This window comes from Aquabacterium sp. A7-Y (assembly GCF_026153205.1).
Lineage (GTDB): Bacteria > Pseudomonadota > Gammaproteobacteria > Burkholderiales > Burkholderiaceae_C > Caldimonas.
The window spans coordinates 1-114371 of record NZ_JAPFBW010000023.1; the positions used below are offsets into that span (position 1 = coordinate 1).

The following is a 114371-nucleotide window of genomic DNA, read 5'->3' on the forward strand; positions in this document are numbered from 1 at the left end:
TATCCCCTGTGTGCCTTGGCCGGCGAAGTGTGGGGAATCGACGTGGTCGCGCGGGCGACGCAGCGCTGTCAACTCGCCTTGCGCGACATGCTGGCCACCGCCGCTGATCGTCGGTTCACGGATCTGGCCAACGTCAGCTTCGTCGTATCGACCGCTGTGGTGGGGCCGGTGGAGGCCTTGCTGGCAGCCCAAGCCCCGCCAAGGCGGATCGCGGCCGTGCGCGCCCAACTCAAAACCATGGTGGCCGCTTACCTGCGTGAGGTCGCATCACTGCCGGCTGAGGAGCCTTCGGGCTAGAACCTGTCTCAAAATTGCTGACGGGTTGAGGATGCATGATCCTGACCCGCCAGTGAGTCGATCCCACACTCGGAGACCAGCATGGACTCACAAGGGCAGGACATCTCCATCCACCTCGGCGGGACAGACCGGCTCCCATCGTCCCTCCCGGTGGCAAACCGAAGCACAGCTCTCATGCCAGACGGCAGCAAAGCGCAGGCACTGACTGTCAGCAAGACACCGCGTGCTGCCCTCAAGGGCCAGACAGCGTGCGTGCTTTGGCTCACAGGTCTGTCCGGTGCAGGAAAGTCGACGATCGCGAACACGGTCGACCGCAAGCTCCATGTGGCGGGGAAGCACAGCTTTCTGCTTGACGGAGACCATGTTCGGCAAGGCCTCAACAAGGATCTCGGTTTCACTGAACGTGACCGTGCGGAGAATGTGCGACGGGCCGCGGAGGTAGCCAAGCTGATGGTCGACGCGGGGCTGATTGTCATCGCGGCCTTTATCTCTCCGATGCGCGCCCAGCGCCAAGCCGCTCGTGCACTGTTCGAGTCGGGCGAGTTTCTTGAGATTCATGTCGATGCGCCTCTGGCTGTCCTCGAGCAACGCGATCCCAAGGGTCTGTACAGGAAGGCAAGGATGGGGGCCATCCAGGACTTCACGGGCATCGACTCGCCGTACGAACCGCCCGGCTGTCCGGAACTCTACCTGGAGACAACCCGTGTCAGTGCCGAGGCAGCCGCTGACCAGATCATCGCCACCCTCCAGGATCGGGGTCTGTTGTCCCCACCGTCCTGGGAATAACACGAATTGATGAACCCGCCGGTCGCGTCTGCAAGCAGGCGAGCCGAATGGATCTGGATGTGGGGCGGCAATGGCGCGTCGACTGATCATCTCCATGCTCGATCTCGTGGAGCGTCCCCTGGGGCGCCCCCGCTGGAACGATGCGGTGACCCGCTTGCACGGGTCCGAGCAAAAGCGACTTGAGGCCCTGCTGCTCGATCCGCACGCGGGATGGTCGGCGCAGCGCCTCGACCTGGGCTATCCCGGCGCGGCCGAGGCGACGGAGTACGGCGAGTTCATCACCGCCGGCGTCGGCGACATCGATGGCGACGGACGCTCGGAAATCGTGTTCGCCGTGACACCGACTGACCGGGTCTGCTACGTGATGGCCTACCGCCACGACGGCAGGTCCTGGCGGCCCGAACCGGTCTACCGCGAGTTCGAGGCGGTGGACTTCATCCGCAGCATGGCGCTCGGCGACCTCGACGGGGACGGTTGCGACGAGATCGTGATCGGCACCCGCCCCGATGGTGCCACCGTGCTTGTCGATCGCGGGCCCCCGGGCTACGTCGCCGAGCTCATCGACTCGAAGCAGCAAGGCGCGGGGATCTCGAACGTCCGCGAGGTCACCATCGGCGACATAGGCAGGGGGCAGCCCGATGTCTTCACCGCCTCGGCGCGCAGCAACACGCGGCCGAAGTGGGACCGGACGCCCGACCTCAAATGGGAATCGGTGCCTGGGCACATCTTTCACCACCACCGGGTCAACGGCCGCTGGCAGCGCACCGTGATCGAGCAACACGGCGGCGTGACCCACACCCGTGTGCTGCGCGTCGGCGAGCTCGCCGGTGCCCAGCGCCTCGTTTCCTGCTCTGTCGGTGTGTACGACAGCGAGCACCAGCGCATCGATCCCCGTCCCGTGCTTCGCATGCACACGCTAGGCCCGGATGGAACCTTCACGAGCGAAACCGTCGACGTCCTCGAGAAGGCCATCATGTGCCGCAGCATGGCGATCGGCGATATCGACGGCGACGGGCTCAACGAGCTGGTGGTCGGCACGCGATCGCTAGCGTTCGGTGAGCACGGAACAAGCTTCCTCTACGTCTACAAGTACGACCCGGCCGATGCTGTGTGGACGCGGACCATCCTGGACACCAGCGAGCCCCTGGGATTTCGCTCCCTGATCCTCGCCGATTTCTTCCGCGACGGCCGGCTGGTGGTGATTGCGTCAGATGACGGCAAGGGCCTGCTCAAGGCGTACCGGTTCCTGGATGGCGCATGGCACGCCGAGGTCATCCTGTCGCGTCCGAACTTCATCTTCTGCACCGCGATGGGCGTGGTTGACTGCTCCTGATCACCTGCACAGGGATCACCCGGACTCGCTCGCGATAGGTCGCGGACGAAAAGTTTCAATTCGGGCGAATCCTAGGGATCGGCAGCAAACAGGTCGCGACGCGACCGTGATACTGTCTCCCAGAGGTACCGTCGCGCCTGGTGGTAAGCGACGGGTGTGCACGGCGTGCACATCGCAGGCGTCGGCATCCGGCGCGACAGGGAAGCCCGACGCTTCCGCATCCCACATTTCCTGGAAGACGACCGCCATGGTATTGAAGACCGCATTCGCTGAAATCGTCGACGGCCGCGTGATCCTCCCCGCGGAGGCGCTGGCCGTGCTGCCTTCCGGCGCCCGCCTCTTCGTGCTCGTCGATTCCGAGAAGGCAACGGTGACCATCCATGCCCGGGATCCGATGAATCCGCCGAACCAGGAGTTCCTGCAATCCCTGGCCGAGCTCAACGAGGGACTCACGCTGGACGAGTACACAAAGCCCGTGCCTGAAAGCGAGTTGCACAGGCGCAAGCCGATCGATGGCGGAAGCAAGCAATGAGCAAGCCGCGCGCGGTCCTGGACGCGAACGTCCTGTATGGAAACTTCTGCCGCGACCTGCTGCTGTCCCTCTTCGCCGCCGGCATCTACGAAGCGAAGTGGACGGAGCAGATCACGCGGGAGTGGGTCGGGCACCTGCTGGAGAACCGCCCGAACGTCACGGAGGCGAAGATTGGACGCACGGTCGCCCTCATGAACCAGATCCAGCCAACGGCACTCGTCGAGCGCTACGAACAGTTCATCGGCCGGATCGACATCCCGGACAAGGATGACCGGCACGTCGTGGCCGCCGCGATCGCCTGTGGTGCGCAGAAGATCCTGACCTGGAACCTCGGCGACTTCCCCAACCAGATCCTGGCCGCATTCGGTGTCGTCGCCGAGTCGCCCGACAAGTTCGTGTCCGAACTGATCATCGACAACCCCATGGCCGTCGTCGGCGTCTTCAAGGGCGTTCGGGAACGCTTTAAAGCGCCACCCATGTCAGTCGACTACTTCTTCGAGTCGCTGAAGAAGAACCACCTCGATCTGACGGCCAAACAGCTGGCGCGCTACCACGACCTGATGTAGAACAAGTCGGTTGGCGAAGCATCGCGAACCGATGCATGGAGCGCCGAGAGCGAGCAGCGGTCGTATCCACGAATGGGTGGTCCCCGCGCACGATACTCGTGGCTCGGGGCGCTGCACCGGCCCATCGCGCGAGCGAGGGCGGAGAGGAGGTCAAGCAACGAAGGGCACCCAGCGGTACCGCACCTTCTGCATGTACGTGACGTAATCCGTGTCCTTCTTCAGGAACGCTTCCTCGATCAGGCTCTTGACCATGAAGAGCACGATGAGTGTCGAGGTCATCAGCAAGTTCACGACGGAAAACATCTGAAGATTGAGACTCAGATACGTGAGGAACACCGTCGTGTAGATCGGATGCCGGATGTAGGCGTAGGGGCCGGTCGTCACCAGGTTGCGTTGCGCCGGCACGATGCTGATGTTGCGACCGAGTGTCAGCCGGCTGGTGACGCCGAGCAGCAAGGCGGCGCCGGCGACGGCGTTCGAGATCCACAACGAAACGAGCGGGACCCCCGGCTGCGCGAAGAATGCCGGACCGAACGTGCCATAGGTCGGGACGAACGCGAGCAGCCAGAACCGCAGGTCGGTCGTGGTCCGACGGGGAGGCCGCCGGGTCACCATTCCCGCGATAAACAGAAACGTATTGATCTGCGCGACCAGGACAGGAAACGCGAACTCCACGTACCGGAACCGCCAGTAGAACAGATAGGCCCAGGGAACGACGGCGATGATCGCCACGATCCGGTCCAAGGGAAAGATATCCCGGAACGTGGTCCCGTCAGGAGGAGTCATAGAAAATCACCTCCACCCAGTGGTCGTGATGCCTTGCGTGCGTGAGCGATCGTATAGACGATAGTCCTTGATCGCACGATCAGATTTCTATTTTTCCCCCCGTGGTTCGCCCATCGGAATCCAGGATGTAGGTCGTATTCTCGGATCCCTCCGGAGAGAAATGGCAGATCCGTTTTCCTCCCTGGACGTCGACGGTGGCGTCGACGCGCCCGAAGGTCTTGCTCACCAGGTCTTTCATGGCCGGCGAGCAGTGGTTGAGGGCGATATCATGGACCGACCATTCGCGCGGAAACGTGACGCCACGATATCGTCGCGCGTTGACGTCGATGAGCCAAAGCGTGCTGCGGTGAATGTCGACGCAAGCGAACAGCGCGTCGTCCAGCTCGGAGACGCTCTGCAGGAACTCGGTGAGCAACGCCGAGCGCACCGCTCCCGGCGCCTCTCGAAGGGAAATGCGCCGCACGACCTGAAATCCATCATCAAGTAGCAGCAGCTCGCCGCGACGCGTATCGGCGACGTAGTATCCGCCTTCGCTGCGCGAATGCAACTTGTGCGGGTTGATGAGACCCGACGCAATGGTGCTTGCTTCGCCGGTCGCCTTGTCCACGCGGATCGCGCCGCCCTGCTGGAACAGGGTCACAAGGAGGTTCTCATCGCGATCGTAGAAAGCACCGTTGATGTGGACCGGACAGAACCGGGTCGGAATCCCGAGCTCGTGCTGCGAGGGATCGTCCACGAGGACGACTTTGTGGCCCTGCGCGGCCAGCTCTTCGCCCCTCTGACGAGACCGGACGAAATACTCGCCCAGTCGGGACTGATCGAGGCCGTGGTCCCAGGCAAACCACTCCCAGCAGGTCTTCCCGGTGGAGACGTCGAACTCGAAGACCGCATCGAAGCCGGAAGACGATACCAGCAGCCGACGCCCATCTGCCGAGAACTGGACACTATGGGCCTGGCGTAGCCAGGGGTGCTGGAAGGACCGCTTCACGCCGCTGTCCATGTCGACGATCTCGACGCAATTGCCGCCGCAAAGCGAGATCAGCTTGTCAAAGATGTCGATGCAATACGGTTCGAGCGAGGAGAAGCTCCACTCGGCGTCACCGAGGTCCCAAGCGAGGCGGTCGTGCGCCAGGGAATAAGCCACCACCAAGCCGTAGTAGAAGGGGCGCACCTTTTCCCTTCCATGGATCTCGGGATGCTGCCTGGCTCGTTGGGCCTCCTGGCGGCAGTTCTTGTCGACCTGAAAGCAATTCTTGACCGTGGCGATGATCCGCAGATCCCGGCCCAGGTGGAGATCATGCCGAAAGCTGGCGAGTTCCTCGACGGTCGATTCGCCATTGGGATTGGAGCTGAGGTGAAGTGACCTGTACATGTCATGCCCTTTCCCTGTGAACTTGTTGTCGTGATCAAGAGCAGTGGATCATGCCCATCGCGTTGACGAAGATGAAGTTCGGACGCGACAGGATGACCTCGGCCTGCCATGCGCCATCCAGGAACCGGTAGGCCTTGATCAGGCCCTTGCCGTCATCCGATGCGATCACCGCCAGCCGGCCGCCGTCGTCGAGATCGGCCACGGTCACGCAATGGAAGCCGAGGGGCTCGCTCGTATCGAGCGTCTGCCGCGTCCACGCCCCGGCGGCTGCGTCGTGCTTGAAGACGTAGAGGAAGGTTTTCCCGTGGTCACCGAGGCCGATCGACCTCGTGCCGAGCACCAGCTCGTTGACCCCGTCGCCGTCGATGTCGGCGATGGCCAGGCTGCGAGACTTGATCGCCTCCTCGAGGACAGCGATGGTCTCGCGCTTTATGGTTCCATCGGCATCGAGCGTGTGCATCTGGAGCACGGGCTCGGGATCGATGCAGTGATGCTCGATGTCGTACACGCCGACCGCACACGACACCACCTGCTCGACGCCGTGGACCTTGCCGACCCGCAGCATGCGCGTGTGCGTCTGCCCGCCGTGATCCTCGATCACCGACCGCTCCCAGCGCCCGCCGGTCTTGCGATAGCGGAAGATGAATCCGGGCACACGGTCCCATTTCACCGGCTCGTTGGCGCGAGCCGAGGCGGCGAAGACATCGGGCTGACCGGTATGGCCGATGTCGCCGATGGCGACCTCACGGATGTTCGAGTTGTTCGCGCCCTGCTGCTGCGTGTCGATGAGCTCGGCGGTGTAGCCCGAGGGCCCGCGATCGAAGAGCACGATGGCGCCATCGGGTCGGGTGCCGATCACGATCTCGTCGCAACCGTCCCGATCGAGGTCGCCAAGCGCGACGCTGCGGATGAAGTCCACCGATCTGATGTCGCGGTAGATGGGTTCGGCCTGCCAGGTCCCGCGGTCGTAGCGGTAAGCCAGCAGGTAGGACGGTGCACCGGTCGGCGTCACGCCGAACACGATCTCCGGGCGGCCGTCGCCGTCGATGTCACCCATCTCCGAAACGACAAACTCGCCACAGTCGATCGCCTCGGCGGCGCCGGGATAGCGCAGGTCGAGGCGCTCCGCCGACCATCCGGCCTGCGGATCGAGCAGCAGGGCCTCAAGTCGCTTTTGCTCTGGCCGCCTCGAGCGGGTGACCGCTTCGCTCCAGCCGGGTCGCCCCAGGGGACGCTCCACAAGATCGAGCATGGAGATGATCAGTCGACGTGCCATGGTTCCCCACATCCAGATCCGTCCGGTGCGGCTGTTTGGAGACGCGACCGGACAAGTGACCAGGCTATAAAAATCCCGGTGGATAGCTATCCGAGGTTTACCTTGAGGCGAGGTGCGATGGACTGCCACGCCAACTGCTCCTGCGCCACGAGTGGGACAAGCCTTATGGCTTTCCGGCACGGATTCAAGGTGAAATGCCGACCCGCTTACAGCTGACTCTCCTCGTTGCAAAGCTCGGCGCAGGCCTTGGACCCGATATGGCAACGGATCGTCGCCTAACCCTGGCGTCACTCCCTAGCCTGGCGTGTCGAGAGAGAAAGCACCGGTCTCGCGAATGTGGGATTCGTAGACATGCATTCACTTCTGCCGATGGACGCTGCAGGGGCCGGCCTCGCTGCCGTGAACCTTGAAATTGAAGGTCACCATTTCGAGCTCACGGGTTTAGACAGAGGGCGTTTCCCGCGCCGCCACACCCGCCACGATAGGTGCTGCCTGACGCGGCCGACGGCAACGACGGTGGCCGGACAAGGGAAGCGGCATCCCGGTTGCTCACACCCCTGGATGGAACGTCCCCTTCCGGACGCGGCAGCCGTTGCGCAAGCGAAACACGAGGTAGTAACCATGGCCCCATCCCACTCTTCCAGACTGCGGGAAGTCCCGCGCGACCACAAAGGCAGTGCGGCGGCGCCCGTCGTACGCGCCATCGATGTCGGCTTCGGGCTGGTGAAGTTCAGTCTCCCAGCGGAGGGAGGCACCACCTTCTCGTCCTTTCCAGCCATGGCGATTCCGGCCGACGTCAGCGCGGTTCGCAGTCTCAGTACCCGTCGGCGTGACACGTTCGACATCCCTGCCCTGGGCGCGCAGTACGAGGTCGGCCGGGATGTCGGCCTGGCACAAGCCGGAGGCAGCTTCGGCCGGGACGTGACCGACGAGTTCTACAAGGGCGCGATCTACGAGGCGCTCACCAAGGGCGCGCTGCGCTACATGGCCGAGGCCGGCGACACGGCGGTCGACCTGCTGGTGCTCGGTTTGCCGGTCAACCAGTACAACGATGCCAAGCGCCGCGACTACCTTCGTGACACCTACCAACGAGCCGTCGAGATCGGCGACGACAAAACCCTTGAAGTACGCAAGGTCATTGTGCAGGCCCAGCCGATGGGCGGCTACGCCGCGCTGGAGGAGCACCTCGACGAGCTGAACCAGGTGATCGAAGCCACCGGCGGCGCGCTGCAGCCGTTGGCATCGGTCGACGAGCTGGACGAACTCTCCGTCCTGGTGGTCGATCCGGGCGAACACACACTGGACTGGCTGCTAATCCAACAGGGCAGCATCAACCCGAGAGCCAGCGGCGCGGCGTCCGATGCCGGCCGTCACCGCGTCATCCGCGCGGTGCAGGACTCGCTGGCGGCCGACATCGGCCGCCCGCTCGGCCCGGCCGTGGTGCCCCGCATCAACGAAGCGCTGCGGCTGAAGCAGCCCGTCAAGCTCAGCGGCGTGGCCCACGACCTCGGCAAGTACGAGCCGCAGATCATGAGCGTCGTCGAGGATTCCCTGAATCGGATGATCGACGGCTTGCGGGACGCGCACGAGATCATCGACCTCATCGTGCTGGTGGGCGGACACCCCGACCGCTACCGCGATGTGCTGAGCCGGCGCTTCCCTGCCATTCCGGTCTTTGTGATGCCCCAGTCGATGGCCGCCAACGTCCGAGGCTTTCAGATGATCGGCGAGGCGATGGCGGAGCACAGTTGATGCAGGCCGCCCGGACCGGCTGGAGCAGGTGATGCCGGTGATCCGTCTGCAAGTGGACGTCGACAGCGATGTCTACCCGGAGCTCTACGCCGCGCTGCGCGCCATAGAGCGCCCGGGAGCCCGCGAGGAGCGCGTGCGGCAACTCGCTGCCTCAGGTCTGGTGTGGGAAGTGGTGCGCAGGCACGGCCAAGCCGCCGTCGCACCCGCCTCGGCCGCCGCAGCAGGCCTCAGAGCCCGTACCGCCGGCGAGGCTGCAGCGGCAGCCACAGACGCTCTGGGCACGGCTGAGTCGAGGGCCGACATCGTCGATGCCGGGAGCACCGCCCCACAGCCGTCCGCCGTGGCGGTGCCTGCAGCAGCCGCCGGCCACCGAGTGCCCAAGCCGACGAGTGTCCCGGTGCTGCTTGATGTCGTGGAGCAGGGTCCACCCCACTTCCCCCTTGACGAGCCTCCGACGAAGGCGACGGACGCGGCGCCAAGGCTCCATGACGGTCCCCCGACGGCCTCGGACGCGGCCCTGGCCGCGCTGCCACCGCCGATGGACAGCGGCGTGTACCCGCCGGGGCCGCGCTCCGCTCGGCTGAGACGGATGGCGGACCGGGGGCTGTTCAAGAACGGCTGAAGGACACCCAGGCAGCGGCTGGCAGGCAGGCGCCCCGCCGGCGGGCCGGCCGTCGTCCCTCCGGCGAGAACCACCGGACAAGTAGGAGGTACTCGCGCGCTTCGGGACAGGTTCCGGGCGGAGCCCGCTCCAGCGGAGCGGACCTCATACCCCCTTAGAACTTGGCGACGAGGCGAGCCTTCTGCAGCACCTCGGGAGCGACGTCCTCGGTCGAGACGATCGTGATCGAGCCCGGTGTTCCGGCCGCCTTGGCCGGCTGCTGCTCCAGGGTGGCGCTCACGGAACTGGGCAGCGAGTACATCGCGCCCGTGACAGGGTCGATCGCCAGCATGCCGATCAGGCCGCCGATCAGGATGTTGCCGAAGTACCAGCCGTTGACGGAGCCGGTCAGGGTCAGTTCCTTGGCCTCGTAGCCATCCTTCTGCACCCGCACGATGTAGCTCTCGGACTTGAAGTAGCCGGCGCCGCGGCTGAGCGTCAGCGTGGCCGGCGTCGTGCCGTTGTGCACCTGCACACCAGCACGGTTGGTCACAACGAAACTGGCGCCCGCGGGTTCGCTTGCGATGGTGACGGCCTGAGTGCTGCCTGCAAAGATGCTGGCGCAGCCGCTAAGAATCAGGGCCGCAGCGGCGGCGGTGATGGCGTGCTTCACGACGCTCCTCCTCATAAACAAGGAGGCGAAGGGTATCAAAAAGAAACACGATGCAACAAAGGTGTTGCCCCCCTGTTCGGGTGGATCTGTGGCGGGCCGCCGACGCTCGCCGCTGTCGAGCGTGAACCAATGCCCGATTGCGGGCGATTCACCTCTCGGACGAGCCGTCTCGCGCATTGCCGCGTGGCGACGCTCTTTCCCGGCAGGGCCAGAGCGACAACGCGCTTCCGGCTGGCGTCGGCTGGAGACCGCCCGGCTCGGCATGTCCTCACGCTTGGTTCCCGCGCGCCGCCTGATGCGCCGGCAGGACGCGATGTATCTCGTCGGCCAGGTCCCGCAAGCTCATGGGCTTCGAGAGGTACCCGTCCATCCCGGACGCCAAACAGTCGTCGCGCCGCACTTGGCTGTGCGCGCTGGTCGCCGCCACGATGGGAAATGGCGGCAAGGTGCCCACCTGCTGCCAGGCCCGCAGGCGTTCCGTGGCTTCCAAGCCGTCCATGACCGGCATATCGACATCCATCAGCACCATGTCGGGCGCCTGTCTGCAGCAATACGCCAGCGCCTCCGCCCCGTCGGCGGCCACCGCCACCTCGTAGCCCAGCGCTTCCAACTGACCTCGTGCCACCAGCTGGTTGACCGTGTTGTCGTCGACCACCAGAATCAGCCCGCCGTCCTCAAGGTACAGCGGGCTCGGCGAGGTTTCGCGGGATTCCGCGGTCGAAGTGCGCCAGTCCACGTGCGTCGTGAAGCGCTCCAACTCCTGCGGACTCAGCGGCAGCGGGCGAATGTCCACCGGCGTGGCGCCGCGTGCCTGCAGCGTCGGTGATCCGGCGAGCACCGCCAATACCGTCCACAGGGCCGGCACCGAGGCAGCGATGGATTCGAGTTGCGCCAGTTCGGTACCGGTGGACTCGGCCACCATCAGGAGCAGCGGAGGGGACACCGAGGCCGATCCTGCGTTCAGCAGCGCTGTCACCTGCTCCAGGGTGCCGAAGGACCTGACCCGCCACCCCGACAGGCGCAGGCGACGCCCCACCGAGTCCAAGCCGCCCGGTACGGGACTGACCAACCACGCGGCGACGCCTGCTGCGTCGGGCAGCGGTTCGGCGCCTGGCACTTCGGCCGCGGCCAGTTGGGTGGTGAGCGAAATCACCGACCCTTCACGACCCTCATCCAGGAACACCACTTTGCCAAAAGTGACAGGGCAGACCCCCGAGGCACGGGTCGGGATGGTGCGGGCCCCCGCCCCGGAGTCGTCGGGCATGAGCCCTAGACGCTGCAACACCTCTGCGACGGTATGAGACGGCGCGGCAACTCCCGTGCCAGCGGCGTACACCGCGACCTGACTGGTGCCGCTTCGGGGTGCGGACACCTCTGCCGAGAACATGACAAAACCCTCGGCGATGCAATCCGTCATGCCGAGCAGGACGCGGTGGATTCCTCCGCGCAGGGTGGCATCGGCGCTGAGCAGTCGGATGTAGGGCCCCCGGTAGTCGAAATAGGAGACAAGGCCCTTCGCGCGCGCAAGCGGCAGCACTTCGCGAGCGCTTTGCGTAAACAGCTCGGAGAACTCCATGTGCGCCTCCTGCCGTTGCTTTGTCCTGCTGGTTGACAAGAGGCGGAGCAATTCCCGGGCCTGGCAAACACCTTGAGCACGTCCCTAGTGTCGTGAGTTGGAAGTTCGTTGAACAAATGGGGGTGGAAGCTGAAGCGCAGGCGCATCCTGTCGAAAACGGCCGCAGCCTTGGCGGGGCGCGGAGCCGGGTTGGCAACCCGGCGAGCACCCCAACGACGGATGCGGTCGTTTCTCGGCAGGATGCTTCAACGAACTTCTAACTCACGATGCTAGTGCCGAACAGGGTCGGGCTGTCTCGCGGAGTCCAGTGTTTGCCGCGGCTCTCGGTCTCCAGCGGAGCCAGCGCAGTCATCGGTCGACAGCGCCTCGCTGGAGCGATGCGGCGAAACAACTCCCCGCTCGGGATCTTCCACGGCAATCGCACGCACCATCGGTGCATGCAGCGGGGTAACCCCTCCGAAGATCGTCGCGAAGGCCACGTCCGCCGCATCTCTTCCTGTGCCGATGCGCACGAAGCCCATCGGTATACCGGCTCCAGAAGGGTCGAAGATGTACCACCGGTCGCCGAGATACACCTCCACATACGCATGAAAATCGGGCGGGCCGACGCCAGCGTCTACGCCGTAGTCCGTGCCTGTCGCGAAGCGAGCCGGGATGCTGACGGCCCGGCACAGGGCAATCATGAGGTGGGCGAAGTCGCGGCACACGCCGGCTTGCTCGATGAGGGTTTCGACCGCCGATGTGCGCGAGTTGGACACGTTCGGCGTGTACGTGACCCGCCGTCGTACCCAGTCCATGATGGCCTGTACGCGGCTGTGCCCTTGCCACAGCTGGCCGAACTCCTTGATGGCCAGCCTTCCGAGCCGGTCCGACTCGCAATAGCGACTCGGATAGACGTACTGCATCACGTGCAAAGGAAGGCGGTGCACCGGCACCTCGGCGAGCATTGAAGGATCTGCCCGGTGGTGTGTGAGGTCCACCGTGGCTTTGTACGAGACGTTCAACAAACCCGGCATGGCCTGCAGACGCGTGTAGCGGTTGCCGGTGGCCGGATCGGTCTGGACCTCGGCCGATATCGCCTGGTTGAGCGTGAGGGACTCGGCCGACACCCTCTGGCACTGCGTGTGCGCCGGGTGGATGTTCAGCACGAAGTCGGCGCCGTGTTGATCGACCTCATAGCCCAACTCGATGTGCAGTTCGATGCGGACCATCGATATGGCGGCACTTCGCGCGGTGCGCAGGCGCAGGTGCGTGGGCGTCATTGGCTTCCTCGGCGCGTTTCAGTTCAGGTGTGCCGGCGCTGTTCGCCGTAGAGTTCCGCGCCGGCCACAGCGCTCGGCGTCGAAAGCGAGCCCGCCTGCGACACCAGGCGGTGGATGAAATGCAGTTTGGCAACCGCCCGGCGGGGCAGCACAAAAGGATAGAAGTCCTGCAGACCCATGGCGCTCGACATCTCGTTCATCACGCCGGTGATGTCGATCCACGAGTGCAGCAATTGAAGGAAGGCCCCGCCGTTGGGATCCCCGCCGTCCCACAGGTCCGACGGTCCGTAGGGCTGCGCGGCAACGTCGAGGTGGCGCGCCACGATGCCGAAGCTGACTGCCGTATCGATCGTGTCGCGCATGTGCAGATAGTGAGCCCAGGTCTCCGCCCAGTCCTCCCACGGGTGCATGCTCGCATAGGCACTGACGAAACACCGGCGCCAATCCGCGGGCGGTCCGTTCCTGTAGTTGGCCGTCAATGCCGCTCCATAGTCCTCTCGCTCGTCTCCAAAGATCTCGCGGCAGGGCTGATGCCAAGGCGTTCCGGCCACCAGCCGGTCCCAGTAGTAGTGCCCGACTTCGTGCCGGAAGTGCCCGAGCAAGGTCCGGTACGGCTCCCCCATCTCCTCTCGGGTTCTCTCCCTGACGGCATCGTCCGCCTCCTCTATGTTGATGGTGATCACGCCCAGGCGGTGGCCCGTCATCACGGGCGGTCGACCTGGCGCGGAGCGCAAAAAGTCGTAGGCAAGGCCCTGGCTCGGGTCCTCACGCTTGGACCTCACTGGCAGGCCCAGCCCGATCAGCTGCGATACCAGGCGGCGTTTTGCCTGCTCCATGCGCATCCACAGCCGCTGGTTCTCGGCGCGGGAAAGGTCCGGAATGGTTCGATTGAGCCGGCAGGCAACGCACAACACAGACCGAGGCCGGCTATCGTCGTCCTCGATGAGCCAGTTGCATCCGGCAGGCGTCAGAAAGTTGCCGCAACGTCGGTATACGGACGTCGCGACATCCCCCAGGGCGCGCCACGTATCCTTGTCCTCAGCCGGCTCGAGAGGCAAAAGCGTGACGCGAGAGGCGACGAAGCCCAGTGGCGTGCCGCACGCAGTGCATGTGCTGTTGCGAAAGAACACCTGCCGACCGCAACCGCAACGGTAGGCGCGGGGCGCGGCCGGAGCCACGAGCGGGGGCTCCGGTTCCCGCCGCAAAGGGAAAGACAAACGACTCTCCTAGGAGCAAGTACCGGCTTGGGTTTCCAAGCATCCACAGGAAAGCTTCCTTTGCCTCCGGGAGGGGCAGCGCCACGGGCTGCGCCAGAAGGGTCGTATCAGCATGCAGCTTCCGCTGCATATTGCGGCCTTCGGACTTGCGAGCGCTGGGCCGGGTTGCCCGGTCGAAGTCGGGCCGCGGAGGGATGCGCGAGCACGTTCCCCGGGATCAGGACCTTGCTGACCGTGTACAGCGTTCCATTCGACGCCACCGTCGGATGATCGCCCAGGAACTTGGCGTCCCCATACCATGCCCCATCCGCTCTGACCGTGAGAGAAATCGGCGTCCCGCGCAACGAAGGTGAGCATGTCGCGTCGAGAGCGACCTCTTGCAGCGGCGAACGTGAGACGTGATGGACCAGAAGGGCACTCGCCAATCGAAGGTCCATCATCAGCGCTTCCAGGAATTCGCGCGGCAGTTCACCAAAGGCGGCATTGCAGGGCGCATAGACGCGATAAGGTCCCTCGCCACGCAGCGTGCTCGCGACCTCGGTGCTCTGCAGCAGGACGTTGAAGACCTGCAGCAGCTTGGTGCAGCGTATGTGCGACAGCAGATCGGCTGCGGGCCCATCCAATCCGTCGTGCAGCGAGAGGGAAGGGTCGAGACAGTCGGGAAGTGGGCTGTGAAGCAGGGAACCGTGCATTGCTTTTCCTTCGGAGACGCGGTGGGAAGCACGGTCGGATGCCGCCTCTCAGGGAGGAGCGGCCGGTGCCGTGACAAGAGGCCCAATCCGCAGCATCTCGGACAGAGAGAAGCAGGCTGGGAAGAAGTGGGGTGGCCTCACCAAGCTGGTGGGCGATCCCGACTGGGTGCGCCCCAAGCCCTGGCCATCGGCGGCAAATTGGCCAGCGGGCCGTCTGCGGTGGTGCCGATCGCTTTTGCTCGGTTGTTCTTTGAACAGGCAGGAGGTCACGGTAACACGGCCGCTCAAAGGGACCAAGGCCTTTATTTCCTGCTGCCAATCAGGGGCGTGACAGGCAGCCCGCCGACATCCAGAACAGGAGGCATGGGTGGATGGATGCTTCGCTTAACTTTACACAGCGACCGTCGCCCTACCGGCTGGGCCGTGCGTTGAGCTAGGCAAGCGCTGCGAGACCGGGTCGGGGCGCCTGAACCAACACTCTTTCAGGAACCACATGTCCGCATTTCTCCCGCGTTCGCTCATGATCGCCTCGATCCTGTTCGCTGGCCATGCGTCGGCCACGCTCACCGTGTACAGCCGTGATGACTTTCGCGGCGCCCGGGCCGCACTGACCGACACGGCGCCCGACTTCCGCGCCTTCAACTTCAACGACCGCGCCTCCTCGCTGGTCGTGGAGGGAGAGCCTTGGGAAGTCTGCAAGGAGACCGGCTTCCGCAGCCGTTGTGTCGTGCTCGCTCCCGGCAGCTATCCCGACCTGGCCTCGATGGGCCTGGACGATCGCGTCTCGTCCGCGCGCCCGGTGGCACACCATCACGCGCACCCGCCGCGTCCGTCCGCCCCGGTCGGCGACATCGTTTTCTTCGAGGACCGAGGCTTCCATGGTCGAGGCTTCGGACTGTCTTCGCAGGTCCACGACCTCCACCGCCGCGGCTACAACGATCGGGCATCCTCGGTCATGGTGTTCGAGGGCCGCTGGGAGGTCTGTGAACATGCGAACTTCAGCGGCCGCTGCGTGTTGCTGCGCCCTGGACGCTATCCGGACCTTGCCGCGCTGGGGCTGAACGACCGCTTGTCGACCGTGCGGCGCCTCCACAGGCGAGATGTCATCGACGACGACCGCGGCCTGCCGGCGCCGCTGCCGGTCTACGACTGGCGGCGCCGCCCGTCTGAGGTCCTGGTCCAGGTGCCGGTCGAAAGCGTGCGAGCCGTCTACGCCAGCCCACAGCAACAATGCTGGGTCGAGCAACCCGAGCCGACGCATTCACGGGTCGCGGGTGCCGTCCTTGGAGGTGTCATCGGCGGCATTCTCGGCCACCAGATCGGCGAGGGCGGCGGCCGCGACGTCGCGACGGCCGGCGGCGCCGTCGTCGGCGCGGTGATCGGCTCGCAGGTCGCACGCGGGGCCGAGGCGGCGTCCCCGGTCACACGTTGCTCGGCGGTTCCGTCCAGCCAAGGGCCGGACTACTACGAGGTGACCTACCGCTTCGAGGGCGTGCGGCACCACGTTCAGAGCACCCTGCCGCCGGGCCCCACCATCGTGGTGAACGGCAACGGCGAGCCACGGCTTTGAGCCACTGCGGCGGCATGTGCAGTGGAAGGGGCCCTGGCGCTGGCTTCGCCAGACGAGAGGGAAGAGTAAGCCACTCGATCAGCCTCTTCGCCGGCCGCCCACCGGCTTCGCTTTTCCAGCGTCCTCGAAGTCCCGCACCTCCTATGGTGGTCTGCAACGACCCAACTGTGAGGAGTGTTCCCCATGGTCTCCCCCATCAACGCGGGTGGCTCCGCGTTCGTCCAGGCGCAGATCCAGCCGCCGTCTTCGTCCTCCTCCGGCAATGCTTCCGCCTCGTCCGCGCCGACCGGCCATGGCCAGCTGGGCGGTGAGGGGGCATTGAGCGGCCTGCCGAGCCGACCGGCCAAGCTGGCACGCACGAACTCGGCGCCCACCCTCGGCGCCGACGCCGCGTTCTACGGCACCTTCCGGAGCGTGATGTCGCATGGCGTGCTCTCGCAGCCCGAGATGCGGCAACACGGCATCGACTTCAAGGCCTCACACGACGGCAGCGGGCGCGAATCCAGCCAGATCGAAGTGACTCGCCTGCCCGGCCGCCAGCCCGCCGAGGTGCAGGCGCAGGTGGCGAAAAACGCCGTGACCAATCCTTATCACGGTGCGCTGACCGTCGCCCTCGAACGCAGCACCGCGCTCGAGGCACGCGCGCCTGGCGAGCAGGAGGCGCTCGCGAAGATGAGCGAGAGCCAGCGCGCCCAGTTGAACGAGCTTCCGGCCGAATACCGATCGATGGCGATCAGGACGCTGGGTGGCGATCAGGTGTTGACGCCTGCAGGCCAAGTCGAGGCGTCGCGGCGGATGCACAGCTCCTTCGTCGTCACCGCCGACGCCTCGGCCCACTCGACGTCTCCGTCTGCGCATGAGCAGCAAAGGCCACCGATCAGGCCGGGGGAGATGCAGCAAGTGCTGGTGCCTGCGGAGCACGGTCCGGCTGCCCAGCAGGCGCTGCGAGACTTGCGGGCCCGCGGCGCGACCGAGCTGCCGTCGCTGCAGACGGTGCCGAGCACGACCGAGTTGTCGCCGCAGTACCAAGACAAGCGCGGCAACGCCGTCAGTGTCGAAGGACTGTCGGCGCCGGCCTACCACCGGCCGATTGCCCAGCAGGCCGCAGGACGCGGAGACACCGACATCCACCTGGTCAAGACCGGGACGTCGGAGCAGGACCCGGCCAGGACCGCCGCTCGACCGCGGTCCGGTTCGATCTGAGTTTCTCGTCACGACCCGCCGGGATGCGGCGGCGTTAAACGCCGGTCTCCGGCGCCGGCTCCGGCTCCGGCTCCGGCTTCGCAGGATCCCTGCCTACGCCGCTCATCCACGGCCTGCTGCCCCAGGGATGATCAGCCTCGTTCACCCAGACGCGCACCTGCACTTCATCGAAGGGCACGCCCAGGCTGTCGGCCCTGGAGCCGAGGATCCATTGCCGGCGACCTCGCGCCCACGCGGTACCGTAGTCGAGCCAGCTCTCGAAACAGTCCTGGGCTCGCCGCGCGTTCTGCTCCAGCACCTGCCACTGGGTCGCTTCATCGATCCAGTTCAACATGCCGGCCAGCCGCACACCAAACGCGACCCGCGCACAGGCAAAGGCGACAGCGTCCCGCGCATCATCTTCAGGACGCAGCTTGTCCAGATCGATACGAAACCAGCCGGTGCGCAGGCTCTGCGCGAGCGCTTCGCGGATCTGCTCATCGCTCATCGTGGCGCGCAGCGCAAAGAGATGCAGCAGTGCCGGCCGCACCTGCCGCTCGAGATCGTCGCGATTCGGTGGGGAGCCGGGGCGTTCGAAGTCCCACGGCACTCGCGCGGCCGCCGTCGGACGGGCCAGCGCCAAGGCCAACAAACGCAGTTCGTCAAAGCCCGCCAGCCTCGCCCGCTCTGCGGCAACCTCCCTCCCGGTCTCGATCAAGGAACGCCACAGCCGACGCAGCCGGCGCAGCAACCACCAGGCGATCAACAGCGCGATGAGCCATTTCATCGCACCGCCTCCAAGGCTTGCGACACGCCGGGCACCAGCGGCAGGCCGTGCAGCAGCTCGGGATGACGCGCCGCAATCAGCCATTGCACCAGCGCCGAGGGTTGCGGCAGCTCGCGCACCAGGGCCGGATAGGATTGCACCAGCCGCAGTTGATCGGCAGGATCGCTGATCGACGACACCGCCTGCCAGCCGCTGCGCAGACGGGCGACGCCCATGCCGGCGGCGTCAGGCGGCGTGTCGTCCGAGGTGTCGAGGGTGTTCAGGAAGCCGAGGACCTCCTCCCGGTAGCGGCTCACCGGAGGGCGGTTCTGCTTGCCCTTGATCTGGTCGACGACGAGGCGCCCGTCTTCTGCACGCACCGAAACACTGATGGTGATGTGCGGCTGCTGCTGGCCGGTGCGATAGCTGAACAGGCGCAGGCGCCCGGCCTCACAAGCGCTCGCGTAGTGCTCGCCATAGCCGCCGCGCAAGTTGCGCCGGTCGGAGAATTGCCCGAGGCAGTGCCGCATCATCTGGCTCTCGTACGCCATCTCGGCCCGCAACTCGGGACTGCCGGAGCGGATTTCGACAAACACGCCTTGTCTGCCGCGCCAGACGATCTCGACGGCTCCGGGCCGATGCTCGCGCAGGCCCGCGGTGGCTTGTGCCTCGAAGGCGGCATGTTCGGCGGCCCACAAGGCCAGGGCTTGCGGGCAGTTGACGCGCATCAGCTTGCCGTCCAGCGAGGTGCCGCTGCGCGACCCGAGGAACTCGACCAGACGCGCTTCGAGCGCCAGCAGCGTCTCGCCCTCAGGGTCGACCCACCACATCGGCACGGCCGGGGACGCCTGCTTGCCGAGCCGCCCGCCGACCCATGCCGGCACAGCGGCCGGAGCGAACAGCGCACGGGCCTGGTCGGCCGACACCAGCTGCTGCACCTGGGGCGGCGTGGCGGCGAGGTTGCCGACCACATGCCGGTAGAAATGGTTCAGCAGCCAGTCCCGCACCGGGACCGCATCGCCCCGTTCCCGGCTGCGGCGTTCGATGCCCGACTTGAGGGCTGGCGCGTTGACGACGTCGCGAGCGGCATAACCGCCCCTCGGCAGCGCAGTGGACATGATCAACCCCAAAAGCGCCACCACGGGCGCGCGGGCGCGATGGCCTGCCTGTACGCTTCAAGGGCTTCCCCGAGTCGCCCCCGCCAGTGCTCCGCATGGGGCAGCGGCGGCACACACAGGGCCAGCGCCTCCTCATAGTGCTTCAGAACTCGTTCCGGCGACCCTGCTTTCTCCAGCACGAGGCCTGCCAGACGCAATGCATCGATGAGCTGCAATTTCCAAAGCGTCGGCAGGATCGGCTCGAGTCGCGCCAAGGCGTCCTCGGGCTGGGTGTAAATGATGTTCGCGAGCAGGAGCACCACGGCGGTCAGGTAGTCCTCCTCCCAGGCCCGCCTGTCCTCCTCGTCGAGCTCGCTCCACCATTCCTCGAGGCGTTGCAGCCAGATGGCCAGCTCCGCGTCCCGGTTGAGGCGGACCAGGATGGGCCCGACCTCGACGATGTACCCTGTCGGTTTGTGGCGGCCGTAGCCGTAGTCGGCCGCGAAGTGCCAGAGCTGGTCGGCCGCGTCGACGAACGATGCCTCCTCTCCAGCTCCGAAATGACACCACATCAGGCCCTGGTAGTGCTCGGCGAAGGGGCTGGCGGCGATGCCTTTGCGGTGCAGTTCCGCGGCCTGCAGGTAGTTCTCACGCGTGCAGCGATGGTAGATCGCGAGGTTGTTGCACAACATCGAATAGTTGTGCACGTCGCCGTCGCGGTAGTAGCCCTCCCCGCTTTCGAAGAATGCCTCGAATGCGGCCAGACCTTCCTCGTAGTAGCGCGCCTGCAACTCGCGGATCTGTTCCTCCGGCCATGGCGTGCCTTCCGGCAGTTCCTCCACCAGCTCCTCGATGCGCACGCCCACCGTGTAGGCCCAGGTCCCGCAAGGCGCGCTGACGAACGGCAGGGCCACCGCAGCCGGAGCGCCGTGCACGAGCATGCGGCACCGCCACACCTTCTCGACGATGTCGGAGTTGGCCCATTCCGAGGCTCGCGGCACGGCGACTTCGAGCAAGGCCAGAGCGCCGGCATGGTCCTGCCGGTGCTCCAGCAACGCCAAGGCGCGCAGCACATCCAGCGCCGGGTGGTCGGGCGCCATCTGTGCGGCAAGCGCGAGGTGGCGTTCGAAGTAAACCTCCGGGTCCTCTTCGCCGCAGACCCAGTGCACGGACTCCCAGAGGGCGGCGCTCGCGAGCGTGAGCACCCAGTGCACATCCTCGTGCCCCGGTTCGCCGTCTGCGTGCTGCATGGCCGCCTCCACCATCGCCTGGGCCGAGCCGGGACGTTGGTGGAAGACACACTCGAACGCCAGTCTTGCCGCTTCCTCCTTGCGGTCAGCCTGCAGCAGCCACCTCAACACCTGGGTGTTGTAGCGGTCGTCTTCGTCGTCGGTGAGCCCGAAGCGACCTGCCCTGGCCTTCGCCAGACCTTCCTCCCACCGCCCTTGCTGGCACAGCGCACGCGCCTCGAGGCGGGCCAGCAGCACGCGAACCCTGCGCAGGCGCGGCAAGGACAGATCGGCAGGGACCAGCGCCCCCACTTTGCCGACGACGGTGTCGACGAGCTGGGGGTCCAGCATCACGAGGGAGGTCCCCAGGCGCAGCCAGTCTTCGTGGTCGACGTCCTGGTCCTGCCCCGCTTGCGCCAGCACCTCGATAGCGCGGCGCGCCGACGCGCGGGCTTCTTCGTCAAGGCCTTCCGCGGCGAAGGCGACTCCGAGGCGGACTGCCAGCAGGGCCTCGTCCCATGCGCGATAGGCGGCACGCTCGGGCTGGGCCAACTGCAGGGCGTGGCGGGCAGCAGCGCAGCGCCGGACGCAGGCGTGCTCGCCGGCGCCCGCCGCGGCGTCCGAAAGATGAGCCCAGGCGTTCTCGGTCGCCAGCGGCACGGGCAGTTCATGCAGCACCTGCTCTGCCTGCAGCACCGCGTCGCGAAGCGCCGCGGCGTCTTCGCCGTTCTGCTGCACCTCGATGCGCCAGAAGGCGATGCTGATGCGCGCACCGGGCTGCTCGCCGTCGGGCAGACGGGAGACCACCGCCCGCCCGTCGTCCTCGATGACACGCAGGGCCTCCTGCATCTGCCCCGCGCGAAGCCAGAGGCGGAACAGCCGCGCGACGCTGCTCACGGTATCGGCGCGGAATGGCTGGCGACGCAGGGCCGTGAGCAGGGCCGAGCGTGCCAGGTCTTCAGCCAGGCCGCTTTCCGATTGCAGCTCGACGGCCTCCTCGGTGTCGTCAAGAAAACTTTCCAGCGGGATGCCGCTGAGCGGTGCGGAGGCAATGACCGTCATGGGGTGGTTCATCTAGGGTGGGAAAAGCATGGACGATGAAGGCGCTGGTGAATCGCACCTGGCCCGCTGAGCATGGAGCTCCTCTTCATCGCGACAGGACGTACAGGAACAGAGCCCATCCAAGCGTGCTCAGCAGAAAGGCGCCGCCATGCACACTCTTCGCCGTTCGAAGTAGCGGTCGATCAGGCAAGGGACCGACCAGGCCGAATGGACGAAGCTGGCGCGCCCAGCACACTCCCCACACCAGACCTGACATGGCCCAATAGTAGGCAGCGCCGAACAACAGTCCCCATTGCACGCCACACAGTGGAAAGCATCGCTGCTCCGACTGCGGACGAAGGTCGGTGGCCCAGATCAACAAAGCCACGAGCAGGTTCACGACAGCGAGCAACAAGGTCGTCTCACCCGGCTGGCTTCTGTGGGGAACCTTCAGGCTGCTTGGCTCGGTCACGAAGCCGTAGACGCGGCGCAGCCGTCCGCGGTCGGTGAGCCGCTGCAGCTCCAGTGGCAGCGCATAAAACCGAGGTCGTACAGACTCATGCTTGAAAGCCCCCCTGGAAACGTTCTTCTACTTGTGCCGGCAGTCGACCCTGGGTCGCCCGAGCCGAGCGGCATGTCCGTGAGCAGCGGAGAGTCTACGGGCCGTTCGGGCCGCCGCAGCCGCCCTCCTCCCCTGTCTGGGGGAGTGCGGCTTGTTACCAAGAGCAACAAGAAGGGGATCACCCGCGGAAGCGGGACACCTCGGACGTGCCGAAAAAACAATAGCGATCCAATCGCTGGCTCAGGCTCGTCAGGGGAGAAACGCACTCGGCGCCGCAGAGCCGGCCGCGACGCCGGCCGGACGACACCGCTAAGGCAGCGCCCCTTTCCATGCGGTAGAGGTTCGCCAGGCTGCCTTTAGCCTGCACGCACGCCGCACTCCGCGCACGATGCTCTGCAAAGTGCTGCACCTGAAGTCGGTGAGACGCTCGGAGGGCAAGCCCGAGGCAAGCCACAGCTGTCGGTGCATCTCGAACGCCTCGGGTTGTTGCACCAGCACCAACTGCCCGAGCTGGATCCCCCAGACGTGAGGGTCGTGCATCAAGGCGCTGACAAGTCGACCCGCTTCGTCCGTCAGCGCAACGCCGTCGTCGCTCAGCACAACGCAAACTGCACGATGATGTGCGACCAGCCGTCCATCGCCCGCCAGGTGCCGGCCGAGACTTCGCCACCAGGCTCGCTGCTCAGAAGATGTCAGGCCGCGCGCAAGGCGCGTATGAAACCAGAAACCGTACCGGACCCGAGGGCAGTCGGGAAGTCCTAAGGGTGTGCGACAGGCCTCAAGAAAGGTCCCCGAAAAATCGGGCATTGCGACTGACCATCGCGCCTCGCCTTCCGCTCCCACTCCGTGAAGCTGTTGTCGCATCCTCGCCCCTCCCCCTTTGAGCAAAACGGCCCGGTAGGCATACTGCCGCGCACGCAGGGCGAAACTCCCCGCCTTTCGGCCGAATTGTCACTCATAATTGTCCGTTTGTCATCCTTAGCTTGTAGAGGAAGGACGGCGGGCGCCGGATGCTCGTGGTTCCATGAACGCGACGTCCAGACAGCCCCCGACCGCCAGGCAAATCTTCGCCAAGAATCTCCGAAGGGTTCGACGCTTGCGGGAAATCTCTCAAGAGGAACTGGCGTTCCGCGCGGGCCTGAGCCGCACCTATGTGTCGGAAGTTGAACGGGGCGAGCGGAACGTTTCGATCGACAACATGGGCCTTTTGGCTCAAGCGCTCGACCTGCCGTTGCACGAGCTCTTGAACCCCGCGATGTTCAAGGGTGTCGATGCGGAATAGCGGGTCTCCCGGCTCGTCAAAGTCCTGGCTCGCCTTCAGCTGAATCGCGGCCTTCCAGTCGGGATCACCATCTCCAGCTCCCAAAGCGTGGAGTGAAACTGCCGAAGTACGGCGGCATCCATCTCGCTCTGACAGCAGCCGATTGCAGACAAGCCGGCATTCGTTTCTCAGACCGTCCTCATTCCCCCGAAGTGACTGCACGGGCGAGCAACTCCGCGTCATACCCAGGCAGCATCCCATCGATCACCAGCTGTGACAGCCCATGGATCATCGACCAGGCTCGCAGCATCGCAACGCCGGGGCCGCGGGGATCAACGGCGTCGATCGCACCACGAAAACCGACCGACGCGCGCTCTACGGCAGCCTGCAGTTCGGGATAGCGCTCGCGGTCCGCGACCGCCGTGCCGAACATCAGCCGGAAACGGCCAGGCCGCGAGACGGCAAAGCGCACATACGCCTGCCCCATGCTGGCCAAGGGATTGCGGCTGTCCGTCGCCGCTTCGGCCAATGCAGCCGCGAAGGCATCGAAGCCACGCACCGCAAGCGCCGCCAACAGGGCTTCCCTGTCCTGGAAGTGCCGATAGGTTGCCGGTGCTGAAACGCCCGCTCGGCGAGCGGCCTCGCGCAGGGTCACCGCGTCCGATCCGCCTTCGTCTAACAGACGCTCCGCCACATCGAGCAAGGTCGCACGCAGATCTCCGTGGTGATAGGTCTTGCGCGTCGGGCGAGGGGAAGCCGTTGACATGGGGTGTATTGTCGCAAATTAACGCCGTTAACATTTATGGAGGGGGAACGAGATGCGCATCCTGATCTCTGCTGTCGGCAGCCACGGAGACATCCTGCCGTTCATCGGCTTGGCTCTGGCGCTGCGTGAGCGCGGCCACGACGTGCGCCTGTACGGCAACGGCTTCTTCACGGACCTCGTGGCAGGCGCCGGGCTCACCTTCGTGGCAACCAGCGATGCACGGCTGTACCAGGACGGGCTGACGGATCAGCGTTTGACCGACTCACGCTCGGGCTTGGCTTTGGTGGCCCAAGGAGTGATGAGCCCCGTGCTTCCGACCTACGAGGCCATGGCCCGTGACGTACTGCCAGGGCAAACGCTGCTGGTCGGGTCGTTTTTCGCCTTCGCGCCTCGCCTCCTGGCGGAGACGCAAGGCTTGCCCTTCGCGGCCATCCATCTGGCGCCTTCGGCATTCCGATCGGACCACCTGGCGCCCCGCATCTCGCCGCTGGGACACTTCGAGCACTGGCCGCGCGTGATCAAGGGCGCGTTCTGGGCATGGATGGATCGGAGGATCCTCGACCCGCTGTTTGGCGAACCGCTCAACCGGCTGCGTTCCCGCCTGGGCTTGCCCCCGGCACGTCGTGTACTTCATCGTTGGATACATCACGGCAGCGTGACGATCGGGCTATTCCCGGAATGGCTCGCCCCCCGCCAGCCGGACTGGCCTGCCGATCTGCAGTTGGTGGGATTTCCGATGTATGACGGACCGCGGGCCAGGGGGTTGTCGCCGGACCTGGATGCCTTCCTTGACGCCGGCACGCCGCCCGTCGTGTTCACTGCCGGCACCGGGAACGCCACATCCCACCCTTTCTACGCCGAGTCCGCCCAGGCATGCGAACGCCTGGGGTTGCGCGGCCTGCTGGTGGCGCAGCGGAGGGAGCAACTGCCGGAAGTGTTGCCCCCCGGCGTGATGCATGTGGCCCACGCCCCGTTCAGCCAGCTCTTTCCGCGCGCGGCCGCGGTGGTACACCACGGCGGTATTGGCACCCTGAGTCAAGCACTGCGAGCCGGCGTACCGCAACTGATCCGCCCGATGGCTTATGACCAGTTCGACAACGCAAGCCGCGCTTGTCGACTGGGCGTAGCACGGGAGCTGTTGCCGAGGTCCTATCGTGGGGCCCGGCTGGAGTCGGCGCTGCGCGACGTGGCGAACAACCCATCCATTCGCGCCGCCTGCGAATCGGTGGCCGAGCGTATGGCACAGGAGGACGGTCTGCACAGCGCCTGCGCTGCCTTGGAGCGGCGTATTGATTCGGGCCTTTCCGCCAGCCCTGTGCAAGACGCGGCATCCATGCCGAGTGAAGTCACGACCATGCCCACCCCCAGCGGTCCCTGAGGGGTGCGGCGCTACACCGAGGCCCACTCCTTCGCTCTCCGCGACACTTCTTCTCGTTGCCGGCGCTGCAGCCGCTCGGCTCGCCGACACAATGCCTACGCGTCCGGCATTCTCTCCCTCCCGTCGAGGCGCCTTGCGGCCCGCCGCTCGAGTGCTGGCACTCGAGCGGCGGGCCTCCTTTCTTGGGCTAGCCCTTCGGCGCCAGGTACGGCGCCAGCCTGCGCCCCATCTCCTCGCCCAGTGCCTGCAAGCCGCTCATGGGCCGGATCATCACTTCGAAGTCGACGATCTTGCCGTCCTCGTCGAAGCGGATCATGTCGATGCCCTTGAGCTGCTTGCCGTGGACCGTCGCACTGAACTCCAGCCCCACGCTCTGGCCGTCGGCATCGACGAACTCGCGGTGATAGGTGAAGTTCTCGAAGACCTTGATGACCGTGCCCAGGATCAGCTGCACGGCCTGTGCCCCGGGGTAGGGCGTGTGAGCCATCGGCGAGCGGAACACGGCGCGCGGGTGCAGCAGCTCGCCAAGGCCGGCCATGTCGCCCTGCTGGGCGATCGCATGCCAGGCTTCTAGCGACTGCGCGGCCTTCGGTGCCAGCCGCTGCGCCGACGCGGCGCCCTGCTGGGCTTCGTCCGTCGTCGCATCCGGATCGAAACGCAGTGCGAGTTCGGTGCCCTGCCCGATCGCGCGCTTGGCGTCCAGCTCGGCGGCGCGATCGGCGCCGCCGATCAGATGCACCTTGCAGCCGGCGGCCTGCAGCTCCGCCTGCAACTCGCGCAGCGGCTCCTGGCCGGCGCAAAGAATCACGTGGTCCACCGGCAGCGTGAGGTCGCGGCCGTCGGCGGTGATGTGCAGGCCTTCGTCGTCCACCTTGCGATAGCTGACGCCGGGGATCATCTCCACGCCGCGTTGCTTCAGCGAGGTGCGGTGGATCCAGCCGGTGGTCTTGCCCAGGCCGTCACCCACCTTGCTGGTCTTGCGCTGCAGCAGCCAGATCTTGCGGGGCGCCTGGGGCAGTTGCGCGGGCTTCAGGCCGCCGCGAGAGGCGCCGCTGCGGTCCACGCCCCATTCGTCGAAAAACTTGGCCGCATCCAGGCTGGGTGACACGCCCTCATGCAACAGGTATTCGGCCACATCGAAGCCGATGCCGCCCGCGCCGATGATGGCCACCTTGCGGCCCACCGGCTTCTTCGCGCGCAGCACGTCCAGGTAGCCCAGCACCTTGGGATGGTCCACACCCTCGAGCTCCGGGGTGCGTGGCGTCACGCCGGTCGCCAGCACGACGTGGCGGAAGCCGGCGCCGACGAGGTCGGCCGCAGTGACGGTTTGTCCCAGCCGCAGCTTCACCCCGGTGAGCTCGATCTGGCGCCGGAAATAGCGCAGCGTCTCATGAAACTCCTCTTTGCCCGGCACCTGCTTGGCGATATTGAACTGGCCGCCGATCTCGCCGGCCGCGTCGAACAGCGTGACTTCGAAGCCGCGGCGTGCTGCGGTGGTGGCGAAGGCCAGACCTGCGGGGCCGGCGCCCACCACCGCGATGGACTCGCGAAGCAGTGCGGGGGCTTCGACGAGCAGCGTCTCACGGCAGGCCCGCGGATTCACCAGGCAGGAGGTGATCTTGCCGGCGAAGGTGTGGTCCAGGCAGGCCTGGTTGCAGCCGATGCAGGTGTTGATCTCGTCCGCCCGGCCGGCGGCCGCCTTGGCAACGAACTCGGGGTCGGCGAGGAAGGGCCGCGCCATCGACACCATGTCGGCCATGCCGCCAGCCAGCACCTGCTCGGCCACCTCGGGCGTGTTGATGCGGTTGGTGGCCACCAGCGGAATACCGACCTTGCCCTTCAACTGCTGCGTCACCCACGCGAAGGCCGCACGCGGCACCTTGGTGGCGATGGTGGGGATACGCGCCTCGTGCCAGCCGATGCCGGTGTTGAGGATAGTCACGCCGGCACCCTCCAGCGCCTGCGCGAGCTGGATCACCTCGTCCACCGTGGAGCCACCCTCCACCAGGTCGAGCATCGAGAGGCGGAAGATGAGGATGAACTGGGGGCCGACACGTGCCCTCGTGCGGCGCACGATCTCCAGCGGGAACCGGATCCGGTTCTCATAGCTGCCGCCCCATGCGTCGCTGCGCTGGTTGGTCTGCTCGGCGATGAACTCGTTGATCAGGTAGCCCTCGGAGCCCATGATCTCCACGCCGTCGTAGCCGGCGCTTTGCGCCAGCGCCGCGGCGTTGGCGAAATCGTCGATGGTTTGTTCCACCTCCTCCGAGGTGAGCGCGTGCGGGCGGAACTGGTTGATCGGCGCCTTCAGCGCACTGGGAGCGACCAGCTCCGGGTGGTAGGCGTAACGGCCGAAGTGCAGGATCTGCATGCAGATCTTGCCGCCCGCCTCGTGCACCGCGCGCGTGACCACGCGGTGCTTCTCGGCCTCTTCCTGGGTGGTCATCGCGGCGCCGCCGGGCATCGGGCGGCCGCGATCGTTGGGCGCGATGCCGCCGGTGACGATCAGCCCCACACCGCCGCGGGCGCGCTCGGCATAAAAAGCGGCCATGCGCTCGAAGCCATTGCTCACTTCTTCCAGACCCACGTGCATCGAGCCCATCAGCACGCGGTTGCGGAGGGTGGTGAAGCCCAGGTCCAGGGGGGCCAGCATGTGCGGATAGGGGGTCATCGTGGGTCTCCTGTTTGAGTCGGTGCGGCGCTTTTCATGCAACCAGTTGCATAGTCTAGTGCGGCTCCACCGCACCATGCAACCAGTTGCATAGCTGAGCCGTATCGTATGCTTCGCCCCCATGTCCCTGCCCCATGCCCTGCTCACCTCGCTGATGGAGAAGTCCTCGTCCGGCTACGACCTGGCTCAGCGTTTCGACAAGTCGATCGGCCACTTCTGGCACGCGACCCACCAGCAGATCTACCGTGAGCTGGCGCGCATGGAGGAACGTGGCTGGATCGCCTCCAAGCCCGCGGCCGATGCCGGCAAGACGCGCAAACGGGAATACCGCGTGCTGCCCAGGGGCCGCGCCGAGCTGGCGCGCTGGGCCAACGAGGCCGGCACGCCGCTGGACCTGCGTGATGCGCTGATGGTCAAGGTGCGCGCGGCGGCGGCGCTGCCCGGGATCGAACTGGACGGCGAGATCGAGGACCGGCTGCAAGGGCACGCGCAGCAGCTGGCCCACTACCGCGAGATCGAACAGCGCGACTTTCCCAGCCCCGACACCACACGCACGCAGCGCCTGCAGCACCTGCTGTTGCGGCGTGGCATCCTGTACGAGGAGGCGTCGATCGCGTGGCTGAAGGAACTGCAGAACGTGCTGCGGCAGAAGGGCTGAACGACCGTCGCAACGGCAGACCGGCGCACCCGCGGAGCGACCCCGCTCGCGCTGCCAACACTCACAGCGCCGCCGGAAACCGAACCCTCACGCAGGTCCCGCGGCCTGGAGCCGACCGCACCTCGAAGCGACCATTGAGCAGGGCGACCGTGCGCTTCACCATCGCCAGCCCGAGGCCGTACCCATGGTCGGCAATCCGTCTGGCATTGGGCCCCTGGGCAAAACTTTCGAAGATGGCCTTCCCGGCAGCGTCGGCCGACAGCAGGCCCTCACCGTTGTCGAAGACCGCCAGCTCCACGTCCTGGCCGCGACGACGGGCCACGACCAGCACCTTGCCGCGAGAGAATTTGAGGGCGTTGACGATCAGGTTCTCCAGCACCCGCCGCACCCACTTCTCGTCGGTGTGCAAGGTCAGCGAGCTGTGCCTGAACCGCAGATCGACCTGGTAGTGCTCGGCCGCGGCCTCCAGCTGGAGCGCCAGCTTCTGGAACAGTTGCGACACGACGACGGCACCGGCGACCGGCTTGACGACGACGGTCTCCATGCGGGTGATGTCCAGGAAATTGTCCAGATACCGTTGAAGATCGCTCATCAAAGTCTGGACACGCACAAGCTGGGTGTCCACGCGTTCCGGCAGCCCCTGATTCACCCCGCCCAGAGACAGCTGCATGCTGTGCACACGCTGCCGAAAGTCGTGACTCAGCTCGTTGAAGTAACGATCCTTGGCCTTCATGCGGGTGGACAGAACACGGCCCCACGCGACGATGGCCACGACGCAGACGAAAAACAGGAGCGCCTGGGCCCACGCGAAATTCCGCGTGTGAACCGCTGCCTGCTCGGTGCGCAGGGCCCGATCCACGATCAGGGTTTCGACCGAGATGGACATCCGATCCGAGTGAATGCCGAGGCGTCGGTCCATCTGCGGCCAGTGGGACAGGCTGACCTGCCCCTTGACCAGCCATTGGATGCTGTCGTTCGCCTCTCGCAACAGCTGAACCGTCGCCGCGTCGATTTCGACATTGGGATGGGTCGACAGCAGGGTCGAGAGGAAGCCGGCCTCCTGGAGCACTCGCTGATCGGTGGTTCGGTAGGCGATGCTGCCGATGCTGCGGAGCAATTCGATGTTCCGCACCACCCGAACGCGCGCGTGGACGGCGGGCACCATCTCGTGGCGGGTTCCCCGGGCGAGGTCGAAGATCCGTTGCTGCAGTCCCAAAGCGCCGACCGACAAAATGGTAAAGATCGCGATGCCTACTCCCGTCATGAAGTAGAAAGACCACAGATCATGTTTCAGCGCGACCTTCATGTCATCCGCTCACAACATCCGCATCGGGAAGTGCTTGGAATTCAGCTCCTCCAGGCGGCCGCTGGATTTCAGCGCTCGAAGCGCCTGGTTGAGCGATTCCAACAACTTTGGCTGCGAGGGATCGACAGCAATGGCCGTGTTTCGGCCCGGCGTCAAGCCGCCGAGCGGCTCGAGCACGGAGAATCCGGCCCTCCCCAACTTGCCCTCATGGACCAGGCTGAGCGTGCTGGCAAAGGGAAAAACGCCAGCATCTGCACGCCCCTCCAGCATCGCCTGGCTCACGTCAGCGTTGGTTTTGACCGGCAGCAAGGCCCATTCAAGATCGCGCCCGGTACGCTCCGCCCACTGCTGCTGGGCTGAACCGGCCACGGCCGCCACCCGGAACTTCTTCGACTCAGCCAAGGACCGCCTGGAGAACCAGTACGAAACACTGTTGGACACCGCCTCGGTGAACCGCACCTTCTTCAAGCGCTCGTCGGTCGGCGCCAAGGCCGCCGTGCTGAAATCGGCGTAGCCCTGTGCGACCTGGTCGATCACGGTCGACAACAGCGTTTCCTCGATCTCGCAGCGAGCCTTCATCTGCTCGCAAAGACCGTGCGCGAGATCGACATTGAAGCCCACGAGCGCGCCTTTGTCGTCCCGGTAGCTCATGGAGGGTGAGTCCTTGAGAACCAGGACCTTCAGGACGGGCTGCGCCGAGCTTGACTGCGCATAGGGGGTGGCAGCGGACGTGCACAGCATCGTCGCGACCAGAACATGCCTGAGACCGCCCATCAAGCTTAGGGCTGGGAGACGTAGCGCCATGGAGCCTGCCTTTCCGTGTTGCGTGTGTGCTTGTGATTCGGAGCGTCGGTGTGAGCCGATCGGCTCATCCACGCGCTGAGAGCCAACGTTCCACCAAACGCACCCAGAAGGTCGCGCCGACGGGAATCACGGCATCGTTGAAGTCATAGGACGAGCTGTGCAAGGTACAAGGGCCAGGGCCATGACCTTGCATCCGATGATCCTGACCGCCTTGGCTCGGTCCGCTGCCCACCCAGAAATACGCACCGGGTGTGAGCTTGAGGTAATAGCCGAAGTCCTCGCCGCCCATCGTCGGTTCACGTTCATGGACGTTCTCTTCCCCGGCCAGCTCCACCATCAACTGCCGCAGAAACTCGGTCTCCCGGGTGTGGTTGTTCACCGGCGGACAATAGGAGCTCCATTCGATGTCCCCGGTCAACTCGAAGGCCCCTGCCGTCTGCTGCACGATGCCTGTCATGCGTCGCTTGATCATCTCCAGCACGTCCTCCTCGCAACGAACCGTGCCTTGCAACACGACGCTGGACGGAATGACGTTGGTCGCTTCGCCTGCCTGCATCATCGTGACCGAGATCACCCCTCGGTCCACGGGACGCTTGTTGCGAGTGAGGACGGTTTGAAATGCCAGCACCATCTGGCACGCGGCCGGAACAGGATCAAGCCCCAGATGCGGCATCGCAGCGTGTGCGCCCTTGCCGTGGACCGTGACCTTGAAATTGGTCATGCATGCGCCGGATCCAGAACGATAGGCGAAGTGGCCCACCGGCAAGTTGACAAAATTGTGGAAGCCGAAGATCGCGTCCACCGGAAACTTTTCGAGGAGCCCGTCTTGAATCATCGCCAGGGCCCCGCCGATGATTTCTTCCGCCGGTTGGAAGACCAGCACGACACGCCCGTCGAACTCCGCTTCCTGCGCCAATACCCGCGCAGCGCTGAGCAGCGTGACGGTATGGCCGTCATGCCCGCAGGCGTGCATCTTTCCGGGGGTCTTGCTCGCGTGAGGGAACTGGTTCAGCTCCTGGATAGGTAACGCGTCCATGTCGGCCCGCAATCCGATGCTGCGTTCCGAGCTGCCCTTCTTCAGGACACCCACGACGCCGGTGCCGCCTACGCCGCGATGGACCTGCCATCCCCAGCTTTCCAGACGCTCAGCCACGATCTCGCTGGTGCGCTGCTCCTCAAACCCCAGCTCAGGGTGAGCATGGAGGTCCCGCCTCAGGCGGACATTCTCATCGGCGTGGCGGATGAGACTTTCGATGATTTGCATGGTGATTCAGGCCTCCGGAGGGATGTAGCCGTATTCGATCGCGAGCGCAACGGCGTGGGTTCGGCCTTTTGCGCACAAGGCGTCGACGATGGCGGAAACGTGGTTGTCGACCGTGCCGGGCGTCAGCTTGAGTTGACGCGCCACCTCCTTGGAGGCGTGACCGCGGGCGACCAGCTTCAGGATCTCGACCTGCCGCTTCGTCAGCCGACTCGGCGGCCTGTGTTGCTGCAAGCCTTCGAAGTACTCGCGGCCTTGGACAATGTGTTGAACCGCATGCTTGAACGCTTCGAAACCGGTTGCTTTCGGCACATAGCCAAGAAAGTTCATGCTTTTGATTTCCACCTGCCAGTCTGGATTTTCGACGGCGGTGATCACGGCCGCTCGCCGCGCCAAGCCCAACTCGTGGACCTTCCTGATCAGTGAAAGGCCGCGCGCTCCTGGGACATCGATGTCGAGCCAGATGCGAAACCAGTCGGCGTCCCCCTGCAATGTCGCGATCGTGTGAGCAGCGGTGTGGCACACATCGATCTCGTCAGCCAGCTGCATGCTCAGGAAAAGCGATCTGGTGCTCTGTGCGAGCACCGGGTGGTCGTCAACGATGAGCATTCGTCTCATGCTTTTTTTGATCCCTTGCGGTCGCGCCATCCAATCCCAAGCGAAGCCGGCAATTCAACCACCCTCCATTGCCATCGCTTTTCCGCGTATGTTCCAGATCACCGAAGGCCGGCTTTCATAAGCTGCGGATCTGTCCGGAAGCGCAGGTTGCTGAAATTTGCGGCGATACGCATCTGTCAGTTCCTGCAGGGCTTCGGTGGCAGCAACACACTGGAATCACAAGCCGCGATCACACATGATGCGATTCAGTGATCGGAAACGCATGCAGGCTCGTCCGTTTTTCCCGGTCGTTCGTCGCAACATGAGAAATCGCATATTCCTCCCCTGCCAGTTGCGACGGCACTATGCCCGTCCTCACAAGCTCAACGGGAGAGGAACAATGATGTCGCTGATCCTCGCGCCGCCGTGCGCGAGCCATCCAGTGCTGAGGCGGAGGGCTGAAGCCAGCCCGGTCAACCGACGCGCGGCACGCCCCGTCCCACGCACCGGCAGACCGCAGGCGGCCCGCTTCACCGTGGACGGCTTCGGAGGTGCACCCTGATGGTCTGCGGCACCGCTCCGGCCGTCCTGGAAGGCCCGCGCCCGGCAGTCGCTTCAGTGCCTCGGGTTCTCGTCGTCGACGACAACCAGGATCTCGCGGACTCGCTCTCTGCACTCCTGACCTTGCGAGGCTACGAGACCCGGGCAGCGTATGACGGCCAGCAGGCGGTGGAGGTGGCGGCACAGTTTGGGCCGGACATGGTGGTCCTGGACCTCAACATGCCGATCATGGACGGCTATGCCGCGGCGAAGCAGCTGCGCAGCGTGCACGGCCCCGATCTGCTGCTGCTGGCGATGACGGGCGCGCCGGAGTGGGAGACCCGCGACATGGCGGCAGCCGGCGGCTTTGACATGCACCTCGGCAAACCGGTCGACGCCGACGATCTGCTGGAGGCACTGGCCAGGCTTCGTCGTTAGCGTCGGGCAAGGCAACTCCGGGCACTGCACGCGACCGCGTCGACTGGGGCTCCGCTCGCCCCGCCGAATTGCAACCATTTGCTTGGCGTGTCGATGCGGGCCGCGCTCGTTCGGCTTTCGTGGCAGATCGCGCCGACGGTTCTCGGGGAGCTGATGGCCGATGCCGACCGCGCCAGGGCCCGGCGCGCCGCGGACGCCATGATGAAGAGGGTCAGGTTCGACATCGCCGCGCTGAAGGCGGTGGTCCGACACCCGATCGCTGTCGAACAGCTGCGGCCCCATCCATCGGATGAGTCCATCGGAGGGCGTGACCATGACACTGCCCGAGTTCGACAAGTTCTTCAACGCCGAGCGCGCCCGCTGGGCGACCGTGGTCAAGCAGGCCTCCGTGCGGCTCGTTCTGCCGAGGGGAGGCGATGTGCCACCGAGGATTGCGGCGCCGGATGCTACACTGCCCTTTCCGATGCAGTGGCTGTTGCGCCATCCCCAGTGGCATGTGGCTGACTGCGGTGAGATCAAGAGCTGATCTCCCTCCTACCCCGGATCTTGGGGTCGCCACGCGGCGATCGCTACGTTCTGCTTGCTTCTGGATCGCAGCCAGTGACCCTGTCGATCCGCTGCCCACAGATCGATCCGTCGTTTGCGTGCATTGCGCGCACCCCCGTCAAACCCGGCCGCCTCGCTGACGAGACGCGCCACCGAAGGACACCTTGTTCGCGCTCCCTCCAGGTCGGGAGCGTCCGGTGTCTCCCTTGACCCGCCTCAGTGTCGATCCGCTCAGACGAGGCAGCACAGGCGTCAGCACGTGCTGGGCTGCTTCTTGCTGCTGTCGATCCCCGTGAGGAGATCCCGCGCCACGCAACGGCAAAGGGGCTTCCCGGACGCGGCACCGCCGCCGTCCCCCTTCGCCACGGCAGCGGGCTCGAGCATTGAGGCAAAGTATTTTTTCCAGGCAAGCGCCTTGTTCACCACCAACGATCCAGAGATCTGTCAACAGTTCAGCCTCCATACCAGGAAGCTGCTGACCCGCACCGGCCAAAGCTGGGGCATCCTTTCAACGAACTCATCGAGAAATGACGATATGGCCACCGAAACCGGTACGGTGAAATGGTTCAACGAAGGCAAGGGCTTCGGCTTCATTGCGCCCGACACGGGCGGCCAGGACCTCTTCGCGCACTTCAAGGAAATCCTCGGCAGCGGCTTCAAGACGCTCATGGAGAACCAGCGTGTCGAGTTCGAAGTGACTCAAGGGCAAAAAGGGCCGCAGGCGTCGAAAATCCGCACCCTCTGAACCCCCTCGCTCCTCGTCCCTCGGCGGAACCGTATGAAAAACCTGCAAGAGGCGACTGAGCGCATCTGCGAGCTCAAGGGCTCGCTCATCGCGCTCGATGCGCTGCTGACGGCCGTGCTGCACTCGCTGCCGGACGAGGCGCGGCGCGACCTGCGGGAGCGCTTTGCGGTGCACGCCGAAGTCGCCCGAACCGTGCTCTTGCACGAGCCCATCTCCGAGCACACCATCGCTGCTTTCGAGCATGATGTACAAAGATTCGAGGCGATGTGATAGCGCCCCCAGCCTCCTAGGTCCTACGCGCCTCGGCACGGCAGTCGTCCCGTGCGCACGCCCGGACCGACCGGCGCAACAGTTCACAATTTCTCCAAGCCCACCGGATCGGTAAGGCAGCGCGCCGCGGAGAATGGCGGACGTCAAGTTGCCAAGCTCCGGCTCTTGGCACCCGACAGCGATTTCCCCTGGGACGCCCTCGATGCTGAAGGACCTATTGATCGCCGCCGCCCTGATGGCTCCACTGCAGCCCGTCCAGGCGGAGCCTTTGCAGAAGGACGAACGCGACGTGCTTCGCAGCGCGCGCGTCTACCACATCATGAAGACGACCGTGGAGCCGCTGGAGAAGCTCCGCAGCCGCTTGTCCAGTCTCCCGCCACACCGGCTTCTTGCCGAGTTCAAGCGGATCGCACAGTCGGAGACCGCCGACCCGGGGTCGAGGTCGACTGGCGGAGATCTGGGGGTGATCACGCAAGGGACGATGGATGAGAAGTTCGACACGGCCGTTTTTGCCCAGCAGCCCATGCAGGTGTCACCGCCCCAGCCGTCCCAGTTTGGATGGCACCTCATTCTGGTCACGTCATTCAGTGAAGAGCCCGTGCGGTCGATCTGCGAACGAACCCTCAAGGCGGTTCACCGTGCCGTGCCGATCCAGCCCGCAGCGCTCTACGCGTTGTCGCTCCAGCCTGCGCACCTCAAGACACTTCATCCCCGGATCCTCGCTTACATGGGCCCGGGCTGGGGTCTCCCCATGAATTGGCAGGGCAACCTCACCTACAGCCGGGTCGATTCGGATCCGTCCGGCAGCAGCATGCCGAGAGTTGTTCTCCACTCCGAGTTGTCCTTCGCACGCTATCGCAGCCCACAAAACGGCTGCGGGCGTTCTGAACGCCTGATGTTTCATGTGAACTGCGCGTCCAGCACGGTGGCCCTCACATCACACGTCGAGTACGAAGGCCGCGCCGCGTCGGGTCGCCACCTGATCGAGGTGGTCGTGGATCCTGCAGATGCCGACTTTCAGCGCGCCAGTACCGGCTCCCTTGCGCAGATCGCGGAGCTGGCGTGCAAGGCGCCAAAGCAGATGACGGCCGAGCTGTCGGTCAGGCGATAGGCCCGCTGCGGTCCTACCGGCTTCGGAGCCTTTCGAGATCTCTCGGTACCCGACGCCCAGGGCCGGTTCTGGCAGGTCGACGACGTGGAGCGCGAGGTTGCCGAGGTGCGAGCGCGCGGTGTCGAGTTCGATCACCACGATCCACCAGGGGCAAGGAGCGACGTCGACATCGTCATCGCGGGCGGTGCAAAGGCCGCCTGGTTCAAGGACACCGAGGGCGGCATGCTCGCGATCGTCGAGAGTTGTTGACGCTCCCGCCGGCGGTACTTCCGCGATTCGGGCCACCGACCGGGGAACGGCGCAAATCGGAGCACCGGCCTCGAGCGACGTGTCCCGGGTGGCCGCCGGCTGCGACCTGGCATCAAGCTGCCACTTCGCAACGGACTGTGCCGCGGACGCAGCGCCAGCGAGCGACGCCGAGGGACCACCGCCCCCTTCACTACCGCCGGTGACGCTCTTGGCATGTTTTCCATCCGGGCTCCATCGTCCAGATCTCCTGATCGGAGCTGCCAAGGTCGCGCACCTGGCCCCAATAGGTCAGGCCGTGAGCAACGAGCTGGACGACACCCGGTGCCGGGGCTCTTTCGCTGAGAAACAGCGGCTCTTCGGTCTCCAGCAGGTAGAGGGACTTGTTGACGTAGGTGAAGCCCGCCTTCTTGTCGTCGTTGACGACAACGGGCCGGGGCATGGGCGAGAATCCGTCGGGGAACCGCAGCTCGAAGTAGTAGAAGAACTTCTCGAAGTTGTTCGCCGACAAGCGGTTGAACAAGGTGGCTGCGATCTCGTCCAGGCCCAGGTAGCGCGCGTCGAATATCGGGTCGAGGTCGCCAAAGTAGATCCCTTTGCCGAAATGAGTGTGGGCCTTGCCCTCCTTGGTGGAGGGCAGCAACTTCTTGGTGTGCAGGATCGCGTCGTAGCCATTTTTGTCGGTGTAGTGGAACAGGTGGAGCGGCATCGGTGAACGTCCCTGGTGATCAAAGCAGCCATTCTTTTGCATGCCGGAGACTCCAGGCGCTTGCGTTTGTTTCAGCAGCTTCCGGCGGCCGTCCCAGGAAATGGTCCATGACGTTCAGCTCCCGTTCGAGGTCCGCCTCATGGACTCCCTGATCGCCGCCGCGGCGCGCGCTCTCGCCGCCGGCGACGCGCTCGGCGCCCTCAAGCGGGTCGCCCTGCGTGATGACCCGCCGGCGCTGGCCCTGCGCGGCATTGCCATGGCCCAGCTCGGCGAGCACCCGCGCGCCCGCGAGCTGCTGCGGCGCGCGGCCCGCGGCTTCGGTGCCCACGAGGAGCTGGCGCGCACCCGCTGCGTCGTTGCCGAGGCCGAGGTGGCGCTGGCCCTGCGCGACCTTGTCGGCTCGCCCCGCTCGCTGGAGCTGGCGGCGGCCACGCTCGAGGTGCGCGGTGATCAGGTCAATGCGCTGCAGGCGCGGCTGATCGCGGTGCGCCGGCTCCTGCTGCTGGGTCGCCTTGACGAGGCCGCCGCCGCGCTGGCACCCCTGGATGCGAGTGCCGCGCCGCCGTCGCACGCGGCGGTGGCCGAGTTGACCGCGGCCGAGTTGGCGCTGCGCTCACTGGACACCGCTGCGGCGCAGACGGCCCTCGCCCGCGCTCAGGAGGCGGCCTGTCGCTCACGTGTGCCGGCGCTCCTGGCCGAGGTGGCGGAGGCGCGGGCTGCGCTCGATCGTCCCGCCGCCCGGCGTTTTGTCGCCGGCGTCGAGCAGGCGCTGCGCCTCGAAGAGGTGGTTGCGCTGAGGGCCTCGGGTGCGCTGGTCGTCGACGCCTGCCGGCGCGGGCTGCACGCCGGCGCCGCATGGCTGCCGCTGGTGCGCCGGCCGGTGCTGTTCGCGTTGGCACGCGCGCTCGCCGAGGCATGGCCCGGTGATGTCGATCGCCAGGCCCTGATCGCCTGCGCCTTCCGTATCCGCCGCCCCGACGAAACGCATCGAGCGCGCTTGCGGGTCGAGATCGGCCGTCTGCGCGCGCTCGTCGCAGCTGTCGCGAGCATCGAGGCCACCGCGCAAGGTTTTGTGCTCAAGGTGCGCGACGGTCGCGACGTCGTCGTCCTGGCGCCGCCCGTCGACGGCGATCAGGCCTCGCTGGTGGCACTGCTCTCGGACGGCGCGGCCTGGTCGACATCGGCCCTGGCGCTGGCCCTGGGGGCCAGCCAGCGCACCGTGCAGCGCGCGCTCGTCGAGCTCGAGGCGGCGGGGCGGGTGCGTTCGATCGGGCGAGCACGCGCGCGTCGGTGGCTGTCGCCGCCCCTGGGCGGATTCACGACGATCTTGTTACTCCCCGCTGCGCTCCCGCCTGAGTAGAGTCGCCTCACGGCCCCCGATTGCAGGTGCGCCGAAAGGAACCAGGCGATGACCCGCAAGACCGACAAAAACACTCCCCAGCCGCTTGTCCGTGCCGCCGAGATCGTGCGCGAGTACGGCCCCTTCGAAAGCGCCGGCCGCGTGCACGGCGTCACCCACGACGGACGCCGTGTCTGGGCCGCGACCGGGGTCCGGCTGGTCGCCTTCGACCCCGAGAGCGGCGAGCTCACCGGCTCGCTCGATTGCGCCTGCGACGCCGGCACGGCCTTCGACGGCACCTACCTCTATCAGATCGCCGAGGCCCGCATCGACAAGATCGATCCCGCCAGCGGCGAGGTGGTGGCCTCGATCCCGGCACCGGGCCGCGGCAGCGACTCGGGGCTCGCCTGGGCCGAGGGCAGCCTGTGGGTGGGGCAGTACCGCGATCGCAGGATCCACCAGATCGATCCCGAGACCGGCACGGTCCTGCGCACCATCGAGTCCACCCGCTTCGTCACCGGCGTGACCTGGGTGGACGGCGAGTTGTGGCATGGAACCTGGGAAGGGGACGAGAGCGACATCCGCCGGATCGACCCCGAGAACGGCGCGGTGCTCGAGCAGCTGACGATGCCGAGCGGCACCGGGGTCAGCGGCCTCGAATCCGATGGCGCTGAGCTGCTTTACTGCGGCGGCGGAGCGAGCGGAAAGGTGCGTGCCGTGCGACGCCCGGGCAGAGCCGGATCGTGATCGGCCGGCCGGAGACAGGCGCGCCAGCCCTGACGGCGCGGCGCATCGACACAACGCGAACGGCTCTTCGAGCCAAGGAGCATGCCATGCACACCGCCATTGACACATCGAGCACCGTGGACCATCCGGTCGTGTCCAGCGACCGGTGGGTGGCCGAGCGCAAGAAGCTGCTGGCGCACGAAAAGGAACTGACGCGCCTGCGCGACCAGCTCGCCCGCGAGCGCCGCGCACTGCCGTGGGTACACATCGAGAAGAACTATGTCTTCGATGCTCCGGAGGGCCCACGCACGCTCGCCGACCTGTTCGATGGCCGCCGCCAACTGGTCGTGCAGCATTTCATGTTCGCCCCGGGTTGGGAGCAAGGCTGCAAGAGCTGTTCCTTCATGGCCGATCACATCGACGGCGCAAACGTGCACCTGGCGCAGCGCGACCTCACCCTGCTGGTCGTCTCGCGGGCGCCGCTGGTCGACATCGAGCGTTTTCGCCAGCGCATGGGCTGGCGGTTCAAATGGGTGTCCTCGTATGGCAGCGACTTCAACCACGACTTCGGGGTCAGCTTCACCCCGGACGAAACAGCCCGGGGCGAGGTTGACTACAACTACGAGATGCAGCCCTTCCCGGTGGAAGAGGCACCGGGCATCAGCGTGTTCTACAAGGACGACGCGGGCCAGGTCTTCCACACCTATTCGACCTACGGGCGCGGCGTGGAGCTGATGATGGGCGCGTACAGCATCCTGGACATCGCACCCAAGGGGCGCGACGAGGACGGCCTCGAACACACGATGGAATGGGTGCGCCACCATGACTGCTACGCGCCGGCACCCGCCTCGAAGGCAGCGCCGACGGCCTCTTCCTGCTGCCAGAGGCAGGGCTGAAGAGCGGGTGGTCTGAGCGGGCTCAGGTGTCATGACCAGCCTTTGGCCATGGCTGGCGCTTGCGGGGGCCGGCGCCCTCCACGGGCTGAACCCTGCCACCGGCTGGATGTTCGCCGCCGCCTGGGGCCTGCATTCGCGCGATCGGTCGCAGGCACTGCGGGCCTTGATACCGATCGCGATCGGTCACTCGACATCGGTCGCGCTGGTGGCCGCCACGATGGCGCTCGGCCTGTCGATGGATCGCATCGTGATGCAGGGCCTGGCGCTCGGGCTGCTGGCCGTCGTCGCGGTCGTTCACCGGGCGGGCCGCAGCGCCGGACGGGCGCAGGCCGGACAGGCCGGGCTGGCGCTCTGGTCCTTCATGATGTCCACCGTGCACGGTGCCGGATGGATGCTGGTGCCGGCGCTGATCCCGCTCTGCATCAGCGACGCTCCGGCCCGGGAGATCACCTCGTCCGGCTCGCTGGCGCTGGCGCTCGCGGCGGTCGCCGTTCACACCGCAGCGATGCTGCTCGTCACCGGCTTGGTCGCCACCGGGATTTGCCGGGGCCCTGACGCCAGCGCCGGCCTGTTTCGCAGCCTGAGGCAGCGAGCTGGATCTGCGCGACCTTGGAACCGGACATCGCCGACGAGATCCTCATGAGCCACCGAAGATGGCCCTCTCAACACGAACCTTGATCCCGCGCGTCGCTGGCACTACATCTTATGTCCATCGAGCACCGGAACGACGAGGTACCGAATGAAGGCGAGGGAGCAGGCGCAAGCGAGATCGACAGACGGTCCCGCGGCAAGCGACGAGGCAGAGATCCGCATTCCGAGCGGTGACGTCTCGCTGGCAAGCACGCTGTATTCACCCAAGGGTGGGGCGCCCGTGAAGGCCTGTGTCGTCCTCAGTGGAGCCATCGCGGTGCCGCGGCGCTTTTATGGACGGCTGGCGTCCTGGCTCGCCAGCAAGGGCTACCAGGTCCTGACCTACGACTACAGCGGGATGTTCGATTCGCAGGTCACGCGTCAGCAGCGACGTCAGATCGGCTTGAGGACGTGGAGCGAGGGCGACTTCGAGGCGGTGGTGTCCTGGTGCGAGCAGGCGCACCCGGGGCTTCCGGTGCTCGCGCTGGCGCACAGTTTCGGCGGCACCGTGATGAGCCTGGCCCCCGCACTCGGGCGCGTCGCCGGCCTGGTGATCATCAGCAGCGGATCGGGCTACTGGGGCCACGTGCCCTGGGGGCACCGCAAGATAGGCCGCATGAGTTTCTGGTACGTGACGCTTCCTTTGCTGGCCCGGCTGTTCGGCTACTTCCCTGGGCGCCGTCTCCGACTCCTCGGCGACATCCCCAAGGGGGTCGACCTCGACTGGGCCGCCTCGTGTCGCCGGCCGGGCTATGTGCGTGACGCCCTGCCTCGCTGTCCCGGCTTCGACTCCTTGCGGGCGCCGGCTGTTTGCCTGACGTTCGACGACGACAAGGCGGTCACGGAAGCTGCCGCAACGTGGCTCGCGGCCGAGTTCGGCGCCCGCCTCGAGGTGAAGAAGGTCCGCGCCACCTCCGCGGGTCGAGGTGGCAACTTCCACTTCGACTACTTCCGGCCACAACTCGGCGGACTTTTTTGGGACGAGCTGAGGCAGTGGCTGGATGCGATGGTCAACGCGAGGGCGTCGTTTGCGAGCAGCACTTGAGCGCCCAGGAGTTGGTCTGGCCCATGAGGATGTCTTTGATGCCCGAGATTCGTTTTCCAAGGAGCGCAGCCTCCCTGATCCTGCACTGCGTCGTCTGCGCAGGGCTCTTCTCGACAGCTGTCTTGGCGGAAGAGCCTTCGGACCGCGAGCCGGTGGTCGCCATCGACCATGAACCCGGCCATCACCTGGTGTTGTCGACCAGCACGCTGAGGGTATTCGACGCGATCTTCCCGCCGGGCGCGGTGTCCCTCTGGCATCGGCACGAAAAGGACAGTGTCCTGCTGTGCCTGGAGGGGGCCGACGTGCCCTCGGAGGAACCGGGGAAGCCGCTGCAAGTGCGTCCCCCGATACCGACGGGCGACATCTATTACAGGGCCTACGCGCAGAAGCCGTTTGTCCACAAGATCCGCAATGCGGACACGACCCGGTTCAGGATCCTGGACATCGAAGTCCTCACGCCCCGCCGTCCCGACGGGCCTGCTCTTGACACCCTCGATGACGATGGCTCGGTCCTCATCGACAACGACCGGGTTCGTGTCTGGAGGCTCGTGGTCGGCGCACGAAGGGCTGCGTCGCCGGTGCGGTTCCAGGGAGGGCGTCTTTTTGTCGTCATGACCGATGGCGACTACGCGATCGAGACCCGCGGTGGTCTCGAGCAGAGACGCCATGTCCGGCGGGGCGATCTTCGCGCGATGGACGGCACGGGTGTCGAGATCATTCACAACCTCGCTGCGTCCGCGCTGGAACTGGTCGTCATCGAGGTCAAGTGAGAAACGGCGCAGGCCGGTTCTCCGACACCGGCTCCGACACCTCGTGCAAGGCCGAGCGCGCGGCGTCCTTGCTCTCCTCGATGAACTGGCGGACCAGCGCGGCGTCGGCCGGCGGCAAGCGCTGCATCCGGATCCGCGTCTCCCGCTTCACTTCGTGCATGCGCCACTCGATCTCCCGCAGGACGATGTCCACTTCGAAGTGGACCTGCGCTTCCATCGCCGACAGGCGTTCGCGCAGCTCCTGCGGATCCAGGGTGTTGAGACCGGTGCTGGAAAACGCCAGCCGGATGCGCCGGCCCCGTTCCACCGTGTGCTGCATCAGCTCCTTGAGCGCCGGGCTGCCTGTGCGGACCCGCTCCTCGACGCTGTCTTCCACGAGGCGCATCCGCTGCAGCGTGGCGTCGAGCGTCGACACCCGCGCTGCCAGTGCCGCCGTGTCACCCGGCGTCGGCGGACGCTCCTGCCCGGCGGTCGAGGTGACCGACATCCGGATGGCCTGCGCCACCCGGGCCAGCAGGTGGCGGTTGAATTCGCCGGGAATGAGCTTGACGGCGACGCCGGCCCGCTCGCCGGGGCTGCGCCCCGATTCGATCAGGCCCATCAGCATCTCGGCCAGCGCCAGGACCTGTCCCGACACCGGCAGCTGTGCACCGCGCAGCCCCTGCGGGTAGCCGAAGCCGTCAAGCCGCTCATGGTGGTGCAGCACCGCCTCGGCCACCTGCGCTCCGGCACCCGGCATGTCGCGCAACAGATGCGCGGCCACGATGGGGTGCGTCGCGATGTGCTTCCACTGTTCCGCCGTGAGCCGGGACCGGGCGTTCAGGATGACTGGATCGATGTAGAGCTCGCCGACATCGTGCAGCAGGCCGGCCATCATCAGCGTCTGCAGACCCTTGCTGCCCCCCTCCGGCAGGTCGTGGTACATCGCCGCACCGAGCAGGCTGACGCCGACCGCGTGCTCCAGCTTGTGCGGCCCTTGCGCCGCGTAGACGGTGAGCATCGATTCCGTCGAGGGCGCCAGGCGCAGCTCACGCAAGGCGGTGGTGACCCGGCGGGCGGTCGCGCCGCCGCACACGCCGGCCAGCAGCCGGTGCTTGTCCAGCAAGGTTTCGGCCACTTTGTCGAGCGGCTGCGAGGCGACACCGTCGACCACCCGGACCGATGATTCCAGCGGTTTACGCAGCTTGTGCTGCAGCAGGCGCTCCTTCGCCTTCGCGTCGATGCGCGTGCCCTTGGCGACGAGCTTGATGCCGTTGCCGGTCAGGATGTCTTCGGCGGCTTCGACGCCGGCCGTCTCGGCGACCGCGACGACGCGGTTCAAATAGTGTTCGTTGACCACCAGCGTATCGGTCATGGCTGCGCTCCCGGGGGTCCCTTTTCGTATGCCTTGCAGCAAGGCGTCACGGCGATATCGGCTGGATTTCGCGGAACTTGAGGGGCCGGCGCAGGGGCCGATGGTCAGCTCGCTCGCCCCAGGCGGCGCCTGCGAACGGCCACCAGCAGCGACAGGCCCCCGAGACACAAGGCGACCGTGCCCGGCTCCGGCACCGCGTGCACGCCGATGACCTTGACGACCGCCCCCGAAAAGCTCTCATCCCACATCAGGTAGTCCTCGTAGCCTCCCCAGGTCCGGTGCGAGAAGCTGCCGACTTCAACGGGCGAGCCGACTTGTTCCGTGAAGTACTGCCGCAGGCTTTCCGAGGTCAGCAGGGGGGGCGCCTCCCACGGTGAACGAAACTGGAGGGACAGGAAGTAGGACCGGTGGCCTTGGATCTCGCCGCTCGGCAACGCGTCGAAAACGACTTCCTGCGTGAAGGTGGTGAGCAGCTCGGCGCCCGACCAGTCCTGAGTGACGCGGGTGCTGCTGTGGACGGTCCCCTCCTGGACCGTGAAGAAGGGCTGGTCAACCGTCGTCCCGGGGGCACCGATCTCATAGGTCCGGCTCTGGCTCTGCGCCTCCAGCACCGAGGCCACGGTGTCGTCGAAGCTCACCGAGATCGGATACGGCGTTTCGTCGACCCACAAGGAAATGTACTGCCCGTGGTGCAGCCGGATGTGCTCCCTGGTCGAGATCGAATAGTCGACGGTCATCGGCGCCCCCGCCGCGGGTGCGCCAGCGAAGGCGCAGGTCAGGGCGATCAGGCCAGCCTGCAGCCTGCGTGCAATCCTGAAGACGGGAACATGGGTGTTCACTTTGCGCTCCTTGAGAGACGGTGGACCGGGCGCCACACGACCGATCTCGTCCCAGGGCGCCCGGTGATTCATCGGTATACGCCCGCCGCCGGGTCCCGCCATCCCCTTGTCGGGGGGTGGCGGCCCGCTTGCGCCGCCGCCCGCAGGACGGCGGTCCTCGGCGGCATGACGCTTCGGGTTCTTACAATCCGCCCTGTGGCAGCCGAATGTCGGCCCGCTTCCTCGAAACTCTGCCTTTGTCTGTTTGCTCATGAAGATTCGATACCTCGGGCTGCTGTGGGTCGCCGCTCTGGCGGCCTTGTTGAGTGCCTGTGCCGGCCCCTCGCTGGCACCGCCCGCAGAGGCCGGCGCGCTGGCCGGCAAGGCGGTGGTGATCCTGTCCGCCACCCACAGTGAAGACGCGGGGTCCTGGGCCGATGTCAGCTTCTTTTTCGACCGCTCCAAGCCGGAGACGCGCACCACCCTGCACTCCAAGGAAACGGCACTGACGATCCCGCTGCCCAGCGACTTCGATGATCTGTACGGTCGCGTCTATGTTCTGACACTGCCTCCCGGCCAGCACCAGATCGACGCCTGGAACGTGGTGGGGGGCCGCACCCAGTCCTTTGTGACACCCCAACCGCCTCCGCCGCCCCTGAGCTTCGAAGTGAGCGCCGGCGAGGTGCTCTACCTCGGCAACCTCCACATGAACATCCGCATGGCGAGCGTCGGGCTGGGAGGCTGGGCACCCGTGGACGGCTACCCCGAGGTGAGGGACCGCCGCGAACTGGACATTGCGGTGGCGGAGAAGAAACATCCGGTCCTCCAGGGCAAGGTGAGCACGCGGCTGCTGCCGCTCGGACCTTGGCTGTCCGAGGAAGCGCGCACCGAACGACGTGTCGAACCGCGTGTCATCCCGGTCGTGCCCCCGTTGCGCAAGTAAAGAACGGGGAAACGCATGGACTTGCTGTTCCTCGGCACCTCATCCGGTACGCCGACCAAAGTGCGCAACGTCACCGGGCTCGCCCTGATCGAGGACACCTGCCGCGCCTGGTACCTGGTGGATTGCGGCGAAGCCACGCAGCACCAGCTGCTGCATACCCGGCTGTCGCTGAACGACCTGCAGGCCATCTTCATCACCCACGTCCATGGCGACCATTGTTATGGCCTGCCGGGACTCCTCGCTAGCGCGGGGATGTCGGGCCGCAGGAAGCCGCTGCAGATCATCGCGCCAACGGGGATAGCGGGCTGGATGGCGTCGACCCGAGAGCTGACCCGGCTGCATCTGCCTTTCGAGTTGCAGTTCCTGGCCACCGAATCACTGACAGGCTGGAAGAACAACAACTGGGTCGTCACAGCGGTTCCGCTGTCCCATCGCGTGCCGTCCTTCGGATACAGCTTCAGCGAAGCGACGCTCGAGCCCAAACTCGACACCGAAAGGCTGACGCTGCAAGGCATTCCCCAGGGGCCACTCTGGGGGCAGCTGAAAAAAGGCATGGACGTGGTCCATGCAGGAAAGCTGCTGAAGAGCAGCGACTATGTCTGCTATCCCCACAAGCCGAGACGCATCGTGGTCGGCGGAGACAACGACCGTCCCGAGCTGCTGACCGAAGCCTGCCGCGAAGCTCAGGTTCTCGTGCATGAATCGACCTATACCAGCGACACCGCCAGCAAGGTGGGCGCTGGCATGGGCCACAGCGCGGCAGCCTCGGTCGCCCGCTTCGCGCAATCGGTCGGTCTGCCGCATCTGCTGCTGACGCATTTCAGCGCCCGCTATGGGTCGGATGCGAGCCAGTCACCTTCGATCGAAGACCTGCGGAGAGAGGCAAGGGAGCACTACCAGGGCAGCTTGTTCCTGGCTGAGGACTTTGCCCGCTATCGTCTGGACAAGACGGGGCAGTTGAGCCGCGTTTCGTAGCGCCTTGCCTTCTGCCCGCACAGATCGGCCGGTCTGTCAGGCAGAAACAAAAACGCCCGACCGGGCCGGTCGGGCGTTTTGTCGCGGTGCATCAGACCAGGCGCATCGGCCCTTCAACGCCTTGCTGTGGACAGCCCCATCGCCTCGGCCACCAGCTCGCGCTCCTGCCGGTGATGGACCGCATAGGAGGACGTCGCGCCCGACGCCGTGTTCGGCCGCGACACGCAGCGCAGCTCGACGCCATGCGGGCACGCCTCGTTGAGATCGTCACGCACGAACGACCAGGCTCCGTGATGCAGGTTCTCCTCTTGCGCCCACACCAGGGTCCGCAGGCGGGGGTAGCGCTCGAGCACGCGGGCCAGCACGGCCGTCGGGAAGGGATACAGCTCCTCCACACGCACCAGGGCCACATCGGCCAGGGCGTGCTGCAGGCGGGCGCGCTGCAGCTGGTAGTACAGCTTGCCGCTGCACAGCACCAGGCGCGTCACCTCCGAAGGAGAACTGATCTCGCTGTCGTCCAGCACCGGCTGGAACTCGCCGGCCAGCAGCTGCTCGACCGGCGAATGGGAGCCGGGCTCCTTGTAGAGCTTGACCTTCGGCGTCATGACGACCAGCGGCTTGCGCACCTCGCAGAAGGCCTGCCGGCGCAACAGGTGGAACAGCTGCGCCGAGGTCGACGGATAGGCCACCCGCAGGTTGTCGCCGCCGCACAGCGACAGGAAACGGCCCAGATGGGCATTCGAATGCTCCGGGCCGACACCTTCGTGCCCATGCGGCAAGAGCATGGCCAGGGCCGAGCGAGCGCCCCACTTCTCCTCGCCGGCGCTGATGTACTGGTCCAGGTAGACCTGGGCACCGTTGACAAAGTCGCCGAACTGGGCTTCCCAGACCGTCAGGCCGCGCGAGGCCTGCAGGCTGTAGCCATACTCGAAGCCCACCACGGCCTCTTCCGAGAGCACCGAATTGACCACGTCGAAACGCCCCGGGGCGCCCAGTTGCCGCAGCGGGATGAGGTCTTCCTGCCCGGCATGCTGCGAGGCCTGGTTGTGCCATGCGGCGTGCCGGTGCATGAAGGTTCCGCGTCGGACATCCAGCCCGGAGATACGCACGTCGACGCCCGCGCTCAGCACGGAGGCATACGCCATGTTCTCGGCGAAACACCAGTCCGCAGCGTTGGTTTCGCCGCTCGCCACACGCTGCCAGCGCTCGATGAGGGCCTGGATGTGCTCGTGCGGCTCGAAACCCTTGGGCAGCTGTGTCATCGCGGCGACCGCCGCGCCGAGCGCGGCCTGCGTGAACGGCACAGCCGGCGGCACGGGGAAGGTGTCGGACGGTGCGGCCTCGTGGAAACGCCTGCTCGTGTCGCTGAAGGTCGCGGTCGCGGCCGAGCGGCGCGAAGCGATATAGGCCGCCATCTCGGCTTGCGACGCCAGGCCGGCAGAGACCAGCGCCGAGCCATACACCTCGACGACGGTGGGCTTGAGATCGGTCGCCGCGTAGCCGACGGGATTGGTGAGCTTGGGCAGGTCGTGCTCGGAATGCCCGAGGCGGCGGTAGCCGATCAGGTCGATGACCACGTCGCTCCCGAAGCTCATGCGGTAGTCGAGTGCGATCGCGGCGGCACGCAGCAATTGCTCCGGGGCATCGGCATTGACGCGCAGGATGGGCGCATCGATCATCCGCGTCACGTCCGTGCAGTAGCGGGCCTGGGCCGCGTTCATCAGGTTGAGTTCGGTGAAACCGACCTGGTTGTTGATGATCACATGGACCGTGCCGCCGACCGAGTAGCCCGGCTTCTGGCTCAGTGCCAGCGTCTCCATCACGACCCCCTGGCCGGCGAAGGCGGCGTCGCCATGCAGCACCAGGGCCAGCGCCTGGCCGCGCTTGTCGGACCTCTGCAGCGCCCGGCTGGCGTGTGTCATGCCGGTCACGACGGGGTAGACGCTCTGCAGGTGCGAGGGGTTGTGGGCCAGCGTGACCGAAATGTCGCCCTGCTTCGTGCTCACCGTCCGGGAAGCGCCCAGGTGGTACACCAGGTCGGAGTGCATTTCCGGATGGGGTGAGGCGGGGTCGAAGTAGTCGAGGATCTGCGCCGGCGGCAGGCCCAATACGTTGACCAGCACATTGACCCGTCCGCGATGCGGCATGCCCATGAAGATCTCGCTCAGCCCGTGCGCGGCGGCCTCTTCGATCAAGGCGTCGAGCAGCGGCACCAGCGCCTCGCATCCCTCCAGCGAGAAGCGCTTCGCGTCAGGAAAGCGCTCCGCCACGTGTTGCTCCCAAGCCTGGGCGTGGATCAGGCGGTCCAGCAGCCCTTGTCCGTCGGCCTGCGCCGGCGTGTACGCCGACTCCATCCTGGCGTAGAGCCAGGCACAGCGGTCCTCGTCCCGCACCGCGGAGGCATCCAGCGCGAGGGCGCCGCAGTACGCGGCCTTCAGCCGCCGGTCCAGTTCGCCGACTCGGCGGGCGCCGAGCCACGCCTGGCCGTCGCCCGTCAGGGTATCCGTGGGCGAAAGTCCGAATCGCGCCGGCGAAATCAGCTGCGGGTCCAGCGGCTTTGCCTCACCCGTCGGGTCGAGTGCCGCAAAGCGGTGGCCTTCGCGCCGATGAGCGTCGATGAAGCGCTCGACGTCGCCCGGCCCGCCAGCGGCGGCGGTGAGGACGCCGGGTGCGTCGGAATCGAGTTGGATCTGGGACCGGCCACTTTGCTGTGCCGCGTCCGCGAAAAGCGTATCTGTTGACATAGGTCTCTTTGACCGTGAGGAATGTGAAGTCGAAACGCTCCATGACGCAGCCGCGCCTCTACCGCGCCGCTGCGTCATGGCAATCACCGGAATTCAGGCCGTACGCATCCCTGCGGGCGGCATGGCCTGGCCTGGAAGGGCGAGTCGGCGCGGCGGGCATCGCCGACCGTGTCTCGCCTTGCGTTGCACGGGGCAGCCGCATCTCTGCGGCCGCAAGAGGCGCTCAGAGCGAGAAGGCCCGCACCACGTCGGTCAGCTGCTTGGCCTGCTCATTCATCGCATGCGCCGATGCGGTGCTCTGTTCCACCATCGCAGCGTTCTTCTGCGTCGAGTCGTCCATCTGGAGGATCGCCGCGTTGACCTGTTCGATGCCCATGCTCTGCTCGCGGCTGGAGGCACTGATCTCGGCCACGATGCTGCTGACCTGCGCGATGCTGGTCACGACCTGATTCATCGTTGCGCCGGCCTGCTCGACCATCTTGCTTCCCTGGTCGACCTGTTCGACCGAGGCGTCGATCAGCGACTTGATCTCCTTGGCCGCCTGTGCGCTGCGCTGGGCGAGGCTGCGAACTTCACCGGCCACCACCGCGAAGCCGCGGCCCTGCTCGCCGGCGCGAGCCGCCTCGACCGCGGCGTTCAAGGCCAGGATGTTGGTCTGGAAGGCGATGCCGTCGATCACGTCGATGATTTCGACGATACGCTTGGACGAGGTGGCGATCGAACCCATCGTGTCGATCACCTGCCCCACCACCTGGCCGCCCTCGGCGGCGATCTTCGACGCCGCAACCGCCGACTTGCTGGCCTCGGTCGCACCGTCGGCACTGAGCTTGACGGCCGAGGTCAGCTGCTCCATCGCGGACGCGGTTTCCTCCAGCGCGCTCGCTTGCTGCTCGGTCCGCGCCGACAGGTCCAGGTTGCCTTGCGACACTTCGTGGGCCGCGCTGGCGATGGTGTCCGAGCCGACACGCACCTGGGAGACGATGCGGTGCAGGCTCTGCACCATGTGCTGCAGGGCATTGATCAGGCGGCCGACTTCGTCCTTGTTCTCGACCTGCACCTGATGGGTCAGGTTGCCGGCAGCGACCGATTCGGCCAGATCGATGGCGCGCTGGATCGGACGGGTGATGGACCGGGTGATGTAGTAAGCCGTCGCCGCGCCGAGCAGCATTGCCACGAGCGATGCCGCGATCATCTGGATCTTCGCGAGGCGCGAGCTCTCCCGGGCACCGGCGACGTCGTCGGCCATGCTCTTGGTTTGCAGATCGACCATCTTGTCGATCAGCGCGTAGTACTTCGCCTGCGGTCCCGGCATGTCATTCTGGTAGACCGCCATCGCCTCGTCGCGCTGGCCCTTGGCCATCAGGTCGAAGACCTTGCGCACGAGAACGCCATACTCCTTGCGGGCTTTGGTCTGCTCTTCGAAGATCGCCTTGCTTTCCGGCGAGTTGAGCATCTTCTCGAACTTGGCCAGGTTCTCCGTGTTGGCAGCGCGCACAGCGGCGTAGTCGTCGTTGTACTTTTTCGTCTGCTCGGGCGTCGTCGCCAGCAGAAGGCGGCCGATGATGATCATGCCCTTGTCGCCCACGGACTTGATCGTGTTGCTCATCGCGATCTGGGCATAGCGATCATCCACCACGCTGTCCATGACGGTGCCGAGGCGGTTCACCACTGAAACGCCCACGGCGAGCGTCAACAGCAACAGCGCGATAACGACCGAGAAGGCCAGCGCCAACCGGGAACCTATCTTCAGGTTTGCGATATTCATTTGAGACCTTGATATCGATTTGACTGCAGCACGAGCGGCAGCCGCGCCCATGTCGCCCGCAGCGGCTGCATGCGCCGCCGGAGCTTCAGGCGAAATCATCGGCATTCCGATACCAGGGATTGAGGGGCGCGCGTCGCTCCGGAGGCTATTTCGTGCGATTTGTGGCGAGCTGCAGCCGAGCGCCGGCGTATTCACGATTCAGCGTGTTTTGCCGCGGCGAATGTCAATTGAATCGACGGCTGATGGGCTGGCGAGACGGTCAGGGAAATGCTTACCCGGCCTCATTGATTCTCGATATAAACGCGCTCCTGGCTGATCGAGCGCATCGCTTCAGGCAGGCGCGCCCCTGCGCGCCTGCCCTGCCTCGGACCACGTCCCGGGTCACACTCCGTGCGGGTCGGTCCGGGGAACGCGGCCGGACTCAGAAGCCGGCTTCCAGGCTGTAGACGCCCTGAACCCCGGTGCTGCCCGAGTAGTAGCGGACCTCGATGTAGTAGGTGCCGCCGGCCGCCGGGGCATTCACCGTCACCGTGTCGCGTTGGCCGGTCGGCCGCTCGCTGCGCCCGACCCGCGCGCCGCTGGCGTTGTAGACGTAAAGGTCATAGTCCGCGCTGCTGTTGGGCGACAGCGCCACCGACAGGGTGCGCCCCGCGCCAACCGCCACCCGGAAGTAATCGCGGTCGCTGCTGCTGCCCATGCTTCCCTGCACGGTGCTGCCGCTCTCGGCAATGACCTGCGCCTGCGACAGCCGGTTGTTGGGCTCGGCCTCGACGATGTCGCCGCCGCCGCCACCGCCGTCTCCGCCCGCCGCCGCCACCGCTGCAGCGGCGTCCACGATACCCCGGCCGCAGCCCGAGCAAGAGCCCGGAAAGCGCCGCGCGGTGTCGGCCAGCACGCCGGCGACCTGATCGGGCGTCAGCGCAGCGTTGGCCTGCAGCACCAGCGCGGCGGCGCCCGCCACGTGAGGCGCCGCCATCGAGGTGCCCTGGTAGAAACCGAAGCTGTCCGCCCCCGGGCCGCCCTGCCCGGCGTTGAGCGTGGACAGGATGCCGTTGCTGTCGCTGCGGCTGGTCTCCCCGCCGGGGGCCGCCAGCTCGACCACCGAGCCATAGTTGGAGTAGTAGCTGCGGCCGCCGCTGCGGTTGGTGGCCGCCACGGTGATCACGCCGCTGCAATTGGCCGGCGTGAAGCCGCTGGCGTCGGAGGAGGAGTTGCCCGCCGCCACCACCACCACGGTCTTGCGGCTGCGTGCCTGGTTGATCGCGTCCTGCGTGGTGCGGTCGCAGCTGCCGCCGCCGCCGAGCGAGAGATTGATCACGCGCGCCGGGTTGGCATTGGCCGGCACGCCGCTCACGCTGCCGCCGGAGGCCCAGATGATGCCTTGCGCGATGTCGGAGGTGTAGCCGCCGCACTTGCCCAGCACCCGCACCGGCACCACCTTGGCGTTGTAGGCCACACCCACCACGCCGGTGCCGTTGGCGGCCGCGGCAATGGTCCCGGCCACGTGGGTGCCATGCCAGCTGCTGGATTGGCCCCGCGATTGCCCGCACTCCCCGGCGGAGAAGCCGTCGCCCGGATCGCTGGCGTCGCTGTCGCGTCCCCCGCCATCGTTGCCGGTCTCGGCATCGCTGATGAAGTCATAGCCGGGCAGCAGGTTGGCGCGCAAGTCGGCATGCGGGCGGTAGCCGGTGTCGATGACCGCGACCACCACGCCGGCCCCGGTGGCGCTGTCCCAGGCCGGGGGCAGGTTCAGACCACCGGTGGTTTCGAAGTAGTGCCACTGCTCGCCGTAGCGTGTGTCGGTCGGCGTGGCCTGGATCTGCAGCATGCGGTCCGGCTCGGCGTATTCCACGTTGGGATCGTCGGCCGCGATGCCCTCGGCCAGCGCGCGGGCCTCCTCCAGCGACACGCGCCGCGACAGGCGCAGCACATCGGCCTGCGTCGTCAGCTGGCGTTGCGCGGTCACCGCGACGCCGAGTCGCGAGGCCGCTGCGCTGCTGTTCATGCCGCGCAGCGCCGATGACTGCAGACGTCTGGCAGCGGTCGATTTGTACTTCACGATCACTTGGTCGGTCGCCGCCGGGACGGCGTGCGAGCTCGCGACACCAAAGTTGGACCACACGGTGCTGCCCCTTTCGGCGCTTTCCCCGGCATGGGCGGACAGACAAAAGGCAAGACCGATGGCGGCCGCCAGGCCGACACGTGGGACGGCACATGAGACGGCCGACGGTTGGAAACGAGAGAACATTCAGGCAACCTCGTAGCTTGATCAAGGTGGTGCAACGGCGCCCCCGCGGCCCTTCGGATCGCAAAGGGCCAGGACAGGCACCGGACGACTGCGGAGACCGTACCGCGCTTCGCACCGGTGGCCCTCCCCTGTCCTCAAGTCGTGGGGCGGCACGCCGGTCGTTCTCCTTGCCATGCGCTCGTCATCTTTGTCAGTTGACCTATCGAACACAAGACTGCGCAAATGCTATTCGCGACCTCGCGAAACTGACAAGCCGCGATACCAGCTCTGACAACTGTCTATCGACCTGGTCTTTTCAAAGTCCTGAGGGTGTGCTGCGCTTCACGTCGGCTCGAACCGCCTCGCAGTCGGTCTTCATCCGATGTGCGACCAAGCCGCGTGCTGGAGCAACTGGCGCACCAGCAGTGCCACGTCACCGACCTTCTGGAGCATGATGTCCACGCCGGCTTCACGCAAGCGCGCGACCAGCGTTGCGTCCAGCTCGGCCGACATGACGGCCACCGCGCTCGGCATGCCTCCGTCGCGCGCGCGCAGCGCGTCGAGGATGCGGAACACATCGCCGTCCGAGAGGTTGACGTCGCTCAGGACCGCTGCGATCGAGGGCCCGTCCGCCTGCAAGCGTTCGACCGCCTGGGCCACCGTGGTCGCTGTGCACACATTGAAGCCCTGCTGCTGCAGCGCCTGCTCCAGCAGCATCGCGTAGACCTCGGCATCCTCCACCAGCAGAAGCCGCGGCCGCGCGGCGTCCCTCCTCGCCGCCACCCCGGGGTCGGCCGGATCGACCTCGCGGTCCAGCCCCTCGGCGCGGCGTGCCCGCCAGCGCAGTCGTACCGTCGTGCCCTTCCCCGGCTCACTGTGCAAGCTCAGCTCGCCGTGCATCAGCACGGCGAGGTCACGGCAGAGTGCCAAGCCGAGGCCGCTGGCGCCTTCGGACGCGCGGGCGCCCTGCGCACCCACGAAGTAGCGCTGGAACAACTGCGCCTGCTCCTGAGCCGTCAAGCCGGGACCCTGGTCCGACACGGCGATCTCGACGTCGTAGCACGCCGGCGCGTCGCTCGCCGGCTCGCACCGCGCGACGACACGCACCTCGCCGACCTGTGAGTACTTGACGGCGTTGCTGAGAAGGTTGCGCACGATCTGCTGCAGCCTCATTGCATCGATGCACAAGGGAGGATCGTGCCCGGCCGGCAGCAGCTGCAGCGACAGCCCTTTGGCAACCGCCGCCGGACGCATCTCTTCGACGACACTGCGCAGCACCGGTAACAGGTGGTCCGACTTGACGTTCAGCCGCAGCCGCCCCTCCTCCAGCCTGTCGCGGTCGAGCAGATTGTTCAGCAAGCCCAGCGTGGCGCGCGCCGACGTGGCGAGCGAGGTCACGATGTTCGAGGTCGCTTGCCTCGAACTGCGCAGCAACTCGGCTCCGGCGATGACGGAGTGCAGGGAGTTGCGCACTTCGTGCGCCAGAAAGGTGACGAACCGCTCGGCGGCGGCGCTGTGGCGCTCGGCCTCCTGCTGCGCCTCGCGGGTACGGCGCACTTCAGCGTGCAGGCGCCGGCTGTGCCACCACCACAGGAGCAGCAGCACCGTCAGCACGCCGGCCGCCCAGGGCATGGCTTTCAACAGGGCCGCCCGTGCCACCTGCCGCGGCGAAGGCGGCGCGAACCAGCGGCCTTTCAGCCCGACCAGTTCGTCGCGGACCACGGCGTCGAGCGCACGCTTGAGCAAGGGTGGCAGGGCCGGATCACGACGTGAGACGGCCAGGGTGTGCTCGTGCCGCACGTCGCCGACCGCCCCGAGCAGTTGCAAATCGCCGCGCAGCCCGTCCGCCGACTGCGTCACCACCTCCAACAGGCCCGTCAGGGCGGCGTCGGCTTCGCCACGGCGCACGCGCTCGAGACAGCCCGCCAGGCTCTCGCAGGCGACCTGCTTGATGCCGGGATAGCGGGAGTCGATCAGCGGTCGCGAAAAATGCTGCACGGGCAGCGCGAGCCGGCGCCCGTTCATCTGCTCCAGGTCCCAGGTGGTCGCGCCCGCCGGCCCCAGCAACACCACGGGGTCCTCCATGAACGGACCGACAAAACGCAGCTGGCTTCCGAGCTCGCCGGTTTCCACCAGACCGATGCCGATGTCGATCTCCCCAGCCGCCATCGCCTGGGCGATCTCCGGCGCTTTCGCCACCCGCCAAGCCCCCACGCGCAATCCCAGCCGTGCCAGCACGGCTCGGAGCACGTCGACCGACAGACCGGCCGGTCGGCCCTCGGCATCGAGGAAGGTGAAGGGGGCTTGATGCGCGACCAGCCCCACCACCAGGGGCCGGATGTCGCGCAGCTGCCCCCGCTCCTGCGCGCTGAAGACGAGGTCGCTGCTGCGTTTCACGGTGATGGGGCGAGGGCTCCAGCGTTCGATGACCGATTGCCGACGCGTCTCTCCAACGGCATCCAGCGCTGCGGAGATCCGCTCCGCCAGCTCCGCCTGCCCCGCCGGCACGGCAAAGTGCAGCTCGCCGGACGGCAGTGTCAAGGTGCGAGCGATCCGCAGCCCCTTCACCCGCTTGCTCTCGATCAGGGCGACGACCACCGGCTCGGCTTCCAGCAGCATGTCGGCCTGTCCCGACACCACGCTCATCAGGCCCTGCTCCAGGCTGTTGACCTCCAGCCGGCGGGCGAGCGGGAACAGGCGCTGCGTCGTCGATTCTGAGACGTAGCCGCGCACGACGGCGATGCGACGACCGCCCAGGTCCGGTGTCATCGGTGCCGACGTGTCCTGCGCGCGTGTCACCAAAGCCTGCTTGATCACCGCATAACCCTTGGAGAAGGCCAGGCCGCGCGCTCGCTCGGGCGTGTGCGCGATCGAACTCGCCAGCTGGATGTCGCCCTTGCGCAAGGCTGCCTCGAGCGCAAGGTAACTCTCGTAGCGCACCGGGAGGATGACGGCATCGAGCTGGACCGCCATCAGCTGCAGCAATTCGAGATCGGCCCCGCCGGGCGGGCCGGCGGCCGGCCACATCTGGAAGGGACCGAAATCGGCCAGCATGCCGTATCGCAACACGGCGGGCCGCGTGCCGGCTCGAACCGGCCCGGCTTCGGCGCTGCCAGGCCTGTCCTGAGCCCACACGGTCGCGCAGGCAAGCAGCAGCACGCCCCATAACAAGCCCAGCACGCCCCCCCGCCGGCGGCACCGAGGTGCCGGGCGCCAAGGGGAGAGAAGGACACCTTGCATTCCCACAGCCGTCTCCGGTGGTCCTGAGGACGTTAACCGCAGGGTCGCTGCTTGCCAAGCCGGCGTCGTTGCTGGTAGCCGCTCCACACTGCCGGCATGGCAGAGCTCCGGTCCCGGACAGAAAACCGGGCGTGCGCGCCCTGCCCCCCCGGACGGTGGTCCGGCTGCAACGACCCGCCGGCTTGATTGATTCACATGCACTCGGGTTTTATGGCTTGGCAAGCAAGCGATGAACCTGTTCTGCATGTCGCCGGCCAGGAAAAGCAATTTCAGGTGTGGCATGCACCGGGGTCGGCTGCGTTCGACGGAGTACCGCTACGACGTCCATCGCAGCGGCGACCAAGCCCCGAATGCCTTCGAAGTCGAAGTCCGGGCCATGCGCATGGCCCAGCCGAACCACCACCAGACGCTGCGACGGCAGCACGGCGATGCGCTGGCCGAGATTGCCGAAGGCGAATACGCGTCCGCCGGCAAGCCCAATGCCACCCGCCCGCGGGCACGCGCGCTCTGCCCACGGTTGATCCACCATCCGGCGCCGTAGTCCGTGTCGAGCGTGGGTGTGGTGGAGAAGCGCGTCCAGCCTTCCGACAGGAGGCGCCGGCCGTCCACCATGCCGTCGTTGAGGAAGAGCTGGCCGAAACGCGCCCAGTCACGCGCCGAGGCCAGCATGTAGTGCCCGCCCACCGCCGTGCCGGTGCGATCCATCTCCCGCGTGACGCTGCGCATCCCGAGCGGATCAAGGAGCTCGCGAAACGCGAAGCGCTGCATCGCTTGCGCGATGCAGCCGACCGCGTCGCGCACGATGCGCGCGGCCCAGTGTGTGCTGGCGCTGCCGCAGGACCAGCGCGTGCCTATCCTATTTCAGCACGCAGCCCTGCAAGGGCAGGAAGTCGGAATTCATCGTGAATCCGACGCTACAAGACGCCTTGAAGGCCGCCCCTTCCTTCAGGGCCGCCAGCTTCTCGGCTTTGGTCGCCTCACTGAAGCTGGCACGTGCGAGTTCAGCCTCCGACCCTCGGGTGCCGACCGACACCAAGGTCTCGCCCGAAAGACTTACGGTCTTTCCCATCACGATGCCGGAAACTTCGACGACCTTGTTGTACTCCGGCATCTGATCCGAGGAGCGACCGCTTTTTTCATAGCTTTTGTACAGCTTGGCGATCGGCATGTCGGCGGAGAACGCCGAGGCGGCCATGCAGGACAAGAGGATCAATGCGGCGGCTTTGACTTTCATTCTTTGACTTTCCATGTGGTGGGTGAAGCGCAGGATGGCCCGACAGAGCGCGCGATGAACACGCACGCCCGGCCGTCGAGCGCTGCCTTTGGGAACCTCCCTGGTCCTGTGCGGCCGGTGCTGAGCACTCTGCGGTGGGGCGGCCTGGCCGGACGGGACGCGCGCAAAGTGTAGGGGGGCCGCCTTGCGTTCTGTCCCACCCACTTCGGGGGCCGAATGTGTCAACCGGTAGGTCGGATCGCTACGAAGACCTTTTTCGACCGATCGCCACCCCGGTGAGGGCTTGGTTGATGTGCACGGAGTTGTACTGCTCGCCGTAGGTGCTGAAGCCGACCGCCCCATGCGCCGCCATCAGTTCGCCGCCCTGCCGCACGACACCCTCGGCCACCATCTCGTGGTAACGGCACATGCAGTCGCAGGCAATCAGCAGTTCCGGCGTCCCGATGTGTTGACGGATGGCGTCGAGGCGGCGCCTCAGGGCTTCCAGCAGATCGGTGGGCTGGGCCAGCGTCAACACCACGCCGGCATCGATCGCGCAGGCGAAGGTCAGGCTCATGTCGTCCTCGATCCATCCGATGGTGCGCGGATAGAACTCGCCGCGGCGCATCACACCGACAGGGTGGCGCGCGACCACCGTGATGTCCAGTTGGCCGACGTCGATGCCCACCTGCCGCGCGTACTCGACCGCCGCCGGCTCGCCGTTGATCTCCCGGACCGTGCGCTGGTCGGGGTCGGCCTCGGTGATGACCATGCGGGTCGAGGTCGGAACGAAGCTGTCAGTCTTGAAGACGACGAAGGGATGCGGGGTCGACACCAGCACGAACACGGCGTGGTCGCGATGGAAGCGGCCGCCGTGCAGCACATGAGGGTGCTTGCCCATCTCCAGGCCGTCGCCCGCCGACCCGCCGAACAGCTCGATGTCCGCCAGCGCCACGTGCAGCGAGTGGGCCACCCGCTCCTCCTGCCGGGAGCTGCCGTCGATCAGCAGAAAGCCGAAGGTGTTGTCGCGGGACGGGCTTGCGCCTTGCGCCGCGAGCTCGCCCAGCATGTCGCCGACGAGGGCCTGCCCATCCGACGCGCGGTGGGCCTGCAGGCCTTCGATCGCGCGCACCGAGACCGAAAACTCGCGCGAGGACAGGCTGAAGCCGGTCAGCGTGTCCGTGCCATACCCCCTCGGCCCGATTTCGGCGCCCGTGGTACAGCCGATCAAGGGCGTGTCGCCAAAACGCTCGCGCAGCGCCTGCGCGAGGCGCTCGCGGTCGTACCCGGGCGAGCAGAACACGACCGCCAGGGCCAGCCCGGGTTGCCAGATCTGGTCGAACAGCTCGGCCGCGGCGCGCTGCGGGTCCCGCTGCATGCTCATGCCGCGCAGGATGGACGGCGAGGGGGATTCGAATTTCGGAACCAACGGGCACTCCATCTGAATGCAGCAGCGCCCGCAACGTCGGAGGACAGCGCGGGGGCTCAGCTGCCCAACCTTTTGATATCGGCGGACCGCCAGGGAACTTGAAGCGGGCCACCGTCCTGTGGAGGCGTCGGAATGTGACAGCCGTCACGCCGCGAGCACCCCCGGCCTTCCAGCGTGCGCCGCGCCGGCGCGAAACTTTTAATCAGTACTTAAAGCGCAAGCTTCACCATGCGGGCTGTCGCTGAGGGTCGGGTTGGCCGCAGCGCGGGGCTGAACGACTGAAGGGGGTCCTCTTGCCGCGTCCTTATCTCACGAAGTCGCTCGTTCGCTGGCTTGTCCTCACCGGAGTTGCCGTCGCCATGACCGGTCTATCGCTGTCCGCCTGCAGGAGCTTGCCTGCCCATCCCGACTCGCCCCAGCAGCGCGACGGGCGCTTCCACAACGTGGTGCAGGCCGAGCAACCCGGCTGGCGCAGGTCGCTCGGCATCCTGTGGCGGTTCATGTTCGAGAAACCCAGCAACACGGTCCCGCCGCAGCCCGTGCCGGTGCAGCCGCTCAGCACCGAGCAACTGCAGGCCGCGCCCGACGGCAGTCTGTTCCGGCTCGGCCATTCCACCTTGCTGATGAAACTCGAGGGCGCCTACTGGCTGACGGATCCGGTTTTCTCGGAGCGTGCCTCGCCGGTGCAATGGGCGGGGCCCAAGCGTTTCCATGCGTCGCCGATCGGCATCTCCGACTTGCCCGAGATCGAGGCCGTGGTCCTGTCGCACGACCACTACGACCACCTGGACCACCACGCGATCCTGCAGTTGGCGCCCAAGGTACGCCACTTCATCACGCCGCTGGGCGTGGGCGACCGGCTGCTGGCCTGGGGCGTCGACCCGGCCAAGGTGCGGCAGCTCGACTGGTGGCAGTCCACGCAGGTCGGCAGCCTGCGCCTCGTCGCCACACCGGCCCAGCACTTCTCCGGCCGCAGCCTGAGCGACCGCAACCAGACGCTGTGGGCCTCCTGGGTGTTCCTCACCGCCGAACTGCGCCTGTTTTTCAGTGGCGACACCGGCTATCACGCCGGCTTCCGGGACATCGGCGAGCGCTACGGGCCTTTCGACGTCACGCTGCTCGAGACCGGTGCCTATGACACCCAGTGGCCTGACGTGCACATGCAGCCGCACGAGACGCTGCAGGCCCACCAGGACCTGCAGGGCCGCTGGCTGCTGCCGGTGCACAACGGCACCTTCGATCTGGCGATGCATGCCTGGGACGACCCGCTGGAGCGTATCGTCGCGCTGGCCGACGCCCAGGGGGTGGCGGTGCTGACGCCCCGGATGGGCGAGGCGGTGTCGCTGCGCCGGCCCAGCCCCACGGCCACCTGGTGGCGCCAGCTGCGGCCGTCCGGCGAGGCCGCCAAGACGGTGGCGCACACAGCAGTCCCGGTTCAGGTTCAATCAGCCCGCTCGACTCCGCTCGGCAGTCCCTGAGCCTCATCGAGTCCGCTGCAGTCAGCACCGCAGCGGTCCGTCTCTTTCCTTCGCCGGCGCTCCGCACGACGCATCCGATACGGTCCGTGCACCGTATATCGCCCTGTGGCCAGACCTCCGCAGCGCGGCGTTCTGCCGCGCCCCCACCACTGCTTCCCTCAGAGAGGAGTCCATCATGGACGACACGCTTCAATGGCGTTCGCAAGCGTCAGGCGATACGGCGGCCGCGGCGCTGGCCGACCAAGACGACGAGCTGCACGTGAGTTGCCGAACGAAATCGAAACTCGCCGCCGTACCCGACATCCTCAGCACGGTGCTGCCCGTGCTGGTGGTCTCGGGCAACGAAATCATCCTGGACTTCATCATCCATGCGAACCACTCGTTCCGCCCCGGCGAGGCGCCGAGGTCCTGCCCCGAGAGCCTCGACGACATCGGGTGGCTGCCGGCCATGAGCGCGAACATCACCGGCGTGGCTTTTCCCTTCAAGGTCGAACTGGCCGCACTCAACAAGCTGCGCGCCCGGGTGAAGTTCGAGCGCCTGGGCCAGGACATCGTGCTCGCCTTCCGACTGAAATACCGCGAAGGGCCCGACACGCCCCGCGACCCGAAAAAGGCCGCGTTCAAGGTGACAGTCCCGCCCGGGCAGAACATGCCCATCGTCACCAGGATCTGAAGGAGGTTCTGCCGCGCCGCTTCTCGAGGTGGCGCGGCCCCTCCCCGCGCATCGGTGGCCTTTGGTCCCCGGGCCGGCCGCGCTCCCACTTATGCGAAGGGGGGGCGGTCCGGCGCGGCAAAGGAGCCCAGCAGGGCCGCCTTTCGGGAACCCAGACACCAGGGCTGGAGCTCCCTGGCTTCGATCAGGCCCTGCTCGAGAAGCAGGCGGATCGGCGTCCGCATGTCATCGCCGTAGAAGCCGAGTTCCAGCAGCGCGCGCAGCGGGGTGTGGCCGTTGACCATGGCGAGGAAACGCCTTGCCGCTACCGACAGCGAGTCGGAGGGAAACACCAGCGCTCGTTGGCCGAGCAGGCTGCGTTGATAGACGGCATCGTCCGAGTAGATCTCATGGTCCTGCGTCGTCATGTCCGGCCTGTCATCTAGAGGTGACAAGCAAAAGCTAGGAGGTGGAGCCGGACATACAAGGGATTTCCTCCACGGTACCAACCTTTGCCTGCCACACTGTCAGAAGGACAAGCAGAAATTCCGAAGTCGGGGCAGTTTGTGACTGCCCGCAGCCCACGCTCCCGCACGTTGCCCGTCATCGAAATAGCTCTGGTTGGGTGCGTTGCGCTCAATGCTGGTTGGTACATCCGTAGGCCCACTCGCGCAAGGCCGACGGGATGAAGCGCTCGGCCTTGTCGTTGGTCTGCGGCCCTAGGCCCGGGTGAACTGGTGGCGATGCCCAACTCCTGGCAGGCGTTGCTGCCCGTGCCGTCTGCCTGCGAACTCCGCGTCCCTTACGCAGGGGTGTCCACGCTCGTGGTATTCAGGCCCGTTACGCGGCAGAATGCCGTCTATCTCCAGTCCAGTCACATCGACAGCAGCATGAACATTCCAGGTCTAGGTGAAGTGAGCAAGGACGAGCAACTGGGGTGGTACTACAGCGAGCCGAAATATTTAGCTCTTCTGAAGGGCGAGCTTGGCCGCGTTGTGATCGATGGGTACGACGAGGATGAGGCACCACAGCAGTACCACGTCGCCATTGCCAACCTGCTTTCCTCCTCCTTCGCAGTCCTTCAGGCCGCAGAGCAGTACGTGTTTCAGTACTACCAGGACATGAACGCTCACTGGGACTCCTCGGATGAAGAGTTTCTTGACATTGGCTCTCCCCCTGAGGTTTGGCGGCACGTCCAACTCGGTAGTGAGCTGGTCGTGAGTCGACGTCACTACGGGGACCGCGGGATATACGTATCGATCGAGTGCAACTGCGATTGGGAGCCGGAGCACGGGCTGCAAATTGTTCTACGAGACGGGAAGGTGGTTACGAAAGTTGGCCCGTATGACGGGCATCTGACAAACTCCGATGCCTTTGCAGACGACGCCCTGGAGAACGTTGTTTACCGCTAGACCCGTCCTCTTTACTGCGCGAATTGCGTCCGAAACTCCTCGTGGCGCTCAGTTCCCCGGACCGCTGTTAGAAAACCAGCGCTACGCACTGTCGGTGTCAATGGGTCGGCCGCGCTTCTCCGCCAAGGACGGAGCGCGACGGGAGGCCGAGCGCGCTGCGATGGCGGACGCGACGGTCAAGGCACGCAACATCGCAGCCGAAGCTGGTGTGCATCTCGGCCGGGCCGTCCAGACCGAGGAGTTGGCGGACAAGGTGTCGAGGTCCGGGGCCTATGGCGACGAGGACGGGGGCTACCCGAGGTGAGGCGCGTCGCCGCCAAACTGTCAGTGAGCCTTGGGGCGGTACACCATGTCGCGCAGCGCCTGATTCAGGCAAGGAAGGCCTTTGCCGTAGGAGCCGCGCCGCTTCTCTTCCTCCTGCAATCGCGCCTTGCGCGCGGCGATCCATTGACGGTCATTCGCCTTCGCCAGTGCGTCTGCAAGCCGTTCACGCCGGTCGGTCGAGGGTGGCGGCAGCCCCTTGTCCATCAACGCTTTCACGGTCAGGGGCGTATCGAAACGCAGGGCGATATCAACCGGCCCACACTCCTCGCACTCCAGGCTGCTCGTCAATCCAGCGGTGTGCCGAGTCTTGTCGGTGACGAGCGTGTCCAGCATTGACAGATACGCATCGATCTGCCCCTCGCTCAACTCGGAGACGGCCGCCGTTCGGGCCCACTGATGAAGCGTGGTCCACCGGAACTCAGTGTCCTTGGCGGCGTGCCCAAGCGGCGGCAGTCCGTGGTCAACGAGCCAGGCGAGTGCGTTGGGAGCCCTCGCGCGAATGGCCACATCCAGCAGAGACTCCCGGAGATAGGGTGAGGACCGGCGTTCATACTCAGACATATGGGTCGCGTCGTTAACCCATGCGGCCGGCCTGGCACCTCGTTTGACCAGCAGCTCGAGCAGTTGCCTGTCGTCAGCCCTTACCGCGCTCGGCAGGGCGGCGTCGAGTTCGTCCTGGGTTGCGGCGTTCAGCACCAGCTGCCGCACCTCGGGCACGGGTCCAAACAGAGCCGCGTCCATGGCGGTCAACGTCGAGACGCCACCTTCCCCTGTAGAGCAGTACCGGTAATCGCCTTCTCCGCTGGGCGCGTAATCCAGTCCTTCGAAGGGTGACAGGTGCTGCTCTGCACGTGCTTGTAGGTACTTGAGAACGTCGACCCGGCCGCGGACCGCCGCCATGCCATACACCAGACTCAGATAGTCATCGTCGCAATGCTCGTCACAGCGGTCGATGGCACGCCTGACTTGCTTGAAGTCGTGCGTCCTGATCGCCTGTTCCACGGCCTCGCGGTGCCTGATCCAGGCCTCGCGCTCGCGGTCCTCGGCACTGAGCACCCACCAGCACAGAGCCAGGCCGCCGAACAGCAGCCCCAGCGTAAACGCTGCGCCGCCACCGCCTCCCGACCGGTAGCTCGCCATGCCGGCATAGACGATGAAGTTCAGCACAGCGAACAACAGGCCCAGCAGCGTCGGAACCAGCAAAGGCGAGATGCCGACGCCTGCGTCGGCCCCTACGACACTGCCGGGCACGAGCACGCAGGCCAGCAGCACCGCGACCACGAGAAAGCCGATGCTGAAGCGGGCGTAGACCTTGAATCCGCCGCCGTCGTGCTGTTCGGCGGAGATCTTTTCTTGCTTCTCGGTCATAGGGGGTCGGTCTTCAACATCGTTAGCGGCTGCGAGGGCGCCAGCAGCGCGCCTTCGAGGAAAGACCTTTTGGTCTTCTCTCCTACGCCTCGTCTTTGAACAGCTTCGAATACGCGACGATGGTGCCGATGACAAACACGGCACCGACAAGCAACACACCGGCGATACCCGACCAGGGCCACTGCATGTACCAGCGAAGCAGCGCTACGAGCACTCCGATCGAGACCGAGCAGAACAACGCCGCTCTCCACACAGGCGCTTTCATCTCCAGACTGCCGTGAACAATGCATCGGCACCCAAGGCGCCGAGGATGCCGCCGACGAACACCCCGAGAGGAACGCAAGCGATGGCTGCAGGACCGCAGAAAGCGCCGCCAGCAGCCCCAAGCGCCGCGCCGCCAGCAAACCCACCGGCAATAGAGACGGCTTCCCTCGCTCCCGCCTCGAGCTTGTCTTCGGCTTGGGCAACGTGGTAGACGGCAATGACAGCGGTCAACGCGAAAAGCCCCCGGCCCGCATACCCCATGGCTCTGGCCCCCATGGAAGCAAGTTTCTGCGGCTGACCGGACTTCTCGACGATCTTCAACCAGACGGCGCGTTGTCGGGTGCTGTCCAGTGCACCAAACGACTTCTTGAACAACTCATCGGCGTACTTGCCCTCGAGCTGGGCCAGCGACTTGCCCTCCTTTTTCATGAACTGCGCCAGGGCCAGCCCGAAATCCGAAGTACGGCCCCGCATCGCGTTCATGATGGTGTTGCGCATCTGCTGAGCTTCGGTGGCCGCCGACTGAGGAGATTGAATGCCGCGAAGGACCCGTGAGCGCAGCTCCTGCGCGTAGGCTTGCGTCTGCGTGATGTAGTCCTGGCGAACCTTGGCATCCGGTATGAATCGTGCCGCAAAGTTGCTCGCTGCAACCTCCAGAGAAGCCAGCTCCTGATCCAGGAACTTTGTGTTCCGTGGGTCCACCATGACACGCTCCCTATTCAATGTTATTGGAGACTTAATCGTAGCAGCACACCTTCCGAGCGCGTCAACTCAAACCCGGGTGAACCACAGAGACAAGGTATTGAGGCTTCACAGCCCGTCCGCTACCTGCATGCGCTGCGGGCCGCCTGAGCGATCCGCCTGCCCGGCTCACTTGCGGGCATCGATTTGCCCCGACTCGATCAAACGGGCCCGCAGCACGTTGCGGCTGATCCCGAGCAGGCGGGCGGCGCGGATCTGGTGCTCGCCGCAGTGCTGGTAGGCGGCACGGACCAGGGTTTGCTCGACCCGCTTGAACAGGTCCTGCCCGCCGTGCCGGCAGAGCTGCTCCAGCACGGCCTCGAGGTCGCGCCACGAAGCTTCGCCCGGCGGGGCGGCCGGCCGTGGCGGCAGCGAGGTCAGCAGGATCTGGTCGCTCGCGATCACGCCGCCCCGGCACAGCAGCAGCGCATGGTGGATCACGTTTTCCAGCTCGCGCACATTGCCCGGCCAGTCGTGGGCGAGCAGCTTGGCCTCGGCCTGCGGGCTGAGCCGGATCAAGGGATAGCCCATGCGCCGCCGGTACTCCAGCAGGAAGTGCCGGGCCAGCGGCACGATGTCGCCGCGCCGCTGCCGCAGCGGCGGCACCTCCAGGTGGGCGGCACGCAGCGCATCGAACAGATCTTCCCGGAACGCGCCCGCCCGCACCGCGAGCTCGAGATCCACCGCGCTCGCCGCCACGAGGCGCACATCGGCCGGCACCGGCCGCCGCCCGCCGATGCGGTGCAGCTGTCGGTCCCGCAGCAGCCTCAGCAGCTTCAGCTGCAGCGGCAGCGTCAGGCGCTCGACTTCATCGAGGAACAGCGTGCCCCCGTGGGCCGCCTCCAGCCACCCCGCGCTGGTCGTGAAGGCCCCCGGGAGAGCGCCCCTCTCGCAGCCGAACAACTCGCGCTCGAGATCGGCCGGCACGAAGGCGCCGCAGTTCACCGCGAGGAAGGCCCGGTCGCGCCGTGGCCCTTCGACATGGATACGCTGCGCGATGAACGCCTGGCCGCAGCCGTTCTCGCCGAGGATCAGCAGGTTCGCTTCGCTGAGTGCGACGCGCTTCAGGTGCTCCAGCAGCGCCAGCGACCCGGGATCCTCGAAAACATCCAGCGCGCCGCGCTGACCGGGGACCTTCCCGGGGACGTCGAGCGGCGGCATGGCGCGGTCGTCCTCCAGGCGGCTCATGAATAGAAGCTCGGTGTCGGGTAGCGCTCGCCGAGCACCCAGTCGCCCAGTTCCTTGAGTTTGCGCTGCACCGGGTCGTGCAGGGTGTGCGTGCGCAGATTGCGCCAGTGCCGGTCCAGGCCCAGGCCCGCGTGGGTCGAGCGCGCGCCGGTCACTTCAAAGAGTCGGTTGCAGATGTCCAGGCCGGTGCGGGTCGAGGCCACCTTGGCCACCGCGATGGCATTGGCCACCTCGCCCCGATCCCGAGTTCCGAGCGCGCTGCCCAATGCGAGCGCCTCGTCCAGCATGCGACCGGCCCGGTCGCCGAGGACACGCACGCCCTCCAGACCGACGAAAAACTCGCCGAAGCTCGCCAGCACATAGGGGTCCGGCTCGATGCCATCGCCTGGCTGCCACGGATGTGCCTGGCGCAGCGTGTAGTGCTTGGCGTCTTCGAAGGCGCCTTCCGCGATGCCGATATAGATGTTCACCAGGATGAGCTGCGCGATCAGCGGTCGCATGCAGGCCAGCGGTGTCGTCAGCGGCCCCGGGTCCCTGAGTATCTCGTCTTCGTCGATGCGCACCCGCTCGAAGTTCACGCTGCCGCTGTCGGTCTGGCGCTGGCCGATGTTGTCCCAGTCCTGCAGCACCGTGATCCCGCTGCGGGCACTCGGCAGGGCCGCGACCACCAGCCTATCGTCGTCCTCCGCGAAAGCGGAGGCGATCAGCATCTCGGAGTCGGTGGCGCCGGAGCAGAAGCTCTTTTTGCCCGAGAACTCGAAATGTCCCCCCAGGCGGCGACACACCGTGCGGCGGTCGAGCGGGTTGAGCGCATTGCCCCAGAACCAGTCCAGGCGGGCCGTGTGCTCGTGCCACGGCCGCCACTGCTCGGGGCGCCCGAACAGCCGCAGCGTTGCGAGCATCAGGTGATGGAAGGCGAACAGGTGCGCGACCGAGCTGTCCACGCGGGCCATCTGCCGCACCACCCCGAGGGTCGGCTGCCATGCGGCGCCGAGGCCGCCGAGCTCGGAGGGGATCGTCAGCGCCAGCAGGCCGCTGCGGCGCAGTTCGTCGCGCTGCGCCTTGGGACTTCCTCCTTGCAGGTCGCGCAGCGCGGCGGTGCTCGCGAAACCTTGCACCAGGGCATGGACCACCTGCGCAACATCGTGGACGGAGCGCGCCCGGCGCGGGGCGTCAACTGCGGCCTCCGCGGCGCCGTCGGCAATGATGTCGGGCAGAGGCTGGGTGACGGTGTTCATCGGGTTCTCGTGAAGCTGCGTTGCTGCTGCAGCAGCAGAGTGCATGCCAAACGCCCGGGCCGCTCCAGCGCCTTGTGCTGCTGCAGACGCAGCAGCACGGTGATCGATATCCAGCAAACACAGCCCCTGCGCTCCTGCCTCTGCTGGATCAGGTGCATCGAGTTCCAGCGCCGAAGCGGGCGCCGCGTCGCCGCCCCCGCCCTGCTTCAAGGCCAGCGACGGCGGCCCCCGCCGGGTCACGCTGCTTCTTGGCGGTAAGAAGCTGCTGCTGGAGCCGCAGAACTGCGGCTCCAGCAGCAAACGCCCCGGCCCGGGACAGCAACCGAATATCGATCCTCACTGCACGATGCAGCGCGCCGGCGATGGCACGTCGGTTGCGTCAGGGCTTCCCACGCAACCTGCCCGCCGATGCGTTTCGGCCACCGGCCCGGGTTGCCTGACCGGATGCAAAGGACCTCCCATGACCCACAGATACAAGCTCGTCGCCATCGTCGGAAGCACGAGCGCCACCTCACGCACCAAGGCCCTCGCCGAGGCCATCGTGGCCGCCCTGCAGAACCACGTCGAGCTCGATGTGGAGTACGTCGAGCTGGCCGCCCTCTGGCGCGATCTCGGTGGCGCGGTGCACACCGACGAACTGGGCCCGGCCGCTGCCAGCGCCCTGGCCGCGATCGAGTCGTCCGACGTCATCGTCGCCGCCAGCCCGGTCTACAAGGGCAGCTACACCGGACTGTTCAAGCACCTGATCGACTTCCTGCACCCGGAGGCGCTGGTCGGCCGCCCGGTGCTGCTGGCGGCCACCGGCGGCAGCGACCGCCATGCCCTGTCGGTCGACCACCAGCTGCGCACCTTGTTCGCCTTCTTCCGCGCCTACACCGTGCCCTCGGCGGTCTATGCAGCCGAGGCCGACTTCGACGGCTACGCGATCAAGAGCACCCCGCTGGCCACCCGGGTGCGCGAGGCGGCCGGGCAAGCGGCGCTGCTGCTGGCCTCCACCGGTGCCGATCGCCTGCCCGCACTGCGCGCCGCCGCCTGATCCCGTCTTCGCCCGCCCCACTTCCTCCAAGGAGTCCCGCATGAGCACGACCCGGAGTTCCGAAGCCGACGCCCTCAAGTTCGCCTACTGGGTGCCCAACGTCAGCGGCGGTCTCGTCATCAGCAAGATCGAACAGCGCACCGGCTGGGACATCGACTACAACCGCCGCCTGGCCCAGGCCGCCGAGAAAAACGGCTTCGACTATGCCTTGAGCCAGATCCGCTTCACCGCCGGCTACGGCGCCGAGTACCAGCACGAGTCGGTGTCGTTCACCCACGCGCTGCTGGCGGCCACCGAGCGGCTCAAGGTGATCGCCGCCGTGCTGCCCGGCCCCTGGAACCCGGTGCTGCTGGCGAAGCAGATCGCCACCATCGACCACCTCACGCAGGGCCGCATCGCGGTCAACATCGTCAGCGGCTGGTTCCGCGGCGAATTCGCCGCCATCGGCGAGCCCTGGCTCGACCACGACGAGCGCTACCGCCGCTCCGAAGAGTTCATCCGCGCGATCAAGGGCGTCTGGACCGAGGACAACTTCACCTTCCGCGGCGACTTCTACCGGTTCCGGGACTACACCCTGCGCCCCAAGCCGCTGCAGCAGCCCCATCCGGAGATCTTCCAGGGCGGCAGCTCGCGCGCCGCGCGCGACATGGCAGCGCGCGTCTCCGACTGGTACTTCACCAACGGCAACACACCGGAGGGCGTGAAGGTTCAGATCGACGACCTCCGGGCCAAGGCCGCACAGGAAGGGCGCTCGGTCAAGATCGGCGTGAACGCCTTCATCATCGCCCGCGACACCGAGGCAGAGGCCCAGCAGGTGCTCGCCGAGATCATCGCCAAGGCGGACCCCGAGGCGGTCAACGCCTTCGGGCACGAAGTCAAGAACGCCGGCAAGGCCTCGCCGGAAGGTGAAGGCAACTGGGCCAGGTCCAGCTTCGACGACCTGGTCCAGTACAACGACGGCTTCCGCACCCAGCTGATCGGCACGCCGCAGCAGATCGCCGAGCGCATCCTGGCCCTCAAGGACGTCGGCGTCGACCTGGTGCTGGCCGGCTTCCTGCACTTCATCGAGGAGGTCGAGTACTTCGGCGCCAAGGTGCTGCCGCTGGTGCGCCAGCTCGAGGAACAGCGCCGCCTCAAGGCCGCCTGAGCCGGACCACGACAGCCCGCCCGCCATGTCCTTGCCTTCCACTCCCCTCGTGGCCTTGCCGTCGCTGCTGCGGCAGGCCGAAGCGCTGCCGCAAGGCGCGGCCCTGCGGGCCAAACGCCTCGGCCTCTGGCACCAGCTCGGCTGGCGCGAGTTCGCCCGGCAGGTCCACCATGCGGCCCGCGGCTGGGCGGCCCTCGGTGTGACGCCCCGGGACACGATCGCCCTGGTGGGCGCCCTCGGCCCGGCCTTCGTCGCCACGCTGTACGCGGCCCAGGCGCTGGGCGTCACGGTCGAGGTGGCCGGCCTGCAAGCCGAGCCCGCACTGCTGGCGACGGCCCGTTTTGTCCTGGCCGACAGCGGCCATGACCTGGAGCGGGTGCTGAGGGACGCGGGCAGCGCACTGCAGGCCGCCGTGGTGGCCGACGCCACCGCGCAAGCCGGCTCGGCGCTGCCGCACGGGGCGCAGCTGCGGTCCTTCGACGAGCTGCTGCGACTCGGCGCGCAAGCCGATGTCCCGCCCCTGCCCGCCTCCACCGCGGCCGTCACCGCCGTCCGCGTGCACGACCGCGGGCAGGTGCGCGAACTGGCCGCTCCCCGGGTGCCCGCGTCGCACGCTGCGGTGCGCGTCGGCGAGCCGGGGCGTGTGTTCGCCGACGTCCCGCCCGACTGGCTGCCGGGATGGGCCTGGCTGCTGTCGGACTGGCCGCACTCGGGCCTGACGCTGGTGCTGCCGGAGCCCGGCGGCGACGCCGGCAGCGATCGCCGCGAGGCCGCGGCGCGGTATTGGCTCGCAGCCCCGGCCCGCGTCCTCGCGGTGGCCGAGACCTTGCAACGCCGCACGCCGCGCAGCGGCCTGGCCGCGAGGGCGCTGCGTGCGGCCTTGAGCGGCGAGCGCCACCCGCTGGCCCGCTGGGCGCGGCGGCGCATCGCCGCCGGCCTCGGCCTGGCCCATACACGCCGCCTGATCGGCGAGGCGGCCGCCGATGCACCCGCCTATGCCGTCCTGGCGGCACTGGGCATCGCGGTGCCCGGAGCGAAAGCCGCGCCGAGCACGCCCGAGGACGACGCGGCCCAGGTCGCCGCTGGACAGCTGGCCTTCGCCGGAGGCACCCCATGAGCGCCCTGCCCGTTTCCCCGGCCGCGACACCGGCGCTGCTGCAGGTCGAGAAGGTCTCGGTCAGCTTCGGCGGCGTGAACGCGGTCACCGACATCAGCTTCGAGGTGCACGAGGGCGAGATCCTCTCGATCATCGGGCCGAACGGCGCCGGCAAGAGTTCGCTGCTGAACGTCATCAACGGCGTTTACCGCGCGAGCGGCGGCCGCGTCGTGGTCGGCGGTCGCGGCTACACCCGGCTGCGCCCGGAGCAGGCCGCCCGCCTCGGCATGGCGCGCAGCTTCCAGAACCTGGCGCTGTTCAAGGGCATGAGCGTGATCGACAACGTGCTCACCGGCCGCACCCTGCGCATGCGGCGCTCCTTCCTCGCGCATGCGCTGCGCAGCCCCGGCGCACGTGCCGAGGAGGCCGAGCAGCGCCGCCGGGCCGAAGCGGCGCTGGAGTTCCTGCACATCCAGTCCCACCGGGACACCCCGGTGGGCCAGCTGTCCTATGGGCTGCAGAAGCGCGTCGAGCTGGCCCGCGCGCTCGCCGCCGAGCCGCGGCTGCTGCTGCTCGACGAGCCCATGGCGGGCATGAACAGCCACGAGAAGCACGAGCTGGCACGGCTGGTGGTCGAGGTGAACCGACGCCTGGGGACCACGATCGTGCTGATCGAGCACGACATGGGGGTGGTGATGGACATCTCCGACCGCGTCGTGGTGCTCGACCACGGTCGCAAGATCGCCGACGGCCCGCCCGCGCAGGTGCGTTGCCAGCCCGAAGTCATCGCCGCCTACCTGGGGGCGGCGCACTGAGCCACGGAGCACGGACATCAACAACATGGAATTTTTCGCCGAAGTCCTCGTCGGCGGCCTGCTGGCCGGCGTCATGTACTCGATGGTCGCGATCGGCTTCGTGCTGATCTACAAGGCCTCGGGCGTGTTCAACTTCGCACAGGGCGCGATGGTGCTGTTCGCGGCACTGACCTTCGTCAGCCTGGTCGAGCGTGGCCTGCCGTTCTGGGCCGCGCTGGGCGCCACCCTCGCGGCCATGGTGGCGCTGGCCCTCGCGATCGGGCGGGTCGTGCTGCGGCCCCTGGTGAACCGGCCGCCCATCGTGCTGTTCATGGCGACGCTGGGCCTGAGCTTCATTCTTGAAGGCGCGGCCCAATGGTTGTGGGGCGCTCAGGTGCACCAGCTCGACCTCGGCATCGCCGACCAGCCCTTCGACGTCGGGGGGGTCTTCATCAGCGCGTTCGACCTGTTCGCCGCGGCCACCGCCGCGGTGCTGGTGGCGGTGCTCGGCATCGGCTTCCAGCGCACCCGCACCGGCCTGACGCTGCGCGGCGTCGCCGACGACCCGCTCGCGGCCCTGGCCGTCGGCGTGAACATCGAACGGGTGTGGGCCGTGGTGTGGTCGGTGGGCGGCGCGGTCGCGCTGGTCGCCGGGCTGCTGTGGGGCGCGCGCACCGGCGTGCAGTTCTCCCTCTCCTACGTCGTGCTCAAGGCGCTGCCGGTCCTGATCATCGGCGGCTTCTCATCGATCGCCGGCGCCATCGTCGGCGGGCTGCTGATCGGCGCCACCGAAAAGCTGGCCGAGGTCTACGTGGGCTCGCTGGTCGGCGGCGGCATCGAGAACTGGTTCCCCTACCTGCTGGCGCTGCTGTTCCTCTTCTGGCGCCCGTTCGGCCTGTTCGGCCAACGCACCGTGCAACGCATCTGAGACCCGCCATGAGCCACGCCCGGCCGCCCGAAGGGGCTCGCACCGCAGTGCGCAGCACGGAGGTTATCCAATGAGCCTTGCTGCTGCCTCCTACCTCGGCCCGGTCGTCCCGGCCCGGCGCGGTCTCGCCCCCGGCGGCGCCGCCTGGGTCCTGCTCCTGCTGCTGGCCGGCGGAGTGGTGCCCTTCGTCGCGAACGACTACTGGTTCTCGGCCGTGCTGCTGCCCTTCCTGGTGTTCTCGCTCGCGGGGCTGGGTCTCAACCTCCTCACCGGCTATGCCGGGCAGCTGTCGGTCGGCTCCGCCGCCTTCATGGCGATCGGCGCCTTCGCCACCTACAACTTCGCGCTGCGCCTGCCCGGACTGCCGCTGCCGCTGTGTTTCGCGCTGGGCGGCGGCGTGGCCGCGCTGTTCGGCCTGCTGGTGGGGCTGCCCAGCCTGCGCATCAAGGGCTTTTATCTGATCGTGTCCTCGCTCGCGGCGCAGTTTTTCGTGCAGTGGGTGCTGGTCAGGTTCGGCTGGTTCTCCGACTACAACGCCTCGGGCGTGATCAGCGCGCCCCGGCTGGTCGTCGCCGGCCTCGACTTCAGCACGCCGGCCGGACGCTACCTGTTCACGCTGTGCATCGTGGCCGTGCTGACGGTGCTGGCCCACAACCTGGTGCACAGCGCCACCGGCCGCCACTGGATGGCAGTGCGCGACACCGACACCGCCGCCGCCGTGATCGGCATCCCGACGGCAGCTGCCAAGCTGCTGGCCTTCGGCATCAGCTCCTTCTACCTCGGCATCGCCGGGGCGCTGTGGGCCTTCGCCTACATCGGCACGGTGGAGCCGCACGGCTTCGACCTCACCCGCTCCTTCCAGGTGCTCTTCATCGTCATCATCGGCGGGCTGGGCAGCATCGCGGGCAGCTTTCTCGGTGCCGCCTTCATCGTGCTCTTCCCGGTGCTGCTGTCGGTCGCCGCGTCGCGCTGGCTCGATGGGGTGATCGCCCCCGGCAACCTCGAGAACGCCCAGAAGATCGTGTTCGGCGCACTGATCATCGTTTTCCTCATCAAGGAACCGGAGGGCCTCGCGCGCCTGCTGCGGCGCCGCTGGCAGCGTTGTCGCGCCTGGCCGCTCCAAGCCTGACCCCCTGCCCACCGTCCGCGCCCGGCGCGCCGTGATCGGCGCGCCGGAAGGCGCCGCCTTGCCCGATTTTTTTCGACACAGGAGAGAGAGCATGACCCACAACTTCCAAGCACTCGCGCTGGCGCTCGTCGCCGCCGCCGTCCTCGCCACGCCGATGCAGGCTGCCCAGGCGCAGTCCGAACAGCAGTACTTTCCGCTGCAAAGCTACCGGGTCGGCCCTTACGCCGCCGGCGGCACCGGTTTCTTCGGCGGCTTCATCGATTACCTGCAGCTCGTCAACCTGCGTGACGGCGGCGTCAACGGGGTCAAGCTGAGCTGGAGCGAGTGCGAGACCGAGTACGTGGTCGAGAAAGGCGTCGAATGCTACGAGCGCCTGAAGAAAGGCCTCAACGGCGCCCCGGCGGCGGCCACCAACCCGCTGTCGGTCGGCATCGCCTATGCAACGCTGGAGCGCTCCACCGCGGACAAGCTGCCCCTGATCACCATCAACCACGGCCGCACCGACTCGACCGACGGCCGCGTCTTCCCCTACGCCTTCCCGCTGCAGCTGAACCCCTACAGCGAGGTCTCGGCCATCGTCAACTACATCGGCCAGAAGAGCGGCGGGCTGGAGAAACTCAAGGGCAAGAAGATCGTCACGCTGTACCACGGCTCGCCCTACGGCAAGGAGACCATCCCGGTGCTGGACATCCTGGCGAAGAAGTACGGCTTCAAGATCCTGCACGTCGAGGTGCCCCACCCCGGCAACGAGCAGCAATCGCAGTGGCTCACGATCCGCCGCGAGAAGCCCGACTGGGTGATCCTGCGTGGCTGGGGCGTGATGAACCCGGTGGCGCTGAAAAACGCGCAGAAGGTCGGCTTCCCGGCGGACCACGTGATCGGCAACATCTGGAGCAACTCCGAGGACGACGCCGCGCCAGCGGGAGACGCCGCCAAGGGCTACCTCTCGATCACCACGCACCCCTCTGGCACCGGGTTCCCGGTGCTCAAGGACCTCAAGAAGTACGTGGTCGATGCCGGCAAGGGCAACCTCGCCGACCCCAAGCGTTTCGGCAACGTCTACTACAACCTGGGTGTCGTCAACGGCATCCTCAACGTCGAGGCCTTGCGCGTCGCGCAGGCGAAGTTCGGCAAGCGCGCGCTGACCGGCGAAGAGGTGCGCTGGGGTTTCGAGAACCTCCGCATCGACGACACGCGCCTGAAGGAGCTGGGCGCCACCGGCCTGGTGCAGAAGCTCACGCTGAGCTGCGCCGACCACGAGGGCGGCGGCGCCGTGCGTTTCCAGCAATGGAACGGCCAGAAGTGGACCCTGGTGAGCGACTGGATCCAGGCCGACCGGGCCCTGCTGCGCCCCATCATCGAGGCGTCCGCGACCAAATACGCGCAGGAAAAGGGCCTGCCGGTGCGGGACTGCAGCAAGGACCCCGCAGTCGCGTCCCGCTGAGGCTGCCGCGATGAGCGCCGCTTCGAACCCGTCCGTTCCGGCCCTGCTCGCGCTGCGCGACGTGCACGTGCGGTACGAAGGTGTCATCGTCGCCTTGAGCGGCGTGACGCTGGACGTGCCGGCCGGCGCCATCGTCGCGCTGCTCGGCGCCAATGGCGCCGGCAAGACCACCACCCTGAAGGCCGCTTCGCGCCTGCTCGGCGCCGAGCGCGGCGAGGTGGTCGCCGGCAGCATCCGCTTCGACGGCGAGGCGATCGACCGCCTGCCGCCGCACCGCCTGGTCGAGCGCGGCGTCGCGCAGGTGCTCGAAGGCCGGCGCTGTTTCGCCCACCTCTCGGTGGAGCAGAACCTGGTGCTCGGCAGTTTCGTGCGGCGCCCACGCCGCGGTGAGCTGGCGGCGGCGCTGGAGCGCATCTACGCGCGTTTCCCGCGCTTGAAGGAGCGCCGCCGCAGCCAGGCCGGCTACCTCTCCGGAGGCGAGCAGCAGATGGTGGCGATCGGGCGCGCCTTGATGGCCCAGCCGCGCCTGGTGCTGCTCGACGAGCCCTCGATGGGGCTGGCGCCCCGGGTCGTGCAGGAGATCTACGAGGGTGTTGGCGAGCTCAACCGGCGCGACGGCCTCAGCGTCCTGCTGGCCGAACAGAACGCGCTGATCGCGCTGCAGCATGCCCATCACGCCTATGTGCTGGAGGACGGCCGGGTTGCACTGCACGGGCCGGCTGAGGCCCTAAGCCAGCGCGACGACATCCAGCACTTCTACCTGGGCGGCCACGACAGCCAGCGCCGCCCCTTCATCGACGCCCATCGTGTGCGCGACTTCCGGCCCGCCGCCGGTGCCGCCCTCTTTCCACCCCGGAGTCCCCAATGAGCACCCCCTCCCAGGCCCTGTCCACGGGCACCGACTACGACACCCTGGCCGGGCGTTTCCGCCCCCTCTTCGAACGCATCGCCGCCGGCGCGCTGGAGCGTGAACGCACCCGCACGCTGCCCCATGAAGCGATCGGCTGGCTCAAAGAGGCCGGCTTCGGCGCCGTGCGTGTGCCGCGCGAGCACGGCGGCGCCGGGGCCTCGCTGCCGCAGTTGTTCCAGCTGCTGATCGAGCTGGCCGAGGCCGACTCCAACCTGCCGCAGGCACTGCGCGGGCACTTCGCCTTCGTCGAAGACCGGCTCAATGCCTCGCCCGGGCCGCAGCGCGAGGTCTGGTTCCGGCGTTTCGTGAACGGCGAGCTGGTGGGCAACGCCTGGACCGAGGTCGGCGCGGTCGCCCTCGGCGACGTCATCACGAAGGTCTCGCAGAAGAACGGCCAGTGGGTCGTCAACGGCCGCAAGTACTACAGCACCGGCAGCATCTTCGCCGACTGGGTCGATCTCTACGCACGTCGGGCCGACGACAACGCCGACGTCATCGCCGCCGTCAGCACCCGCCAGAAGGGGGTGACGCAGCTGGACGACTGGGACGGCTTCGGCCAGCGCACCACCGGCAGCGGCACCTCGGTCTACGAGGACGCGGTGGTCGAGCCCGAGAACATCTTTCCCTTCGCCTCGCGCTTCAAGTACCAGACCGCCTTCTACCAGCTCTTCCACCTGGCGACGCTTGCCGGCATCGGGCGCGCCGTCGAGCGCGACGCGGCGCACGAGGTGCGTCAGCGCCAGCGCATCTTCAGCACCGGCAACGCCAGGCATGTGAGCGAGGACGTGCAGGTGCAGCAGGTGGTGGGCAACATCTCGGCCTGGGTGTATGCCGCCGAAGCGACCGCCCTGCGCGCCACGCTGCCGGCGCAGCGCGCCTACGAGGCGCGCTTCCAGGACGACGTCGAGGCCGAGCGCCAGGCCAATATCGCCGCGGAGATCGAGTCCGCGCAAGGCCAGGTGGTCATTTCCGAACTCATCCTGCGCGCCGCCACGGAGCTCTTCAATACCCTCGGCGCCTCCGCGGCGAGCAGCGCCAAGCAGCTGGACCGCCATTGGCGCAACGCCCGCACGGTGGCATCGCACAACCCGCTGATCTACAAGGCGCGCATCGTCGGCGACTGGCGCATCAACGGCACCGAGCCGCCCTATGTCTGGCAGATCGGCGCCGGCCCGGGCCGCTCGCGCTGACGGGCCCCCCATGCAGAGCCCGCTGGTTTCCCTGGCGCAACTCGCGCCTGCGGCCTCGCCGCCGCCCAGGCATGCACCCGGCTTCGATGTCGACGAGGCCACCGAACGCCTGGCCGAGGCGCTCGGCGAGACGGCCGTCTCGCGCGACCGGGCCGGCGGCCACGCGGCCGCCGAGCGCCGTCTGATCCGCGCGAGCGGCCTGCTGCGCCTGAGCGTGCCGCATCGTTTCGGCGGCCTGGGTGCCGACTGGCCGACGGTGTTTCGCAGCGTGCGCCGCCTCGCCGAGGTGGACAGCGCGCTGGCCCACGTCTATGCCTTCCACCATCTGCAGCTTGCCACGGTGTTGCTTTACGGCAGCTCCCAGCAGCAGGCGCGGCTGCTGGAGGAGACCGTCACCCAGGAGCTCTTCTGGGGCAATGCCCTCAATCCGCTCGACACCCGGCTGGCGGCCGTCCCGGTCGAAGGCGGCTGGCGCCTGGACGGCGTGAAAAGCTATGCGTCGGGATCGGTCGGCTCGGACCGGCTGACCCTGTCAGCCCACGTCGATGCGGGTGACGCTCCCGGAGGGCCGGCGCTGCTGATCGGCATCGTGCCGACGCAGCACCCGGGCATCAGCGTGCAGCCCGACTGGGACAGCTTCGGCCAGCGGCAAACCGACAGCGGCAGCGTGCGTTTCGAGGCCGTTTTTCTGCCGCACGCCGACGTGCTGCTGCCTCCGGGGCGGCCCCAGACGCCACGTGCGACGCTGCGGTCGCAGCTGGCCCAGCTGGTCCTGACCCACCTCTACCTCGGCATTGCCCGGGGGGCCTTCGACACGGCACGCCATGTCATCCTCGCTGCGGCGCGCCCGTGGTTCGCCAGCGGCGCCGCGCGCGCGGGCGACGATCCCTATGTGCAGCACCGGGTCGGCGAACTGCGCCTGCTGGTCCGGCCGGCGGAGCTCGCCGCCGATGCGGCAGTGCTGGCGGTGCAGGCCGCGCTGGACCGGGGCGAGGTGCTGACGCCGGCCGAGCGCGGCGAAGCGGCCATCGCGGTCGCGGAAGCCAAGGTGCTGGCGCACCGGGCGGCCATCGAGGTCAGCTCGCAGATGTTCGAGCTGACCGGCGCCCGCTCCACCTCGGCCGCCCAGGGGCTGGATCGCTTCTGGCGCAACGCCCGGGTGCACACCCTGCACGACCCAGTGGACTACAAGCTGCGCGACATCGGGCGCTACGCGCTGGAGCAGCGGGCTCCCGATCCCTCGCCCTACGGGTGAGCCGCTCGGCTCGCGGCACTGCAGGCGCTCGCTCGGGCTCGACCTGGTGACGCTGCAGGGAGGGCGCGTGCCGGCGCCTCAGCTCGAGCGGCCCCGGTCCCGTTGATCAAAGACACTTTCTGTCACATTCACAGCAATTCAGTTGCATCTCGGACGGTCAAGTCCCTCCTTTCAGGGCCGTTTAAGTGGGCAACGCACCGGTGAAAGACGCTCAGGCTCCCCCTGCCTGACAACACCCAGCGGGAAGAACGAGGCAACGTCCGCTCGGACGTCACACCGACCTGGTCGGTACCCCTCTTTCGCGCGCCCGCTCCCCCTGTCCAAACAAGTCTTTTCTGCCCCGCCTACAGCGCGGCTTGGACCTTGTTTGCTTGTTTAGTCATCACATACGAAACAAAAATGAACTCGAGCGTCTATCGTTGGGCCGTTTCCTTGAGCGTGGTTCTGCTGGCTGCATGCGGCGGTGGTTCCAGTTCGCAGCAAGACGACATGTCGTCGGACCCCGCCTCCGTGGAAGACACGGTGATGTCGACGGCTGAAGCCGCCGGCGACCTGCAAGCCCTTGAGACCGATGCGCCGGTCGTCGAAGAAACGGTGCCGCCCCAGGTGCAAACGACAGCGACGGAAGGCACGATGTCGGTGACGAGCACCGACACCTCTGTCCTGAGCGATGGCTTCGAAGGCAGCTACACCCGCACCGCGCCGGGCTGGACCGTCAACGCCTGGGGTGGCGCGCAGTACGAAGTCGCCCGCGAAACCCGCGCCGGCTTTTTCCGCTCGGGCGCGTCTTCTCAGCGTTTCAAGGTCAGCCAACGCGCCACCGGCGCTGACGCACACCTGATCCGGCCCTATGCCTTCGGCAACGGCAAGACCTACCGCGTCACCGCCTACCTGCGCACCGACAACGCCGCCAGCGTCGAAGTGATGCTGCGCCGTGACATCGCGCCGTGGAACATCGCCGGCACCAAGACGGTCGCACTGACCAGCACCTGGACCAAGGTCGAATTCGAAGGCAGCTTCCGCTGGAGCGAGCCGGGCTCGGTGCGCGTCATCTCCAAGACGCTGGGCGCCAACGTCTACGTTGACGACCTGACCGTCACCGAAGTGCCGTCGACCGGACTCACCTCGTCCAGCGCCATCGTGCTGCCGGCGCAGGGCGGCGCCTCGGTCACCGTGACCCCGGTGGCGACGTCCGACTTCGAAGGCAGCTACGCGCTGACCGCGCCGGGCTGGAAGGTGAACTACTGGGGCACCCCGATCGCCACCTACGAGGTCTCGCGTGAAACCCGTGCCGGCTACGTCTACGCCGGTGCGTCCTCGCAGCGCTTCCGCATGCTCACGAAGGGCGGCGGTGACGCGCACCTGGTCTACCCCTACGCCTTCAAGAAGGGCCGCACCTACCGCACCAGCCTCTACGTGCGCTCGGATCAAGCCGCTTCGGTCGAACTGATGATCCGCCGCGACGCCCACCCGTGGGACGCGGCCGGCTCCAAGACCGTCAGCGTCGACACCACCTGGCAGAAGATCGAGATCCAGGGCACCTACCTGGGTGACGTGCTCGGTTCCGTGCGTGTCATCTCCAAGACCCCGGGTGCCAACTTCTGGGTCGACAACATGACCATCTCCGAAGTCGACTACAACGAGATGGCCCCGTACAGCACCACGACCACGGCGCCCGACACCCTGTTCGGCGTGCACGTGAACAAGCTGGGTGTGCACCACAACTGGCCGATGCTGGGTCAGGGCATCGTGCGCATGTGGAACACCGGCACCAACTGGCGTGACCTGGAGAAGGCCAACAACGTCTGGGACTGGACCACCGGCAACGGCTACCGCATGGAAATGTATGTGAACTACATCATCCGCAACGGTGGCCAGATCCTCTACACCATGGGCCAAACCCCGCAGTGGGCCTCCAGCGACCCGACCTCCAACGGCATGTACGGTCCTGGCGCCAACATGCACCCGGCCGACATGAACGACTGGCGCGACTATGTGCGCACCATCGCGCGCCGCTACGCGGGCAAGATCAAGTACTACGAGCTGTGGAACGAGCCGGATTTCTGGGGCACCTACAAGGGCTCGATGGAAAAGATGGTCGAGATGGCCCGCATCGCGAACGAGGAGATCAAGGCCGCCGACCCGACCGCCAAGCTGTTGTCGCCGGGCGTGGGGGTGGACCAGGGCTACAGCTTCCTGGACCGCTTCCTGCAACTGGGCGGGGCTCAGTATGTCGACCACATCGGCTGGCACTTCTACTACCACTCCGACCCGGAAGCGCTGGGTTCGCAGATCCAGAATGCCCGCGAGGTGATGCGCAACCATGGCGTCCAGGACAAACAACTCTGGAACACCGAGGGCAGCTACATCTGCGATCGCACCAAACACGACTGCTCGACCTGGGATTCTTCCTACGTGCAGAAGCGCGGCGTGAACGCACGGGCCCTGATGATGATGTGGGGCAAGGGCATCAGCAACTTCAACTACTACTTCTGGGAGCGCCAGACCGAAGCGACCGGCTCGCGCATGGTGGAAACCGACTGGAAGACGCCGACCACGGCGGCCCTGGCCTACGCCGAGGCGATCAAGTGGATCAAGGGCGCCCGCCTGGTCGACGCCTACCAGATCGACAACAAGGTGTATGTCTTCCGTGTCAACCGCGGCACCGAAAACTACGTGATCGCCTGGTCCATCTCGCAAGGCACGGTGGTGGCGGTGCCGAGCGCCTGGGGCGTCACGAAGGTCCGCAACCTGGCGGGTGAAGAGTCCAGCATCTCCGGCAGCCTGGTGACCCTGGGTCAAGAACCTGTGATGCTGAAGCAGTAAACCACCCGGTGGCTGCCACCCGGCAGCCCCAGGGCGAGGTCTGAAGGGCCTGCATGACCGGCGTCGTGCAGGCCCTTTTCCTTTTGAGCAGCGCGGGGCGGCCCTGCCCGCCCGGCCCTGCGGATGCGCCCGGCGCATAAACAAAGACGAAATCATGCGTTGGCCGTCGGGGAGCGCGACTCTATGGTTGGGCCTTCCTCGACTTCCGCCCGACCGGAACCCGCTGACGTGGACAAGCTGCTGACCTTCCCCGACCCCGGCGCCATGGCGCTGTCCATCCGAGCCAAGGCCCTGCTCTTCCATGACCCGCGCTCCCTGGTCCTGCTCGACCATGTCGAGCGGGTGGCCCAGAGCGAGGCCACCGTGCTGGTGATCGGCGAGACCGGCACCGGCAAGGAGCTGATCGCCCGCCACATCCACACCCAGAGCGGGCGCAAGGGCCCCTTCGTCGCCGTGAACTGCGGCGCCTTCAGCGACACGCTGATCGACGCGGAGTTGTTCGGCCACGAATCGGGCGCCTTCACCGGGGCCTCCCAGGCCCGCGCCGGCTGGTTCGAGGCCGCCAACGGCGGCACCCTGTTTCTCGACGAGATCGGCGACCTGCCGCTGGCGCTGCAGGTCAAGCTGCTGCGCGTGCTGCAGGAGCGACAGGTGGTGCGGCTCGGCTCGCGCCGCGCCACCTCGCTGGACGTGCGGCTGGTGGCGGCCACCAACGTCGACCTGCGCGAGGCGGTGGCGGCCCAGCGTTTCCGGGCCGATCTCTACTACCGGCTCAGCGTCGCCACGGTGCAGCTGCCGCCGTTGCGCGAGCGCCTGGGCGACATCCTGCCGCTGGCGCGCCACTTCATCGGCCTGTACAGCGGCAAGCTGGGGCTGGAATCGGTGGTCATCACGCCGGAAGCCGAAGCGGCCCTGCTGGGCTACGGCTGGCCAGGCAACATCCGCGAGCTCGAAAACGTCGTGCACTACGCGCTGATCGTCTGCCGCAACGGCCTGCTGCGCGCCTCCGACTTCCGCTTCGCGCCGGCCCGCTCCGCCGTGTCGGTGGTGCTGCCACCCGCTCGCGCGACCGGTCTGCCGGAGCACGGGGCCGCCGCACCGCCGGAGGACGACGAGCCGGACGAGAAGGATGCACTCGACGACCTCGTCGGCGCGCTCGATGCGCTGCTCGCCGCCGGCCATCCGCAGCTGTTCCAGACCCTGGAATCGACACTCGTGCGCCGTGCCTTCCGCCACTGCCGCGACAACCAGGTGCAGACCGCGCGCCTGCTGGGCATCACCCGCAACACGCTGCGCACGCTGCTCAAGCGCCACGGCCTGCTGCGCGACCCGGGCGAGGCCGCCGAGTTCGCGGACGCGGCCGACGAACCCGTCGAGCGGGCCTTCAGTCACTGAAGGCCCGCGGGCGGCTTCAGGCCAGGGCAATGTCGGGCGGCGCGTGCCGCCCCTGCGGCTCGTCGTCTTCCGGCAGGACCGGTTCGGGCAGCTCCGGCCGCGGTGCCAACCCGGAGGCCGGGCCGGTCGTCATCACGCCCGGACCAGCCGCGGGCTCCGCTGCCGGGCCGGGCCGGCCCTCGGCCTCGGGCAGGAAACCCTCGGCCTGCTTGCTCCACAGCGCATAAAAGGCGCCGCGCCGCGCCAGCAGCTCCTCGTGGCTCCCGTCCTCGACGATCTCCCCCTGGTGGAACACCAGGATGCGGTCGAGGTGGGCGATGGTCGACAGCCGGTGTGCGACCACGATCACGGTCTTGCCGTGCATCACCCGCTCCAGCGTGTCCTGGATCGCCTTCTCGGTGATGGAGTCCAGGCTGGAGGTGGCTTCGTCGAGGATCACGATGGGCGCGTCCTTGAGAATCACCCGGGCGATCGCGATGCGTTGGCGCTGCCCGCCGGACAGCTTCACGCCGCGCTCGCCCACCATGGACTGGTAGCCCTCCGGAATGCGGGCGATGAAGTCGTGCGCAGAAGCCAGCCGGGCCGCCTCGACGACTTCGGCGTCGCTGGCCTCCGGCCGCCCGTAGCGGATGTTTTCCATCAGCGAGCGGTGGAACAGCGTCGGGTCCTGCGGGATCAGGCTCAGCTGCGCATGCAGCGACGCCTGGGTGGTCGAGCGGATGTCCTGTCCGTCGATCAGCACGGCGCCGCCCTGCGGGTCGTAGAGCCGCAGGAGGAGGCTGACGAAGGTGGACTTGCCGGAGCCCGACAGCCCGACCAGGCCAACGCTCTGGCCCGCCGGGATGGTGACGTCGAGCCGCCGGAACACCGGGTGCCCGGCCGCATAGCCGAAATCGACGCCGCGCAGCTCGACGCGGCCCTGCCGGACCTGCAGCGGCGGAGCCTGGGGGCGGTCCACCAGCTCATGGGGCCGCACGATGGTCGACACGCCGTTGGAGACGTTGCCGACATACTCGAAGAACTCCAGGAAACGCCGGCTCAGGTTGCGCGCCTCGTTGATGATCAGCAGGCACAGGCTGACCGCCATCACGAAGTCGCCGACGCCGATCAGCCCGCGGCCCCACAGCTGCAGCGCGAACCACAAGACACCGATCTTCAGCGCCGCGGCGGAGGAGAACTGGAACCAGCGCACCCGCTCGGAGTAGCCGTTGGAGCGCCGCACCGCCTTCAGCTCCTGGCGCAGCACCCCGTCGAGGTGCTCACGCTCGAAGCCCAGTCGGGCGAACAACTTCGCGCTCGTCAGGTTGGCGACCGAGTCGACCACCGTGCCGGTGGTCTCGCTGCGGGCGGCCGAGGCGCGGTGGGCGTGCGGCTGGCAGCGCCTCGCCAGTACATAGGACAGCCCGACGAAGCCGGCCGCCCACAGTGCGGCGAAGCCGCCGAGCTGGGGATGGGCGTGGAACAGCAGCACCACCGACACCCCGATGACGATCGCGATGGGCCAGAACTCGGTGATCAGGGACCACAGCGTCTGCGTCACGCCCATCGAGGTCTCGCTGATCCGGTGGGCCAGCGCACCGGCAAAGTTGTTGGCGAGGTAGCCGTGCGAATGGTGCTGCAGGTAGTGGTAGAGCTGGCGCGTCACGTTCTGGCGCTGGCGCGGCCCGAGGCGGATCTGGATGGCGCCGGCGGCGCGGCCGAACACCAGCTCGCCGAGGCAAAAGCCGACGAACAGCAGCAACGGCGTCTGCAGCGCCTCCACCAGCCCCATCGACTGCCCCTGCGCGCCGACCACACCCTTGATGATGCGGTTGACGGCATAGGGAACCAGGATCCCGCAGGACGCGTTGGCGGTCTCGAGCAGGAGCATGGCCAGGTAGCACCACCGGTAGCGGGCGACGAAGTAGAGGATGAAGCGCAGCGGCGTGGACGGCAGCGCCGGGGTGCCGCAAGCGCGTTGGAAACCGGCGTCGGCGCCGGCCGTGGAGGCGGCGCTCACCACGCGAAGGTCCAGTCGCGCAGCGGCCCGCCCGGCGTCGCGGCGGCCGGCTTCACCGGCTCGCGGCGGGGCTCCTGCGCGAACTCTCCGAGCACGTCCTCCTTGAGGGTCGCGAAGGCGACGCTGCTGCGGTCGCGCGGGCGCGGCAGCGAGGACAGGTCGACGATACGCTTGATGCGCCCGGGCCGGGGCTGCATCACCACCACGCGGTCCCCGAGGTAGACCGCCTCCTCGACGTCGTGCGTGACGAGGATCATTGTGATGCCCTCCTGCGCCCAGATGCGCTGCAGCTCCTGCTGGAGGTAGGTTCGGGTCAGCGCGTCCAGCGCGCCGAAGGGCTCGTCCAGCAGCAGCACCTGGGGGCGGTTCACCAGTGCCCGCGCGATCGCGACCCGCTGCGACATACCGCCCGAAAGCTGGTAGGGATAGGCAGTCTCGAAACCCTTCAGTCCCACCAGCTCGATGTGCTCCTGCACGCTGCGCCGTTTGCCGGCCTGGTCGCCCTTCGCGTTCAGCAGACCCAGGCCGACGTTCTGTTCGACCGTGAGCCAGGGGAACAGCCGGTGCTCCTGGAACACGATGCCGCGTTCCAGGCTGGTTCCCACCACACGCCGGCCGTCGAGCTGGATCTCGCCGCGGTAGTCGTCCTCCAGGCCGATCACCAGCCGCAGCAAGGTCGACTTGCCGCAGCCGCTGGAGCCGACGATCGAAACGAACTCGCCGGCCCGGATCGACAGCGAGATGTCTTCCAGCACCTTGAGCGGCTGGCCCTTCACGTCGTACTGCTTGTGGAGATCGCGGATCTCCAGGGTTCCTGCATCTGCCATGTCAGTGTCCTTTGTCCAATGTTCCAGAGCTCAGGTCCGGGCCGGGCCGCGCCAGCGCAGCAGCCGGGACTCCATCGCCGCGGCGCCGAGATTCAGCAGGAAGCCGACCGCGCCGACCACCACCACGCCCAGCAGCACCTGGTCCATCCAGAAATGCTCGCGGCCGTCCACCAGCAGGTTGCCAATGCCCTGCCCCGAGGTCAGCAGGTACTCGGCGCCCAAGGTCGCCAGCCAGGAGTACAGCAGCGCGAGGTAGATGCCGGTGAAGATGGACGGCAGCGCGCCCGGCAGCACCACGCGGCGGATCAGCTGCCAGCGGCTGAAGGCGAACACGCGCGCCACCTCGGTCAGCTCGCGCGGCACGCTGCGTATGCCTTCGAAGGTGTTCAGCACCACTGGGAAGAAGGCGGCCAGCGACAGGAAGGCCACCTTGGCGGCGTCGCCCAGGCCGAACCAGACCGAGATCAGCGGGATCCAGGCCAGCAGCGAGACCTGCTTGATGGTGTGGAAGCTCGGTCCGACCAGCCGGTCGAACCACCGCGACAGGCCGAGCGCCGTGCCGAACACCAGGCCCGCCGTCGAGCCGAGCAGGAAACCGCTGGTCTGGCGCCGCAGGCTGGCCCCCAGCGCTTCCCAGAGCACACCGTTGGCGGACAGCCGCAGACCGGTCTCCCACACCTGGCTCAGCGGCACGAACAGCTGCGAGTCGGTCCAGCGGAAGCGATACGCCGCCCACCACAGCGCGAGGCCGAGGGCGGGCAGGGCCGCGCCGCGCAGGATCGTGCGCAGCGTTGCCGCTGCCGCCCGCCGGCGCGGCGCGGCGGCAGGGCCCGTGCCCTTCGGGGCGGAATACGCCGCGGCCGGCGCGAACAGTTCGAGAGTCATCTGCCGTCCTTTCAGAAACTGTCCCGGCGCCAGCGCAGCAACCGGGTCTCGACCAGCGCGAGCAGCTTGTCGAGCACAAAACCGACGCCCCCGACCACCACCACGGCGGCAAGCACCACGTCGAGCTGGTAGAGCTGTCGGCCGTAGACGATGAGGTAGCCCACCCCCTCGGACGAGGCGAGCAGCTCCACGCCCACCAGCGCGAGCCAGGCATGGGTGAGCCCGTAGCGCACCCCGCTCCAGATCGGCGGGAAGGCGGCCGGGAACACCACCTTGCGCACCAGCTGCCACCCCGAGAAGCGGTACACGCGCGCCACCTCGATGAAGGCCGGCGGGACGTTGCGTATGCCCTGGAAGGTGTTCATCGTGATCGGCACGAAGGCGGCCTTGGAGATCAGGATGATCTTGAGCGCCTCGTCGATGCCCACCAGCAGCATCAGCAAGGGCAGCCAGCCGAGCGAAGGCACCTGCGCGAACACCTTGAAGCTGGGGTAGAGGACCTCCTTCGCGGTGTTGGACAGGCCCATCACGGTCCCCAGCACCAGCCCCAGCCCGCCGCCGAGCGCAAAGCCGCAGACGACCCGCTGCAGGCTGATCGAGGCGTGCATCTGCAGCTCCCCCTGCTGGTACAGATCGAGGAAGGTCGCCGCCACCGCGGCGGGCGGCGGCAGGATCTGCACCGGGACCAGTTCGTGGCTCGCCGCCACCTGCCACAGCACCAGCACGGCGAGCGGAAACGGCCAGGCCAGCAGCAGCCGTGTCAGCGGGCCGTGCCATGCCGGCGGTGGCAACGCCGCGGGCGTGCCAGGGGCCTTGCGCCGGATGTCGGGATCGATGACGGGCGGCGCAAGCCTCTCCCTGAAGGCCAGTGTGGAAGTCGGGGGCATCACAGGCTCCGTGGTCAGGATGTGGTGAAGGCGGGCGCGGTCTTGCCGAGGGGAAACGGCAGGCAGCTCACGGCGTGCGCCCCTGCCAGCGCAAGGCGCGGGCTTCGAGCCGGGCGGCGAGCCGGCTGAAGGTCGCGCCGATCGCGCCGATGACCCCCATGCCGAAGATCACCAACGCCACGTCGAAGGCGGCACGGCCGCGAATCACGGTGTCGCCCAGGCCCACGCCCTGCTTCGCGAGCAGGAACTCGGCGCCGATGGTCGCGAGCCAGGCATACACCAGGCCGAGTTGCACTCTCGTGAGGATCTGCGGCGCCGCCGCCGGCAGCACCAGCTGCGTGAGCCGCTGCCGCGGCGTGAAGGCATGCACCCGCGCGACGTCGAACTGGGCCGGGCTGACGCTGCGCACGCCTTCGAAGCTGCCCAGTGCGACCGGGTAGAAGGCCGACAAGGCGATGAACAGGATCTTGGCCGCGTCGCCCGAACCCAGGCAGCTCGCGATCAGCGGCAGCCAGGCGAACAGCGAGATCTGCTTGAGGGTATGGAAGGTGGGGCCGACGATACGCTCGGCCCATCGCGAGACGCCCATCAGGGTGCCCAGGGCCAGCCCTGCCGAGGCGCCGCAGGCGAAACCCGCCAGGTCGCGCCACAGGCTGGCCAGCACGCCGAGCAGGAAGTCCGGCTGCCGGAGCGCGCGCCATGCCGTCCTCAGCACGTCCTGCGGCGAGGGAATCAGACGGGTATCGACCCATTGCCAGGTCGTCGCACAGCCCCACAGCACGACGAACACGGCCGGCAAGGCCAGGCCGCGCCAGTCGCGGGGACGCGCCGCGCCGGCTTGACCGATGCAGAACTTCACGATGGCTCCTTCAATACGCCGTGCGGCGCCAGGTTTGCAAGCGCGCTTCGATGCAGCGCAGCCCTGTGTCGAGCAGCACGCCCACCATGCCGATCGCCACCATCGCGACGATCACCAGGTCGAGCTGCATCAGCTGCCGGCCCCAGACCATGAGAAAGCCGATGCCCTCGCTGGAAGCCAGCAGCTCGACGAACACCAGCGAGAGCCAGGCCTGCATCACGCCCTGCCGCAGCCCGTTGAACAGGCTGGGCGTGGCCGCCGGCAGCACCACCCGGCCCAGCACCTGGGGCAGGCTGAAGCGGTACACCCGAGCCACTTCGAGCCAGGCCCGGGGAATCTGCCGGATGCCCCGGTCGCTGTTCACCGCCACCGGCACCGCCACGGCGATCGAGATGGCGACAACCTTCAAGGGCTCGTCGATGCCGACGAAGAGGATCAGCAGCGGCACCCACCCGACCACCGGGAACTGCGCCACCATCTCGAAGCTCGGCTGCACGTAGGCCCTGAACGAATCCAGGAGGCCCATGGCCACGCCCAGCAACAGTCCCGCTCCGCCGCCGATCAGCAGGCTCCAGCCGACCCGGCCCAGGCTGATGCGCAGGTGCTCCCCCAGCTCGCCCGAGCTCCACAGCTCGTGGAGCGATTGCCAGACCAGCCCGGGTGGCGGCAGGATCTGCGGCGGCAGCCAGGCCCGCTGCACCGCGAGGTGCCACAGGCCCAGCAAGGCCGCGGGCAGCAAGGCGCCTGCGCCTCGCCTCACTGGCCCGCCACCTTGGCAGCGTCGCGCTTGACCTGACCCTCGGCATCGAACTCCGGCCAATGCGCTTCGAGCTGCAGGTCCTTGAGCGCCTGGTTCACGTACTTGGGCTCGATCCAGCCCTCCAGCGGCACGTCGCGGCGGATCAGGCGGAAGCGCCTGGCCTCCTCGACCGCCTTGCGCAGCGACGCAAAGTAGTACTCGTCGAGCAAGGGCGAGTTGCGCTCCTTCAGGCTGTAGCCCTCCCAGGTCTTGACATAGTCGCCGTAGGGCGTGGAGCCGGCCTGAGCCCACAGCTTGAACTGGGGGTCGCGGTTCTTCTCGTCCGAGGCCCACACCGCCGTCTTCACCAGCGCGTTCACGACACGCTGCACGATCTGCGGGTACTGCTTCTCGAACGCCTCGGAGACCCAGAAGCTGGTCACGCTGGTGACCTTGGGATCGCGCTGGATCTCGAACAGCGGCTTGGCGATGCCGCGTGCCTGCAGGTCGAAGGGGGTCGTGACATAGCCGTCGATGTCGCGGGTGGCGAGCGAGGCCTTGGCCGTTTCGGCGTCCATGCTGATGACACGGAAGTCCTTCTCCGAGAAGCCGTGGCGCTCGAACAGGCGGTTGAGCGTGAGCTGGCCCGCGGTCCCCTTGTTGACAGCAATGCGCTTGCCCTTGAGGTCGGCCAGCGTCTTCGCCGGCGAGTCCGAGGGCACCACGAAGTAGGTGTTGCCGAAGCGGCCCAGCGCCAGGATGACCTTGCGCTGCAGCCCGCTCGACTTGCCGACGATCAGCGGCAGGTCGCCGTGGTGGGCGAAGTCCACCAGGCCGTTGGCCGCGGACTCGTTGGTGGCGGGACCCGCCCCGGGAAAGAAGGTCCACTGGATGCGGATGCCGTCGGCCCGGAACTCCTCCTCCAGCGTGCCGCGCTGGTGGGCGGTCGCGAGGATGTTGCCGCCGGCCAGCGGCCGGCCGCCGGTGCCGGCGCCCGAGTAGGCGATGCGGATCAGGGCGGGCCGGTCCTGCGCGTGGGCCGGGGCGGCGAGCTGCACGGCGACCAGCGAGAAGGCGGCGCCGGCAATGCGTACGAGAAGGCTGCGTCGTGTCATGTGGAAAGTCCTGGGAAACGGAAAAGGGGTCAGAAGCCGTACTGGAACTGCAGCAGCACGGCATCGCTGTCATCGAGCGCCGGATCCTGGTAGCCGGTGCGGCTCAGGTTGACCTGGAACTTGGTCGTCTCGGCAAAAAAGACGTTCAGGCCCAGGGTCGAGATCGCGATCGAGTTGCGTGCCACCGCCCGGTCGGGGTCCCACAGGTCGTGGCGGACGAAGGCCTGGTAGGACTTGGGCCACCAGTCGTCGTACTTGGCCTGGCCGCGCCAGCCACGCACCCATTGCTCGCCCCAGGTGTAGAAGAGCGTCAGGTACTGGCCGCGGCTCTTGACGGTGTCCAGCCCGGTCCCGCTGCTGCCGACCAGGACCTCGTCGCGCCCCTCGGCGTATTCGTAGGTTACGCCGAAGGGGGCATGGTTGTAGTAGATGTCGAAGCCGGCGCGGGTGCTGTCGCCGGTCGCCGCCGTGCTGGTCGCGCCGGCCACGGTGCGGGTGAGGTTGCGCCTGCCCTGGTAGTAGGACGTCCCCACCTTGAGCTCGCGCAGCAGGCTGTAGTAGTCCACCGGCAAGGTGAAGGCCAGGCGGGCCAGATAGTCCTTGTCGCCGTTGTCGTCGGACTTGTTCGGGCCGCTGCCGTTGACGATGCCGAGCGCGTACTCCAGCAAGGGGGCGCGGTAGTTGAAGCCGTAGTCGACATAGGGCTCGAGGTCGCCGCGCAGGATCAGGCCGATCTGCCGGGTCCCGACGCCCAGCGTCGAGAGGAACTGGGCCGACTGGATCACCGGCCGCAGCTCCTCGCCGACCTGGGCCTCCAGGCCGAACGGGATCTGCTGCTGCCCCAGCCGCAGCGTCAGCTGCGCCGCCTCGAGCCCGGCCTTCGTCGGCACCGGGCTGTACTGCAGGTAGGCATCGGTGAGGTTGAACTGGCTGTTGTTGTTGGCCGGCGTGTTGGCCGCATACGCGAAGGCCGCGCGGTAGTCGAGGTCACGGCCCTCGGCATAGTCGCGGTAGAGGCTGCCCGAGAGGTTGACGGTCGCCTGCGAGATGTCGAAGCTGCTGTGGCGCCGGGTCGCCGCGGCGGTCGATCCGCTTGCGACGCCCGGATCCTGGTGGGTGAAGCGCGCCTGCACCGAGCCGCCCAGCCGGGTGCCGCGGGTGGTCAGCGCGGTCTTGGTCTCGCGGTTGCGCTGCGACTCGTACTTGTAGTTCTCAAGGTCGGAGCGCAGGCCTTCGACGTCGGCCTTGGTGGCCGCCTGCGCGCCCGTATCGGCCTCGCCCGGCACCGCCGCTTCGTCCCCGGGCGGCGTCGCGCGCGCGGCGGCGGCCGTGACCTTGCCCGCGAGCTGGGCCTTCAGTGCTTGCAGCTCCTCCCTCAGTGCCTGGACCTCCTTCCGGAGTTGTTCGGTGGCGGGATCGACCGCCTGGCTGGCGGAGGCCGCCACGGCCAGCAGTCCCGCGGCAGCGGCCCTTGTCGCGCTGCACGCCCTGACTCGCTTCATCGCTCTGTCCTGTCTTGCGCTCATCGCGTGAGGTGTAGTGGGTGGCCGCAGACCCCATGCCGAGCTGCGGCCACCCGTCCTCCCTGATGCATCGTTGCTCGCGGAGGAACCGCGGTGCCTGCCCTCTTCGCAGGAGCTGTGCCAGCCCTTTCGGGCGGGTTGAAGAACGCCGCTGCTGGGTTCGAGCAGCCGGCGTGCTGCGTAGAGGGCAGCCGGCGTCGCCTGCCTGCTGGGTTCGAAGCTCAAGGCAGCCCCAGGTCCTTTCGGGCACTGGCACAAAGCCTGCAGCTTGTGGCCCGCGACGCCCCCTGTCGCCCTCGACCATCCAGCAGAAGGACTCCCATGAACGACCGTCTCAGCCGCCTGCGTGCCTCGCCCTCCGTCGCCGTCAAGCAGAACCTCCACTACCCGGTGATCGACACCGACGTCCATACCAACGACTACGCGCCCGCCCTGGAGGAGTACGTCGCCCAGTACGGCGGCCCCCGGCTTGTCGACGAGCTGCGTAAGGCCACCGCTTCGCGACGCCGCAATGCCGAGAACAGCAGCGGCAAGGACTGGTATGCGCAGACGCCCGAGGAGCGGCAGCACCACCGCACCATCCGCTCGCCGTGGTGGGCACGCGTGACACGCAACACGCTCGACGTCGCGACCTACCACCTGCCCGAGCTGCTCTACGAGCGCCAGGAGGAACAGGGCTCGGACTACTCCGTGCTGTTCCCGAACAACGTGCTCGCGCCACTGGCGGCGAAGGACCCGGACGTGCGCCGCCCGCTGCATCGCGCGGTGAACCACTACCACGCCGACCTCTACCGCAAGTACAGCGACCGGCTCACGCCGGTGGCCGGCATCCCGCTGTACACGCCCGAGGAAGGCATCGAGGAGCTGGACTTCGCGATCAACACGCTGGGCCTGAAGGTCATCAACATCTCCGGCGGCGTCAAGCGGCCCATCCAGGCGATCGCCGACAAGTACCCGCCCAAGGACCATCCCGAGCTCGCGAAGTACGCCTCCTACATCGACTTCTACGGGCTCGACAGCGAATACGACTACGACCCCTTCTGGGCCAGGGTGGTCGAGCTCGGCGTGCCGGTCACCACCCACTACGGCAGCCAGGGCTGGACCGGCCGCTCCTCCATCAGCAACTACATGAACAACCACATCGGCCATTTCGCCGACGGCTCGGAGGCCTTCGCCAAGTCGCTCTTTTTCGGCGGCGTGACGCGGCGCTTCCCGCAGCTGCGGGTCGCCATGCTGGAAGGCGGAGCGGCCTGGGGCGCCAACGTCTACATCCACCTGATCGACCGCTTCGAGAAGCGCAGCCTGGCCGGCCTGAAAAACTACGACCCGGCCGAGCTCGACCGCGCGCTGCTACTGGAGCTGTTCCGCCGTCATGGCGCCTCGCTCACCAAAGGCCGTGAGCTGGAAGCAGAGCAGCTGGTGCGCGACACGCTGGGCGCCGGCTATGCCAGCGACGCCCGCCAGCCGCTCGGCGCTGAGCTGGAGGACTTCGCGGCCGCCGGCATCGAGACGCCCGAGGACATCCGCGAGCGCTGGGTCGACAGTTTCTTCTTCGGCTCGGAATCGGACGACCGCACCATTGCCGCCGCCTTCAACGACAAGGCCAACCCGCTGGGCGTCAAGATCAACGCGATCTACTCCTCCGACGTGGGCCACTGGGACGTGCCAGACCTCACCGACGCGCTGGCCGAGAGCTGGCGCCTGGTGGAGGACGGCGTGATCTCGGCGCCGGACTTCGAGTCCTATGTCTTCGCCAACCCCTACAAGTTCTACACCCAGGCCAACCCGGCGTTTTTCGACGGCACCGTGGTCGCCCAGAAGCTCAAGCACCCCGGAGTGGCGGCCCGGGGGGCCTGAGGGACCGCCGGCTCCGCCCCCACGAAAGACAGTCGCGTTCAGGCGGCTCCGCCGAGTCGCCCGTTTTTTTCCTGATGGAGAGCTCATGCCCGTTGAACACCTCACTCTGGCAGCCGGCACCGACCGCCTGCCCTATCTGTTTTGCGCCGCCTCGCCCGGCGCCGTCAGCCCCGCGCCGCTGGTCCTCTTCCTGCACGGCAAACGCGACGCCGGCACCGAGCTGAAGCTGTTGTTGCGCTGGCCCCTGCCGCAGCAGGTCGAGCGCAGCTCCGGCCTGCCCTACTACTTCGCCGCGCCGCAGATCCCCGCCGAGACCGACTGGCGCGAGCGGCGCGACGCGGTGCTCGCGCTGCTCGAGCACCTTCTGTCCACCTACGCGATCGACCCCGCCCGGGTGGTGTTGACCGGTTTCAGCTTCGGCGCGGCCGCCGGCTGGGAACTGGCCGCCGAGCATCCCGGCCGTTTCGCCGGCTTCGTGCCCGTGTCGGGTAAGGTGCCCGAGCACTTCGGCCCGGCTGAATTCGAGCGGCTGCGCGAGCTGCCGGTCTGGGCCTTCAACGGCGAGCGTGACGAACGCGCCGCGCCCGAGCAGGCGCGCCGGGCGGTGGCCGCGCTCAACGCCCAGGGCGGCTCCGCGCAGTTCACGGAGGTCGCCGGCGGCGATCACTTCATCGAAGATGCGGTCTACCTGGATCCGGTGCTCGAAGCCTGGTGGCTGGGCCAGCGGCGGGCGTTCGCGGTGGCCTGAGCGCCGCACCGCGCGGCCGCTGGCACGAGAGCTGCAAGCCGGTGGCCGAGCCACGGCCTGCCGCACGATGCGCGGCGGCCCCTCAGCAGCCCTGACCTACCGCACTGCCATGACCATCCTGCGCACCTATGCGCCGCTGTTCGTGCCCGACATCGGCGCCGCCTTGCCTGCCTTCGCGCGGCTGTGTCCGCGCGGCCCCCTGCTGCGCTTCACGCATGGCGAGTTCGAGGCCGCGATGGCCTCGGGCTTCCTGCTGCTGTGTGGCCCGCCGGCGGCTCTGGCGGCGCACCGCGAGATTCGCACCATCGCGATCGTCAGCGACCTGCGCGCGATCCAGCGCGACCTGCTGGCCGCCGGCGCGCGCATCCTGTTCGGCCCGCGGCGCGTGACCACCGGCCGGCACCTCGCCGCCCGGCTTCCGGCAGGCGAGGTCGTCGAGTACCTTCAGTTCGGCTGGAGCCGCATGGCGGCGCATTGAGCCAGCCCCGCAGGCCGGTCCCGCGGGGCCGCTGCCCTCACGCGGCCTTCGCTTCGCGCTGCAGCGTGAACCGGTTCGCCGGCCGGTCCAGCCCCAGGTTCTCGCGCAGCGTACGGCCTTCATAGCGGGTGCGGAACAGGCCGCGGCGCTGCAGTTCCGGCACCACCAGGTCGACGAACTCGTCGAGCGACTGTGGCAACACCGGAGGCATCACATTGAAGCCGTCGGCCGCATCGTTCTCGAACCACTCCTGCATCCGGTCGGCGATGGTTTGCGGCGTGCCCACCACCACCCAGTGGCCGCGTGCGCCCGCCAGGTACTCGTAGAGCTGGCGCACCGTGAAGCGCTCGCGCTGGGCCAGTTGCAGCACCACGTGCTGACGGCTGTTGCGGCCTTTCTCGGGCTCCGGGTAGTAGGGCGGCGGTGCGTCGAGATCCCAGCCGCTCAGGTCCTCGTCCTTCCACACCGCCCGCAGGGTACCGAGGCCGACCGAAGGGTGGATGAGACGCTGCAGCTCCGCCCACTTGGCCTCGGCCTCCGCCTGGGTGCGCCCGATCACCGGAGAGATGCCGGGCAGCACCAGCAGCTGTTCCGGCCGCCGTCCGTATTTCGCCAGCCGCCCCTTGACGTCGCGGTAGAAGGCTTGCGCCTCGGCCAGGCTGGTCCAGGCGGTGAAGATGGCCTCTGCGGTGGCAGCGGCCAGTTCGCGCCCCGGCTCGGACGAACCGGCCTGCACGATCACCGGGTGGCCTTGCGGGGAACGCTCCAGGTTCAGCGGGCCACTGACCTTGAAGTGCTTGCCGTGGTGGTTGATCGCGTGCAGCTTGGCCGGGTCGAAGTAGACGCCCGAGGCCGGGTCGCGGATGAAGGCGTCGTCCTCGAAGCTGTCCCACAGGCCTTTGACCACGTCGATGAACTCGTGGGCCCGTTCATAACGCAGCTCGGGGTCGGGGTGCTGGGTGAGGCCGAAGTTGCCGTGCACGTCGTCGGCGCCGGTCGTCACGACATTCCAGGCCGCGCGGCCCTTGCTGATGTGGTCCAGCGAGGCGAACTTGCGCGCCAGCAGGAAGGGCTCCTCGTAGGTCGTGGAGGCGGTCGCGACGAAGCCGATGTGCTGCGTGACCGCCGCCAGCGCCGACCACAGCGTGACCGGCTCGAAATAGGACACGCGGCCCTGGCGGCTGAAGGCGTCGGCCTGGCCGCGGCGCGCCACGCCGGGGCTGTCGGCCACGAAGACCTGGTCGAACAGCCCGCGCTCGGCGGTCTTGGCGAGCTCGATGTAGTGGTCGATATTGACCCCTGCGTCGATCCGGGAGCCGGGGTGCCGCCAGGCGGCGATGTGGTGGCCGGTGGCCATGATGAAGGCGCCGAGGCGCAGCTTGCGATCGCTCATGAGAGTGCTCTTCTTGAAAGTGCTGAGGAGGGAAGGTGCTTGCGGTCCAGATCAGCGCAGGGCAGAGCCCTGACCCTGCAGGGCCTCGACGAGCCGGTGTCGGCGCCGAAGCCCCGGCCGCTTGCACAGCCCATGCCACCCCGAAAGGCCACCGGCCTGCCCGGCGTGCAGCGCCGCGGGCGGCAGCCGGCGCGCGGGCTGTCCCGATGACAGCAGCCGCGGTCGGCTTCCAAGCAGGGCGGGCCTCGTCTCATGCGGCCGACTCATATGCTCGGACGGATCGCATCCTTCCGTCGTGCGGCATGGGCCGCTACCCTGGGTATCTCCTGTCACTCCTGCAGCAGCCAGCCTCGCCCCATGTGCCAGTTGTTCGGCATGAGTTCCAATGCACCCGCGACGGTGAACTTCTCGTTCACCGGCTTCTCGGCGCGCGGCGGCCGCACCGGCGAGCATGGTGACGGCTGGGGCATCGCCTTCCACGATGCCAGCGGCTGCCGGGTTTTCCTCGACGAAGGCAGCGCCTGCGACTCGCCGCTGGCCGACTTCCTGCGCCGCCACCCCTTCAAGTCACGCTCGGTGATGGCCCACATCCGCAAGGCCACCCAGGGTGAGGTGAAGCTCGCCAACTGCCATCCCTTCCAGCGCGAATGGGGCGGCCAGCACTGGGTGTTCTGCCACAACGGCGACCTGCAGGACTTCCGGCCCGCGCTGCGCGGTCTCTACGAACCGGTCGGCAGCACGGACAGCGAGCGGGCCTTCTGCTGGCTGCTGCAGGCGCTGCGGGATGCCTTCGGTGCGGCGCCGGCCGGTGGCATGCCGGGCTGGCAGCGGCTTGCGCCGGTGCTGGCCGACCTGAGCCGCCATATCGCCCGGCACGGCAGCTTCAATTACCTGCTGAGCAACGGCGAGGCCCTCTACGCCCATGCCTCGACGCACCTGAGCTGCCTGCAGCGTCGGCCCCCTTTCTCGACCGCCCGCTTGATCGACTGCGACCTGAGTCTGGACCTGAGCCAGGGCAACGGTCCCGAGGACTGCATGGCGCTGGTCGCCACCCACCCGCTGACCCACGACGAGCCGTGGACGGCCTTCGAGGCCGGCGAGCTGAAGGTGTTCGCCGGCGGCCAGGCGGTCTGGAGCTCGCTGAGCGCGCCCATCCCCGCCCCCACGCCGCGTGCGCGCCCACGGCCCGTGCAGCCGGCCTCGCTTGCGCCCGCCGGGCTGCGTTTCGCGGTCTGAAGCCGGCCGGCTCAGGCGCCCAGGATCGTCCCGTCCGCCCGGTACACCGGCCAGTAGGTCTCCAGCCGCAGGTCCTTCAAGGCCGTCTTCAGGTAGCGCGGGGCTATCCACTGCTGCACGTCGAAGGTCGCACGCGTGAGCTTGAAGCGGGCGGCCTGGTCCACCGCGTCCTGGTAGCGGGCCACCAGGAAGGGATCGAAGTTGGGATTGAGGCGCACCCGCAGCGGCTCGCCGTCGTAGTCCTCCTTCCAGTGCTCGTAGGGCGTGCCGGCGCGGGCCCAGAGACGCAGCACCTCCTCGCGGTTCGTTTCCTCGGAAGACCACCTCGCGGTCTTCACCGCGGCGTTGACCACACGCTGGGTCGCCTCCGGGTGCCGGTTGGCAAAGGCCTCGGTCACCAGCAGAGCGCTCTGCCGGGTGTAGACCGGCGACTGACCCTTGGTGCTGTAGAGCACGCGCACGCCGCCCTTGTCGCGCAGGCGCAGGATGTCCAGGGCCCCGAGCGCCGCATCGATGTCCCCGGTGGTGAGGGCCGCGAGATAGCTGGCCGTGTCGAGATTGACGAGGCGCAGGTCGCGCTCGGTGAGGCCGTGGGCCTCGAGCAGGCGCAGCGCGGGCAGGTGCATGTTGGTGCCCTTGAACAGCGCCACGCGCTTGCCCCGCAGCTCCTTCAGGCTGCGCAGCGGCGAGGACGGCGGAACGCCGACATAGAGGTTGGCGCGTACGCCGCTGGCCAGCACCAGCCGTGTCTTCAGGCCGGCCGCCCGGCCGACGATGGAAGGCAGGTCGCCCTGGAAGGCGAAGTCGATCTGGTGGTTGGTGAGCGCCTCGTTCACTGCCGGGCCTGCGCCCTTGAAGAAGAACCACTCGACCGGGGTGTTGTCGCGTGCGAACTCCTCGTTGATCCAGCCCTTGGCATAGGCGACGGCGATGGAGCTGTTGGCGAACGAGGGCGGGTTGCCGGCGAGCGGCTGCGCAACACCGATGCGCACCGAGGCGGGACGCGCGTCCCCCGCCGCACGCACGAGCGCCGGCGCGCCGAGGCCTGCGGCGGCGGCGCCCAGGGAGCCGAGGGCGTACAGCGCACGGCGGCGCGATGGCGAGGAAACGGGGCGGGAGCGAAGCGGGATCGTCATGGGGGATGTCGTTTTATACGGCGCACGACGAGCCGGACCATCCGGTCCGCCGGCCTGCGCCGGCTGATGGCAAGGCCTGTGCCGCGGCAGCGGCCTGGCGCCTGCTGGATATGGAGCGCCGCCTGTCGGGGATGGAGCAGGCGCGGCGTGCGCCGCGCGCTGGATGCTCCAAACCCAGCACGGCCGGAGGCACGCCGTGCCGTGCGCATTGGCACAGCTCTCGCAACGCATCCAGGCAGCGCCGTCCACAAGGACCCGTCACGCTTCCCTACCGTCTCACCTCGAAGGTCCCACCATGACTGTTGCAGAACTCGCCTCCGCTTCACAAGACTCGCCCACTGTCGCGCTCGATCTGGTGCCGGTCGCCGGCCGCATCGGCGCCGAGGTGCACGGCATCCGCCTGTCGGCGTCGCTCGACGCCGGCACGCAGGCCGCCCTTCGCCAGGCGCTGGTGCGTCACAAGGTGCTGTTCTTCCGAGGCCAGCACCACCTCGACGATGCCAGCCAGGAAGCGCTGACCTCGGTGTTCGGCGGCACGCCGGTGCCGCATCCGACCGTGCCCGTGAAGTCGGGCAGCCGCTACATCCTGGAGCTGGACTCGCAGCACGGAGGGCGGGCCAACTCCTGGCACACCGACGTGACCTTCCAGGCGGCCTACCCCAAGGCCTCGATCCTGCGCGCGGTCAGCCTCCCCGAGTCCGGCGGCGACACGGTCTGGGCCAACACCGCGGCGGCCTACCAGGACCTGCCAGCGCCCCTGCGAGCCCTGGTCGACACCTTGTGGGCGGTGCACAGCAACGACTACGACTATGCCGCCCGCCGCCCCGAGCCGGACCAGGCCGACCGCGAGCGGCACCGCGCCGTGTTCACCTCGACCGTCTACGAGACCGAGCACCCGGTCGTCCACGTGCACCCCGAGAGCGGTGAGCGGGCGCTGATCCTCGGGCACTTCGTCAAGCGTTTCGTCGGCCTCGACAGTTTCGACACCCAGCACCTCTTCGAGGTGCTCCAGGCCTATGTGACGCGCCTGGAGAACACCGTGCGCTGGCGCTGGAAGGCCGGCGACGTCGTGGTGTGGGACAACCGGGCCACCCAGCACTACGCGATCAACGACTACGGCGACCAGCACCGTGTGGTGCGCCGCGTGACGGTCGACGGCGAGGTGCCGGTCTCGGTCGACGGACGCCGCAGCGTCACGCGCAGCGCCGGGCCTCGCAGTGCGTCGGCGCAGGCGGCGGACGCGTAGAGCCACGCTGAGGCCGGCACCCGACCGGCCCTCAGGGTGCCGGATTCGGGTAGCGCTTGTGGATCGCCTCGATGCCCTGCAGCACCGCCTCGGGCAGCTCGAGGGCGATGCTGGCGATGTTGCCGCGCAGCTGCTCCAGCGTGGTCGCCCCGATCAGCGTGCTGGTCACGAAGGGTCGGCTGTTGACGAAGGCGAGCGCGCCTTGCGCCGGCTCGATGCCGTGCGCACGGAACCGCTTCACGTAGTCATAGACCGCCTGCTCGGTGCGCTCCCCGCTGTAGCGGGCAAAACGCTGGAAGCGCGCGATGCGCGCCCCCTCGGGCCGGGCCCCGGCGAGGTACTTGCCGGTGAGCGTGCCCATCGCCAGCGGCGAATACGCCAACAGGCCGACCCGCTCGCGGATCGCGATCTCCGCCAGCCCCACCTCGAAACTGCGGTTGACCAGGCTGTAGGCGTTCTGGATGCTCACGACACGCGCCAGCCCGCGCGACTGGGCGACGTGCAGGAAGCGACCCAGGCCCCACGGCGTTTCGTTGGAGACGCCGACATGCTGCGAGATCAGCAAGGTGGACTGCTCCGCTTGCGACAAGCGCGCGCCCTGGGACGGCAGCGCGTCGGCCCGGAGACTGGAACGGCCTTTGCAACCCGCGGCGATCTCGAGGCGCGACACCGCGCGCCGTGGCACCCATCGTGAGGACCTGGTCATGTCTGCTGTCCAACCCCGCCGTCGCCGGCTCGCCGCCACCCTGGCCCTGGCGACGGCCTGGCCCGCCTTGCTGGCCCTGCCCGGTGCACGCGCCCAGTCGGCTGCGCCCCGTGTGCTGCGCTTCGGCGTTTCCCAGGCCGGCGCAGGCAACCCGCCGCGCAGCAGCTCCGGCTGGACCGCCATCGCGCAGGCGCGACGGTCCGTGGAGCAGGCCCTGGAGCCGCTCGGCCTGCCCGTCGAATGGATCTTCTTCAAGGGCCAGGGTCCGGCCGTCAACGAGGCGATGAGCAACGACCAGATCGACTTCACGACCCTGGGCGACCTGCCGGCCATCATCGGCCGCTCGGTCGGCATCAAGGCCAAGCTCGCGCTGGTCACGAGCAAGCGCAGCAACAGCTATGTGGCGGTGCATCCCGACGCGCCGATCCGCTCGATCGCCGACCTGCGCGGCAAGCGCATCGGCCTGCACAAAGGCACCGCCGCCCAGCTGTCGGCCAACCGCATCCTCGAAGCCCATGGCCTTGCCGAGCGAGACGTGAAAACGATCAACCTGGAGCCGGCAGCCTCGCTGGCCGCCTTCCAGACGCGCGACATCGACGCGCTGTTCGGCACGCTGAGCCTGCTGGTGCTGCGCGACAAAGGCCTGGCGCGCATCGTCTACACCACCCGCGACCAGCCGGTCGCGACGGCCCAAGGCCACGTGCTCGTCACCGAGCGTTTCGCCGCGCAGCAGCCCGAGCTGACCCAGCGTGTCGTGACGGCACTGGTGCGTGCCGCGCAGTACGCCAGCGACGAAGCCCATCGCGCCGAGCTGCTCAGGCTGTGGGCCGCCTCGGGCAACGCCAGCGAGGCGATCTATGACGAGGAGTACCGCGGCGCGCTGGCGCCGCGCATGTCGCCGCGCTTCGACCCCTTCGCCGTCGCACGCATCCGGCAGGGGGTGGAAGACGCACACCGCTTCAGGTTGATCCGGCGCAGCTTCGACGTGAACGCCTGGATAGAGCCGCGTTTCGTGGAGGCCGCCGTGGCCCAGCTCGGGCTCGACGCCCTGTGGCCGGCCTACGACGCGCAAGGCCGCCTGCTCGGGACCCAGGACCCGGTGGCGCAGGGCCGAGGGCGGCGCGTCAACCCTCTCCCGGCGGACTGACGGACGCCTGCACCGCGTCGAGCACCTCTTGCGACAGCGTTTCGTCGTCCACGGCGCGCGCAATCACGAGCGCGCCCACCATGGCGGCGAAGGTCGCGAGCGCACGTTGGCGCTTGACCGCTTTGGCGCGGCCGGGGACCAGGCTGGACAGCAGGTCGACGAGTGCGCGCGTGCCTTCGGTGAAAACACGCCGCAGCCCGGGGCCCTGGCGTGCCGCCTCGGTCCCCAGCGCCGCGATCGCACACCCTTCGCCGACCCGCTCACGGTGCAGCGGCGACAAGTAGGCCCGCGTCAAGGCCGCCAGGGGCGCGTCGCCACCGTCCTCGATGCAGCGTAACCAGCGTGCGAGTGAAACCTCGAACGCCCGCGCACACGCCTGCTCCATCAGCGCTTCCTTCGAACCGAACTGGCCATAAAAGCCGCCATGGGTGAGGCCGGCGCTTTTCATCAGATCGGCCACGCCAATGCCGTCGAAGCCGCGCTCGCGGAACAAACGGGCGGCTGCTTCCAGCACGCGTTCCCGGTTTTGCGCCGCCTGTTCTCGGGTCACTCGCATGTTCTCGCTCTCCTGCCGATTCAAGACCTGCTTGACAGTTTAAATGATGTTCGTAATATAACCAATCATGACGACCATCATTTAACAGGAGCCTTCCATGCAAGCCGTCATTGCCGCTTATGCACGTTCCCCCTTCCATTTCGCCAAGAAGGGCGCCCTTGCGGGGGTCCGACCCGATACCTTGGCGGCTCAGGTCGTGCGGGGCCTGCTTGCACGCACCGACCTCGACCCGGCGCTGATCGAAGACGTGATCCTCGGATGTGCCTATCCCGAGGCGGCCCAGGGCAACAACCTGGCGCGTATCGTCGGCTTGCTCGCGGGCTTGCCGCATCACGTGGGCGGGGTGACGGTGAACCGCTTCTGCGGGTCTTCCATGCAAGCGGTGCACATGGCCGCCGCCCAGATCGAGGCCGGCATGGGCGACGCTTTCCTGTGTGTCGGTGTCGAGTCGATGACCATGGTGCCGCAAGGCGGCTTCAACGTCTCGCCCCATCCGCAGTTGCAGGAAACAACGGACGCCTACCTGCCGATGGGGGACACGGCCGAGAACGTCGCCGAGCGCTGGCAGGTGACCCGTGCCGACCAGGATGCGCTGGCCCTGCAGTCGCATCAGAAGGCCAGCGCCGCGCGCGAGCAGGGCCGGCTGGACGGCGAAATCGTGCCGATCCTGCTCGACTCGGGAGAGACGGTCGCCGCCGACGGCTGCATCCGCCCCGCCACCTCGCTCGAAGCGCTGGCAGCCCTGAAGCCCGCCTTCCGGCCCGACGGTGTGGTGACGGCCGGCACCTCTTCGCCGTTGACCGACGGTGCCGCGGCGTTGCTGGTGACCCGCGGCAGCTTCGCGGAGCGCCATGGCCTGAAACCGCTGGCACGCATCACCTCTTTCGCGAGCGTGGGCGTGGACCCCGCTGTGATGGGCATCGGTCCGGTGCCGGCGACGCGCAAAGCACTCTCGCGTGCCCTGATCGGTGTGAACGATCTCGACCTTGTGGAGATCAACGAGGCCTTTGCTTCACAGGCCATTGCCTGCATGCGCGAGTTGGGGCTGGACCGGGACCGTGTCAACCTCGACGGCGGCGCGCTCGCGATCGGCCATCCCCTGGGCGCCACCGGAGCGCGCATCACGGGCAAGGCGGCCGCGCTGCTGGCTCGCGAACAGGGCCGCTATGCCCTGGCGACCCAATGTATCGGCGGCGGGCAGGGCATCGCCACGGTGCTGGAGCGTGTGTGAGGGTGGCCGGTGAGCCGATCTTCGCAGGCCTCGGGCCAAGCTGGCCCGAGGCGGCCGCGCTGCTGGATATTCAACACGTTCCGGAGCGTTCTGCTGGATAAGCAACACGCCTGTTGCGAGCTCAGCAGCAGGTGCTTGCAAGCCTACGTCCTCCAAGGGAAAAAACGAGCGGAATCAATGACTTGAGCGAGCCGGCAGGTCCGGCACAGGCCTTGCGTTGGTACAGGCCGATATGACAGGTCATCACCGCTCATGAACCCGCCGGCCTCCTCCACCGTCAGCGACGGCGACAGGCTCGCCCCGGCCCTCACGCTGCACAGCCAGATCCGCGAGGCACTGCGTGCCCCCATCCTGAGCGGCGCGTGGCAGCCGCACGACCGCGTGCCGTCCGAGAGCGCACTGATGGCGCAGTACGGGGTGAGCCGCATCACGGTGCGCCGGGCGCTCGGCGACCTGGAGAAGGAGCGCCTGATCTTCCGCGTGCCGGGCAAGGGCTCTTTTGTCGCGCAGACCAAATCCTGCCAGACGCTGGGCCGGCTGCAGGGTTTTGCGGAGGCGATGGAGGCCCTGGGGCACGAGACCTACAACCGCATCGTGAGCCTGCGCTGCGTCGCGGCCAGCGCCCAGGTGGCGGAGCGTCTGCGTCTTGCCCCCGGTACGGCGGTCACCGAGATCCGCCGGGTGCGCCACCTGGACCGCGTGCCGGTCTCGCTGGACCTCAGCTGGCTGCCGGCCCAACTCGGCGAGCGGCTGGCGCACGAGGACCTCGCGACGCGGGACATCTTCAGCATCCTGGAGAACGACTGCGCGACCCCGCTCGGTCACGCCGACCTCGTCATCGACGCGACCCTGGCCGACGCCGCGATCGCCCCGTTGCTGCAGGTGCCGGCCGGCGCGCCGGTGCTGCGCATCGAGCGACTCACCTACACCGACCGGGACCGGCCGATTGACTACGAGCACCTCTACTGCCGCGTCGACAACTTCCAGTACCGCTTGCGCCTGCACCGCGAGTGACCCCCCGGAGAAGCACTGCATGAACACGATAGAACACGAAGTCGACGTCCTTGTCATCGGCGGCGGCACCGCCGGCCCGATGGCGGCCGTCAAGGCCAAGCACGCCAACCCGCAGCTGCGCGTGCTGCTGCTGGAGAAGGCCAACGTCAAGCGCAGCGGCGCGATCTCGATGGGCATGGACGGCCTCAACAATGCCGTCATCCCCGGCCACGCCACGCCCGAGCAGTACGTGCGCGAGATCACCATCGCCAACGACGGCATCGTCAACCAGCAGACCGTGATGGCCTACGCCCGCAACAGCTACGCGATGATCGAGGAGCTGGACCGCTGGGGCGTCAAGTTCGAGAAGGACGAGACCGGCGACTACGCGGTCAAGAAGGTGCACCACATGGGCAGCTATGTGCTGCCGATGCCGGAAGGGCACGACATCAAGAAGGTGCTGTACCGCCAGCTCAAGCGCGCCCGGGTCGAGATCACCAATCGGCTGGTCGCCACCCGGCTGCTGACGGCCGAGGACGGACGCATCGCGGGCGCCATGGCCTTCGACTGCCGCACGGCGGATTTCCATGTGATCCGCGCGCGCGCCGTGGTGCTCGCCACCGGCGCCGCCGGGCGGCTGGGGCTGCCGGCCTCGGGCTACCTGTTCGGCACCTACGAGAACCCGACCAATGCCGGTGACGGCTACAGCATGGCCTACCACGCGGGCGCCGAGCTCTCGGGCATCGAGTGCTTCCAGATCAACCCGCTGATCAAGGACTACAACGGCCCGGCCTGCGCCTACGTGACCGGCCCCTTCGGCGGCTTCACGACCAATGCCGAGGGCCAGCGTTTCATCGAGTGCGACTACTGGTCCGGGCAGATGATGTGGGAGTTCTACCAGGAGCTGCAAGGCGGCAAGGGGCCGGTCTTCCTGAAGCTCGACCACCTGGCCGAGGAAACGATCTCGACCATCGAGACCATCCTGCACACCAACGAGCGGCCCAGCCGCGGCCGCTTCCACGCCGGACGCGGCACCGACTACCGCGAGCGCATGGTGGAGATGCATATCTCGGAGATCGGCCTGTGCAGCGGGCACTCGGCCTCGGGCGTGTGGGTGGACGAACAGGCGCGCACCACGGTGGCGGGTCTGCACGCGGCGGGCGACCTGGCCTGCGTGCCGCACAACTACATGCTGGGCGCCTTCGTCTACGGCCGGCTGGCTGGGGAAAGCAGCGCGCGCTTCTGCGAAGAGAACGGCTTCGCGGCCCTCGACGCGGCCCAGGTCGAGCAGGAACGCACGCGCGTCTGGGCGCCGCTGCGGCGCGAGCACGGCCTGCCGCCCAACCAGGTCGAATACAAGCTGCGCCGCATGGTCAACGACTACCTGCAGCCCCCCAAGGTGACGCGCAAGATGGAGATCGGGCTGGAGCGCTTCCAGAGCATCGGCCACGACCTGGAACAGCTGCAGGCCCGCGAGCCGCACGAGCTGATGCGGGCGATGGAGGTGCACTTCATCCGCGACTGTGCCGAGATGGCGGCGCGCGCCTCGCTCTACCGCACCGAAAGCCGCTGGGGCCTGTACCACGCACGCATCGACTTCCCCGAGCGCAACGACGCCGAGTGGTTCTGCCACGCGCAGCTGCGCAAGAGCGCGGATGGCCGCATGGAGAGCTTCAAGCGGCCCATCGCGCCCTACATCGTCCCCATCCAGGACCACGAGAAAAACGCCTACCGGCAGCTGCGCATCCCGGCGCGCCAGCCGGTCGCGGCATGAAGAAGGAAACACCCCCACCATGCAAACCGCCCCTATCGCCCTCTATCCCAGCCGCGTCCCGGTCAGCGTGGACGCCGAGAAGTGCATCGCCCACAAGGGCTGCACGGTGTGCGTGGACGTCTGCCCGCTCGACGTGCTCGCGATCGACCTGAGCCAGGGCACCGCCTACATGAAGTTCGACGAATGCTGGTACTGCATGCCCTGCGAGAAGGACTGTCCCACCGGCGCCGTGCACGTCGACATTCCCTATCTGCTTCGCTGAGCCCCCTGCCCCTTTGAGAGAAAGAAACCCGTGAACCTCGTCAACACCCTGAAGGGCCTCGCGCTCGCCCTGACCCTGGCCGGCGGCGCCCAGGCCGAGACCATCCGCATCGCCATCGGCACCCAGGACACCACCATCAACTGCGCCACCGGCGGCCTGCTGTTGCGCGAGCTCAAGCTGCTGGAGAAGTACCTGCCGCGCGACGGCAAGTACAAGGACGTCAGCTACGACATCGAGTGGAAGAACTTCACCTCGGGCGCCCCGCTGACCAACGAGATGGTGGCCGACAAGCTGGACTTCGGGGCGATGGCGGACTTCCCCGGCTCGCTCAACGGGGCGGCCCACCTCAAGGCGGGCAAAAAGAGCTTGTTCCTGTCGGTGCTGTCCGGCAGCACCATCGGCAGCGGCAACGGCATCGTCGTGCCCAAGGACTCCCCGGTGCAGTCGCTGGCGGAGCTGAAGGGCAAGCAGATCTCGGTGCCCTTCGCGTCCACAGCGCACGGCATGCTGCTGCGCGCGCTGAAGAACGAGGGCCTGGACCTGGAGCGCGACGTGACCATCCTCACGCAGGCGCCCGAGGTCGCCGGCTCCGCGCTGCAGGCCAACAAGATAGCCGCGCACGCCAACTTCGTGCCCTTCGCCGACCTGTTTCCCTACAAGGGTTTCGCGCGCAAGATCTTCGACGGGGCGCAAACCAAGGCGCCCACCTTCCACGGCACGCTGGTGAATGCCGAGTATGCGAAGAAGTACCCCGAGATCGTGGTGGCCTTCCTGCGCGCCGCGATCGAGGCCGACCGCCTGATCGCGGCGGAGCCCGAGATCTACAGCGAGCTGATCGCCAAGGTCACCGGCATCGAGGCCGAGGTCGCCTACCTGTTCCACGGCCCGCTGGGCCTGCAGACCCGCGACCTGAGCTGGAAGCCGGAGTACCGGCAGGCGCTGGCCACCTCGATCGACACGCTGCGCCTGCTGCGTCGGCACGATTCCGACCTGACGGCCGACAGCTTCATCGACGACAGTTTCGTGCGCGCCGCGTTCCGGCAGGCCGGGCTCGACTACGACCGGCAGCTGAAGAACTACGACAAGCTGCCGCTCAAGGCCAAGGACGCACTGACCGGCAAGCCGATCACCGATCCGGCCCGGGTCGCGCAGGTCTGGGTGCAGGGGGAGGCCAAGGTGCGCCACTACGCCTCGCCCGAAAACGCCTTTGCCGACATCAGGAAGCTGGAGACGGCGGGCAAGAAGACCCGCGTGGTCTACGCACAGGACCGCCAGCTCGGCATCAAGCTGCTGGCCCACCAGGCCTGGTTCGCGGCGGACACCAAGGGCCAGCTGAGCGCCTTCCTGCTCAAGGATGCCGCCACCGCCTGGGCCCGCGAGCACCAGGGCAAGGTGCTGGACTATGCGGCCGCGCGCGCCCAGGGCGGGACCCAGGTCGCGGCTCGCTGAGAGGAGCGGACAACATGGCTGCCGTCGGCACCACCCTCGCCCCTGCCGCCACGCCGGACGCAGCGGGCAGGGCTTGCGCGCCCCGCGCTGTCGGCGCCGTAGCGTGGACACGCTGGACCGCCCGCTTGCTCTCGCTCGCCGCTTGCGTGCTGCTGTGGCACTGGGCCTCGACGACGCGAGCGAACTTCGGCCTCGTGAGCTTCGCCAACCTGCCGCCGCCCGCCGACGTGACGCGGGCCGCGCTGGACCTGCTGCAATCGCCCAAGCTCTTGCACCACCTGAGCTACAGCCTGTGGCGGGTCGCGGCCGGTTTTGCCGCCGCCGCGGCGCTCGGCATCGCGCTGGGCCTGCTGATCGGGCGCTTCCGCTGGGCCGAGGCGACGCTGCTGCCGCCACTGGAGGTGCTGCGGCCCATCCCGGCCGTGGCGTGGATCCCGCTGGCGATCCTGATGTTCCCGTCGTCCGAGCTGTCGATGATCTTCATCACCTTCACCGGCGCGCTGTTCCCCATCCTGCTCAATACGGTCCATGGCGTGGAGGGCGTGGACGCGCGGCTGGTCGCCTCGGCGCGCAGCCTCGGCACCCGGCACTGGCAGGTGGTCTCCGAAGTGGTCCTGCCCGCGGCCGCGCCGAGCATCGCCACCGGCCTGTCGATTGGGATGGGCACCTGCTGGTTCTGTCTGGTCTCGGCCGAGATGATCTCGGGCCAGTTCGGCATTGGCTACTACACCTGGGAGTCCTATACCTTGCAGAACTACGAAGGCATCGTGGTCGGCATGCTGTGGATCGGCCTGTTCGGCATGGGCAGCAGCGCGCTGATCCGCGGCGCAGCGCGGCTGGCGATGCCTTGGTATCGCCCCGGCGGGAGGTCGGCATGAGGGCTGTGAACCTGGGCCGCATCGAGATCGAGCGGCTGTCCATCGAACTCGGCCGCGGGCGCGAGACCTTCGCGGCGCTGCAGGACGTGAGCTTCCAGGTCGAGCCCGGCGAGTTCGTCTGCCTGCTCGGCCCCTCGGGCTGCGGCAAGTCCACCCTGCTCGGCGCACTGGCCGGCCACCTGGCGCCGAGCCGTGGCAGCATCCGGGTCGACGGGCAGCCGGTCACCGGCCCGCATCCCGAGCGCGGCCTGGTGTTCCAGCAGCACACGCTGTTCCCCTGGCAGCGGGTGGTCGACAACGTCGCCTTCGGGCTCAAGATGAAGGGGGTGGCCCGCAGCCGGCGCCGCGAGGAAGCCCGAGCGCTGCTCGACAGCGTCGGCTTGAGCGGCTTCGAGCGGCGCTACCCGTCGCAGCTCTCGGGCGGCATGCAGCAGCGGGTGGAGATCGCGCGCGTGCTGATCAACCGCCCCCGCGTGCTGCTGATGGACGAGCCCTTCGGCGCCCTCGACGCGCTGACCCGCGTGAAGATGCAGCAGCTGCTGCTGGATGTCTGGTCGCGCATCCGCACCACGGTGGTGTTCATCACCCACGACATCGACGAGGCGCTGTTCCTGGCCGACCGGCTGCTGGTGATGAGCGGCCGGCCCGGCCGCATCGTCGAGGACCTGCGGCTGCCCTTCCCGCGGCCGCGCCACGCCGATCTGCTGACCACCCCGGAGTTCATCGCGCTGAAGCGCCGCTGCCTGGCGCTGCTGCACGACGGCGGCCGCGAGCCGCTGCCTCGCCTTTCGCCCCTCGGGGCCTTGCCTGCGGCAGCCGCCGCCTACCGATACGCCACATGACCGAGCACCGAATCTCCCCCGACCCGCGCCTCGACAGCGAAGACGACGAAGTGCGCCGCATCGCGCTGCTGGAGCTGGCCGACCTGGAAGACGCAGACCACCTCCCTCGGCTGACCGCTGCGCTGTTGCACGACCCCTCGGCCGCCGTGCGTGCCGCGGCGGCGCGCGTGCTGGAGGGGTGGGACGAGGCCGACGTGGTCGATGCGCTGAGCCAGGCGCTCCTCGATGCCGATGCCGGCGTGCGCGCCGCCGCGGCCCAGAGCCTGAGCGAGCTCAAGAGCGCCGAGGCCGCCGCCCGGCTGCTGCCCTGGGCCGAGCACGAGACGGCCTTCGTGCGCGGCGCCGCGTTGCGCGGCCTCAAGGAGGCACGGCTGCCGGCCGCGGCCCCGGCCGCGCGAAGATCGCTCGCGCACGCCGACGCCGCGGTGCGGCGCGAGGCGGTCGGCGTGCTGGGCTGGCTCAAGCAGGCGGAGGCGCTGCCCGACATCGCCCGCCTGGCAACCGGCGACCCCGAGGCGGAGGTACGGCGGGCCGCGACCGGCGCGCTGGGCCTGGCCGAGGACCACTCGGTCGCCGCCGTGCTGCCAGCTCTGCTGCAGGCCTTGGCCGACCCCGCGTGGCCGGTGCGCGAGGAAGCCGCCACCACACTCGCCAAGCTGCGCCCACCGGACGCCCTGCCCGCCCTGCTGACCGCGATGCAGGACGACTACTGGCAGGTGCGGCTGCGCGCCGCCCGCGCCCTGGGCCGGCTGAAAAACCCGGAAGCCATCGAGACGCTGGTGTCGGCCCTCGCCCACCCGGCCGGGAACCTGCGCAAGGAAGCCGCGATCGCCCTCGGGGAGATCGGACACCCCGCGAGCGAGCCGGCGCTGCGTGTCGCGGCCGGCGACCCGGATCCCGAGGTCCGCAAGGCGGTGCGGCTGGCGCTGTCGCGCATCGGCGAGCGCGCCGGAGCCGCGCCATGACCCCGCAGGCAGTGAAGGTCGGAGGCGATGGGCTGGTGCTGCAGTGGCCCGACGGGGTGAGCGCTCTCTCCGCGCCGCGGCTGCGCGCCGCCTGCCGCTGCGGCGGCTGCCGGGCCGCGCAGCTCGCAGGCCAGCCCGCAGAGCCGCGCCCCGAACTGCGCCTGTCCGACGCAGCGGCAGTCGGCGCCTATGCCTTGCAGCTGAGCTTCAGCGACGGCCACGACCGGGGCATCTACCCCTGGGTCTACCTGCGGGAGCTCGGTGCCGGCACCGGGTGACGCGGCGGCGCGCGGGTGTTCTTCGAACAGTGAACATCTGCAACAACGGGAGGCGAATGCAACGCAGGTTGTCGCCCGCGCGCCCCATCTCTGCGCATGGGAAAGAGGGCCGGGGCAGGTATCTGCCGACCTGGGTGCGTGCCGCACGGAACCAAGAGTTACCGAGCCTAACGAGCGTCGTGGCGGTGTTGCAGGGAGCGGCAACGTAAAGTGCGCTGCCTTGGTCGCCGGCCCCGCGCGACGCCGTGCTGCCGTCTGGCGACACGCGCGGCACCCGTCCCTCGTCTCTTGGAGGTCTACCCGTTGACACGCTCCCCATCGCTCGCCGTGCGGCGTACCGCGGCCCTTGTGATGCTGTCGCTGCTCGGCGCCTGTGGCGGCGGCGACGACGGCGGTCATGAAACGGCCGCCGCGCAGCAACAAGCACAGTCCCAGGGCGCGCCGCACGACGCCGTGCACGATGAGCGGCTTCAGCCGGCCGCCGACGTGTCAGTGGCCGCCGTGCGCCCGGGTTTTGTCTACCGCCAGGGCAAGACGCTGATGCTCGACGGCCGGCCCTACCTTTTCGTGGGTGTGAACGCGTTCGGCCTGACCGGCTGCCGCACCGGCGCGCCGGACAGCCAGGCCACCTTGGACGCCTTCTTCTCGTCGCTGCGCCCCCACAGCACCACACGGACCTGGGCCTTCCGGTCGCTCGGTGCGGAGGGGGTCGAGCGGGTGGTGAGGACGGCCGAAAAGTATGGCCAGAAGGTCATCTTCGCGCTGGCCGACGGCGCGGGCTTTTGCGGCGACGCCGACGGCCGCAGCGGGGGAGAGGGCACGCTGAAGACCGACGCGTGGTATGGCGGAGGCTACCGGGGTGCCTACTTCGACTGGATCAGGACCGTGGTGCCCAAGTACAAGGATTCGCCCGCGATTGCGATGTGGGAGATCGCCAACGAGCCGAAAGGTTTGACGGCGGCGGTGACCGACGAGGTCATGAAGACCTTCTTCGACGACACCGCGGCCTTGATCAAGTCGCTCGACCCGAACCACCTCGTCTCGTCGGGCTCGCAGGCGGAGTATGTGTACGGCACCAGCGACTTTTCCTACGTGCACAGCGGGCCCGACATCGATGTCGCCAGCGTGCACGAGTACGACTATGCCTACCAGGACAGCCGCACCATCGTGTCGAGCCATTTCTCGGCCGTGATCGGCAAGATGCAGGCGCTCGACAAGCCCTTGTACATCGGCGAGACGGGCATCGGCTTGTCGCAGTGCATGAGCCCGCAGGCACGCGCCGATGCGCTGCGCCAGAAGTACGATGCCTACCTGGCACGCGGCGCGGCCGGGGTGTTGTACTGGGGCTGGTCGCCGACCCCGGACAGTGGCTGCGACCCGTATAGCGGCGGCGCCGACGGCCCGGGCTCGCCGGTGATGGCCATGACCAAGGCCTATGTCATCCCCGGCGACACCACCCCCCCGCCGCCCGGCCCGGTGGAGCCGACGCAGACCACCTACGACGACAGCCGCTTCAGCTACAGCGGCACCTGGGCCGTGGGCAGCGGGGCCGGCAAGTATCAGGACGCTGACCGCTACACGATGGAGGCCGGCGCCTTCTATACCCTGGCCTTCAGCGGCACCTCCGTGCGGCTCTACACCAGCGTGGCGCCGCACCACGGCATCGTGGCCGTGAGCGTGGACGGCGGTGAAGAGCGCCTGGTCGACCTCTACAGCACGACGCGCGCCGAGCAACGCCTGGTCTACACCTCACCGACCTTGCCGGCCGGGAGCCACACCCTCAAGGTGCGCGCCACCGGCACCCGCAACCCGTCCGCCAGCGACACGGTGGCCACGGCCGACAAGGCCGTCGTCGTCTCGGCCGCTTCGACCCCGCCGAACGAACCGGTCATGACGACGACCGAACACGACGACAGCGAGTTTGCCTACGAGGGGGGCTGGGCGACGGGCACCGGCGCCGGCAAGTACCGCAACGCGGACCGTTATGCAGCGACGGCCGGAGCGGCGTATTCGTATGCCTTCACCGGTACGGCCATCGAGATCTACAGCAGCATGGCGCCTCACCACGGGATCGTCGGCGTCAGCATCGACGGCGGCCCGGAGCGGTCGGTGGACCTTTACAAGGCGTCGCGGGCGGAGCAGGCGCTCGTCTACATGTCGCCGACGCTGGCCCAGGGCCCTCACCGGGTGCGCGTGCGCGTGACGGGACGGAAGAACGCGGCCTCGACCGGCACAGTCGGTACCGCCGACAAGGTGGTGGTGCGGTCCAAGGGGTGAAGGGCCAGAATGGCCGAGCTCCGAGGCCGGCTTGCCGTGCTGCGGCAAATCGCCTCGGCCGAACCACTGCGACCGTTTTCGACAGAACTTCGCCGCCTGATCTCGCCGAGCATGCCCAGGCGTGCCTCTGCGCCTTCGTTCAGGGCCTTCGGTGTCGGAGGCCGACGTCAACGTCAGGGCACCCACTGGTAGAGATCGAGCCCGGCGCTGCGTCCTCCCAGGCACGACGCGAGGAAATCTTCGATCCTGCGCGACATCGTCAGGCGGTTGCGCCACTTGACGATCGAGTGGCCTTCATCGTCGAACACCAGGTAGTCCACCGGTCGGCCGAGGGCACGCAGGGCGGCGACCACGTCGTCGGAGTCCTGCTTCGCCACACGCACGTCCCGGGCGCCGTGGATGACAAGCAGCGGAGCGCGGATCTTGTCGATGTGGGCGATGGGCGAGTCCTGGTAGAGCGCCTCCCGGTCTGCCGGCCGGTCGACGCTCCCATAGAAGCGCTCGTAGTGGTGCATCCAATCCCGCCAGTACGGCGGCTTGTTTGCGATCGCGCGCGGCCAGTTCGCCACGCCGACGATGTCGATGCCGCAGGCATACATCTCGGGGTGGCGGATCAGTTGCATCAAGACCGAGAAACCGCCGAAGCTCACCCCGGTGACAGCGACCTTCGATGCGTCCGCG

The 114371-nt window shown here is 67.6% G+C and carries 102 protein-coding genes and 5 pseudogenes (1 of these 107 running past the window's edge); 58 read left to right on the top strand and 49 right to left on the bottom strand.

What is annotated here, in order from left to right; all coding sequences use genetic code 11:
- From OOT46_RS19860 to OOT46_RS19880, 5 genes and pseudogenes are all read left to right on the top strand, one after another.
- A partial coding sequence (locus OOT46_RS19860) for a hypothetical protein (RefSeq protein ID WP_265405369.1) occupies window positions 1-297 on the top strand: 297 nt, incomplete at its 5' end.
- A gap of 195 nt (window positions 298-492) precedes the next feature.
- Window positions 493-1083 (top strand): annotated as a pseudogene (gene cysC / locus OOT46_RS19865) (adenylyl-sulfate kinase); the annotation flags it as partial.
- 94 nt (window positions 1084-1177) lie between these two features.
- The gene (locus OOT46_RS19870) at window positions 1178-2416 is read left to right on the top strand and encodes an FG-GAP repeat domain-containing protein (protein WP_265405370.1); all 1239 of its coding nucleotides are present in this window, start codon (window positions 1178-1180) and stop codon (window positions 2414-2416) included.
- Window positions 2417-2663: 247 nt separating this feature from the next.
- Window positions 2664-2948: a hypothetical protein gene (locus OOT46_RS19875; protein ID WP_265405371.1), complete on the top strand. Its 285-nt coding sequence runs from the start codon at window positions 2664-2666 to the stop codon at window positions 2946-2948.
- Complete coding sequence (locus OOT46_RS19880; protein ID WP_265405372.1) at window positions 2945-3514, top strand: PIN domain-containing protein; 570 nt, start codon at window positions 2945-2947, stop codon at window positions 3512-3514. Before OOT46_RS19875 ends, OOT46_RS19880 begins: the two co-directional genes overlap by 4 nt.
- A gap of 150 nt (window positions 3515-3664) precedes the next feature.
- Here the strand turns inward: OOT46_RS19880 and OOT46_RS19885 are convergent, their stop codons facing one another.
- The 3 genes from OOT46_RS19885 to OOT46_RS19895 all read right to left on the bottom strand — a co-directional run bounded on the left by OOT46_RS19885 (window position 3665) and on the right by OOT46_RS19895 (window position 6960).
- On the bottom strand, window positions 3665-4129 hold the full coding sequence (locus tag OOT46_RS19885) for a methyltransferase family protein (RefSeq protein ID WP_416136228.1): 465 nt from the start codon (window positions 4127-4129) through the stop codon (window positions 3665-3667).
- A 250-nt stretch (window positions 4130-4379) separates the two neighbouring features.
- Window positions 4380-5672: a hypothetical protein gene (locus OOT46_RS19890; RefSeq protein WP_265405374.1), complete on the bottom strand. Its 1293-nt coding sequence runs from the start codon at window positions 5670-5672 to the stop codon at window positions 4380-4382.
- A gap of 34 nt (window positions 5673-5706) precedes the next feature.
- Window positions 5707-6960 carry an FG-GAP repeat domain-containing protein gene (locus tag OOT46_RS19895; protein ID WP_265405375.1) on the bottom strand — a complete coding sequence of 418 codons (1254 nt, stop codon included), beginning with the start codon at window positions 6958-6960 and terminating at the stop codon, window positions 5707-5709.
- 609 nt (window positions 6961-7569) lie between these two features.
- Between OOT46_RS19895 and OOT46_RS19900 the strand changes: the two genes are divergently transcribed.
- Window positions 7570-8700 carry a hypothetical protein gene (locus OOT46_RS19900; protein ID WP_265405376.1) on the top strand — a complete coding sequence of 377 codons (1131 nt, stop codon included), beginning with the start codon at window positions 7570-7572 and terminating at the stop codon, window positions 8698-8700.
- 31 nt (window positions 8701-8731) lie between these two features.
- Window positions 8732-9322, top strand: coding sequence for a hypothetical protein (locus OOT46_RS19905; protein WP_265405377.1), 591 nt, complete (start codon window positions 8732-8734; stop codon window positions 9320-9322).
- A gap of 154 nt (window positions 9323-9476) precedes the next feature.
- On the opposite strand, the gene OOT46_RS19910 is transcribed toward OOT46_RS19905, so the two are convergent.
- The 5 genes from OOT46_RS19910 to OOT46_RS19930 all read right to left on the bottom strand — a co-directional run bounded on the left by OOT46_RS19910 (window position 9477) and on the right by OOT46_RS19930 (window position 14721).
- On the bottom strand, window positions 9477-9974 hold the full coding sequence (locus tag OOT46_RS19910) for a hypothetical protein (protein ID WP_265405378.1): 498 nt from the start codon (window positions 9972-9974) through the stop codon (window positions 9477-9479).
- Between the two features lie 268 nt (window positions 9975-10242).
- On the bottom strand, window positions 10243-11550 hold the full coding sequence (locus tag OOT46_RS19915; RefSeq protein ID WP_265405379.1) for a response regulator: 1308 nt from the start codon (window positions 11548-11550) through the stop codon (window positions 10243-10245).
- A 269-nt stretch (window positions 11551-11819) separates the two neighbouring features.
- On the bottom strand, window positions 11820-12761 hold the full coding sequence (locus OOT46_RS19920; RefSeq protein WP_265405465.1) for a transglutaminase-like domain-containing protein: 942 nt from the start codon (window positions 12759-12761) through the stop codon (window positions 11820-11822).
- Between the two features lie 74 nt (window positions 12762-12835).
- Complete coding sequence (locus OOT46_RS19925; RefSeq protein WP_416136229.1) at window positions 12836-13942, bottom strand: zinc-binding metallopeptidase family protein; 1107 nt, start codon at window positions 13940-13942, stop codon at window positions 12836-12838.
- 194 nt (window positions 13943-14136) lie between these two features.
- Window positions 14137-14721, bottom strand: a complete 585-nt coding sequence (locus OOT46_RS19930) for a fasciclin domain-containing protein (protein WP_265405381.1) — start codon at window positions 14719-14721, stop codon at window positions 14137-14139.
- A 493-nt stretch (window positions 14722-15214) separates the two neighbouring features.
- On the opposite strand from OOT46_RS19930, the gene OOT46_RS19935 reads away from it, so the two are divergent.
- Window positions 15215-16291: a beta/gamma crystallin-related protein gene (locus OOT46_RS19935; protein WP_265405382.1), complete on the top strand. Its 1077-nt coding sequence runs from the start codon at window positions 15215-15217 to the stop codon at window positions 16289-16291.
- Between the two features lie 183 nt (window positions 16292-16474).
- Window positions 16475-17494, top strand: coding sequence for a hypothetical protein (locus OOT46_RS19940; protein WP_265405383.1), 1020 nt, complete (start codon window positions 16475-16477; stop codon window positions 17492-17494).
- A gap of 34 nt (window positions 17495-17528) precedes the next feature.
- Here the strand turns inward: OOT46_RS19940 and OOT46_RS19945 are convergent, their stop codons facing one another.
- Genes OOT46_RS19945 through OOT46_RS19955 form a run of 3 tightly spaced genes read right to left on the bottom strand, consistent with a single transcriptional unit; the run spans window position 17529 to window position 21639 of the window.
- A complete protein-coding gene (locus OOT46_RS19945; protein WP_265405384.1) occupies window positions 17529-18260 on the bottom strand; it encodes a DUF1266 domain-containing protein in 732 nt (243 codons plus the stop codon).
- On the bottom strand, window positions 18257-19357 hold the full coding sequence (locus tag OOT46_RS19950) for a hypothetical protein (protein WP_265405385.1): 1101 nt from the start codon (window positions 19355-19357) through the stop codon (window positions 18257-18259). Before OOT46_RS19950 ends, OOT46_RS19945 begins: the two co-directional genes overlap by 4 nt.
- Window positions 19358-19359: 2 nt before the next feature.
- Complete coding sequence (locus OOT46_RS19955; RefSeq protein ID WP_265405386.1) at window positions 19360-21639, bottom strand: hypothetical protein; 2280 nt, start codon at window positions 21637-21639, stop codon at window positions 19360-19362.
- Between the two features lie 1553 nt (window positions 21640-23192).
- Between OOT46_RS19955 and OOT46_RS19960 the strand changes: the two genes are divergently transcribed.
- Entirely contained in the window at window positions 23193-23450 is a 258-nt protein-coding gene (locus OOT46_RS19960) for a helix-turn-helix domain-containing protein (protein ID WP_265405387.1), read from the top strand.
- Window positions 23451-23628: 178 nt separating this feature from the next.
- Here OOT46_RS19960 and OOT46_RS19965 read toward each other — a convergent pair whose 3' ends face one another.
- The gene (locus tag OOT46_RS19965; RefSeq protein WP_265405388.1) at window positions 23629-24195 is read right to left on the bottom strand and encodes a TetR/AcrR family transcriptional regulator; all 567 of its coding nucleotides are present in this window, start codon (window positions 24193-24195) and stop codon (window positions 23629-23631) included.
- 52 nt (window positions 24196-24247) lie between these two features.
- On the opposite strand from OOT46_RS19965, the gene OOT46_RS19970 reads away from it, so the two are divergent.
- Window positions 24248-25573, top strand: coding sequence for a glycosyltransferase (locus OOT46_RS19970; RefSeq protein WP_265405389.1), 1326 nt, complete (start codon window positions 24248-24250; stop codon window positions 25571-25573).
- Between the two features lie 187 nt (window positions 25574-25760).
- Here the strand turns inward: OOT46_RS19970 and OOT46_RS19975 are convergent, their stop codons facing one another.
- Window positions 25761-26258, bottom strand: coding sequence for a nuclear transport factor 2 family protein (locus OOT46_RS19975; RefSeq protein ID WP_265405466.1), 498 nt, complete (start codon window positions 26256-26258; stop codon window positions 25761-25763).
- A pseudogene (locus OOT46_RS19980) lies at window positions 26235-28244 on the bottom strand (FAD-dependent oxidoreductase); the annotation flags it as partial. The pseudogene OOT46_RS19980 and the gene OOT46_RS19975, both read right to left, overlap by 24 nt.
- A gap of 121 nt (window positions 28245-28365) precedes the next feature.
- Here OOT46_RS19980 and OOT46_RS19985 point away from each other — a divergent pair.
- Window positions 28366-28902 carry a PadR family transcriptional regulator gene (locus OOT46_RS19985; RefSeq protein WP_265405390.1) on the top strand — a complete coding sequence of 179 codons (537 nt, stop codon included), beginning with the start codon at window positions 28366-28368 and terminating at the stop codon, window positions 28900-28902.
- A 61-nt stretch (window positions 28903-28963) separates the two neighbouring features.
- Here the strand turns inward: OOT46_RS19985 and OOT46_RS19990 are convergent, their stop codons facing one another.
- The 4 genes from OOT46_RS19990 to OOT46_RS20005 form a co-directional block, all read right to left on the bottom strand.
- The gene (locus OOT46_RS19990; RefSeq protein WP_265405391.1) at window positions 28964-30208 is read right to left on the bottom strand and encodes a sensor histidine kinase; all 1245 of its coding nucleotides are present in this window, start codon (window positions 30206-30208) and stop codon (window positions 28964-28966) included.
- Window positions 30209-30217: 9 nt separating this feature from the next.
- Complete coding sequence (locus tag OOT46_RS19995; protein WP_322114272.1) at window positions 30218-31012, bottom strand: transporter substrate-binding domain-containing protein; 795 nt, start codon at window positions 31010-31012, stop codon at window positions 30218-30220.
- Window positions 31013-31076: 64 nt separating this feature from the next.
- A complete protein-coding gene (locus OOT46_RS20000) occupies window positions 31077-32276 on the bottom strand; it encodes an amidohydrolase (RefSeq protein WP_265405392.1) in 1200 nt (399 codons plus the stop codon).
- A gap of 6 nt (window positions 32277-32282) precedes the next feature.
- Window positions 32283-32882: a response regulator transcription factor gene (locus OOT46_RS20005; RefSeq protein WP_265405393.1), complete on the bottom strand. Its 600-nt coding sequence runs from the start codon at window positions 32880-32882 to the stop codon at window positions 32283-32285.
- A gap of 483 nt (window positions 32883-33365) precedes the next feature.
- Here OOT46_RS20005 and OOT46_RS20010 point away from each other — a divergent pair.
- The 6 genes and pseudogenes from OOT46_RS20010 to OOT46_RS20035 all read left to right on the top strand — a co-directional run.
- Window positions 33366-33848, top strand: a pseudogene (locus OOT46_RS20010) (response regulator); the annotation flags it as partial.
- Between the two features lie 289 nt (window positions 33849-34137).
- Window positions 34138-34374: a hypothetical protein gene (locus OOT46_RS30990; protein WP_416136230.1), complete on the top strand. Its 237-nt coding sequence runs from the start codon at window positions 34138-34140 to the stop codon at window positions 34372-34374.
- 555 nt (window positions 34375-34929) lie between these two features.
- Window positions 34930-35139 carry a cold-shock protein gene (locus tag OOT46_RS20020; protein WP_265405468.1) on the top strand — a complete coding sequence of 70 codons (210 nt, stop codon included), beginning with the start codon at window positions 34930-34932 and terminating at the stop codon, window positions 35137-35139.
- A 33-nt stretch (window positions 35140-35172) separates the two neighbouring features.
- On the top strand, window positions 35173-35409 hold the full coding sequence (locus OOT46_RS20025; RefSeq protein ID WP_265405395.1) for a hypothetical protein: 237 nt from the start codon (window positions 35173-35175) through the stop codon (window positions 35407-35409).
- A 202-nt stretch (window positions 35410-35611) separates the two neighbouring features.
- Window positions 35612-36520, top strand: a complete 909-nt coding sequence (locus OOT46_RS20030; protein ID WP_265405396.1) for a peptidylprolyl isomerase — start codon at window positions 35612-35614, stop codon at window positions 36518-36520.
- A gap of 84 nt (window positions 36521-36604) precedes the next feature.
- Complete coding sequence (locus OOT46_RS20035; RefSeq protein WP_265405397.1) at window positions 36605-36769, top strand: hypothetical protein; 165 nt, start codon at window positions 36605-36607, stop codon at window positions 36767-36769.
- 190 nt (window positions 36770-36959) lie between these two features.
- On the opposite strand, the gene OOT46_RS20040 is transcribed toward OOT46_RS20035, so the two are convergent.
- On the bottom strand, window positions 36960-37517 hold the full coding sequence (locus OOT46_RS20040) for a hypothetical protein (protein WP_265405398.1): 558 nt from the start codon (window positions 37515-37517) through the stop codon (window positions 36960-36962).
- Window positions 37518-37614: 97 nt separating this feature from the next.
- Here OOT46_RS20040 and OOT46_RS20045 point away from each other — a divergent pair, with 97 nt between their 5' ends.
- The 6 genes from OOT46_RS20045 (at window position 37615) to OOT46_RS20070 (ending at window position 42881) form a co-directional block, all read left to right on the top strand.
- Complete coding sequence (locus OOT46_RS20045; RefSeq protein ID WP_265405399.1) at window positions 37615-38835, top strand: helix-turn-helix domain-containing protein; 1221 nt, start codon at window positions 37615-37617, stop codon at window positions 38833-38835.
- A gap of 48 nt (window positions 38836-38883) precedes the next feature.
- On the top strand, window positions 38884-39561 hold the full coding sequence (locus OOT46_RS20050) for a hypothetical protein (RefSeq protein WP_265405400.1): 678 nt from the start codon (window positions 38884-38886) through the stop codon (window positions 39559-39561).
- An 86-nt stretch (window positions 39562-39647) separates the two neighbouring features.
- Window positions 39648-40436: a DUF899 domain-containing protein gene (locus tag OOT46_RS20055; protein ID WP_265405401.1), complete on the top strand. Its 789-nt coding sequence runs from the start codon at window positions 39648-39650 to the stop codon at window positions 40434-40436.
- 31 nt (window positions 40437-40467) lie between these two features.
- Entirely contained in the window at window positions 40468-41079 is a 612-nt protein-coding gene (locus tag OOT46_RS20060) for a hypothetical protein (protein WP_265405402.1), read from the top strand.
- 96 nt (window positions 41080-41175) lie between these two features.
- On the top strand, window positions 41176-42111 hold the full coding sequence (locus OOT46_RS20065) for an alpha/beta fold hydrolase (RefSeq protein WP_265405403.1): 936 nt from the start codon (window positions 41176-41178) through the stop codon (window positions 42109-42111).
- A gap of 38 nt (window positions 42112-42149) precedes the next feature.
- Window positions 42150-42881 carry a hypothetical protein gene (locus OOT46_RS20070; protein ID WP_265405404.1) on the top strand — a complete coding sequence of 244 codons (732 nt, stop codon included), beginning with the start codon at window positions 42150-42152 and terminating at the stop codon, window positions 42879-42881.
- On the opposite strand, the gene OOT46_RS20075 is transcribed toward OOT46_RS20070, so the two are convergent.
- A complete protein-coding gene (locus tag OOT46_RS20075) occupies window positions 42874-44235 on the bottom strand; it encodes an HD-GYP domain-containing protein (protein WP_265405405.1) in 1362 nt (453 codons plus the stop codon). The two genes, OOT46_RS20070 and OOT46_RS20075, sit on opposite strands and share 8 nt — an antisense overlap.
- A gap of 104 nt (window positions 44236-44339) precedes the next feature.
- Window positions 44340-45074 carry a PEP-CTERM sorting domain-containing protein gene (locus tag OOT46_RS20080; protein WP_265405406.1) on the bottom strand — a complete coding sequence of 245 codons (735 nt, stop codon included), beginning with the start codon at window positions 45072-45074 and terminating at the stop codon, window positions 44340-44342.
- 250 nt (window positions 45075-45324) lie between these two features.
- Here OOT46_RS20080 and OOT46_RS20085 point away from each other — a divergent pair, with 250 nt between their 5' ends.
- Both OOT46_RS20085 and OOT46_RS20090 read left to right on the top strand, forming a co-directional pair.
- On the top strand, window positions 45325-45996 hold the full coding sequence (locus OOT46_RS20085; protein ID WP_265405407.1) for a hypothetical protein: 672 nt from the start codon (window positions 45325-45327) through the stop codon (window positions 45994-45996).
- A 15-nt stretch (window positions 45997-46011) separates the two neighbouring features.
- Window positions 46012-46971 carry a ribonuclease Z gene (locus tag OOT46_RS20090; RefSeq protein WP_265405408.1) on the top strand — a complete coding sequence of 320 codons (960 nt, stop codon included), beginning with the start codon at window positions 46012-46014 and terminating at the stop codon, window positions 46969-46971.
- Window positions 46972-47084: 113 nt separating this feature from the next.
- Here OOT46_RS20090 and OOT46_RS20095 read toward each other — a convergent pair whose 3' ends face one another.
- The 7 genes from OOT46_RS20095 to OOT46_RS20125 all read right to left on the bottom strand — a co-directional run bounded on the left by OOT46_RS20095 (window position 47085) and on the right by OOT46_RS20125 (window position 59589).
- Window positions 47085-49715: a 2-oxoglutarate dehydrogenase E1 component gene (locus OOT46_RS20095; protein WP_265405409.1), complete on the bottom strand. Its 2631-nt coding sequence runs from the start codon at window positions 49713-49715 to the stop codon at window positions 47085-47087.
- A gap of 223 nt (window positions 49716-49938) precedes the next feature.
- Window positions 49939-51480: a methyl-accepting chemotaxis protein gene (locus OOT46_RS20100; protein WP_265405410.1), complete on the bottom strand. Its 1542-nt coding sequence runs from the start codon at window positions 51478-51480 to the stop codon at window positions 49939-49941.
- Between the two features lie 421 nt (window positions 51481-51901).
- The gene (locus tag OOT46_RS20105) at window positions 51902-53602 is read right to left on the bottom strand and encodes a S8 family peptidase (protein ID WP_265405411.1); all 1701 of its coding nucleotides are present in this window, start codon (window positions 53600-53602) and stop codon (window positions 51902-51904) included.
- Window positions 53603-54082: 480 nt separating this feature from the next.
- On the bottom strand, window positions 54083-56887 hold the full coding sequence (locus OOT46_RS20110; RefSeq protein ID WP_265405412.1) for a transporter substrate-binding domain-containing protein: 2805 nt from the start codon (window positions 56885-56887) through the stop codon (window positions 54083-54085).
- Window positions 56888-57262: 375 nt separating this feature from the next.
- On the bottom strand, window positions 57263-57748 hold the full coding sequence (locus tag OOT46_RS20115; RefSeq protein ID WP_265405413.1) for a hypothetical protein: 486 nt from the start codon (window positions 57746-57748) through the stop codon (window positions 57263-57265).
- A gap of 55 nt (window positions 57749-57803) precedes the next feature.
- Window positions 57804-58181: a hypothetical protein gene (locus OOT46_RS20120; RefSeq protein ID WP_265405414.1), complete on the bottom strand. Its 378-nt coding sequence runs from the start codon at window positions 58179-58181 to the stop codon at window positions 57804-57806.
- Between the two features lie 241 nt (window positions 58182-58422).
- Window positions 58423-59589: an FIST N-terminal domain-containing protein gene (locus OOT46_RS20125; protein WP_265405415.1), complete on the bottom strand. Its 1167-nt coding sequence runs from the start codon at window positions 59587-59589 to the stop codon at window positions 58423-58425.
- Window positions 59590-59948: 359 nt separating this feature from the next.
- Between OOT46_RS20125 and OOT46_RS20130 the strand changes: the two genes are divergently transcribed.
- Both OOT46_RS20130 and OOT46_RS20135 read left to right on the top strand, forming a co-directional pair.
- Window positions 59949-61067, top strand: coding sequence for an MBL fold metallo-hydrolase (locus OOT46_RS20130; RefSeq protein WP_265405416.1), 1119 nt, complete (start codon window positions 59949-59951; stop codon window positions 61065-61067).
- 175 nt (window positions 61068-61242) lie between these two features.
- Window positions 61243-61740 (top strand): hypothetical protein, encoded by a 498-nt coding sequence (locus OOT46_RS20135; protein ID WP_265405417.1) that lies wholly within the window; start codon window positions 61243-61245, stop codon window positions 61738-61740.
- A gap of 89 nt (window positions 61741-61829) precedes the next feature.
- Here the strand turns inward: OOT46_RS20135 and OOT46_RS20140 are convergent, their stop codons facing one another.
- Both OOT46_RS20140 and OOT46_RS20145 read right to left on the bottom strand, forming a co-directional pair.
- Window positions 61830-62147, bottom strand: a complete 318-nt coding sequence (locus OOT46_RS20140) for a hypothetical protein (RefSeq protein ID WP_265405418.1) — start codon at window positions 62145-62147, stop codon at window positions 61830-61832.
- 214 nt (window positions 62148-62361) lie between these two features.
- Window positions 62362-62488: pseudogene (locus OOT46_RS20145) on the bottom strand (IS481 family transposase); the annotation flags it as partial.
- 121 nt (window positions 62489-62609) lie between these two features.
- Here OOT46_RS20145 and OOT46_RS20150 point away from each other — a divergent pair.
- Both OOT46_RS20150 and OOT46_RS30995 read left to right on the top strand, forming a co-directional pair.
- Entirely contained in the window at window positions 62610-63131 is a 522-nt protein-coding gene (locus tag OOT46_RS20150) for a DUF6985 domain-containing protein (protein WP_416136231.1), read from the top strand.
- A 100-nt stretch (window positions 63132-63231) separates the two neighbouring features.
- Complete coding sequence (locus OOT46_RS30995; RefSeq protein WP_416136233.1) at window positions 63232-63435, top strand: SIMPL domain-containing protein; 204 nt, start codon at window positions 63232-63234, stop codon at window positions 63433-63435.
- A 20-nt stretch (window positions 63436-63455) separates the two neighbouring features.
- Here OOT46_RS30995 and OOT46_RS20155 read toward each other — a convergent pair whose 3' ends face one another.
- The 6 genes from OOT46_RS20155 to OOT46_RS20180 form a co-directional block, all read right to left on the bottom strand.
- Entirely contained in the window at window positions 63456-64823 is a 1368-nt protein-coding gene (locus OOT46_RS20155; protein WP_265405419.1) for a hypothetical protein, read from the bottom strand.
- 82 nt (window positions 64824-64905) lie between these two features.
- Window positions 64906-65088, bottom strand: coding sequence for a hypothetical protein (locus OOT46_RS20160; protein WP_265405420.1), 183 nt, complete (start codon window positions 65086-65088; stop codon window positions 64906-64908).
- The gene (locus OOT46_RS20165; RefSeq protein WP_265405421.1) at window positions 65085-65792 is read right to left on the bottom strand and encodes a hypothetical protein; all 708 of its coding nucleotides are present in this window, start codon (window positions 65790-65792) and stop codon (window positions 65085-65087) included. Before OOT46_RS20165 ends, OOT46_RS20160 begins: the two co-directional genes overlap by 4 nt.
- Before the next feature lie 165 nt (window positions 65793-65957).
- On the bottom strand, window positions 65958-67016 hold the full coding sequence (locus tag OOT46_RS20170; RefSeq protein ID WP_265405422.1) for a sigma 54-interacting transcriptional regulator: 1059 nt from the start codon (window positions 67014-67016) through the stop codon (window positions 65958-65960).
- Window positions 67013-68254 (bottom strand): acyl-CoA dehydrogenase family protein, encoded by a 1242-nt coding sequence (locus tag OOT46_RS20175; RefSeq protein ID WP_265405423.1) that lies wholly within the window; start codon window positions 68252-68254, stop codon window positions 67013-67015. Before OOT46_RS20175 ends, OOT46_RS20170 begins: the two co-directional genes overlap by 4 nt.
- Complete coding sequence (locus tag OOT46_RS20180) at window positions 68251-68412, bottom strand: hypothetical protein (protein WP_265405424.1); 162 nt, start codon at window positions 68410-68412, stop codon at window positions 68251-68253. Before OOT46_RS20180 ends, OOT46_RS20175 begins: the two co-directional genes overlap by 4 nt.
- A gap of 302 nt (window positions 68413-68714) precedes the next feature.
- Here OOT46_RS20180 and msuE point away from each other — a divergent pair, with 302 nt between their 5' ends.
- The 12 genes from msuE (at window position 68715) to OOT46_RS20240 (ending at window position 83404) form a co-directional block, all read left to right on the top strand.
- Window positions 68715-69290 (top strand): FMN reductase, encoded by a 576-nt coding sequence (gene msuE / locus OOT46_RS20185; RefSeq protein ID WP_265405425.1) that lies wholly within the window; start codon window positions 68715-68717, stop codon window positions 69288-69290.
- Between the two features lie 40 nt (window positions 69291-69330).
- Window positions 69331-70437 carry a dimethylsulfone monooxygenase SfnG gene (gene sfnG / locus OOT46_RS20190; RefSeq protein ID WP_265405426.1) on the top strand — a complete coding sequence of 369 codons (1107 nt, stop codon included), beginning with the start codon at window positions 69331-69333 and terminating at the stop codon, window positions 70435-70437.
- A 25-nt stretch (window positions 70438-70462) separates the two neighbouring features.
- A complete protein-coding gene (locus OOT46_RS20195) occupies window positions 70463-71554 on the top strand; it encodes a hypothetical protein (protein WP_265405427.1) in 1092 nt (363 codons plus the stop codon).
- A complete protein-coding gene (locus OOT46_RS20200; protein ID WP_265405428.1) occupies window positions 71551-72348 on the top strand; it encodes an ABC transporter ATP-binding protein in 798 nt (265 codons plus the stop codon). The genes OOT46_RS20195 and OOT46_RS20200 overlap by 4 nt, the downstream gene beginning before the upstream one ends.
- Before the next feature lie 25 nt (window positions 72349-72373).
- Complete coding sequence (locus tag OOT46_RS20205; protein WP_265405429.1) at window positions 72374-73255, top strand: branched-chain amino acid ABC transporter permease; 882 nt, start codon at window positions 72374-72376, stop codon at window positions 73253-73255.
- Window positions 73256-73325: 70 nt separating this feature from the next.
- A complete protein-coding gene (locus tag OOT46_RS20210; protein WP_265405430.1) occupies window positions 73326-74384 on the top strand; it encodes a branched-chain amino acid ABC transporter permease in 1059 nt (352 codons plus the stop codon).
- A 91-nt stretch (window positions 74385-74475) separates the two neighbouring features.
- Entirely contained in the window at window positions 74476-75828 is a 1353-nt protein-coding gene (locus OOT46_RS20215; protein WP_416136232.1) for an ABC transporter substrate-binding protein, read from the top strand.
- 10 nt (window positions 75829-75838) lie between these two features.
- The gene (locus OOT46_RS20220) at window positions 75839-76696 is read left to right on the top strand and encodes an ABC transporter ATP-binding protein (protein WP_265405431.1); all 858 of its coding nucleotides are present in this window, start codon (window positions 75839-75841) and stop codon (window positions 76694-76696) included.
- A complete protein-coding gene (locus OOT46_RS20225) occupies window positions 76693-77928 on the top strand; it encodes an acyl-CoA dehydrogenase family protein (protein ID WP_265405432.1) in 1236 nt (411 codons plus the stop codon). The genes OOT46_RS20220 and OOT46_RS20225 overlap by 4 nt, the downstream gene beginning before the upstream one ends.
- A gap of 10 nt (window positions 77929-77938) precedes the next feature.
- Complete coding sequence (locus tag OOT46_RS20230; protein WP_265405433.1) at window positions 77939-79183, top strand: acyl-CoA dehydrogenase family protein; 1245 nt, start codon at window positions 77939-77941, stop codon at window positions 79181-79183.
- A gap of 489 nt (window positions 79184-79672) precedes the next feature.
- The gene (locus OOT46_RS20235) at window positions 79673-82009 is read left to right on the top strand and encodes a hypothetical protein (protein WP_265405434.1); all 2337 of its coding nucleotides are present in this window, start codon (window positions 79673-79675) and stop codon (window positions 82007-82009) included.
- A gap of 228 nt (window positions 82010-82237) precedes the next feature.
- Window positions 82238-83404 carry a sigma-54 interaction domain-containing protein gene (locus OOT46_RS20240; protein ID WP_265405435.1) on the top strand — a complete coding sequence of 389 codons (1167 nt, stop codon included), beginning with the start codon at window positions 82238-82240 and terminating at the stop codon, window positions 83402-83404.
- A gap of 16 nt (window positions 83405-83420) precedes the next feature.
- Here OOT46_RS20240 and OOT46_RS20245 read toward each other — a convergent pair whose 3' ends face one another.
- From OOT46_RS20245 to OOT46_RS20280, 8 genes are all read right to left on the bottom strand, one after another.
- Window positions 83421-85403 (bottom strand): ABC transporter ATP-binding protein, encoded by a 1983-nt coding sequence (locus tag OOT46_RS20245; RefSeq protein WP_265405436.1) that lies wholly within the window; start codon window positions 85401-85403, stop codon window positions 83421-83423.
- Complete coding sequence (locus OOT46_RS20250; protein WP_265405437.1) at window positions 85400-86230, bottom strand: ABC transporter ATP-binding protein; 831 nt, start codon at window positions 86228-86230, stop codon at window positions 85400-85402. Before OOT46_RS20250 ends, OOT46_RS20245 begins: the two co-directional genes overlap by 4 nt.
- A 30-nt stretch (window positions 86231-86260) precedes the next feature.
- The gene (locus OOT46_RS20255; protein WP_265405438.1) at window positions 86261-87115 is read right to left on the bottom strand and encodes an ABC transporter permease; all 855 of its coding nucleotides are present in this window, start codon (window positions 87113-87115) and stop codon (window positions 86261-86263) included.
- A gap of 11 nt (window positions 87116-87126) precedes the next feature.
- Window positions 87127-88002 carry an ABC transporter permease gene (locus OOT46_RS20260; protein WP_265405439.1) on the bottom strand — a complete coding sequence of 292 codons (876 nt, stop codon included), beginning with the start codon at window positions 88000-88002 and terminating at the stop codon, window positions 87127-87129.
- Between the two features lie 67 nt (window positions 88003-88069).
- Window positions 88070-88861, bottom strand: a complete 792-nt coding sequence (locus tag OOT46_RS20265; RefSeq protein ID WP_265405440.1) for an ABC transporter permease — start codon at window positions 88859-88861, stop codon at window positions 88070-88072.
- A gap of 10 nt (window positions 88862-88871) precedes the next feature.
- Entirely contained in the window at window positions 88872-89621 is a 750-nt protein-coding gene (locus OOT46_RS20270; RefSeq protein WP_265405441.1) for an ABC transporter permease, read from the bottom strand.
- On the bottom strand, window positions 89618-90715 hold the full coding sequence (locus OOT46_RS20275; protein ID WP_265405442.1) for an ABC transporter substrate-binding protein: 1098 nt from the start codon (window positions 90713-90715) through the stop codon (window positions 89618-89620). The genes OOT46_RS20270 and OOT46_RS20275 overlap by 4 nt, the downstream gene beginning before the upstream one ends.
- Window positions 90716-90744: 29 nt before the next feature.
- Window positions 90745-92217, bottom strand: a complete 1473-nt coding sequence (locus OOT46_RS20280; RefSeq protein ID WP_265405443.1) for a hypothetical protein — start codon at window positions 92215-92217, stop codon at window positions 90745-90747.
- A 342-nt stretch (window positions 92218-92559) separates the two neighbouring features.
- On the opposite strand from OOT46_RS20280, the gene OOT46_RS20285 reads away from it, so the two are divergent.
- From OOT46_RS20285 to OOT46_RS20295, 3 genes are all read left to right on the top strand, one after another.
- Complete coding sequence (locus OOT46_RS20285; RefSeq protein ID WP_265405444.1) at window positions 92560-94095, top strand: amidohydrolase family protein; 1536 nt, start codon at window positions 92560-92562, stop codon at window positions 94093-94095.
- Between the two features lie 85 nt (window positions 94096-94180).
- Window positions 94181-94843 (top strand): dienelactone hydrolase family protein, encoded by a 663-nt coding sequence (locus OOT46_RS20290; RefSeq protein ID WP_265405445.1) that lies wholly within the window; start codon window positions 94181-94183, stop codon window positions 94841-94843.
- A 109-nt stretch (window positions 94844-94952) separates the two neighbouring features.
- Window positions 94953-95321: a hypothetical protein gene (locus OOT46_RS20295; RefSeq protein ID WP_265405446.1), complete on the top strand. Its 369-nt coding sequence runs from the start codon at window positions 94953-94955 to the stop codon at window positions 95319-95321.
- A gap of 37 nt (window positions 95322-95358) precedes the next feature.
- On the opposite strand, the gene OOT46_RS20300 is transcribed toward OOT46_RS20295, so the two are convergent.
- A complete protein-coding gene (locus OOT46_RS20300; RefSeq protein ID WP_265405447.1) occupies window positions 95359-96714 on the bottom strand; it encodes an LLM class flavin-dependent oxidoreductase in 1356 nt (451 codons plus the stop codon).
- A 357-nt stretch (window positions 96715-97071) separates the two neighbouring features.
- On the opposite strand from OOT46_RS20300, the gene OOT46_RS20305 reads away from it, so the two are divergent.
- Entirely contained in the window at window positions 97072-97950 is an 879-nt protein-coding gene (locus OOT46_RS20305; RefSeq protein ID WP_265405448.1) for a class II glutamine amidotransferase, read from the top strand.
- 11 nt (window positions 97951-97961) lie between these two features.
- Here the strand turns inward: OOT46_RS20305 and OOT46_RS20310 are convergent, their stop codons facing one another.
- Window positions 97962-99086, bottom strand: coding sequence for an ABC transporter substrate-binding protein (locus OOT46_RS20310; protein ID WP_265405449.1), 1125 nt, complete (start codon window positions 99084-99086; stop codon window positions 97962-97964).
- Between the two features lie 295 nt (window positions 99087-99381).
- Between OOT46_RS20310 and OOT46_RS20315 the strand changes: the two genes are divergently transcribed.
- Window positions 99382-100332 (top strand): TauD/TfdA dioxygenase family protein, encoded by a 951-nt coding sequence (locus OOT46_RS20315; RefSeq protein WP_265405450.1) that lies wholly within the window; start codon window positions 99382-99384, stop codon window positions 100330-100332.
- Between the two features lie 31 nt (window positions 100333-100363).
- On the opposite strand, the pseudogene OOT46_RS20320 reads toward OOT46_RS20315, so the two are convergent.
- A pseudogene (locus OOT46_RS20320) lies at window positions 100364-100885 on the bottom strand (aldo/keto reductase); the annotation flags it as partial.
- Between the two features lie 151 nt (window positions 100886-101036).
- On the opposite strand from OOT46_RS20320, the gene OOT46_RS20325 reads away from it, so the two are divergent.
- Window positions 101037-102185, top strand: coding sequence for an ABC transporter substrate-binding protein (locus OOT46_RS20325; protein ID WP_265405451.1), 1149 nt, complete (start codon window positions 101037-101039; stop codon window positions 102183-102185).
- Here the strand turns inward: OOT46_RS20325 and OOT46_RS20330 are convergent.
- A complete protein-coding gene (locus tag OOT46_RS20330) occupies window positions 102163-102741 on the bottom strand; it encodes a TetR/AcrR family transcriptional regulator (protein ID WP_265405452.1) in 579 nt (192 codons plus the stop codon). The two genes, OOT46_RS20325 and OOT46_RS20330, sit on opposite strands and share 23 nt — an antisense overlap.
- A gap of 97 nt (window positions 102742-102838) precedes the next feature.
- Here OOT46_RS20330 and OOT46_RS20335 point away from each other — a divergent pair, with 97 nt between their 5' ends.
- The 10 genes from OOT46_RS20335 (at window position 102839) to OOT46_RS20380 (ending at window position 113690) form a co-directional block, all read left to right on the top strand.
- On the top strand, window positions 102839-103972 hold the full coding sequence (locus OOT46_RS20335; protein ID WP_265405453.1) for a thiolase family protein: 1134 nt from the start codon (window positions 102839-102841) through the stop codon (window positions 103970-103972).
- Window positions 103973-104224: 252 nt separating this feature from the next.
- Window positions 104225-104986, top strand: coding sequence for a GntR family transcriptional regulator (locus OOT46_RS20340; protein WP_265405454.1), 762 nt, complete (start codon window positions 104225-104227; stop codon window positions 104984-104986).
- A 19-nt stretch (window positions 104987-105005) separates the two neighbouring features.
- Entirely contained in the window at window positions 105006-106739 is a 1734-nt protein-coding gene (locus tag OOT46_RS20345; RefSeq protein WP_265405455.1) for a fumarate reductase/succinate dehydrogenase flavoprotein subunit, read from the top strand.
- Between the two features lie 19 nt (window positions 106740-106758).
- Window positions 106759-107001, top strand: a complete 243-nt coding sequence (locus tag OOT46_RS20350; protein ID WP_265405456.1) for a 4Fe-4S dicluster domain-containing protein — start codon at window positions 106759-106761, stop codon at window positions 106999-107001.
- Between the two features lie 30 nt (window positions 107002-107031).
- Window positions 107032-108450: an ABC transporter substrate-binding protein gene (locus tag OOT46_RS20355; protein WP_265405457.1), complete on the top strand. Its 1419-nt coding sequence runs from the start codon at window positions 107032-107034 to the stop codon at window positions 108448-108450.
- 14 nt (window positions 108451-108464) lie between these two features.
- Window positions 108465-109328 (top strand): ABC transporter permease, encoded by an 864-nt coding sequence (locus OOT46_RS20360; RefSeq protein WP_265405458.1) that lies wholly within the window; start codon window positions 108465-108467, stop codon window positions 109326-109328.
- On the top strand, window positions 109325-110170 hold the full coding sequence (locus OOT46_RS20365; protein ID WP_265405459.1) for an ABC transporter ATP-binding protein: 846 nt from the start codon (window positions 109325-109327) through the stop codon (window positions 110168-110170). Before OOT46_RS20360 ends, OOT46_RS20365 begins: the two co-directional genes overlap by 4 nt.
- Window positions 110167-111135 carry a HEAT repeat domain-containing protein gene (locus tag OOT46_RS20370; protein ID WP_265405460.1) on the top strand — a complete coding sequence of 323 codons (969 nt, stop codon included), beginning with the start codon at window positions 110167-110169 and terminating at the stop codon, window positions 111133-111135. The genes OOT46_RS20365 and OOT46_RS20370 overlap by 4 nt, the downstream gene beginning before the upstream one ends.
- Window positions 111132-111413 carry a DUF971 domain-containing protein gene (locus tag OOT46_RS20375; RefSeq protein WP_265405461.1) on the top strand — a complete coding sequence of 94 codons (282 nt, stop codon included), beginning with the start codon at window positions 111132-111134 and terminating at the stop codon, window positions 111411-111413. The genes OOT46_RS20370 and OOT46_RS20375 overlap by 4 nt, the downstream gene beginning before the upstream one ends.
- 303 nt (window positions 111414-111716) lie before the next feature.
- Window positions 111717-113690, top strand: a complete 1974-nt coding sequence (locus OOT46_RS20380; RefSeq protein WP_265405462.1) for a cellulase family glycosylhydrolase — start codon at window positions 111717-111719, stop codon at window positions 113688-113690.
- A gap of 173 nt (window positions 113691-113863) precedes the next feature.
- On the opposite strand, the gene OOT46_RS20385 is transcribed toward OOT46_RS20380, so the two are convergent.
- Window positions 113864-114371, bottom strand: the end of a protein-coding gene (locus OOT46_RS20385; protein ID WP_265405463.1) for an alpha/beta hydrolase family protein. Its footprint extends 1535 nt past the window's final position; the window shows 508 of its 2043 coding nt (coding positions 1536-2043); its start codon lies off the right edge, out of view — the gene reads right to left on this strand; it ends in the stop codon at window positions 113864-113866.

Coding starts and splice junctions, on each gene's coding strand:
- OOT46_RS19870 (WP_265405370.1), top strand. CDS start 1,178: ATGCTCGATCTCGTGGAGCGTCCCCTGGGGCGCCCCCGCTGGAACGAT.
- OOT46_RS19875 (WP_265405371.1), top strand. CDS start 2,664: ATGGTATTGAAGACCGCATTCGCTGAAATCGTCGACGGCCGCGTGATC.
- OOT46_RS19880 (WP_265405372.1), top strand. CDS start 2,945: ATGAGCAAGCCGCGCGCGGTCCTGGACGCGAACGTCCTGTATGGAAAC.
- OOT46_RS19885 (WP_416136228.1), bottom strand. CDS start 4,129: ATGGTGACCCGGCGGCCTCCCCGTCGGACCACGACCGACCTGCGGTTC.
- OOT46_RS19890 (WP_265405374.1), bottom strand. CDS start 5,672: ATGTACAGGTCACTTCACCTCAGCTCCAATCCCAATGGCGAATCGACC.
- OOT46_RS19895 (WP_265405375.1), bottom strand. CDS start 6,960: ATGTGGGGAACCATGGCACGTCGACTGATCATCTCCATGCTCGATCTT.
- OOT46_RS19900 (WP_265405376.1), top strand. CDS start 7,570: ATGGCCCCATCCCACTCTTCCAGACTGCGGGAAGTCCCGCGCGACCAC.
- OOT46_RS19905 (WP_265405377.1), top strand. CDS start 8,732: ATGCCGGTGATCCGTCTGCAAGTGGACGTCGACAGCGATGTCTACCCG.
- OOT46_RS19915 (WP_265405379.1), bottom strand. CDS start 11,550: ATGGAGTTCTCCGAGCTGTTTACGCAAAGCGCTCGCGAAGTGCTGCCG.
- OOT46_RS19920 (WP_265405465.1), bottom strand. CDS start 12,761: ATGGTCCGCATCGAACTGCACATCGAGTTGGGCTATGAGGTCGATCAA.
- OOT46_RS19930 (WP_265405381.1), bottom strand. CDS start 14,721: ATGCACGGTTCCCTGCTTCACAGCCCACTTCCCGACTGTCTCGACCCT.
- OOT46_RS19935 (WP_265405382.1), top strand. CDS start 15,215: ATGTCCGCATTTCTCCCGCGTTCGCTCATGATCGCCTCGATCCTGTTC.
- OOT46_RS19940 (WP_265405383.1), top strand. CDS start 16,475: ATGGTCTCCCCCATCAACGCGGGTGGCTCCGCGTTCGTCCAGGCGCAG.
- OOT46_RS19945 (WP_265405384.1), bottom strand. CDS start 18,260: ATGAAATGGCTCATCGCGCTGTTGATCGCCTGGTGGTTGCTGCGCCGG.
- OOT46_RS19950 (WP_265405385.1), bottom strand. CDS start 19,357: ATGTCCACTGCGCTGCCGAGGGGCGGTTATGCCGCTCGCGACGTCGTC.
- OOT46_RS19955 (WP_265405386.1), bottom strand. CDS start 21,639: ATGAACCACCCCATGACGGTCATTGCCTCCGCACCGCTCAGCGGCATC.
- OOT46_RS19960 (WP_265405387.1), top strand. CDS start 23,193: ATGAACGCGACGTCCAGACAGCCCCCGACCGCCAGGCAAATCTTCGCC.
- OOT46_RS19965 (WP_265405388.1), bottom strand. CDS start 24,195: ATGTCAACGGCTTCCCCTCGCCCGACGCGCAAGACCTATCACCACGGA.
- OOT46_RS19970 (WP_265405389.1), top strand. CDS start 24,248: ATGCGCATCCTGATCTCTGCTGTCGGCAGCCACGGAGACATCCTGCCG.
- OOT46_RS19985 (WP_265405390.1), top strand. CDS start 28,366: ATGTCCCTGCCCCATGCCCTGCTCACCTCGCTGATGGAGAAGTCCTCG.
- OOT46_RS19990 (WP_265405391.1), bottom strand. CDS start 30,208: ATGAAGGTCGCGCTGAAACATGATCTGTGGTCTTTCTACTTCATGACG.
- OOT46_RS19995 (WP_322114272.1), bottom strand. CDS start 31,012: ATGGCGCTACGTCTCCCAGCCCTAAGCTTGATGGGCGGTCTCAGGCAT.
- OOT46_RS20000 (WP_265405392.1), bottom strand. CDS start 32,276: ATGCAAATCATCGAAAGTCTCATCCGCCACGCCGATGAGAATGTCCGC.
- OOT46_RS20005 (WP_265405393.1), bottom strand. CDS start 32,882: ATGCTCATCGTTGACGACCACCCGGTGCTCGCACAGAGCACCAGATCG.
- OOT46_RS30990 (WP_416136230.1), top strand. CDS start 34,138: ATGAGTCCATCGGAGGGCGTGACCATGACACTGCCCGAGTTCGACAAG.
- OOT46_RS20020 (WP_265405468.1), top strand. CDS start 34,930: ATGGCCACCGAAACCGGTACGGTGAAATGGTTCAACGAAGGCAAGGGC.
- OOT46_RS20025 (WP_265405395.1), top strand. CDS start 35,173: ATGAAAAACCTGCAAGAGGCGACTGAGCGCATCTGCGAGCTCAAGGGC.
- OOT46_RS20030 (WP_265405396.1), top strand. CDS start 35,612: ATGCTGAAGGACCTATTGATCGCCGCCGCCCTGATGGCTCCACTGCAG.
- OOT46_RS20040 (WP_265405398.1), bottom strand. CDS start 37,517: ATGCAAAAGAATGGCTGCTTTGATCACCAGGGACGTTCACCGATGCCG.
- OOT46_RS20045 (WP_265405399.1), top strand. CDS start 37,615: ATGGACTCCCTGATCGCCGCCGCGGCGCGCGCTCTCGCCGCCGGCGAC.
- OOT46_RS20050 (WP_265405400.1), top strand. CDS start 38,884: ATGACCCGCAAGACCGACAAAAACACTCCCCAGCCGCTTGTCCGTGCC.
- OOT46_RS20055 (WP_265405401.1), top strand. CDS start 39,648: ATGCACACCGCCATTGACACATCGAGCACCGTGGACCATCCGGTCGTG.
- OOT46_RS20060 (WP_265405402.1), top strand. CDS start 40,468: ATGACCAGCCTTTGGCCATGGCTGGCGCTTGCGGGGGCCGGCGCCCTC.
- OOT46_RS20065 (WP_265405403.1), top strand. CDS start 41,176: ATGAAGGCGAGGGAGCAGGCGCAAGCGAGATCGACAGACGGTCCCGCG.
- OOT46_RS20070 (WP_265405404.1), top strand. CDS start 42,150: ATGCCCGAGATTCGTTTTCCAAGGAGCGCAGCCTCCCTGATCCTGCAC.
- OOT46_RS20075 (WP_265405405.1), bottom strand. CDS start 44,235: ATGACCGATACGCTGGTGGTCAACGAACACTATTTGAACCGCGTCGTC.
- OOT46_RS20085 (WP_265405407.1), top strand. CDS start 45,325: ATGAAGATTCGATACCTCGGGCTGCTGTGGGTCGCCGCTCTGGCGGCC.
- OOT46_RS20090 (WP_265405408.1), top strand. CDS start 46,012: ATGGACTTGCTGTTCCTCGGCACCTCATCCGGTACGCCGACCAAAGTG.
- OOT46_RS20095 (WP_265405409.1), bottom strand. CDS start 49,715: ATGTCAACAGATACGCTTTTCGCGGACGCGGCACAGCAAAGTGGCCGG.
- OOT46_RS20100 (WP_265405410.1), bottom strand. CDS start 51,480: ATGAATATCGCAAACCTGAAGATAGGTTCCCGGTTGGCGCTGGCCTTC.
- OOT46_RS20120 (WP_265405414.1), bottom strand. CDS start 58,181: ATGAAAGTCAAAGCCGCCGCATTGATCCTCTTGTCCTGCATGGCCGCC.
- OOT46_RS20130 (WP_265405416.1), top strand. CDS start 59,949: ATGACCGGTCTATCGCTGTCCGCCTGCAGGAGCTTGCCTGCCCATCCC.
- OOT46_RS20135 (WP_265405417.1), top strand. CDS start 61,243: ATGGACGACACGCTTCAATGGCGTTCGCAAGCGTCAGGCGATACGGCG.
- OOT46_RS20140 (WP_265405418.1), bottom strand. CDS start 62,147: ATGACGACGCAGGACCATGAGATCTACTCGGACGATGCCGTCTATCAA.
- OOT46_RS20150 (WP_416136231.1), top strand. CDS start 62,610: ATGAACATTCCAGGTCTAGGTGAAGTGAGCAAGGACGAGCAACTGGGG.
- OOT46_RS30995 (WP_416136233.1), top strand. CDS start 63,232: ATGGGTCGGCCGCGCTTCTCCGCCAAGGACGGAGCGCGACGGGAGGCC.
- OOT46_RS20155 (WP_265405419.1), bottom strand. CDS start 64,823: ATGACCGAGAAGCAAGAAAAGATCTCCGCCGAACAGCACGACGGCGGC.
- OOT46_RS20160 (WP_265405420.1), bottom strand. CDS start 65,088: ATGAAAGCGCCTGTGTGGAGAGCGGCGTTGTTCTGCTCGGTCTCGATC.
- OOT46_RS20165 (WP_265405421.1), bottom strand. CDS start 65,792: ATGGTGGACCCACGGAACACAAAGTTCCTGGATCAGGAGCTGGCTTCT.
- OOT46_RS20170 (WP_265405422.1), bottom strand. CDS start 67,016: ATGAGCCGCCTGGAGGACGACCGCGCCATGCCGCCGCTCGACGTCCCC.
- OOT46_RS20175 (WP_265405423.1), bottom strand. CDS start 68,254: ATGAACACCGTCACCCAGCCTCTGCCCGACATCATTGCCGACGGCGCC.
- OOT46_RS20180 (WP_265405424.1), bottom strand. CDS start 68,412: ATGCACCTGATCCAGCAGAGGCAGGAGCGCAGGGGCTGTGTTTGCTGG.
- msuE (WP_265405425.1), top strand. CDS start 68,715: ATGACCCACAGATACAAGCTCGTCGCCATCGTCGGAAGCACGAGCGCC.
- sfnG (WP_265405426.1), top strand. CDS start 69,331: ATGAGCACGACCCGGAGTTCCGAAGCCGACGCCCTCAAGTTCGCCTAC.
- OOT46_RS20195 (WP_265405427.1), top strand. CDS start 70,463: ATGTCCTTGCCTTCCACTCCCCTCGTGGCCTTGCCGTCGCTGCTGCGG.
- OOT46_RS20200 (WP_265405428.1), top strand. CDS start 71,551: ATGAGCGCCCTGCCCGTTTCCCCGGCCGCGACACCGGCGCTGCTGCAG.
- OOT46_RS20205 (WP_265405429.1), top strand. CDS start 72,374: ATGGAATTTTTCGCCGAAGTCCTCGTCGGCGGCCTGCTGGCCGGCGTC.
- OOT46_RS20210 (WP_265405430.1), top strand. CDS start 73,326: ATGAGCCTTGCTGCTGCCTCCTACCTCGGCCCGGTCGTCCCGGCCCGG.
- OOT46_RS20215 (WP_416136232.1), top strand. CDS start 74,476: ATGACCCACAACTTCCAAGCACTCGCGCTGGCGCTCGTCGCCGCCGCC.
- OOT46_RS20220 (WP_265405431.1), top strand. CDS start 75,839: ATGAGCGCCGCTTCGAACCCGTCCGTTCCGGCCCTGCTCGCGCTGCGC.
- OOT46_RS20225 (WP_265405432.1), top strand. CDS start 76,693: ATGAGCACCCCCTCCCAGGCCCTGTCCACGGGCACCGACTACGACACC.
- OOT46_RS20230 (WP_265405433.1), top strand. CDS start 77,939: ATGCAGAGCCCGCTGGTTTCCCTGGCGCAACTCGCGCCTGCGGCCTCG.
- OOT46_RS20235 (WP_265405434.1), top strand. CDS start 79,673: ATGTCGTCGGACCCCGCCTCCGTGGAAGACACGGTGATGTCGACGGCT.
- OOT46_RS20250 (WP_265405437.1), bottom strand. CDS start 86,230: ATGGCAGATGCAGGAACCCTGGAGATCCGCGATCTCCACAAGCAGTAC.
- OOT46_RS20255 (WP_265405438.1), bottom strand. CDS start 87,115: ATGACTCTCGAACTGTTCGCGCCGGCCGCGGCGTATTCCGCCCCGAAG.
- OOT46_RS20260 (WP_265405439.1), bottom strand. CDS start 88,002: ATGCCCCCGACTTCCACACTGGCCTTCAGGGAGAGGCTTGCGCCGCCC.
- OOT46_RS20275 (WP_265405442.1), bottom strand. CDS start 90,715: ATGACACGACGCAGCCTTCTCGTACGCATTGCCGGCGCCGCCTTCTCG.
- OOT46_RS20280 (WP_265405443.1), bottom strand. CDS start 92,217: ATGAAGCGAGTCAGGGCGTGCAGCGCGACAAGGGCCGCTGCCGCGGGA.
- OOT46_RS20285 (WP_265405444.1), top strand. CDS start 92,560: ATGAACGACCGTCTCAGCCGCCTGCGTGCCTCGCCCTCCGTCGCCGTC.
- OOT46_RS20290 (WP_265405445.1), top strand. CDS start 94,181: ATGCCCGTTGAACACCTCACTCTGGCAGCCGGCACCGACCGCCTGCCC.
- OOT46_RS20295 (WP_265405446.1), top strand. CDS start 94,953: ATGACCATCCTGCGCACCTATGCGCCGCTGTTCGTGCCCGACATCGGC.
- OOT46_RS20300 (WP_265405447.1), bottom strand. CDS start 96,714: ATGAGCGATCGCAAGCTGCGCCTCGGCGCCTTCATCATGGCCACCGGC.
- OOT46_RS20305 (WP_265405448.1), top strand. CDS start 97,072: ATGTGCCAGTTGTTCGGCATGAGTTCCAATGCACCCGCGACGGTGAAC.
- OOT46_RS20310 (WP_265405449.1), bottom strand. CDS start 99,086: ATGACGATCCCGCTTCGCTCCCGCCCCGTTTCCTCGCCATCGCGCCGC.
- OOT46_RS20315 (WP_265405450.1), top strand. CDS start 99,382: ATGACTGTTGCAGAACTCGCCTCCGCTTCACAAGACTCGCCCACTGTC.
- OOT46_RS20325 (WP_265405451.1), top strand. CDS start 101,037: ATGTCTGCTGTCCAACCCCGCCGTCGCCGGCTCGCCGCCACCCTGGCC.
- OOT46_RS20330 (WP_265405452.1), bottom strand. CDS start 102,741: ATGCGAGTGACCCGAGAACAGGCGGCGCAAAACCGGGAACGCGTGCTG.
- OOT46_RS20335 (WP_265405453.1), top strand. CDS start 102,839: ATGCAAGCCGTCATTGCCGCTTATGCACGTTCCCCCTTCCATTTCGCC.
- OOT46_RS20340 (WP_265405454.1), top strand. CDS start 104,225: ATGAACCCGCCGGCCTCCTCCACCGTCAGCGACGGCGACAGGCTCGCC.
- OOT46_RS20345 (WP_265405455.1), top strand. CDS start 105,006: ATGAACACGATAGAACACGAAGTCGACGTCCTTGTCATCGGCGGCGGC.
- OOT46_RS20350 (WP_265405456.1), top strand. CDS start 106,759: ATGCAAACCGCCCCTATCGCCCTCTATCCCAGCCGCGTCCCGGTCAGC.
- OOT46_RS20360 (WP_265405458.1), top strand. CDS start 108,465: ATGGCTGCCGTCGGCACCACCCTCGCCCCTGCCGCCACGCCGGACGCA.
- OOT46_RS20365 (WP_265405459.1), top strand. CDS start 109,325: ATGAGGGCTGTGAACCTGGGCCGCATCGAGATCGAGCGGCTGTCCATC.
- OOT46_RS20370 (WP_265405460.1), top strand. CDS start 110,167: ATGACCGAGCACCGAATCTCCCCCGACCCGCGCCTCGACAGCGAAGAC.
- OOT46_RS20375 (WP_265405461.1), top strand. CDS start 111,132: ATGACCCCGCAGGCAGTGAAGGTCGGAGGCGATGGGCTGGTGCTGCAG.